Source organism: Streptomyces sp. NPDC046712 (assembly GCF_040645695.1).
Lineage (GTDB): Bacteria > Actinomycetota > Actinomycetes > Streptomycetales > Streptomycetaceae > Streptomyces.
The window spans coordinates 1-108,349 of the sequence record NZ_JBEYYW010000010.1 but is presented as its reverse complement, the minus strand read 5'-3'; the positions used below and the strand labels follow the sequence as shown (position 1 = coordinate 108,349).

At 71.2% G+C, this 108,349-nt stretch carries 116 protein-coding genes and 3 pseudogenes (1 of these 119 cut by a window edge); 52 read left to right on the top strand and 67 right to left on the bottom strand.

From position 1 onward, the window contains the following. On the top strand, positions 1–673 hold the 3' portion of the coding sequence (locus ABZ939_RS15795) for a VOC family protein (protein WP_361854250.1). Its footprint begins 107 nt before the window's first position; only the last 673 of its 780 coding nucleotides appear in the window; its start codon lies beyond the left edge, outside the window; its stop codon occupies positions 671–673. A 73-nt stretch (positions 674–746) separates the two neighbouring features. Here the strand turns inward: ABZ939_RS15795 and ABZ939_RS15790 are convergent, their stop codons facing one another. From ABZ939_RS15790 to ABZ939_RS15765, 6 genes are all read right to left on the bottom strand, one after another. Beyond that, positions 747–1,580 carry an enoyl-CoA hydratase/isomerase family protein gene (locus ABZ939_RS15790; RefSeq protein WP_361854247.1) on the bottom strand — a complete coding sequence of 278 codons (834 nt, stop codon included), beginning with the start codon at positions 1,578–1,580 and terminating at the stop codon, positions 747–749. A gap of 75 nt (positions 1,581–1,655) precedes the next feature. After that, positions 1,656–2,405 carry a PIG-L deacetylase family protein gene (locus ABZ939_RS15785; protein WP_361854244.1) on the bottom strand — a complete coding sequence of 250 codons (750 nt, stop codon included), beginning with the start codon at positions 2,403–2,405 and terminating at the stop codon, positions 1,656–1,658. An 18-nt stretch (positions 2,406–2,423) separates the two neighbouring features. Continuing rightward, positions 2,424–3,323, bottom strand: a complete 900-nt coding sequence (locus tag ABZ939_RS15780) for an SIS domain-containing protein (RefSeq protein ID WP_361854241.1) — start codon at positions 3,321–3,323, stop codon at positions 2,424–2,426. A 70-nt stretch (positions 3,324–3,393) separates the two neighbouring features. Beyond that, positions 3,394–4,542, bottom strand: a complete 1,149-nt coding sequence (locus ABZ939_RS15775; protein WP_361854239.1) for a substrate-binding domain-containing protein — start codon at positions 4,540–4,542, stop codon at positions 3,394–3,396. A 64-nt stretch (positions 4,543–4,606) separates the two neighbouring features. Then, positions 4,607–5,905, bottom strand: coding sequence for an alpha/beta fold hydrolase (locus ABZ939_RS15770; RefSeq protein ID WP_361854236.1), 1,299 nt, complete (start codon positions 5,903–5,905; stop codon positions 4,607–4,609). A 149-nt stretch (positions 5,906–6,054) separates the two neighbouring features. Further along, positions 6,055–7,506 carry a cellulase family glycosylhydrolase gene (locus ABZ939_RS15765; RefSeq protein ID WP_361854234.1) on the bottom strand — a complete coding sequence of 484 codons (1,452 nt, stop codon included), beginning with the start codon at positions 7,504–7,506 and terminating at the stop codon, positions 6,055–6,057. A gap of 324 nt (positions 7,507–7,830) precedes the next feature. On the opposite strand from ABZ939_RS15765, the gene ABZ939_RS15760 reads away from it, so the two are divergent. Then, positions 7,831–8,820, top strand: coding sequence for an acetylxylan esterase (locus tag ABZ939_RS15760; protein WP_361854231.1), 990 nt, complete (start codon positions 7,831–7,833; stop codon positions 8,818–8,820). 58 nt (positions 8,821–8,878) lie between these two features. On the opposite strand, the gene ABZ939_RS15755 is transcribed toward ABZ939_RS15760, so the two are convergent. The 5 genes from ABZ939_RS15755 to nadE all read right to left on the bottom strand — a co-directional run bounded on the left by ABZ939_RS15755 (position 8,879) and on the right by nadE (position 12,956). Then, a complete protein-coding gene (locus ABZ939_RS15755; protein WP_361854228.1) occupies positions 8,879–9,283 on the bottom strand; it encodes a hypothetical protein in 405 nt (134 codons plus the stop codon). Then, positions 9,280–10,980 carry a right-handed parallel beta-helix repeat-containing protein gene (locus ABZ939_RS15750; RefSeq protein WP_361854225.1) on the bottom strand — a complete coding sequence of 567 codons (1,701 nt, stop codon included), beginning with the start codon at positions 10,978–10,980 and terminating at the stop codon, positions 9,280–9,282. Before ABZ939_RS15750 ends, ABZ939_RS15755 begins: the two co-directional genes overlap by 4 nt. Before the next feature lie 312 nt (positions 10,981–11,292). Then, on the bottom strand, positions 11,293–11,538 hold the full coding sequence (locus tag ABZ939_RS15745; RefSeq protein ID WP_361854222.1) for a DUF6381 family protein: 246 nt from the start codon (positions 11,536–11,538) through the stop codon (positions 11,293–11,295). A gap of 84 nt (positions 11,539–11,622) precedes the next feature. Continuing rightward, entirely contained in the window at positions 11,623–12,012 is a 390-nt protein-coding gene (locus ABZ939_RS15740) for a VOC family protein (RefSeq protein WP_361854219.1), read from the bottom strand. Between the two features lie 113 nt (positions 12,013–12,125). Further along, the gene (gene nadE / locus ABZ939_RS15735) at positions 12,126–12,956 is read right to left on the bottom strand and encodes an ammonia-dependent NAD(+) synthetase (RefSeq protein WP_361854216.1); all 831 of its coding nucleotides are present in this window, start codon (positions 12,954–12,956) and stop codon (positions 12,126–12,128) included. Positions 12,957–13,361: 405 nt separating this feature from the next. On the opposite strand from nadE, the gene ABZ939_RS15730 reads away from it, so the two are divergent. Then, positions 13,362–16,349: a carbohydrate binding domain-containing protein gene (locus ABZ939_RS15730; RefSeq protein WP_361854213.1), complete on the top strand. Its 2,988-nt coding sequence runs from the start codon at positions 13,362–13,364 to the stop codon at positions 16,347–16,349. 69 nt (positions 16,350–16,418) lie between these two features. Here ABZ939_RS15730 and ABZ939_RS15725 read toward each other — a convergent pair whose 3' ends face one another. From ABZ939_RS15725 to ABZ939_RS15710, 4 genes are all read right to left on the bottom strand, one after another. After that, on the bottom strand, positions 16,419–16,814 hold the full coding sequence (locus tag ABZ939_RS15725; RefSeq protein ID WP_361854210.1) for an STAS domain-containing protein: 396 nt from the start codon (positions 16,812–16,814) through the stop codon (positions 16,419–16,421). Positions 16,815–16,961: 147 nt separating this feature from the next. Then, a complete protein-coding gene (locus tag ABZ939_RS15720) occupies positions 16,962–19,040 on the bottom strand; it encodes a regulator (protein WP_361854207.1) in 2,079 nt (692 codons plus the stop codon). A 47-nt stretch (positions 19,041–19,087) separates the two neighbouring features. Further along, positions 19,088–20,674 carry a molybdopterin-dependent oxidoreductase gene (locus ABZ939_RS15715; protein ID WP_361854204.1) on the bottom strand — a complete coding sequence of 529 codons (1,587 nt, stop codon included), beginning with the start codon at positions 20,672–20,674 and terminating at the stop codon, positions 19,088–19,090. Positions 20,675–20,839: 165 nt separating this feature from the next. Continuing rightward, a complete protein-coding gene (locus ABZ939_RS15710) occupies positions 20,840–21,454 on the bottom strand; it encodes a sigma-70 family RNA polymerase sigma factor (RefSeq protein WP_361854201.1) in 615 nt (204 codons plus the stop codon). Positions 21,455–21,588: 134 nt separating this feature from the next. Here ABZ939_RS15710 and ABZ939_RS15705 point away from each other — a divergent pair, with 134 nt between their 5' ends. After that, positions 21,589–22,593, top strand: a complete 1,005-nt coding sequence (locus ABZ939_RS15705; protein WP_361854199.1) for a cobalamin B12-binding domain-containing protein — start codon at positions 21,589–21,591, stop codon at positions 22,591–22,593. Here ABZ939_RS15705 and ABZ939_RS15700 read toward each other — a convergent pair. After that, the gene (locus ABZ939_RS15700; RefSeq protein ID WP_361854196.1) at positions 22,584–23,957 is read right to left on the bottom strand and encodes a deoxyribodipyrimidine photo-lyase; all 1,374 of its coding nucleotides are present in this window, start codon (positions 23,955–23,957) and stop codon (positions 22,584–22,586) included. The genes ABZ939_RS15705 and ABZ939_RS15700 overlap by 10 nt on opposite strands. A 292-nt stretch (positions 23,958–24,249) precedes the next feature. Beyond that, entirely contained in the window at positions 24,250–25,833 is a 1,584-nt protein-coding gene (locus ABZ939_RS15695; protein WP_361854194.1) for an SDR family oxidoreductase, read from the bottom strand. Between the two features lie 131 nt (positions 25,834–25,964). On the opposite strand from ABZ939_RS15695, the gene ABZ939_RS15690 reads away from it, so the two are divergent. Both ABZ939_RS15690 and ABZ939_RS15685 read left to right on the top strand, forming a co-directional pair. Beyond that, entirely contained in the window at positions 25,965–26,459 is a 495-nt protein-coding gene (locus ABZ939_RS15690; RefSeq protein ID WP_361854191.1) for a MarR family winged helix-turn-helix transcriptional regulator, read from the top strand. Between the two features lie 208 nt (positions 26,460–26,667). Continuing rightward, on the top strand, positions 26,668–28,806 hold the full coding sequence (locus ABZ939_RS15685; RefSeq protein ID WP_361854188.1) for an MMPL family transporter: 2,139 nt from the start codon (positions 26,668–26,670) through the stop codon (positions 28,804–28,806). A 27-nt stretch (positions 28,807–28,833) separates the two neighbouring features. On the opposite strand, the gene ABZ939_RS15680 is transcribed toward ABZ939_RS15685, so the two are convergent. The 4 genes from ABZ939_RS15680 to ABZ939_RS15665 are packed head-to-tail and all read right to left on the bottom strand — an operon-like array spanning position 28,834 to position 32,048. Further along, complete coding sequence (locus ABZ939_RS15680; RefSeq protein ID WP_361854185.1) at positions 28,834–29,745, bottom strand: amino acid ABC transporter permease; 912 nt, start codon at positions 29,743–29,745, stop codon at positions 28,834–28,836. Beyond that, positions 29,742–30,407 (bottom strand): amino acid ABC transporter permease, encoded by a 666-nt coding sequence (locus ABZ939_RS15675; RefSeq protein ID WP_361854182.1) that lies wholly within the window; start codon positions 30,405–30,407, stop codon positions 29,742–29,744. Before ABZ939_RS15675 ends, ABZ939_RS15680 begins: the two co-directional genes overlap by 4 nt. A 10-nt stretch (positions 30,408–30,417) precedes the next feature. Beyond that, a complete protein-coding gene (locus tag ABZ939_RS15670) occupies positions 30,418–31,266 on the bottom strand; it encodes a glutamate ABC transporter substrate-binding protein (RefSeq protein WP_361854179.1) in 849 nt (282 codons plus the stop codon). 41 nt (positions 31,267–31,307) lie between these two features. Further along, a complete protein-coding gene (locus tag ABZ939_RS15665) occupies positions 31,308–32,048 on the bottom strand; it encodes an amino acid ABC transporter ATP-binding protein (protein ID WP_361854176.1) in 741 nt (246 codons plus the stop codon). A 222-nt stretch (positions 32,049–32,270) separates the two neighbouring features. Here ABZ939_RS15665 and ABZ939_RS15660 point away from each other — a divergent pair, with 222 nt between their 5' ends. The 4 genes from ABZ939_RS15660 to ABZ939_RS15645 are packed head-to-tail and all read left to right on the top strand — an operon-like array spanning position 32,271 to position 37,072. Further along, positions 32,271–33,743 carry an ABC transporter substrate-binding protein gene (locus tag ABZ939_RS15660; protein WP_361854586.1) on the top strand — a complete coding sequence of 491 codons (1,473 nt, stop codon included), beginning with the start codon at positions 32,271–32,273 and terminating at the stop codon, positions 33,741–33,743. Beyond that, a complete protein-coding gene (locus ABZ939_RS15655) occupies positions 33,740–35,473 on the top strand; it encodes an ABC transporter permease subunit (RefSeq protein WP_361854173.1) in 1,734 nt (577 codons plus the stop codon). Before ABZ939_RS15660 ends, ABZ939_RS15655 begins: the two co-directional genes overlap by 4 nt. Continuing rightward, positions 35,460–36,401, top strand: a complete 942-nt coding sequence (locus ABZ939_RS15650; protein ID WP_361854170.1) for an ABC transporter ATP-binding protein — start codon at positions 35,460–35,462, stop codon at positions 36,399–36,401. The genes ABZ939_RS15655 and ABZ939_RS15650 overlap by 14 nt, the downstream gene beginning before the upstream one ends. Then, entirely contained in the window at positions 36,398–37,072 is a 675-nt protein-coding gene (locus ABZ939_RS15645; RefSeq protein WP_361854167.1) for a dipeptide/oligopeptide/nickel ABC transporter ATP-binding protein, read from the top strand. The genes ABZ939_RS15650 and ABZ939_RS15645 overlap by 4 nt, the downstream gene beginning before the upstream one ends. Positions 37,073–37,088: 16 nt before the next feature. On the opposite strand, the gene pcaD is transcribed toward ABZ939_RS15645, so the two are convergent. The 6 genes from pcaD to ABZ939_RS15615 are packed head-to-tail and all read right to left on the bottom strand — an operon-like array spanning position 37,089 to position 42,381. After that, entirely contained in the window at positions 37,089–38,243 is a 1,155-nt protein-coding gene (gene pcaD, locus ABZ939_RS15640) for a 3-oxoadipate enol-lactonase (RefSeq protein ID WP_361854164.1), read from the bottom strand. Further along, positions 38,240–39,583 carry a 3-carboxy-cis,cis-muconate cycloisomerase gene (gene pcaB / locus ABZ939_RS15635; RefSeq protein ID WP_361854583.1) on the bottom strand — a complete coding sequence of 448 codons (1,344 nt, stop codon included), beginning with the start codon at positions 39,581–39,583 and terminating at the stop codon, positions 38,240–38,242. The genes pcaD and pcaB overlap by 4 nt, the downstream gene beginning before the upstream one ends. Before the next feature lie 35 nt (positions 39,584–39,618). After that, positions 39,619–40,185, bottom strand: coding sequence for a protocatechuate 3,4-dioxygenase subunit alpha (pcaG, locus tag ABZ939_RS15630; protein ID WP_361854161.1), 567 nt, complete (start codon positions 40,183–40,185; stop codon positions 39,619–39,621). Between the two features lie 5 nt (positions 40,186–40,190). Then, on the bottom strand, positions 40,191–40,961 hold the full coding sequence (pcaH, locus tag ABZ939_RS15625; protein WP_361854158.1) for a protocatechuate 3,4-dioxygenase subunit beta: 771 nt from the start codon (positions 40,959–40,961) through the stop codon (positions 40,191–40,193). 20 nt (positions 40,962–40,981) lie between these two features. Then, positions 40,982–41,632: a CoA transferase subunit B gene (locus ABZ939_RS15620; protein ID WP_361854155.1), complete on the bottom strand. Its 651-nt coding sequence runs from the start codon at positions 41,630–41,632 to the stop codon at positions 40,982–40,984. Then, positions 41,629–42,381, bottom strand: a complete 753-nt coding sequence (locus ABZ939_RS15615; protein ID WP_361854152.1) for a CoA transferase subunit A — start codon at positions 42,379–42,381, stop codon at positions 41,629–41,631. Before ABZ939_RS15615 ends, ABZ939_RS15620 begins: the two co-directional genes overlap by 4 nt. Before the next feature lie 164 nt (positions 42,382–42,545). Here ABZ939_RS15615 and ABZ939_RS15610 point away from each other — a divergent pair, with 164 nt between their 5' ends. Then, positions 42,546–43,007, top strand: a complete 462-nt coding sequence (locus ABZ939_RS15610) for a MarR family transcriptional regulator (RefSeq protein ID WP_361854149.1) — start codon at positions 42,546–42,548, stop codon at positions 43,005–43,007. A gap of 28 nt (positions 43,008–43,035) precedes the next feature. Here ABZ939_RS15610 and ABZ939_RS15605 read toward each other — a convergent pair whose 3' ends face one another. After that, positions 43,036–44,769 (bottom strand): IclR family transcriptional regulator C-terminal domain-containing protein, encoded by a 1,734-nt coding sequence (locus tag ABZ939_RS15605; RefSeq protein WP_361854146.1) that lies wholly within the window; start codon positions 44,767–44,769, stop codon positions 43,036–43,038. A 155-nt stretch (positions 44,770–44,924) separates the two neighbouring features. Here ABZ939_RS15605 and ABZ939_RS15600 point away from each other — a divergent pair, with 155 nt between their 5' ends. Further along, positions 44,925–46,103 (top strand): 4-hydroxybenzoate 3-monooxygenase, encoded by a 1,179-nt coding sequence (locus ABZ939_RS15600; RefSeq protein WP_361854144.1) that lies wholly within the window; start codon positions 44,925–44,927, stop codon positions 46,101–46,103. 223 nt (positions 46,104–46,326) lie between these two features. Beyond that, positions 46,327–46,758, top strand: coding sequence for a protein-tyrosine phosphatase family protein (locus ABZ939_RS15595; protein ID WP_361854141.1), 432 nt, complete (start codon positions 46,327–46,329; stop codon positions 46,756–46,758). Here the strand turns inward: ABZ939_RS15595 and opcA are convergent. Beyond that, positions 46,755–47,696, bottom strand: coding sequence for a glucose-6-phosphate dehydrogenase assembly protein OpcA (gene opcA, locus ABZ939_RS15590; protein WP_361854138.1), 942 nt, complete (start codon positions 47,694–47,696; stop codon positions 46,755–46,757). The two genes, ABZ939_RS15595 and opcA, sit on opposite strands and share 4 nt — an antisense overlap. A gap of 102 nt (positions 47,697–47,798) precedes the next feature. Next, on the bottom strand, positions 47,799–49,013 hold the full coding sequence (locus ABZ939_RS15585) for an MFS transporter (RefSeq protein ID WP_361854580.1): 1,215 nt from the start codon (positions 49,011–49,013) through the stop codon (positions 47,799–47,801). Between the two features lie 150 nt (positions 49,014–49,163). Here ABZ939_RS15585 and ABZ939_RS15580 point away from each other — a divergent pair, with 150 nt between their 5' ends. Continuing rightward, positions 49,164–50,009 (top strand): helix-turn-helix transcriptional regulator, encoded by an 846-nt coding sequence (locus tag ABZ939_RS15580; RefSeq protein WP_361854577.1) that lies wholly within the window; start codon positions 49,164–49,166, stop codon positions 50,007–50,009. On the opposite strand, the gene ABZ939_RS15575 is transcribed toward ABZ939_RS15580, so the two are convergent. Continuing rightward, complete coding sequence (locus tag ABZ939_RS15575; protein WP_361854135.1) at positions 49,949–50,776, bottom strand: alpha/beta hydrolase; 828 nt, start codon at positions 50,774–50,776, stop codon at positions 49,949–49,951. The genes ABZ939_RS15580 and ABZ939_RS15575 overlap by 61 nt on opposite strands. Positions 50,777–50,853: 77 nt before the next feature. Here ABZ939_RS15575 and ABZ939_RS15570 point away from each other — a divergent pair, with 77 nt between their 5' ends. Then, entirely contained in the window at positions 50,854–51,477 is a 624-nt protein-coding gene (locus tag ABZ939_RS15570) for a sigma-70 family RNA polymerase sigma factor (RefSeq protein WP_361854132.1), read from the top strand. 76 nt (positions 51,478–51,553) lie between these two features. Here the strand turns inward: ABZ939_RS15570 and ABZ939_RS15565 are convergent, their stop codons facing one another. Continuing rightward, positions 51,554–52,468, bottom strand: coding sequence for an LLM class flavin-dependent oxidoreductase (locus ABZ939_RS15565; RefSeq protein ID WP_361854129.1), 915 nt, complete (start codon positions 52,466–52,468; stop codon positions 51,554–51,556). 16 nt (positions 52,469–52,484) lie between these two features. After that, positions 52,485–53,597, bottom strand: a complete 1,113-nt coding sequence (locus ABZ939_RS15560) for an FAD-dependent oxidoreductase (protein ID WP_361854126.1) — start codon at positions 53,595–53,597, stop codon at positions 52,485–52,487. Positions 53,598–54,257: 660 nt separating this feature from the next. Between ABZ939_RS15560 and ABZ939_RS15555 the strand changes: the two genes are divergently transcribed. The 5 genes from ABZ939_RS15555 to ABZ939_RS15535 all read left to right on the top strand — a co-directional run bounded on the left by ABZ939_RS15555 (position 54,258) and on the right by ABZ939_RS15535 (position 57,502). Then, positions 54,258–54,704, top strand: a complete 447-nt coding sequence (locus tag ABZ939_RS15555) for an SAM-dependent methyltransferase (RefSeq protein ID WP_361854574.1) — start codon at positions 54,258–54,260, stop codon at positions 54,702–54,704. A gap of 73 nt (positions 54,705–54,777) precedes the next feature. Next, positions 54,778–55,350 (top strand): antibiotic biosynthesis monooxygenase, encoded by a 573-nt coding sequence (locus ABZ939_RS15550; RefSeq protein ID WP_361854123.1) that lies wholly within the window; start codon positions 54,778–54,780, stop codon positions 55,348–55,350. 195 nt (positions 55,351–55,545) lie between these two features. Further along, on the top strand, positions 55,546–56,253 hold the full coding sequence (locus ABZ939_RS15545) for a DUF6215 domain-containing protein (RefSeq protein WP_361854120.1): 708 nt from the start codon (positions 55,546–55,548) through the stop codon (positions 56,251–56,253). Positions 56,254–56,383: 130 nt separating this feature from the next. After that, the gene (locus tag ABZ939_RS15540; protein WP_361854117.1) at positions 56,384–56,851 is read left to right on the top strand and encodes an SRPBCC family protein; all 468 of its coding nucleotides are present in this window, start codon (positions 56,384–56,386) and stop codon (positions 56,849–56,851) included. Positions 56,852–56,953: 102 nt separating this feature from the next. After that, positions 56,954–57,502, top strand: coding sequence for a GNAT family N-acetyltransferase (locus ABZ939_RS15535; protein WP_361854114.1), 549 nt, complete (start codon positions 56,954–56,956; stop codon positions 57,500–57,502). Positions 57,503–57,523: 21 nt separating this feature from the next. Here ABZ939_RS15535 and ABZ939_RS15530 read toward each other — a convergent pair whose 3' ends face one another. Next, on the bottom strand, positions 57,524–57,910 hold the full coding sequence (locus tag ABZ939_RS15530) for a VOC family protein (RefSeq protein ID WP_361854111.1): 387 nt from the start codon (positions 57,908–57,910) through the stop codon (positions 57,524–57,526). Further along, positions 57,907–58,200: a metalloregulator ArsR/SmtB family transcription factor gene (locus ABZ939_RS15525; protein WP_361854108.1), complete on the bottom strand. Its 294-nt coding sequence runs from the start codon at positions 58,198–58,200 to the stop codon at positions 57,907–57,909. Before ABZ939_RS15525 ends, ABZ939_RS15530 begins: the two co-directional genes overlap by 4 nt. A 195-nt stretch (positions 58,201–58,395) precedes the next feature. Here ABZ939_RS15525 and ABZ939_RS15520 point away from each other — a divergent pair, with 195 nt between their 5' ends. Next, positions 58,396–58,806 carry a four-helix bundle copper-binding protein gene (locus ABZ939_RS15520; RefSeq protein ID WP_361854106.1) on the top strand — a complete coding sequence of 137 codons (411 nt, stop codon included), beginning with the start codon at positions 58,396–58,398 and terminating at the stop codon, positions 58,804–58,806. Between the two features lie 97 nt (positions 58,807–58,903). After that, on the top strand, positions 58,904–59,119 hold the full coding sequence (locus ABZ939_RS15515) for a DUF6479 family protein (RefSeq protein WP_361854103.1): 216 nt from the start codon (positions 58,904–58,906) through the stop codon (positions 59,117–59,119). A gap of 37 nt (positions 59,120–59,156) precedes the next feature. Here the strand turns inward: ABZ939_RS15515 and ABZ939_RS15510 are convergent, their stop codons facing one another. Beyond that, the gene (locus ABZ939_RS15510) at positions 59,157–59,654 is read right to left on the bottom strand and encodes a flavin reductase family protein (RefSeq protein WP_361854100.1); all 498 of its coding nucleotides are present in this window, start codon (positions 59,652–59,654) and stop codon (positions 59,157–59,159) included. Positions 59,655–59,736: 82 nt separating this feature from the next. Then, a complete protein-coding gene (locus tag ABZ939_RS15505; protein WP_361854097.1) occupies positions 59,737–60,927 on the bottom strand; it encodes a PP2C family protein-serine/threonine phosphatase in 1,191 nt (396 codons plus the stop codon). A 300-nt stretch (positions 60,928–61,227) separates the two neighbouring features. On the opposite strand from ABZ939_RS15505, the gene ABZ939_RS15500 reads away from it, so the two are divergent. Continuing rightward, entirely contained in the window at positions 61,228–61,383 is a 156-nt protein-coding gene (locus ABZ939_RS15500) for a DUF6131 family protein (protein ID WP_361854094.1), read from the top strand. A gap of 174 nt (positions 61,384–61,557) precedes the next feature. Here ABZ939_RS15500 and ABZ939_RS15495 read toward each other — a convergent pair whose 3' ends face one another. Together ABZ939_RS15495 and ABZ939_RS15490 are read right to left on the bottom strand one after the other, a co-directional pair. After that, positions 61,558–61,881, bottom strand: a complete 324-nt coding sequence (locus ABZ939_RS15495; protein ID WP_361854091.1) for a plasmid stabilization protein — start codon at positions 61,879–61,881, stop codon at positions 61,558–61,560. Next, entirely contained in the window at positions 61,853–63,160 is a 1,308-nt protein-coding gene (locus ABZ939_RS15490) for a cytochrome P450 (RefSeq protein WP_361854088.1), read from the bottom strand. The genes ABZ939_RS15495 and ABZ939_RS15490 overlap by 29 nt, the downstream gene beginning before the upstream one ends. 138 nt (positions 63,161–63,298) lie before the next feature. Here ABZ939_RS15490 and ABZ939_RS15485 point away from each other — a divergent pair. Further along, positions 63,299–63,897: pseudogene (locus ABZ939_RS15485) on the top strand (NAD(P)H-dependent oxidoreductase). Positions 63,898–63,927: 30 nt separating this feature from the next. Here ABZ939_RS15485 and ABZ939_RS15480 read toward each other — a convergent pair. Further along, a complete protein-coding gene (locus tag ABZ939_RS15480) occupies positions 63,928–65,247 on the bottom strand; it encodes an AI-2E family transporter (RefSeq protein ID WP_361854085.1) in 1,320 nt (439 codons plus the stop codon). Between the two features lie 216 nt (positions 65,248–65,463). On the opposite strand from ABZ939_RS15480, the gene ABZ939_RS15475 reads away from it, so the two are divergent. Together ABZ939_RS15475 and ABZ939_RS15470 are read left to right on the top strand one after the other, a co-directional pair. Continuing rightward, positions 65,464–65,637, top strand: coding sequence for a hypothetical protein (locus ABZ939_RS15475; RefSeq protein WP_361854082.1), 174 nt, complete (start codon positions 65,464–65,466; stop codon positions 65,635–65,637). 103 nt (positions 65,638–65,740) lie between these two features. Next, positions 65,741–65,965: a DUF6480 family protein gene (locus ABZ939_RS15470; protein ID WP_361854079.1), complete on the top strand. Its 225-nt coding sequence runs from the start codon at positions 65,741–65,743 to the stop codon at positions 65,963–65,965. 81 nt (positions 65,966–66,046) lie between these two features. Here ABZ939_RS15470 and ABZ939_RS15465 read toward each other — a convergent pair whose 3' ends face one another. Continuing rightward, positions 66,047–66,703 (bottom strand): UdgX family uracil-DNA binding protein, encoded by a 657-nt coding sequence (locus tag ABZ939_RS15465; protein ID WP_361854076.1) that lies wholly within the window; start codon positions 66,701–66,703, stop codon positions 66,047–66,049. A 140-nt stretch (positions 66,704–66,843) separates the two neighbouring features. Between ABZ939_RS15465 and ABZ939_RS15460 the strand changes: the two genes are divergently transcribed. The 4 genes from ABZ939_RS15460 (at position 66,844) to ABZ939_RS15445 (ending at position 69,381) form a co-directional block, all read left to right on the top strand. Then, positions 66,844–67,809 (top strand): LLM class F420-dependent oxidoreductase, encoded by a 966-nt coding sequence (locus ABZ939_RS15460; protein ID WP_361854074.1) that lies wholly within the window; start codon positions 66,844–66,846, stop codon positions 67,807–67,809. Positions 67,810–67,824: 15 nt separating this feature from the next. Further along, positions 67,825–68,493: an HAD family hydrolase gene (locus ABZ939_RS15455; protein ID WP_361854071.1), complete on the top strand. Its 669-nt coding sequence runs from the start codon at positions 67,825–67,827 to the stop codon at positions 68,491–68,493. A gap of 340 nt (positions 68,494–68,833) precedes the next feature. Continuing rightward, positions 68,834–69,115, top strand: a complete 282-nt coding sequence (locus tag ABZ939_RS15450) for a hypothetical protein (protein WP_361854068.1) — start codon at positions 68,834–68,836, stop codon at positions 69,113–69,115. Positions 69,116–69,207: 92 nt separating this feature from the next. Then, positions 69,208–69,381: a CsbD family protein gene (locus tag ABZ939_RS15445; RefSeq protein ID WP_361854065.1), complete on the top strand. Its 174-nt coding sequence runs from the start codon at positions 69,208–69,210 to the stop codon at positions 69,379–69,381. A gap of 117 nt (positions 69,382–69,498) precedes the next feature. Here the strand turns inward: ABZ939_RS15445 and ABZ939_RS15440 are convergent, their stop codons facing one another. Both ABZ939_RS15440 and ABZ939_RS15435 read right to left on the bottom strand, forming a co-directional pair. After that, complete coding sequence (locus ABZ939_RS15440; RefSeq protein ID WP_361854062.1) at positions 69,499–70,638, bottom strand: SRPBCC family protein; 1,140 nt, start codon at positions 70,636–70,638, stop codon at positions 69,499–69,501. A 3-nt stretch (positions 70,639–70,641) separates the two neighbouring features. Next, the gene (locus tag ABZ939_RS15435) at positions 70,642–71,568 is read right to left on the bottom strand and encodes a histone protein (RefSeq protein ID WP_361854059.1); all 927 of its coding nucleotides are present in this window, start codon (positions 71,566–71,568) and stop codon (positions 70,642–70,644) included. 223 nt (positions 71,569–71,791) lie between these two features. Here ABZ939_RS15435 and ABZ939_RS15430 point away from each other — a divergent pair, with 223 nt between their 5' ends. From ABZ939_RS15430 to ABZ939_RS15395, 8 genes are all read left to right on the top strand, one after another. Further along, on the top strand, positions 71,792–72,166 hold the full coding sequence (locus tag ABZ939_RS15430) for a gas vesicle protein (protein WP_361854056.1): 375 nt from the start codon (positions 71,792–71,794) through the stop codon (positions 72,164–72,166). Between the two features lie 58 nt (positions 72,167–72,224). Continuing rightward, on the top strand, positions 72,225–72,695 hold the full coding sequence (locus ABZ939_RS15425; protein ID WP_361854053.1) for a gas vesicle structural protein GvpA: 471 nt from the start codon (positions 72,225–72,227) through the stop codon (positions 72,693–72,695). Between the two features lie 3 nt (positions 72,696–72,698). Then, positions 72,699–73,418 (top strand): GvpL/GvpF family gas vesicle protein, encoded by a 720-nt coding sequence (locus ABZ939_RS15420; protein WP_361854050.1) that lies wholly within the window; start codon positions 72,699–72,701, stop codon positions 73,416–73,418. 34 nt (positions 73,419–73,452) lie between these two features. After that, positions 73,453–73,701, top strand: a complete 249-nt coding sequence (locus tag ABZ939_RS15415; RefSeq protein WP_361854047.1) for a gas vesicle protein GvpG — start codon at positions 73,453–73,455, stop codon at positions 73,699–73,701. Positions 73,702–73,722: 21 nt separating this feature from the next. Next, positions 73,723–74,148: a gas vesicle protein gene (locus ABZ939_RS15410; protein ID WP_361854044.1), complete on the top strand. Its 426-nt coding sequence runs from the start codon at positions 73,723–73,725 to the stop codon at positions 74,146–74,148. After that, positions 74,145–75,047, top strand: coding sequence for a GvpL/GvpF family gas vesicle protein (locus ABZ939_RS15405; RefSeq protein WP_361854041.1), 903 nt, complete (start codon positions 74,145–74,147; stop codon positions 75,045–75,047). The genes ABZ939_RS15410 and ABZ939_RS15405 overlap by 4 nt, the downstream gene beginning before the upstream one ends. Beyond that, on the top strand, positions 75,044–75,265 hold the full coding sequence (locus ABZ939_RS15400) for a gas vesicle protein (protein WP_361854038.1): 222 nt from the start codon (positions 75,044–75,046) through the stop codon (positions 75,263–75,265). Before ABZ939_RS15405 ends, ABZ939_RS15400 begins: the two co-directional genes overlap by 4 nt. 67 nt (positions 75,266–75,332) lie before the next feature. Further along, positions 75,333–75,671, top strand: a complete 339-nt coding sequence (locus tag ABZ939_RS15395; RefSeq protein ID WP_361854035.1) for a gas vesicle protein K — start codon at positions 75,333–75,335, stop codon at positions 75,669–75,671. Positions 75,672–75,715: 44 nt separating this feature from the next. Here ABZ939_RS15395 and ABZ939_RS15390 read toward each other — a convergent pair whose 3' ends face one another. The 4 genes from ABZ939_RS15390 to ABZ939_RS15375 all read right to left on the bottom strand — a co-directional run bounded on the left by ABZ939_RS15390 (position 75,716) and on the right by ABZ939_RS15375 (position 77,851). Beyond that, positions 75,716–75,985: a GlsB/YeaQ/YmgE family stress response membrane protein gene (locus ABZ939_RS15390; RefSeq protein WP_361854032.1), complete on the bottom strand. Its 270-nt coding sequence runs from the start codon at positions 75,983–75,985 to the stop codon at positions 75,716–75,718. A 43-nt stretch (positions 75,986–76,028) separates the two neighbouring features. Then, a complete protein-coding gene (locus ABZ939_RS15385) occupies positions 76,029–76,202 on the bottom strand; it encodes a hypothetical protein (protein WP_361854029.1) in 174 nt (57 codons plus the stop codon). A 160-nt stretch (positions 76,203–76,362) separates the two neighbouring features. After that, positions 76,363–76,833, bottom strand: a complete 471-nt coding sequence (locus ABZ939_RS15380; protein WP_361854026.1) for a hemerythrin domain-containing protein — start codon at positions 76,831–76,833, stop codon at positions 76,363–76,365. A gap of 130 nt (positions 76,834–76,963) precedes the next feature. Next, positions 76,964–77,851 (bottom strand): UbiA family prenyltransferase, encoded by an 888-nt coding sequence (locus tag ABZ939_RS15375; RefSeq protein ID WP_361854023.1) that lies wholly within the window; start codon positions 77,849–77,851, stop codon positions 76,964–76,966. Positions 77,852–77,929: 78 nt separating this feature from the next. Here ABZ939_RS15375 and ABZ939_RS15370 point away from each other — a divergent pair, with 78 nt between their 5' ends. From ABZ939_RS15370 to ABZ939_RS15360, 3 genes are read left to right on the top strand one after another with little or no spacing between them, the layout of a single operon-like run. Then, the gene (locus tag ABZ939_RS15370) at positions 77,930–79,000 is read left to right on the top strand and encodes a 3-oxoacyl-[acyl-carrier-protein] synthase III C-terminal domain-containing protein (RefSeq protein ID WP_361854020.1); all 1,071 of its coding nucleotides are present in this window, start codon (positions 77,930–77,932) and stop codon (positions 78,998–79,000) included. A gap of 7 nt (positions 79,001–79,007) precedes the next feature. After that, positions 79,008–79,544: an isoprenylcysteine carboxyl methyltransferase family protein gene (locus ABZ939_RS15365; protein WP_361854017.1), complete on the top strand. Its 537-nt coding sequence runs from the start codon at positions 79,008–79,010 to the stop codon at positions 79,542–79,544. Beyond that, complete coding sequence (locus ABZ939_RS15360) at positions 79,541–80,575, top strand: NAD(P)/FAD-dependent oxidoreductase (protein ID WP_361854014.1); 1,035 nt, start codon at positions 79,541–79,543, stop codon at positions 80,573–80,575. The genes ABZ939_RS15365 and ABZ939_RS15360 overlap by 4 nt, the downstream gene beginning before the upstream one ends. Here the strand turns inward: ABZ939_RS15360 and ABZ939_RS15355 are convergent. After that, the gene (locus tag ABZ939_RS15355; protein WP_361854011.1) at positions 80,514–83,036 is read right to left on the bottom strand and encodes a SpoIIE family protein phosphatase; all 2,523 of its coding nucleotides are present in this window, start codon (positions 83,034–83,036) and stop codon (positions 80,514–80,516) included. The two genes, ABZ939_RS15360 and ABZ939_RS15355, sit on opposite strands and share 62 nt — an antisense overlap. 217 nt (positions 83,037–83,253) lie before the next feature. Here ABZ939_RS15355 and ABZ939_RS15350 point away from each other — a divergent pair, with 217 nt between their 5' ends. Then, positions 83,254–84,438, top strand: a complete 1,185-nt coding sequence (locus ABZ939_RS15350) for a zinc-dependent alcohol dehydrogenase (protein ID WP_361854008.1) — start codon at positions 83,254–83,256, stop codon at positions 84,436–84,438. A 214-nt stretch (positions 84,439–84,652) separates the two neighbouring features. On the opposite strand, the gene ABZ939_RS15345 is transcribed toward ABZ939_RS15350, so the two are convergent. The 3 genes and pseudogenes from ABZ939_RS15345 to ABZ939_RS15335 form a co-directional block, all read right to left on the bottom strand. Then, the gene (locus ABZ939_RS15345) at positions 84,653–85,225 is read right to left on the bottom strand and encodes an SRPBCC family protein (RefSeq protein ID WP_361854571.1); all 573 of its coding nucleotides are present in this window, start codon (positions 85,223–85,225) and stop codon (positions 84,653–84,655) included. Positions 85,226–85,703: 478 nt separating this feature from the next. Continuing rightward, positions 85,704–85,943: pseudogene (locus ABZ939_RS15340) on the bottom strand (helix-turn-helix domain-containing protein); the annotation flags it as partial. A 121-nt stretch (positions 85,944–86,064) separates the two neighbouring features. Beyond that, entirely contained in the window at positions 86,065–86,556 is a 492-nt protein-coding gene (locus ABZ939_RS15335; protein ID WP_361854005.1) for a MarR family transcriptional regulator, read from the bottom strand. Between the two features lie 76 nt (positions 86,557–86,632). Between ABZ939_RS15335 and ABZ939_RS15330 the strand changes: the two genes are divergently transcribed. Beyond that, complete coding sequence (locus ABZ939_RS15330) at positions 86,633–87,580, top strand: zinc-binding alcohol dehydrogenase family protein (RefSeq protein ID WP_361854002.1); 948 nt, start codon at positions 86,633–86,635, stop codon at positions 87,578–87,580. Between the two features lie 196 nt (positions 87,581–87,776). Here the strand turns inward: ABZ939_RS15330 and ABZ939_RS15325 are convergent, their stop codons facing one another. Beyond that, entirely contained in the window at positions 87,777–88,424 is a 648-nt protein-coding gene (locus tag ABZ939_RS15325) for an alpha-ketoglutarate-dependent dioxygenase AlkB (protein WP_361853999.1), read from the bottom strand. Between the two features lie 83 nt (positions 88,425–88,507). Further along, on the bottom strand, positions 88,508–89,833 hold the full coding sequence (locus tag ABZ939_RS15320) for a carboxylesterase family protein (RefSeq protein WP_361853997.1): 1,326 nt from the start codon (positions 89,831–89,833) through the stop codon (positions 88,508–88,510). A gap of 316 nt (positions 89,834–90,149) precedes the next feature. On the opposite strand from ABZ939_RS15320, the gene ABZ939_RS15315 reads away from it, so the two are divergent. The 3 genes and pseudogenes from ABZ939_RS15315 (at position 90,150) to ABZ939_RS15305 (ending at position 91,436) form a co-directional block, all read left to right on the top strand. Continuing rightward, positions 90,150–90,413, top strand: a complete 264-nt coding sequence (locus ABZ939_RS15315) for a hypothetical protein (RefSeq protein ID WP_361853994.1) — start codon at positions 90,150–90,152, stop codon at positions 90,411–90,413. Positions 90,414–90,481: 68 nt separating this feature from the next. Further along, positions 90,482–90,610: pseudogene (locus tag ABZ939_RS15310) on the top strand (VOC family protein); the annotation flags it as partial. Between the two features lie 301 nt (positions 90,611–90,911). Beyond that, on the top strand, positions 90,912–91,436 hold the full coding sequence (locus ABZ939_RS15305) for a GtrA family protein (RefSeq protein ID WP_361853991.1): 525 nt from the start codon (positions 90,912–90,914) through the stop codon (positions 91,434–91,436). Between the two features lie 40 nt (positions 91,437–91,476). Here ABZ939_RS15305 and ABZ939_RS15300 read toward each other — a convergent pair whose 3' ends face one another. Then, entirely contained in the window at positions 91,477–92,376 is a 900-nt protein-coding gene (locus ABZ939_RS15300) for an RNA polymerase sigma-70 factor (RefSeq protein WP_361853989.1), read from the bottom strand. Positions 92,377–92,556: 180 nt separating this feature from the next. Here ABZ939_RS15300 and ABZ939_RS15295 point away from each other — a divergent pair, with 180 nt between their 5' ends. Beyond that, positions 92,557–93,615, top strand: a complete 1,059-nt coding sequence (locus tag ABZ939_RS15295; protein ID WP_361853986.1) for an FAD-dependent oxidoreductase — start codon at positions 92,557–92,559, stop codon at positions 93,613–93,615. A 263-nt stretch (positions 93,616–93,878) separates the two neighbouring features. Next, positions 93,879–94,256 carry a RidA family protein gene (locus tag ABZ939_RS15290; protein ID WP_361853983.1) on the top strand — a complete coding sequence of 126 codons (378 nt, stop codon included), beginning with the start codon at positions 93,879–93,881 and terminating at the stop codon, positions 94,254–94,256. A gap of 24 nt (positions 94,257–94,280) precedes the next feature. Here the strand turns inward: ABZ939_RS15290 and ABZ939_RS15285 are convergent, their stop codons facing one another. The 4 genes from ABZ939_RS15285 to ABZ939_RS15270 form a co-directional block, all read right to left on the bottom strand. Further along, positions 94,281–94,466: a CsbD family protein gene (locus ABZ939_RS15285; RefSeq protein ID WP_361853980.1), complete on the bottom strand. Its 186-nt coding sequence runs from the start codon at positions 94,464–94,466 to the stop codon at positions 94,281–94,283. A 113-nt stretch (positions 94,467–94,579) separates the two neighbouring features. Then, the gene (locus ABZ939_RS15280) at positions 94,580–95,131 is read right to left on the bottom strand and encodes an HPP family protein (RefSeq protein ID WP_361853977.1); all 552 of its coding nucleotides are present in this window, start codon (positions 95,129–95,131) and stop codon (positions 94,580–94,582) included. A gap of 186 nt (positions 95,132–95,317) precedes the next feature. Next, on the bottom strand, positions 95,318–95,695 hold the full coding sequence (locus ABZ939_RS15275) for a toxin Doc (protein WP_361853974.1): 378 nt from the start codon (positions 95,693–95,695) through the stop codon (positions 95,318–95,320). Between the two features lie 4 nt (positions 95,696–95,699). Beyond that, entirely contained in the window at positions 95,700–95,951 is a 252-nt protein-coding gene (locus ABZ939_RS15270) for an antitoxin MazE7 (protein ID WP_361853971.1), read from the bottom strand. A gap of 140 nt (positions 95,952–96,091) precedes the next feature. On the opposite strand from ABZ939_RS15270, the gene ABZ939_RS15265 reads away from it, so the two are divergent. Continuing rightward, on the top strand, positions 96,092–98,284 hold the full coding sequence (locus ABZ939_RS15265; protein WP_361853968.1) for a SpoIIE family protein phosphatase: 2,193 nt from the start codon (positions 96,092–96,094) through the stop codon (positions 98,282–98,284). A 133-nt stretch (positions 98,285–98,417) separates the two neighbouring features. Here ABZ939_RS15265 and dmpG read toward each other — a convergent pair whose 3' ends face one another. From dmpG to ABZ939_RS15250, 3 genes are read right to left on the bottom strand one after another with little or no spacing between them, the layout of a single operon-like run. Further along, complete coding sequence (gene dmpG, locus ABZ939_RS15260; RefSeq protein WP_361853965.1) at positions 98,418–99,437, bottom strand: 4-hydroxy-2-oxovalerate aldolase; 1,020 nt, start codon at positions 99,435–99,437, stop codon at positions 98,418–98,420. Next, positions 99,434–100,321 (bottom strand): acetaldehyde dehydrogenase (acetylating), encoded by an 888-nt coding sequence (locus tag ABZ939_RS15255; RefSeq protein ID WP_361854568.1) that lies wholly within the window; start codon positions 100,319–100,321, stop codon positions 99,434–99,436. The genes dmpG and ABZ939_RS15255 overlap by 4 nt, the downstream gene beginning before the upstream one ends. Before the next feature lie 53 nt (positions 100,322–100,374). Then, entirely contained in the window at positions 100,375–101,163 is a 789-nt protein-coding gene (locus tag ABZ939_RS15250) for a fumarylacetoacetate hydrolase family protein (RefSeq protein ID WP_361854565.1), read from the bottom strand. Positions 101,164–101,346: 183 nt separating this feature from the next. Here ABZ939_RS15250 and ABZ939_RS15245 point away from each other — a divergent pair, with 183 nt between their 5' ends. Continuing rightward, positions 101,347–102,069, top strand: a complete 723-nt coding sequence (locus ABZ939_RS15245; protein WP_361854562.1) for an IclR family transcriptional regulator — start codon at positions 101,347–101,349, stop codon at positions 102,067–102,069. 139 nt (positions 102,070–102,208) lie between these two features. On the opposite strand, the gene ABZ939_RS15240 is transcribed toward ABZ939_RS15245, so the two are convergent. From ABZ939_RS15240 to ABZ939_RS15220, 5 genes are all read right to left on the bottom strand, one after another. Beyond that, positions 102,209–102,472, bottom strand: coding sequence for a metal-sensitive transcriptional regulator (locus ABZ939_RS15240; protein WP_361853962.1), 264 nt, complete (start codon positions 102,470–102,472; stop codon positions 102,209–102,211). Positions 102,473–102,551: 79 nt separating this feature from the next. Beyond that, positions 102,552–103,433: a sulfite exporter TauE/SafE family protein gene (locus tag ABZ939_RS15235; protein WP_361853959.1), complete on the bottom strand. Its 882-nt coding sequence runs from the start codon at positions 103,431–103,433 to the stop codon at positions 102,552–102,554. Further along, the gene (locus tag ABZ939_RS15230) at positions 103,430–104,008 is read right to left on the bottom strand and encodes a rhodanese-like domain-containing protein (RefSeq protein ID WP_361853956.1); all 579 of its coding nucleotides are present in this window, start codon (positions 104,006–104,008) and stop codon (positions 103,430–103,432) included. The genes ABZ939_RS15235 and ABZ939_RS15230 overlap by 4 nt, the downstream gene beginning before the upstream one ends. Before the next feature lie 98 nt (positions 104,009–104,106). Then, positions 104,107–105,513, bottom strand: a complete 1,407-nt coding sequence (locus ABZ939_RS15225; RefSeq protein WP_361853953.1) for a rhodanese-like domain-containing protein — start codon at positions 105,511–105,513, stop codon at positions 104,107–104,109. A gap of 106 nt (positions 105,514–105,619) precedes the next feature. Beyond that, positions 105,620–105,820 (bottom strand): hypothetical protein, encoded by a 201-nt coding sequence (locus tag ABZ939_RS15220; RefSeq protein WP_361853950.1) that lies wholly within the window; start codon positions 105,818–105,820, stop codon positions 105,620–105,622. A 158-nt stretch (positions 105,821–105,978) separates the two neighbouring features. On the opposite strand from ABZ939_RS15220, the gene ABZ939_RS15215 reads away from it, so the two are divergent. Both ABZ939_RS15215 and ABZ939_RS15210 read left to right on the top strand, forming a co-directional pair. After that, positions 105,979–106,203 carry a hypothetical protein gene (locus tag ABZ939_RS15215; RefSeq protein WP_361853947.1) on the top strand — a complete coding sequence of 75 codons (225 nt, stop codon included), beginning with the start codon at positions 105,979–105,981 and terminating at the stop codon, positions 106,201–106,203. Further along, positions 106,200–106,367 (top strand): hypothetical protein, encoded by a 168-nt coding sequence (locus ABZ939_RS15210; protein ID WP_361853944.1) that lies wholly within the window; start codon positions 106,200–106,202, stop codon positions 106,365–106,367. Before ABZ939_RS15215 ends, ABZ939_RS15210 begins: the two co-directional genes overlap by 4 nt. A gap of 56 nt (positions 106,368–106,423) precedes the next feature. Here the strand turns inward: ABZ939_RS15210 and ABZ939_RS15205 are convergent, their stop codons facing one another. Beyond that, on the bottom strand, positions 106,424–107,806 hold the full coding sequence (locus ABZ939_RS15205) for a DUF5685 family protein (protein WP_361853941.1): 1,383 nt from the start codon (positions 107,804–107,806) through the stop codon (positions 106,424–106,426). Positions 107,807–108,349 lie beyond the last annotated feature (543 nt).

Below are 108,349 nucleotides of genomic sequence, written 5' to 3'. Positions count from 1 at the left end.
CGCCTCGGCAGGACCGGACGCCGGTGGCTACGGCTTCTTCCAGCAGGACGGCCGCACGGTCGCCGCCCTCGGTCCGCTGACCGAACAGGGGGCGAGCTCCGCCTGGACCGTGTACTTCCAGACGCCCGACGCCGACGCCACGGCCAAGGCCGCCGAGCAGAACGGCGGCGCGGTGCGCTCCGAGCCGATGGACGTCATGGACGCCGGGCGGATGGCCCAGCTGACCGATCCGGGCGGCGCCGCGTTCGCGGTGTGGCAGCCGGGCGCGGTGAAGGGTCTGGACAGGACCTCCGAGGACAACACCCTGTGCTGGGCGGAGCTGCATGTCCCCGACCCTCGGGCCGCCCTGGAGTTCTACGGCAAGCTGTTCGGCTGGCGCTCGCAGGAGATGGAAGCGCCGGGGATGACCTACCGGGTGCTGTCCACCGCCGAGGGCGACCAGGAGGACGCCTCGTTCGGCGGGATCGCCGAGCTCCAGCAGGGCAGGGAGCACGCGCGCTGGATCCCGTACTTCGGCGTGGCGGACGTGGACGACATCGCGGTGCGGACGCAGGGCAACGGCGGCTCGGTCCTCATGCCGGCGGCGGACATCCCCGACGTGGGCCGGATCGCCTGGCTCGCCGACCCCTTCGGCGCCCCCTACGCCGTCCTCAAGCCCGCCCCGCAGGACTAGGGAGTGTCCGCCCCTGATCCGAAGAGCAGGCCCCGGGGCCTGCCGTTCGGATCAGGCAGGATCAGGGCCCGGCTCATCCGCCCTCGAAGTGCGGAGGGCGGCGGGCGGCCTTCGCCGCGTAGCCCTCGCGGGCGTCGTCCGAGGAGAGGGTGAGCGCCGCGGCGAGGGCCGTGCGGTCGAGGGCCGCGGCCATGGCGTGGTCGGCGTAGGCGTCGATGTTCCGCTTGATCGCGCGGACGGCGAGCGGCGCGTTCGCCGCGATGGCGGCGGCCGTCTCGCGGGCGGTGCGCTCCAGTTCGTCGCGGGGCGTGACGAGCTGGACGAGGCCGAGCCGTTCGGCGGTGGCGGCGTCGATGCGGCGGCCGGTGAGGGCGAGGTACTTGGCCCAGCCGGCGCCCGCCTCGCGGGCGATCCTCAGATCGCCGCCCGCGTCCACGGCGACACCGATGCCCGCCTCGGGCAGGGCGAAGACCGCGTCGTCGGCGGCGATCCGGACGTCCGCCATGAGGGCCAGCTCGAATCCGAAGCCGAGGCAGTAGCCCTGGACGGCGGCCACGACCGGCTGGGGCAGCCGGGCGAAGACGGCGAAGCGCTCATGGACCCAGCGGATGCCCTCGTCGTACCGCTGGATCCGCTCGGCGGCCGTGCGGCCGGTGATGCCCCCGCCGGGCGCGGTGACGTCGATGCCCGCACAGAACGCGCGCCCCTCGGCCCGCAGCAGCACGACCCGAACGGTCTCGTCGAAGCGGATCCGGTCGGCCATCAGCCCGAGCTGCCGGCTGGCCTCCCAGCTCCAGCCGTTGAGCCGCTCGGGACGGCAGAGGGTGAGGACACCGACGCCGTCCTCGACCGTGAGCGTGAGGCGCTCCTCACCCTCCGGGATCTCTCTGTCGAGCGTGTCGATCACCGTGCCCCCCCCTGAGTTCTGACGGATCGTCAGGCTAGGGCGTCACCGCTCCTGGAGGAAGCACGCCGGCCGGCCTCAGCGGGAGAACAGCTCGAAGGCGACCGTCGGCCGGTCGCCGTACCGTGCCGCGAAGCGCTGGTTGTTGCCGGCGAGGAAGGTACGGACGTACTCCTCGGGGTCCTCGTCCGTCAGGGCCTCGATGTACGCGCGGTGGGCCAGGAGGGACTGGACGGACCGCTCCACACCAGGGGTGGCGTCGACGGCGTGGGTCGGGGTGTTGGATCCGGCGACCGCCACCCAGCGGACGCCGTTCCACGGCTCCAGGCCCTGCTCGGTCAGTTCGGGGAAGATCCAGCGGTTGCCCGCGTCGCCCGCCGCGTCCAGCGTCGCACGGCCGACGGCCACGTGGTCCGGGGTGTTCCAGAACCCGCCCACGCCCGTGCCCCAGGTGTCCCGGTGGTTGAGGGTGATGACCAGTTCCGGACGGTGGCGGCGGATGGCCGCCGCGATGTCGCGGCGCAGACCGAGTCCGTACTCGATCACGCCGTCGCGGTGGTCCATGAACTCCACCGTCGGCACCCCGACGACGGCCGCGCTCGCCCGCTGCTCCTGCTCGCGCAGCGGCCCGCAGGTGGCGGGGTCGAGCGAGTCGATGCCGGCCTCGCCACGGGTGGCGAGGACATAGACGACCTCCTTGCCGGCATCCGTCCAGCCCGCGATGGCGGCGGCGCAGCCGTACTCGAGGTCGTCCGGGTGGGCGACCACGGCCAGCGCGCGCTGCCAGTCACCGGGCATGTCTTCGAGTTGCGTGCTCGTGTCGATCATGGCCGCAGGATACGGCCCTTACGCGCGGATCGCTCCGGAAAGGATCACCGAGCGCGACGCATGGCGGGGGCGGTCCGGGTTGAGCCCGCGTCGCACCGCGAGCGTGACGGCGAGTCGCTGGGCGCGCACCAGTGCTGCCACCGGATCGATGGCATCGGCGGCGAACAGCGCCCCGGTGGCCTCCACTTCGTCTCGCAGACCGGCCGGCTCCGGCCCCAGGCAACACACGAGACTGGAACGATCGCTGATGACGATCGGCCCGTGGCGGTACTCCATCGCCGCGTACGACTCCGACCAGGCGCGGGCCACACCGCGGAGCTTGTGCGCGGCCTCGTCGGCGAGTCCGACCGTCCAGCCGGTGCCGAGGAAGGTGAACTGGCCGCGCTGCTCCCAGGCCGCGGGCAGCGGCTCGTACAGGGCCAGTTCGGCGTCGACGATCGATGAGGTCAGGTCCACCCCGAGCCCCGCGCGCAGCAGTTGGAGGGCGGTGGTGGCGAACCGCGTCTGCACCACGGAGCGTTCGTCGGCGAAGCCCAGGCCGATCACCCGGTCCGCGTGCTGCGCGGCGCGGCTGTCCGGGACGCTGGTCAGGACCAGGGTCGGGATGCGGCCGGCGGCCCGGGCGAGCAGCGTCGCCACCTCGGTCGTCGCACCGGAGCGGGTGAGGGCGACGATCCGGTCGTAGCCGCGGCCCAACGGGGTCTCGTCGGAGGCCGGGAAGGCGTCGGTCTCACCCCCGCCGAGGGATTCGCGCAGGGCCGCGTAGGCGCGGGCGATGAAGTACGAGGTGCCGCAGCCGACGACCGCGATCCGCTCACCGCGCCGGGGCAGCATGTCGGCATGGTCGGCTGCCGTGTCGGCGGCGCGGCGCCAGCAGTCGGGCTGGCCGGCGATCTCGGCACTGACGTGGGTGGTCATGTCCGGGTCCTCTCGTCGAAAGCGCTCCGGAGAGTTCTATCCGGCCCGGTCAAGGGCGCACCATGAGCAATCAGGACGCATTGCTTGGACTTTTGCGCGCGGCACCGGCGAGGGCGGCACCGCAGGACGCCCGGACCACCAGCCGCGGCCGCAACTGCACCTGGTGCAGCGGGGAGGCGTCGCCGTCGGCGAGCCGGCGCAGCAGGATCTGCGCGGCGAGCCTGCCGACCTGGAACTTGGGCGGAGAGACGGCGGTGAGCGGTGTCTCGGCCACGTCCGCGAACTCGTTGTCGTAGCTGATCAGGGCGAGGTCCTCGGGTACGCGCAGCCCCGCGCGGCGGGCCGCGGCGAGCACGAGGGCGGCCTCGCGGTCGCCGAAGCAGAGCCCGGCGGTGACGCCCGCGGCCCTCAGTTCGGCGATGGCCAGGTCGGCCCGTTCTGGATTCCAGCCGTCCCGCTCGTCCCGTACGTGCAGCGGCGCATGGAGGCCGAGATCGGCGGCGGCCCGGGCGAAGCCGGACTCGATGGGCGCGGTGGTGGGCGCGTCGGTGCGGACGAGAAGCGCGAGCCGTTCGTGGCCGAGGGCTCGCAGATGACGTACGGCGTCGTAGGCGCCGCCCTCGTGGTCGGTGCAGACGTGCTCGGTGGGGTCGCCGGGGCCGTACGCGGCGAGCCGGCGCTCGACGAGGACGGCCGGTACGGGCAGCGCGAGGAGTTCCTCGGCGCGCCGGCCCGGATCGGTGGCGGTGTGCAGCGAGGGGACGAGCAGCAGCCCGTGGACGCCGGAGGAGAGCAGTCGCCCGACGGCGGCGTCCTCCTCGTCGGGGTCGTAGTGCGAGCAGGCGAGGACGAGCCGGGCGCCGGCCGCGGCGAGCTCCCGTTCGATGCCCTGGAGGACCCGGGGGTAGTAGAAGGTGGTGTCGGGGACGAGGACCCCGACGACCCGCCGGTCGCCGGCGGGCGCCCCGTCGCCGTCGGGTCGCTGTGCGGCGAAGGTCCCCGCGCCCTGGCGGCGTTCGACAAGCCCGAGGTCGACGAGGTCCTCGTACGCCCGGCGGACCGTGGTCACCGAGAGGCCGGTCTCGGTGGCGAGGGCCCGCTCGGTGGGGAGCTTGGAGCCGGGTGGCCAGGTGCCGTCGAGGATGCCGCGGCGCAGTTCCGCCATGAGAGCCCGGAACTTCAGCTCGCGCCCCGATGCCGGTATCTCGTTCCGTGCCACCCAGGCCTCCCGCACCTCACCCCGATTGCTGACCGATTGCGCGGCGAATCCTATCCCCGGGCGATCAGATCTCACCCCGGGTGAGCGCGAGCAGCCGGTCGAGGACGCGCGGGCCGCCGGCCCGTACGCCGTCGTGCTCGAACTCGTCGGTCACCCAGGTCCGCAGGCCCCGGATCGCGCGGGCGGTCTCCAGGGAGTGTGCGGTGTCCACGTACAGGTCGTCGTGGTAGACGGCGGCGGCCACCGGCACCTCGTTGGCGGCGAGACGTGCGGGGTCGTAGAGCGGCGCCCAGTCCTCCCGTGCGGCGAGCAGGTGGGCGGTCTCGCGCAGCGGGCGCAGGGCCGGGTCCGTCTCGAAGTGCCAGGGGTGGACGGTCTCGCCGGTGAAGAGGAGCGGTTCGTCGCCGGCCAGGGTCTTCGCGGCGTCGAAGCGGGGGAACTCGGCGCGGACGCGTTCGGCGGCCCAGGCGGTGGGGCCCTGACCCTGTGCGTAGATCGCCTCGTGGAGCACGGCGTACAGCGGGTGTCCGGCGTAGGAGAGGACGGCCTGGACGTTCTCCAGGAAGGCGTCCGAGAGCGCGGGGCCGGTGGGGGTGGGGACGAAGGCGTCCTCCAGGAGGAGGTGGAGCTGGTGGGTGCCCTCGCCGCTGCCGAGGAGGATGCCGAGGGACTGGAAGGCGGCCGGCGTGAGCGGTCCGCCGGACGGGAGGGTGACCTCGTGCTCCTGGAGGTGGGCGGCGATGGCGCGGGCGTGGTCGACGTCCTGCGGGTAGCGGGCGTAGTGGGCCTCGACCTTGCGGCGGATGCGGGGATAGGCGGCCCGGTAGACCTCTTCGGCGGTGGCGTGCAGCGACGGCAGTCCGCCGGTGATCAGGACGGTGCGCAGGCCCTCGGGGGCGGTGGACAGGTAGTGGGTGGCGCAGAAGCCGCCGAAGCTCTGGCCGAGGACGGTCCAGCGGGCGCCCCCGGTGAGCCGCTTCCGGATCAGCTCGCAGTCCTTGACGATCGAGTCGGCCCGGAAGTGCGCCAGATAGTCGGCCTGCTGCCGTGGGGTGCCCCGCAGGGGCAGGGTCTGGCGGTTGGCCGGGGTGGAGTTGCCGGTGCCGCGCTGGTCCAACAGGAGGACGCGGAACTCCTGGACGGCCCGGCCGAGCCAGGCCTGGGGGCCGACGAAGCGACGGGCCCCGAAACCGGGGCCGCCCTCCAGATACACCAGCCACGGCAGGTCGTCCGCGGACTTGTCGCTCGCGACGACCTCACGGCCGTAGACCTCGATCTGCTCGCCTCCGGGGTCCGCGTGGTCGAGCGGCACGGTAAAGCGGCGGTCGGTGAGGACGAGGCCGGGCTGGCGGTAGCTGGTCAATGCTGCTCCTGTTCGGTACGCCCCCGCCCGACCAGTGGATCACAGGGCGTGGGGCGGGGGCGCATCGAGGCGGATCAGGAGGTGGGCTCGGAGGTGGGGTCGGGAGGTGGGCCGGCGGTGCGATCAGGAGGTGCGGTCAGGAGATGCGGTCAGGAGGTCGGGAAGTCGTCGGCCGTCCTGATGCGGTCGCGGATCCAGACACCGGCCGGCTTGAGGGAGCTCGTCCCGGCCCACGGGCCGTTGTTCGCGCAGGTCCCGACGTTGAAGACGGCGCCGCTGCGGTTGTCGTCGGAGAAGTTCCAGTTGACCCAGCTGATCTTCTTGGCGGCCATGAGGTCGATGAACCGCTGGGTCATCGCGAAGTCGTTGGCGCCCTCGCCGGCGTAGTTCTGGGTGCCGAACTCGGTGACGAAGACGGGCAGCTTGTCGGCGGCGCGAGAGAGGGTGTCCAGGTACTCGTCGCGGTGCGAGTACGCGTAGAAGTGGAAGGTGTACATGATGTTGGTGGCGTTCACCGGGCTCGCGACGACCTCGGACTCGTCGGCTCCCTCGGACACGCCGAGCGAGGACCACGCGCGCGTGCCTACGAGGATCGGTGTCTCGGCGTCCTTGGCGCGGATGACGGGGATCAGCTGCTCGGCGTAGCTCTTGATCCGGGACCAGGCGACGCCGCTGGGCTCGTTGGCGATCTCGTAGAGCAGATTGGTCTTGGCGCCGTGGCGCTGGGCGATCTCGGTGAAGAAGGTCTTGGCGCGGGCGAGGTTGTAGTGCGGGTCGCCGGGGTCGAGCATGTGCCAGTCGACGATCACGTACATGCCGCGCGCGGTGGCCTGCTCGATGAGGGAGTGGGCGAGGTCGGTGTACTTGCGCGGGTCGGTCTCGTACCCGTCCTCCTGGACGTAGGTGGACACGCGCAGCACGTCGGCGTTCCAGTCCTTGGCGAGCGCGTCGAGCGAGCCGCCGGTCAGACACTGGCTGTACCACTGGGTGCCGTGGCTGGACATACCGCGCAGCTGGATGGGCTTGCCGTACCGGTTGCAGAGCTTGGTGCCGCAGACCTTCAGCTGACCGTTGATCGCGGTCGGGGTGTCGGCGACGGGGGCGGCGGTGTCGACCTTGAGGTGATCGACGTTGGGACCGCCGTTGGCGGTGGTGGCCGTGGCGCGGATGGTGTTGGCGCCGGCCTTGAGGTTGGCGGTGACGGTGGTGGTGGCCCAGCTGGTCCAGGCCCCCGTCCCCGCGAATGCCTTGGCGGAGGCGGCGACCACGCCGTTGACGCTGATGTCCATGGGGCGGTTGGTGGTGGTGCCGTTGGCGTAGCGGAGGGTGAGGGTGGCGGTGCCGGCCTGGGCGGCGTTGACGTTCCACTGCACATAACTGCCGGTGGAGTTGTTGTAGTTGACGAAGCCCGTGCCGGTGAAGCCGGTGTGGTTGGACTCGACCGCGCCCTGGGACACGGTGGCGGTCTCCGCCTCGTGGGTGACGGGGGCGGCCACCGCGGTGGAGGGTGCGGCGGCGAGGCCCAGGAGCAGGGCGGTCGCCGCGGTGCCTGCGGCGCCCAGCGAGCGCAGCTGGAGGAGTGCCGATCGTGCCGATGTCATGGGGGTCTCCCGGAACGATGGAGGGGACGGGTGGACGGGACAACGGATTGGAAGGAAAGTTTCCTAACGGATGAATAGCAGGGCGGCGGAGGAACTCGCAAGGGCCATGACAAGAGACGGTGTTCAACGGGCTGCCGGCTGCGCGCCGACGCGGTCGTGGCGCGGGACGAGGTCGAGTTCGACTCGGTCGCCGACGCCTGAAGTTCCACAGCGCTGATGCCTGTTCACAGCTACGAACAGAGCGCGTTTCCCCGTACCGTGATCTTGGCCGGAGTGACCGGCCAAGGAGGCCGGCCTCGGCCTCTCACGGAAAGGGCGGTGTTCATGTCCCTGTTCGATCTTCCGCTCGACGAACTCCGCACGTACCGCAGCCTGTCCGAGGAGCCGGAGGACTTCGACGCGTTCTGGACCGAGACCCTCGACGAGGCACGGGGCCATGAACTCGGCGCGCGGTTCGATCCGGTGGAGACCGGACTCGCGACGGTCGAGGTGCACGACGCGACCTTCGCCGGATTCGGCGGCCATCCCGTCAAGGGCTGGTTCGTCCTTCCGGCGGGAACGCGCGAACCCCTGCCGGTGGTCGTGGAGTTCCTCGGGTACGGAGGCGGGCGCGGCCTGCCCCACTCCCATCTGCTGTGGGCCTCGGCGGGGTTCGCGCACTTCGTGATGGACACCCGGGGCCAGGGCAGCGGCTGGGCGACCGGCGACACCCCCGACCCCGTGGGCAGCGCGCCCGCGTACCCGGGATTCATGACCCGCGGCGTCGAGGACCCGTACACGTACTACTACCGCCGTCTGTTCACCGACGGGGTACGGGCCGTGGAGGCGGCCCGCTCGCATCCGCTGGTCGACGCGGCGCGTACGGCGGTGACGGGGGTGAGCCAGGGCGGCGGCATCACGCTGGCGGTCGCGGGGCTGGTACGGGGGCTGGTGGCCGCCGCTCCGGACGTACCGTTCCTGTGCGACTTCCCGCGCGCGACGACGATCACGGACCGGCAGCCGTACCGCGAGATCGGGAGCTATCTGAAGACCCACCGGGGCCGGACCGAGCAGGTGCGGCGAACCCTCGCCTACTTCGACGGCGTCCACTTCGCGGCCCGAGCCACGGCCCCGGCGCTCTTCTCGACCGGCCTGGAGGACCTGACCTGCCCGCCGTCGACGGTGTTCGCGGCCTTCAACGCCTACGCCCACGAGGAGAAGGGCATCGAGGTCTACGACTTCAACGACCACGAGGGTGGCGCCGCCTTCCAGCAGGCGGCACAACTGCGCTGGCTGCCCCGGAAGTTGCGCGACGGGACACCCCGCCGCGGCTGATCGCTCCATGGCACAGGGAGGCGGCCCGGTGCCGCCGGCGACCGTCGGGGCGCGCCCGTCAGACCAGGCCGGTCAGTCCCTCGATCGCGGCCCGGGCCCACTCCTGCGCGCCCACCGCCGTACCGGCCGCGACACCGGTGGCGACCGGTGCCAGCGCACCCTTGAGCATGCCGAGCGCGCGGCGGATCCTGCCCTCCTCGGGTTCCGGCCGGGTGATCTCCGCGAGGACCTCCCTGGCCGCGGACTCGGTGTCCTCGCGCTCCTGGTCGGCGAGGCCCGCCTCGGGCAGCTGCCGGAGCAGGTCGGTGACCAGCTGAGCAAGCGCCTCGAACTGCGGGGCGACCGCGCTGTTGTTCTGCTGGTTCTGGGTGACCTGCTCGTTGTTCCAGGCGAACTGGGAACCCGAGACCGCGCCGTTGAACACCGGCCCGTCGTAGTTGCTGACGTTCTGCGGGTCGTTCATGTGCTGGGGTCCTCCTCGTTGGTCTGCTGCTGGATGACGTTCTCGTTGCCCCACGCGAACTGGGAGCCGTGGACGTCGCCGTGGATGACGAGGCCGGTGTGGATGATCGTCTGCGCGGGCTCGGCCTGCCGATCGGGCTTCCGGACGACCGGCAGCGAGGTGTGCAGCGCGACCAGGTCGACCCGGCCGTTGTGCTGCACACCCTTGCCACGCGTTCCGGTCACGGAGCAGTCCGCCAGGCGGCCGCCGCACTCGTCGTCGAAGACCGCACCCGCGATCGCGCAGTCGGCGAACGCGCTCTCCGCGACATCCAGGTAGGCGGAGTCCTTCCCGCAGAGTCCGATCCCGTCCGAGCCGGTCACGGTGAGGTTCCTCGCGAAGAGCCTCGATTTGCCGACCGCAACGGCCCCACCGTTGTCCACCGCCGTGACATCGCTGTCGTGCACGAACAGCTGAGCGTCCTCGGCGGCGCCGAAGCCCACCGTCCCGCGCTCCGCGGTCACGCGCTTGAGCGTGACCCGGGACTGGCCGCCGGCGGCCACCGCGGCCACCCTGAAGTCGCGGAACACCGTGTCGGCGAGTTCGGCCGTGGTGCCTCCGCTTCCCTGGGTCTCCAGGCCCGTGGGACAGCGCTCCACACGGAGGTGCTCGAACACGGCCCTGGAGTCGTCGAAGCTCCGCAGCGCGGTGCCCGTCAGGCCCTCGATCGCGATGCCGGTGAAGCGGCCCCTGGCCCCGTCGGTGACGGCGACACCTACGTTGCCTCCCACGATGCGACCGCCGTGGACCTCCGGGGCGCCACCCTTCGTCGAGAACACCGAGACGTTGCCCGCGTCCAGGACCTCGCAGTCCTCGAACCTGCCCCTGGCCGAGGTCTGGACGTTGATGCCGGTGTCGCGGCACGCGGTGAACACGCAGCGGCGCACCACCGGATCGGCGCCGGACGCCGCACCGATCCCGTGCTGCGCGTCGGTGACGCGGGTGTCGTCCACCGAGCCCCGGGACTGCTCGATGAACATGATCCCCTCCCCGTGCACGGCGGTGATCGCACAGCCGGCGACCGTGAGGTCCGCCCGTGCGTCCGCCATGACGGCCGCCTGGCCGGTGCCGGTGAACTCGCACGCCGTCAGCTGAGCCCATGCGTTGTTCACGCGCACACCGTGGATCCGGCTGCCGGCGATCCGGCTGTCGCGGACCGTGACGCGGGCACCCTCGATCACCGCGAGGGCGTTGTCGGCGGCATCGGCGAACCGGCACCGTTCGACGAGCCCGTCCGCCCCGGCGAACAGCGTCCGGCCGTGCAGGATCACGCTGTCCCGCAACGTCACGGAGGTGTTCGGGCGGGCATGCACACTGACGCCGTTGTCCGCCCGGATCTCCACATGCTCGAGGGTGAGCGTCCCCGCGTGGCAGCCGACGACGTCGGCGTCACGGCCGATGAGCACGAGGCCGTGGACGCTCACCGACCCGGAGGCGTCCAGGACGGCTCCCCGGGTCCGGCTCACCACCACGGAGCCCGGGCCGTCGACCGCGGTGAGCCGGACCTCGCCGTGGACGGTGAGCGTCTCCTCGTAGCGGCCCGGCGCGATCTCGATCAGGGCCGACCGGCCCCGTCCGGCGGCTGCGCGCAGAGCGGACGTGATGTCGGGGTAGGCGCGGCGACCGCCGTACGGCGAGACGAGGTACCTCGCGACCATGCCCGCCTTCCCCCACGCCGTCCACCAGGAACTACCGATGGTACCCAAGGCAGTTGTACGAGAGGCGGTCACCCTTGTGCACGCCGGGCCGGGCCGTTCGGGCCTTCGTCCGGCGGTTCACGCGGGGTGGGGGACGAAACGGCGGCGGGTTCCACCTGGGCGACGGGCCTTTCACCCGGCTGCCGCCCGGGCCCCTCGGTGGAGCGCGGAGCGGCACCGGTGCCGGGGCACCTGGTGCCGGTCGGTCGGGTCGGGTCGAATTGAGTGGAGTCCAGTCGGGTCGAGTCGCTCGAAAAGGCCCGCCGGGCGGAACTAGCCGGGGTACCGCTCGTGGAGATCGTCCGGCCAGGGCTCGTGCTCCTCGCTCAGGGCCCGTTCGCTGCGCTCCTTGAGCCGTTCTCCCTGCTCCCGCAGGCGCGCGGCCTCCTCGGGGTCGGTGGTGCGCCGTGCCCGCTGCAGGAGGTTCTCCGCCTTGTCCCGCTGGTACTGGGCGTGGGCGTGCGCGCCCTCGCCCTCGCGTCCCCCGCTGCCGCGTGCCTTGCTCTCGCTTCCGCTCATGATGCGCCTCCTCGCGCCGCGGCTTCCCTCGCCGCGCACGGGGAAACTCCGGCGCGCCCCGGCAGCGACTGCCGTCGCGCCGGGTCAGCTCTCCTGGATCACGGAGAGGACGTTGCCGGCCGGGTCCGTGAACCAGGCGATCGCCGCCGGACCCTCGGGGCCCCGGACGACACCCTTCGCGTCGGCGTCGAACTCCGGGTAGCGCTCGAGGCCCACCCCGCGCCGCCCCAGCTCCTCGACGGCCGCGTCGATGTCGTCCACGGGGAAATTGAGGATCGTGAAGCTCGCCGGGGTGTGGTTGTCCTTGGGGTAGACGAAGACGCTGGCGCCGGTGCCCAGCTTGATCGTGAGCATCCTCATGTCGCCCTGCCCGCTCTCCTCGACCGGGAGGCCGAGGGTCTCGCCGTAGAACTCGCGGGCCTTGCCGAGGTCGTCGACCGAGAAGCCGCTGAACGCCTTCGACTGTCCGAACATGCCTGTCTCCTTCGCGTGGGTGCCCGTCGGGATTCCGCAGGGCTCACCCAGCGGACCACCATCCGGACGCGCGCCACTCGCGCTCGCGTCCGGATGGTCGCCGCACATCACCCTCAGGGAGCGATCGGCAGCCGGCGCTTGTGGTCGGTGAGCTCGTAGCGGCGGACGATCGAGGCGAAGGCGGCCTCACCCACCGGCTTGCCCTCCAGGAAGTCGTCGATGTCGTCGTAGGTCACCCCGAGCGCGTCCTCGTCGGGCTTGCCCGGGTCGAGGGTCTCCAGGTCGGCCGTGGGCGTCTTCCACACCAGCTCGGCGGGGGCGCCCAGGGCCTCGGCGACGGCTCGCACCCGGCGCTTGGTCAGGCCGGTCAGGGGGACGACGTCGGCCGCGCCGTCGCCGTACTTGGTGAAGAAGCCGGAGACGGCCTCCGCGGCGTGGTCGGTGCCGACGACGAGACCGTCGTGGGCGCCCGCGACGGCGTACTGCGCGATCATCCGCTGCCGGGCCTTGATGTTGCCCTGGACGAAGTCCTGGTGGTGGGCGTCCCGGAAGGTGACGCCTCCGGCGAGGGCGGCGTCGAGGGCGGCGTCGCTCGCCGGCTTGACGTCCACGGTCAGGACCTGGTCGGCGGTGATGAAGCCCAGGGCGAGCTGGGCGTCCTTCTCGTCGGCCTGGACGCCGTAGGGCAGTCGCATGGCGTAGAAGGTGGCGTCGTGTCCGGCGGCCCGGGCCCGCTCCACGGCCAGCTGGCAGAGTCGGCCCGCGGTCGTGGAGTCGACGCCGCCGCTGATCCCGAGCACGAGGCTGCGCAGTCCCGAGGCGGTGAGGCGCTCGGTGAGGAAGGCCACGCGGCGTTCGATCTCGGCGAGCGGGTCGAAGGTCTCGGAAACCTCGAGTTCCCGGGCGATCTGCTGCTGCAGGGCGATGGACGCCGCGTCGGTCACGGAGTGCTCCTCGGGGTGGTTCGGCGGTACGGGGACGGGCGCGGATCCGGTACGCCGGTCAGGCGGTGGGCCCCGAGCCGGGGTCGACTCTATGCGTCGCGCGCGCGGAACGGCGCACGGGCCCGGCCCCGGCCCCGGCCCCGGCTGGCGGCCGTGCGTTCGGTGACGAAGACCCGCGCGCTCACCACGCTCACCCCCGGCCGCCACGGATCGTGTCCTGACTCTTTACGCGGCTGTCATGCACGGGTAATTTCCGACCCGCAAACGCTTGCTGCAAGTTGCCGATGATCCTTTCAGGCGACGTGCGGCGGCTCACCGGTTCTCGGCCTGAGTCGCGTCGGGGGGAGCGGGGCTCATCGATCGCCGCGGCCTGCCCGCCGTGGCCCTGCTCCGGAGAAGAGACGTATGAGACGCACACCCTTCCGGCGATTCGGACGTGCGCCGGCGGCGGCCGCGGCCGCCGCATGCCTGCTCGGGCTGGTTTCCGCCGCACCCCCCACCGAGCCGGCCGCCGTGCCCGCGGCGCCCGCCGCGGCCGCGGAGAACACCGCCACGGTCTTCTACTACGCGAAGACGAAGAACTGGTCCGCCTACAACCTCCACTACGCGCCCGACGGCGGCGCCTGGACCACGGTCCCCGGCGTGGCGATGGAGGCGGCCTGTACGGACTGGGTGAAGAAGACCGTCACCCTGGGCTCCGCCGAGGGCCTGCAGGCCACCTTCAACAACGGCGCCGGCACCTGGGACAACAACGGCGGACAGAACTACGACCTGGGCACCGGCACGATCACGGTCAAGGACGGTGTGGTCGCCCACTCCGACCCGTGCGCCGACGACCCGGGCGAGCCCGAGCGGGGCAACCAGGCCACGGTCTACTACTCCACCGCCGCGCTCGGCTGGACCACCGCCAACCTGCACTACGCCCCCTCCGGCGGCGCCTGGACCGCCGTCCCGGGCATCGGCATGGAGGCCGCCTGCACCGGCTGGTGGAAGCGGACCGTCGACCTCGGTACCGCCACCACCATGAGCGCCGTCTTCAACAACGGCAACGGCGTCTGGGACAACAACAACGGCGCGAACTACTCCGTCCCCGCCGGCACCACGACGGTCAAGGACAAGGTCGTCACCGGCAACGCCGCGAACCCGTGCGCCGCCGAGGTCCCGGACACCCAGGCTCCGACCACGCCCACCGGCGTCGCCGCGAGCGCCGACGGCACGTCCGTCGTCCTGACCTGGCAACCCGCCACCGACAACAAGGGGGTGACGGGCTATCAGGTGACCCGAACAGGCGGTACGGGCGGCACGACGGTCACCGACGTCGGCTCCACCGTCCTCTCCGACACGAACCTGGCGGAGAACACCGCCTACACCTATACGGTCCGGGCCCTCGACGCCGCCGGCAACGCCTCCGCCGCCTCCGCCCCCGCCCGGGCGACCACCGGCACGGCGCCGCCCGCCCCCGACCCGGGCCGCCCGCTCGGCACCGACCCGCGCAAGGACCCGATCTACTTCGTCCTGACCGCCCGCTTCAACGACGGTGACACGTCGAACAACCGGGGCGGCAGCCAGCACACGAAGTCGGGGAACGCGGCCAACGGCGACCCCATGTTCCGGGGTGACTTCAAGGGTCTGGTGAACAAGCTCGACTACATCAAGGGGCTCGGGTTCTCGGCCGTCTGGATCACCCCCGTGGTGCTCAACCGTTCCGACTACGACTACCACGGCTACCACGGCTACGACTTCTACAAGGTCGACGCCCGCCTGGAATCGGCCGGTGCCTCGTACCAGGATCTGATCAACGCGGCCCACGCCAAGGGCATGAAGATCTACCAGGACGTCGTCTACAACCACTCCTCCCGCTGGGGCGCCAAGGGCCTGTTCACCCCCAAGGCGTACGGCGTCCGCGACAGCCAGTGGAGCTGGTACTACGACGAGCCGAACTCCTCGTTCGAGTACGACGGCCTGACCGTGGAGCCGAAGTCCGGGAAGTCGTACTACAACGGCGACCTGTGGTCGATGGCGGAGCCGACCGGGAACACCTGCGTCAACTGGGGCACCCCGACCCAGTACACCTCCCCGGAGGGCTACCGGATCTACAACTGCCAGTGGCCGAACCCGACCTCCGGCATGTTCCCGAAGTCGCTGTACCACCAGTGCTGGATCGGCAACTGGGAGGGCGAGGACTCCCGGTCCTGCTGGCTGCACGAGGATCTCGCCGACTTCAACACCGAGTCCGCGCCCGTGCAGAACTATCTGATCGGTGCCTACAACAAGTACATCGACATGGGGGTCGACGGCTTCCGGGTCGACACCGCCGTCCACATCCCGCGCACCACCTGGAACCGGCGTTTCCTCCCCGCCATCCAGGAGCGGGTCACCCAGAAGTTCGGGGCCGAGGCCGCGAAGAACTTCTTCGTCTTCGGCGAGGTCGCCGCCTTCGTCAACGACAAGTGGAACCGCGGCTCGGTCAACCACTCCGCCCAGTTCTTCACATGGAAGGAGCGCAAGGAGTACGCCCTCGACGACGCCACCGCCGCCCTGGAGATGTACGACTACGAGCAGCAGCAGGGCACGGCGAACCAGCCGACCTCGAACAACGCCTTCCTGAACGGCAACAGCTACCACGCCCCGGACCACAGCAGGTTCTCCGGGATGAACGTCATCGACATGCGCATGCACATGAACTTCGGTGACGCGCAGAACGCCTTCGGCAACGGCAAGGACTCCGACGACAGCTACAACGACGCCACCTACAACGTCGTGTACGTCGACAGCCACGACTACGGGCCCAACAAGAGCAGCGAGCGCTATGCCGGGGGCACGGACGCCTGGGCGGAGAACATGTCGCTGATGTGGACCTTCCGCGGCATCCCGACGCTGTACTACGGCTCCGAGGTCGAGTTCCAGAAGGGCAGGAAGATCGACTGCGGGCCCACCTGTCCGCTGTCGACCACGGGCCGCGCCTACTTCGGCGACCATCTCGCGGGGGACGTGAAGGCGTCGGGCTTCTCCACCGTCGAGTCGGCGAGCGGCGCCGTCGCCAAGACCCTCGCCCAGCCGCTGGCCCAGCACCTCCAGCGACTCAACCAGATCCGCCGGGCCGTCCCGGCCCTGCAGATGGGCCAGTACTCCACCGAGGGCATCAGCGGCTCGATGGCGTTCAAGCGTCGCTACACCAGCGGCACGACCGACAGCTTCGCGCTCGTCACGGTCACCGGCGGGGCCGGCTTCACCGGCATCCCGAACGGCACCTACACCGACGCCGTCACCGGCGACCAGCGGGTCGTCACCAACGGCACCCTGAACGTCGCGGCGCCGGGGAAGGGCAACCTGCGGGTGTACGTACTGAACGGGCCCGGCCGGATCGGTGCGGCGGGACCGTATCTGAAGTAGCGGAACCTCCGCCGTCGAGGGACGGGCGGGCCGCGGCGTCCTGCGCCGCGGCCCGTTCCGTTTCCGCCGCTACCGCCTTCCGCCGCGCAGCGGGGACCGCAAGGTGCCCGCTGCGACCCGCAACAGCCTGAGGACGACGGCCGGGGGCGCGTCGATGCGATACCGGCGGCCCAGCCGGGACCACTGGTCCAGGACGGCGAGGAGGCCGGAGTCGCAGAAGGTGACGCGGGAGGCGTCGAGGATCAGGTCGGTACAGCCGTCCGCGGCGGCGGAGGCGAGTATCGCCCGCAGCGGTGCGGCGCTGTAGTGGTCGAGCTCTCCGGTCAGCCGGACCAGGAGGGTCGCGGCGCCGACGTGGGTGCAGGAGTGGACGACTATGCCGCCGGGCGCGTTGTCCGCGCCCTGGTCACGCATGGGCGGCCGGTGTGTCTCGGTCAGTATCGGTGCGGTGCTCGCGGTGCTCACCCCTCCATGAACACCGGTCGCCGCGCTCAGTGGAACACGGCGCGCCGCCTCGTCACCCCGCAGGGCAGCAGTGATCCACTTCCGGGGGACACCGGTGTGTCCCCACCTCACCCGAACGCGAGCGGCGGGACGGGGCGGCCCGTGAGGTCAGTGGTGCCGCGAGCCGCCGCGCAGCGCGCGGGCGAGGCCGTCCTGCGGCTGCCCGGACAGGGCGCGCAGGAAGATCTCCTCGTAGGTGGGTGAGCCGATCGTCTCGCGGGCGGCGTGTTCGTACTTCCGGCGCAGGGCATGCAGTTCGGGCATGCCGCGCTGGGGGTGGCCGGTGGACCGCCAGTAGGCCTCTCCCGTGCCGGAGACGTCGGCGGCGAGCTCGCCGTCCCCTGAGGCGGCGTAGGCGGCGGCCAGGATGTCGAGGCCGAGGGCGACCCCGAAGGCGTCACCGAGCTTGCGCTTTCCCTCCAGCATGGCCCTCGCATGGTCGGCGGCCGAGTCGGGCTCTCCTTCGAGCAGTCCGATCAGGGCCAGCTGGAAGTCGAGGTAGGCGCGGGTCCAGTGCTCCCCGAGTTCGGCACAGACCTCCCGGAGGGCGAGCGCTTCGGCCCGGGCCTCGTCGCGACGGCCGAGGCCGGTCAGCGCGAAGACCCGTACGAGGAGACAGCGCAGCCGCTCGGCGGAGTCCGTCGGACCGCCGGGGGCGGCGTCCAGGACATGGCCGACGACGACGAGCGCGGCCATGGGGCGGCCCGTCATCAGGGCGAGCAGCCCCGCGAGGTAGGCGGCGTCCAGCGTCCTCGCCCCCAGGCCCACCGTGTCGGCGCGCCGCTCCGGCGGCTCCGTCAGGTAGGCGGCGTGGCGGGCCTCGCGCGCACAGCGCTCGCTCACCTCCCGGGCCGGGGCGAAGTCGCCCTGGAGGGTGAGCGACACACCCAGGGCCCACAGCGCACGGGCCCGTTCGGCGCCCCGGGCCTCGCTGAGCACCAGCGCCTGCTCCAGGTAGTCGCGGGCCTCTCGCAGCCGGCCGCAGCACGACCAGAAGAAGCCGACCGCCCCGGCGAGCGCCAGCGCGCTGTCGGGGTCGGTGCGCAGAAGCCGGTCCAGAGCGGTGCACAGGTCCGTGTGGCGCTCGTCGATCGTGGTGTACCAGTGCAGTTGGTCGGGGCCCAGCCAGGCGGCGTCGGCCCGCCGGGCCAGGTCCAGGCAGAAGGCCGCGTGCCGGTCGGCGACGGCCTCCGTCTCGCCGAGCTTGGCCAGCCACCCCGCCCCGAACTCGCGGATGGTGTCGAGAAGCCGATAGCGGTCGCCCTGCTTGTGGACCACGGACATACGGACCAGTGCTTCGAGGGCGGCCGGCAGATTCGCCGGGGTCAGCGGGCCTCCCCCACAGACGAACACGGCCGAGGCCAGGTCGAACGGGCCGCGGAACACGGTGAGCCGTGCCCACAGCAGCCGTTCGAGGGGTTCGCACAGCTCATGACTCCAGCCGATCGCCGCACGCAGGGTCTGGTGCCGCTGCGGCCACACACGCTCGTGGTGGACGAGGAGCTCGAAGCGCGAGCCGAGCTGGGCGCGGACCGCCTCGATGCCCTGGAGGCGGATCTGGGCCGCGGCGAGTTCGAGGGCGAGCGGGATCCCCTCCAACCGGGCGCAGATCTCGGTGGCGGGCCCGGCCTGCCACTGGGCGGGGACGCGCGGGCGGCGCGGTCCCGTGTCGGTGCGCTGCCGCAGCAGGTCCATGGCGTCACGGCCGGCGGGCGGGAGAGGTTCGAGCGTGAACACCCGCTCCTCAGGACCGCCGAGGGGGCGTCGGCTGGTGGCGAGCACGGTGAGGCCGGGCGCGGCGGCCAGGAGGTCGGCGATGAGCCGGGCGCAGGAGCCGGCCAGGTGGTCGCAGGAGTCGAGGACGAGCAGCAGGCGCTTCTCGGCGAGCCATTCGCCGAGGACGGTGGTGGGCATGCCGGGGGTGTGGAAGGTCAGGTCGACGGCGTCGGCGACGCTCGCCACGAGCAGCCGGTCCCCCTGCAGCGGTGTCAGGTCGGCCCACCACGCGCCGTCGGGGAAGGCGGCGGCGAGTCGCTTCGCGGTGTGGAGGGCGAGCCGTGTCTTGCCGACGCCTCCGACCCCGGTGACCGTGACGAGACGGTGGTCCGTCAACGCCGCCGCCAGCCGGTCCAGTTCCCTGCCGCGCCCCACGAAACCGGTGTTCTCGTCGGGTAGATGTCCTCGCACGCCAGCAGTCTCCCTCATGACTCGTCCGAACGGACCCCGCGATCGGGTCATTCGACGGTGACGACGACGGTGTGCCATCCGCTCGCCCCGTCCGGCATGGTGTCCGTGCGCCGCTCGGTCTGTACGGCCCCGGTGCCGTCCGTGGCGCGGACCGTGAGGGTGTGCCGACCGGGGGTGGCCTGCCAGCGGTACACCCACTGCCGCCAGGTGTCCTGGCTGTCCTCGGCGCCGAGTTCGGCGTCCTGCCAGGGTCCCTCGTCGACGCGTACCTCGACGCGCGCGATGCCCCGGTGCTGGGCCCAGGCGACTCCGGCGACCATGACGGTGCCTGCCTCAGGGCGGGCGAGCGGCCGGGGGGTGTCGATCCTGGACTGGGTCTTGACCGGTGCCTCACGGGCCCACCCGCGGGGCACCCAGTAGGCGTCGTAGGCGTCGAAGGTGGTGACCTCGATGTCCTCGATCCACTTGCAGGCCGAGACATAGCCGTAGAGGCCCGGCACGAGCATCCGGACGGGGAAGCCGTGGTCGAAGGGGAGCGGTGTGCCGTTCATGCCGAAGGCGAGGAGGGCGTCGCGGCCGTCCATCGTCTCCTCGACGGGTGTGCCGATGGTCATGCCGTCGACCGAGCGGGCGACGAGTTGGTCGGCGGGGCCGCCGGCGGAGGGCGGCTTCACTCCGCACTCGCGCAGGATGTCGGCCAGCCGGACACCGAGCCAGCGGGCGTTCCCGACGTAAGGTCCGCCGACCTCGTTGGAGACGCAGGCGAGTGTGATGTCCCGCTCGATCACCTCACGGCGCATCAGGTCCGCGAGGGTGAAGGTGCGCTCGCCGGTCGTACCGGGCCCGTGGATGCGCAGGCGCCAGCTGTCGGCGTCGATCTTGGGGACGACGAGCGAGATGTCGACGCGGTAGAAGTCCTTGTTCGGGGTGATGAACGGGCTGATACCGGGCACGCGGAGCTGGGCGCCGGGGGGAACGGCGGGTGCGGCCGACGCGGGCCGCGGCAGCCGCAGGGCTTCCCGGGAGGCCACGGCGTCCTCGTTGCGCGTGCCGCCGAGTGCCCTGCCGAGCGCCCCGGCGCCCGTGGCGACGACGGCGGTGGAGGCCGCGACGAGGAGAAAGCTCCGGCGGTCGGCGGCGTCGGCCCGGTCCGGCGAGGACGAGGGCCGTGGGGCGAGCAGCCGGCCGATCAGTACGTACAGCAGGAAGGCGCCCGCCGCGGCGCCGACCAGCGAGGGCAGCGCGTCCACGGCGGATTCGGAGTCCGGGCGGCTCACCGCGGCGAGGGCACCGATCACGCCGAAGGCCATGACCGTGGCGGCGCCGGCACGGCGGTACCGAAGCGCGAGGAGCCCGACAGCCGCGGCCAGGATCGCGAGGACGACGAGGATCCCCAACTGGAGGACGATCTTGTCACTCTCGCCGAAGGTCCGGATCGCCCAGTTCTTGACGGCCGTCGGAGCCGTGTCGATGACCTCTCCCCCGACCGCCGTGAGGGGGCCCGCTTCGGGTCGCACGCCCGCTGCGACGAGTTCGGCGACGGCGAGGGAGACGTATCCGGAGACCAGGCCGCCGAGAGCGGCCAGGAGTCGGTCCGTGCGCGTGGGCTCGCGCGGGGGGTCTGAGAGGGTCATGCTTCTCATTCGGCATCGATGCCCTGGGGGATGGGCCGTTTCACCTGGAAGACGGAGCGCACCGGTCGCCGGTGGCGGTCACGGCCGCCGGACCGCTGGAGTTCCGCCGCCCCCGCCATCGCGCCTCCCTGCCTCTGCTGGGGCCGCATCGATCGTGCGTCGTATTCACGAAACGGCGGCCTCGGCGCGCCGGCCCCGCCCCTCGCTCAGCGAGCGGCGCATGCGGTGCAGCCCTCGTCGCGCGTGGCTCTTCACGGTGCCGAGCGGCATTCCGGTGCGCTCGGCGATCTGGACCTGGGTGAGGTCCCCGTAGAAGGCCATGGCGAGTACCTCCCGTTGCACGTGGGGCAGCTTGGCCAGCTCGTCGGTGACGAGCAGCCGGTCCAGGACGGAGTCGGGACCCGGTGCCGGCTCGCCGTCGAAGGGCAGGACGGCTCCGGCTGCGGCGATCAGGTCGCGTCGCCGGGTGCGTGCCGAGAGCGCGTCGGCGATCTTCCGCCGGGTGATGCCGACGAGCCAGCCGGGGAACGGTCCGCGCTCCGGTCGGTAGCCGGCCCGCCCCCGCCAGGCGGCGAGGAAGACCTGCTGGCGCACGTCCTCCGCCTCCCTCGAGTCTCCGAGGGCGCGGGCGGCCAGGGCGTGCACGAAACCGCCCCAACGGTCGTACGCGGCGGTCAGGCACCGCTCGTCGCCGCGCACGAACCCCTCGGCGACCTCGTGGTCGAGGAGGCGCTCACCGCGCCCGGGTGGCGGCGGGGCGACGACGCTCGGTGCGGTCATGGCGCTGCTCCTCTGACCGGGACCGGAACCGACCGGTCGGCGGGTGCTCCCGGTGGGCCCGGGAGCGTCTTCAGATTCCGCCGCGGCGCCGTTCCGGGACCACTCGCAACGTTTGTGCGTCGTATGGTGGAATCATGTCCGCACCCGCGCCTGGTCTCACCAGCGGAGCGGTCGCGCGCCGCCTGGGCGTCGCCCCCACGACACTGCGCTCCTGGGACCGGCGCTACGGCATCGGCCCGGCCGCCCGTGAGACCGGCAGGCACCGCCGATGGACTCCGTCGGACATCGCCGTCCTGCAGGAGATGTGCCGTCTCACCGCGTCGGGCGTCCCTCCGGCGGAGGCCGCTCGGGCAGCCCGGGCAGCCCGGGCCGGATCGGCGCCTCCCCCCGCCGAGGATGCGCCGGTCGGGGAGGGGCCACCGTCCACGGCGGCCCGCCGGCCGATCTCGGGGGATGTACGGCAGGAGTGCCGCGGTCTCGGCCGCGCCGCCGTCCGCCTCGACTCGCGGGCCATGGACGACATGCTGGAATCCCTGATCGCGGAGCACGGTCTGGTCACCGCCTGGGAGGAGGTGATGGCGCCGGCCCTGCACGCCGTGGGCCGCACATGGGAGACCTCGGGCGACCGCTACGTCGAGGTGGAGCATCTGTTGTCCTGGCACGTGTCGAGCGCGTTGCGCCGCGCGGGCACCCGGGCGCGAACCGAGCCCCCTGCGACCACTCCCCCGGTCCTGCTGGCCTGCGTGCCCGACGAGCAGCACACGCTCCCGCTGGAGGCTCTCGCCGCCGGCCTCGGCGAACTCGGCCTGCCGACGCGGATGTTCGGGGCGGCCGTGCCGCCCGAGGCGCTCGAGCAGGCGGTGCGCAGGACCGGCCCCGCCGCGGTCGTGCTGTGGGCCCAGTCCCGCTCCACGGCACACCACCCCCTGGCGCGCCATGTCGCCGGGCTCTCGTGGGGCGTGAAGGGCGCCCGAGCCCGGACGACCGTCCTCCTCGCCGGCCCCGGCTGGGCGGGACAGGCACCCGGCGCGGGCATGCTGCGCCCCGGCGGACTACGGGAGGCCCTGACCCTCCTGCGCGGGATCTGCGACGCCGCGCGGGAGGGCAACCGGCCCACTGCCCCGGTGTCTCAGTCCTGACCACGGGCGTGCCGGAATCGGGCCAGCCCCTCCTGGAGTTCGACCACGGGGTCCGGGTAGTCGTACCGGGCCCGTTCGAGGCCCGGGAGCTTCCACGGCTCGTGGACCGCGGCCCCTTCGAGTCCGGCGAGTTCCGGAATCCACCGCCGTACGTACGCGCCGTCGGGGTCGTACCGTCTGGCCTGGGTCACCGGGTTGAGCACGCGGTTGGGGCGGGTGTCGGTACCGGTGCCGGCCACCCATTGCCAGTTGAGCTGGTTGTCGGCGACATCGCCGTCGGCCAGCAGATCGAGGAAGTGCCGGGCACCCGCGCGCCAGTCGATGTAGAGCGTCTTGGTCAGGAAAGACGCGGCGAGCAGCCGTCCCCTGTTGTGCATCCAGCCCTCATGGGCGAGTTGGCGCATGGCGGCGTCCACGACGGGATACCCGGTCCGGCCCTCCTTCCAGGCCCTGAGGTCGGCTTCGGCCTCCTTCCCCCGCCGCCACCGGTCGGCCCGGGTGCGGTAGTCGTCGACGGCGGCGCCGGGGCGTGCGGCGAGGACCTGGTGGTGGAAGTCGCGCCAGCAGAGCTGCCGTACGAAGGCGTCGGCGCCCGGGCCGCCCCGGGATCGCGCCCTGTGCACGGCCTCGGCCGCCGAGACCGCGCCGAAGTGGAGGTACGGCGAGAGGTGCGAGGTGGCGTCGCCTGCGAGGTCGTCGTGCCGCTCCTCGTACGCGTCGGCGGCCCGGCCCAGCCACGCCGTGAGCCTTCGGCGGCCGGCCTGCTCGCCGCCCGTGGCCAGGCCCGGGGAGACCGACGGGACGGCCGCCCGGGACGGGAGGTCCTCGGAGCGGATCCCCGGGGGGACCCGGACCTCCCTCGGCGCGGCGAGCGGCTCGCGCAGTCGCTCGCCCGACCAGCGCCGGAAGTACGGGGTGAAGACGGCGTAGTGGTCCGAGCCGCTCGGTGTCACGGCGCCGGCCGGCAGCGCGGTGACGACCCCGTCGTGGACGTACAGACGCCGGCCCTGCGCCTCCAGGGCGCGGCGCAGCCGGTCCTCACGCCGTCGGGCGAAGGCGCTGCAGCCGGCCGCCATGTGCACTTCGTCTGCGTCGGCCTCCCGAACGAGCGCGCACACTTCGGCGACGGGGTCGCCCGAGCGGACCACGAGCCGGCCGCCCCGCTCGCGCAGTCCGGTGTCGAGACCGGCGAGACAGTCCGCGAGGAAGGCGAGCCGGTTCGGTGCCGCGAACCCCGCGCGGTCCACCGCCGAATCCCGTACGAACAGGGGGACGGTCTCGTTGCCCTGGCCCAGCGCGGCGCGCAGGGGCGGATGGTCGTGGACGCGGAGGTCCGAGGTGTACAGGACGACCGAGACGTTCATGGCACCGCTCCTGGCGTCGGGGCACCGGGCGGCGGGCTGTGCGCCGCGCGGCCCGGTGGTCGCTGTGCTGACCTTGCGGGGTCCTTCGCCGCGCGGGGCCGAGCCGGATGCGGCCCGGCCCCGCGCGGGTGCCGGATGCAGGCCGGGGCCCGGCGACGGCCAGGCCGCCCGGGTGCCGGATGCCGCCGGGGCCCGGCGACGGCCAGGCCCGACGTCGACCTCGCCCTCGGCTTCACCCACACCCTCACCCTCGACCTCACCTTCACACTCGCTCCCACCCTTGCCCCTCGCCTCACCGTCCGTGGTCGGCCTCGGCGCCGGACGGGGTGTGGTCCAGGGGCGCGGTCGGCGGCTCGCCGTCGGCGCGGCCGGAGCCCTCGCTCGCCTCCGCGGTCAGCGCGATGTTGCGGGCCATGCCCCCGAAGACCACGGCGTGGAACGGCGAGACGCTCCACCAGTACGCGTGGCCGGCGAGGCCGCGCGGGTGGAACAACGCCCGCTGCCGATAGCGGGTGCGCCCCGACTCGTCGCGCTCGGCGTACATCTCCAGCCAGGCGAGTCCCGGTAGTCGCATCTCGGCGCGCAGGCGCAGCAGTCGGCCGCGCTCGATCTCCTCCACCCGCCAGAAGTCCAGCGAGTCGCCGACCCTCAGACGCGCGGCGTCGCGCCGGCCGCGGCGCAGTCCGACACCGCCGATGAGCCGGTCGAACCAGCCGCGGACGGCCCAGGCGAGCGGGAAGGAGTACCAGCCGTTCTCCCCGCCGATTCCCTCGACGACACGCCACAGGGCCTGCGGTGACGCGTCGACACTCAGCTCGCGCTCGTCGACGTAGAGGCTGCCGCCGGCCCAGTCGGGGTCGGTGGGCAGCGGGTCGCTCGGCGCTCCGGGCACGGAGGCGGAGGACCAACGCGTGGCGACCTGGGCGTCGCGGACCCGCTTCAGGGCGAGTGAGAGCGCCCTGTCGAAGGGGATCGGGGTGCCGGGAGGGTCGGGCACCCAGGTCGCGATGTCGTGCTCGTCGCAGACGACTTCGTGTCTGAGCGACTCCGCGAGGGGGCGGGCGATGGACCGCGGCACCGGGGTGACCAGGCCGATCCACTGACTGGACAGACGCGGTGTGAGGACGGGCACGGGGAGGATGAGCCGCCGGGGCAGCCCTGCGACGGAGGCGTAACGGCGCATCATGTCGAAGTAGGTGAGGACGTCGGGACCTCCGATGTCGAAGGTGCGGCTGACGTCCTCGGGCATGCGGGCGCTGCCGACCAGGTAGCGGAGCACGTCCCGTACGGCGATGGGCTGGAGACGGGTGCGCACCCAGCTCGGGGTGACCATCACCGGGAGCCGCTCGGTGAGGTAGCGGAGCATCTCGAAGGAGGCCGAGCCGGAACCGATGACGACGGCGGCGCGCAGCACGGTGGTGGGGATCCCCGACTTCAGCAGGATGCGGCCGACCTCGGCGCGCGAGCGCAGGTGCGGCGAGAGAGCGCGCTCGGGGACGCCTCGCGGGGTGAGTCCGCCGAGGTAGACGATCCGGCGCACCCCGGCGGCCCGGGCCTGCTCGGCGAACGTCCGGGCCGCCTCGCGGTCGGTGCGCTCGAAGTCACGCCCGCCGCCCAGGGCGTGCACGAGGTAGTAGGCGACGTCGATGTCCCGTAGGGCGGGGGCGAGGGTCTCGGCGTCGGTGACGTCACCGCGGACGATCTCCACCTGCCCGGCCCAGGGGTGATCGCGCAGTTTGGCGGGTGTACGGGCCAGGCAGCGCACATGGTGCCCGGCGGCCAGGAGTTCCGGGACGAGGCGGCCGCCGATGTAGCCGCTCGCGCCGGTGACCAGGCACCGCAGGCCCGGGTTCTCGTGCGCTGGTGCGTCCGTCATGGAGTTGCTCCGTTCCACCGCCGGGGGAGGCCGGTACCTGCGCCGCGCCGCTCGTCTGCCGGGGCTTCTTGGATCTCTTCCCGGGCCACGGCCGCTGTGGATGCGGGGACCGGTTTCTATAGGCTGATCGTGTGGCCAGCACAGAGGAATCCGAGACCGGTGACGCCGCGCCCGAGCGCACACCGGGTGATCTGCAGAGTTTCGCCGTCGAGCTGCGACGGACGAACGGAGAGATCAACCGGCTGGTCCACGGTTTCGCGCTTGCGCAGGGCCTGCATCCCACGGACGTGCAGGCGCTCTCGGTCGTGCTGGACAGCCCGGAGCCGCTGACTCCCGGCCGGCTGCGTGAGCACCTGGGGCTGACGTCGGGAGCGGTCACGGCCTGTCTCGACCGGCTCGAGAGGGCGGGGCACATCCGGCGCTCCCGCGAGAGCGCCGACCGCAGGATCGTCCATGTGCACTACGTGGAGGGGGCTCGGGCCACGGCCCGCAACTACTTCATGCCCTTGGCGCAGGCGGCGGAGCGAGCCCTGCTCCGGTTCGACGACGAGGAACTGGACGTGGCCCTGCGCTTCCTGAGCGCCCTGAACGAGGAGCTCGGAGAGCTGCGCGTGCCGCGGCGCTGACCGGTCTTCGAACCTCCCGGCGGACGACCGGGATCGGGTTCGCTCTCACACGTGCATCCGGACGTCGGGGAGCGCCCGAAGAGCCGTCGGACCGGCTTTTTCCCGAGTCCGGCCACCACCCGAGTCCCCATGTCCTCACGCTCATGATTCAATCTCTCTCAATTATTGAGATTCTTTGTTCTTGAGAGACCTGCTCCCTGGAGTACCCATGTCCAGCGCCACGCGACGGGCAGTCCTTCTGCTGCCCCTCGCCCTGCTCCTCGTCTGGCTCGCCGTCGGCGGCGCCCTCGGCCCGTACGCGGGGAAGCTCGGTGAGGTCGCCACCAACGACCAGGCGGCCTTCCTCCCCCGCAGCGCCGAATCCACCCGGGTGATCGAGGCGCAACGGGCCTTCCGGCAGGACGAGACGCTCCCCGCGCTCGTCGTCTGGACATCCCCCGGCGGCGGCCCGCTCGACGCGGGGCAGCGGTCCGCGGCGACGCGGGCGCTGGCCTCGCTGACGGGGTCGCCCGGCGTCGTGGGCACGCCGTCCCCGGCTCTCCCCTCCGACGACGGAGAGGCTCTGCGGGGAGTCGTCCAGCTCCGCCCCGATCTCGGCGACGAGTTGACACCGACCCTCGGGGCGATCGACGCGGCGGCCTCCTCGGTGCCGGGGACGACCGTGTGGCTCGCCGGTCCCGCGGCCGCCCAGGCCGATCTGTCGGACGCCTTCGCCGGCATCGACGGGTTGTTGCTCGCGGTCGCCCTGGTCACCGTGCTGCTGATCCTGCTGCTCGTGTACCGCAGCGTGCTGCTGCCCCTCGTGATCATCGTCGGCGCGGTGTTCGCGCTCGGGCTGGCCTGCGCCGTCGTGTACGTCCTCGCCGACCACGGGGTCGTCCGCGTGGACGGCCAGGTGCAGGGCATCCTGTCGATCCTGGTCATCGGTGCGGCCACCGACTACGCGCTGCTGCTGGCCGCCCGCTACCGGGAGGAACTCACCCGTCGTGAGGGGGACCGCGTCCCGGCCATGCGCGCCGCGCTGAGGCAGTCCGTGGGGCCGGTCACGGCCAGCGCGGCCACCGTGGCGCTCGGCCTGCTCGCTCTGCTGTTCAGCGATCTGACGAACAACCGGGCTCTCGGGCCGGTGGGCGCCATCGGCATCGTCTGTGCCGTGCTGAGCGCGCTGACCTTCCTGCCCGCGGTCCTGGTCCTGCTCGGCCGCGCCGCCTTCTGGCCCGCCCGGACGCGATCGGCGGAATCCGGGGGCGGCGGCCACGGCGTCTGGCGCCGGATCGCCGCGCTGGTGGACCGGGCGCCCCGCAAGGTGTGGGCGGTGACCCTCGCCGGGCTCCTCGCCTGTGCTGCCTTCGCCCCGGCCCTCGAGTCCAAGGGGGTGCCCCTCGACGAGATCTTCGTCAACGACGCCCCCTCCGTCGCGGCGCAGGAGACGCTCGGGCGTCACTTCCCCGGTGGGGCGGGCAATCCGGCCGTCGTCATCGCCCGGGCCGACACCCTGACCCGGGTGACCTCCGCCGCGGAGGGTGTCGAGGGCGTCGACTCGGCCGCGGCGGTCACCGCCTCCGGGCAGCCGGGGGCGGGTGCACCGCTGGTCGTCGACGGACGGGTCCGGGTCGACGTCACCCTGACCGATGCCGCGGACAGCGACGCGGCCAAGGCCACCGTGGCCCGGCTCCGCGAGACCGTGCACGCGGTACCCGGGGCGGACGCCCTGGTGGGCGGCTACACCGCGCAGCAGTACGACACCCAGCGAACCTCCGAGCAGGACCGGATGCTCATCGTGCCGGTGGTGCTCGCCGTCATCCTGGTCCTCCTCGTCGGTCTGCTCCGTTCCCTGCTGCTGCCGCTGCTACTGGTCGCCACGGTCGCCCTGAACTTCGTGGCCACGCTCGGGGTCTCCGCCCTGGTCTTCGAGCACGTCTTCGGCTTCACGGGCACGGACTCGTCCGTTCCGCTGTACGGATTCGTGTTCCTGGTCGCTCTCGGGGTGGACTACAACATCTTCCTGATGTCCCGGGTCCGGGAGGAGTCCCTGCGACACGGCGTCCGCGAGGGTGTTCTGCGCGGACTGACCGCGACCGGCGGCGTCATCACCTCCGCCGGTGTGGTCCTGGCCGCGACGTTCGCGGCCCTGGGAGTCGTTCCGCTGGCGTTCCTCGCGCAGATCGCCTTCATCGTCGCGTTCGGCGTCCTCCTGGACACCCTCGTCGTCCGCTCGCTGCTGGTGCCGGCCCTCGTACGGGATCTCGGCCGCACGGCGTGGTGGCCGTCCGCGCTCGGCCGTCGCGCGGGGACTGGGGTCTCCGCGTCTCCGGGCGCGCCGGATGTCGTCGAAAGCTCACGGTGATGCCGTCACGCGGCCCGGTTCGGGCCGTCACTTGCCGTCGGCCGGGCCCATGTGCTCGCCGGGCCTCGCGAGCTCCTCGACCGCGTCGGCGCCGACCACCGCGCCCGTGGACTTCTTGGCGCGCCGGAGCCGGCGTTCGAGCCATCCGGCGAAGGTGGTGAGCGCGAAGTTGAGGAGGACGAAGATGACGGCGACGACGGTGAAGCTGGCGATGGTGTTCGCTCCGTAGTTCGCGCTCATCGGGCGTACGGACGCGAGGAGCTCGGAGAAGCCGAGCATCGCGCCGCCGAGCGCGGTGTCCTTGACGATGACGACGAGCTGGCTGACGAGTGCCGGGAGCATCGCGGTGACCGACTGCGGCAGCAGGACGTTCGTCATGGTCTGGCCCTTGCGCATGCCGATCGCCTTGGCGGCGTCGGTCTGACCGCTGGGCAGGGACAGGATGCCGGCCCGGACCACTTCGGCGAGGACCGACGCGTTGTAGAGGACGAGTCCGGTGACGACCGCGTACAGGGGGCGGCTCTCCGGGCTGATGTCGGTGAACTCGGAGTAGGCGGCGTTGGCGAAGAGCATCAGGATCAGCACGGGGATGGCGCGGAAGAACTCCACGACCGTGCCGGCCGCGCCGCGGACCCACCAGTGGTCGGAGAGCCGCCCGATGCCGAGGAGGGCACCGACCGGCAGCGCGATGACCATGGCCAGGGCGGCGGCGATGAGGGTGTTCTTCAGTGCGGGCAGGAGGAACGTCGACCAGGTACGGGAGTCCGTGAAGAACGGGGACCACTTGGCCCATTCGAGCTGGCCCTGGTCCGCGAGGGTCACCAGAACCCACCAGATCAGCAGGGCGAGCGCGACCAGGAACGCGACGGTGTAGAGCACGTTGCGCCGCTTGGCGCGCGGCCCGGGGACGTCGTAGAGGACGGTGGGCTTCGCCTTCATCGCTTCACCGCCACCTTCTTGCTCACCCAGCCGAGGAAGAGCCCCATGGGGAGCGTGAGGCAGATGAAGCCGAAGGCGAAGATCACCGAGATGAGGATGAGCTGGGCCTCGTTCTCGATCATCTCCCGCATCAGCAGGGCGGCTTCGGCGACGCCGATCGCGGCGGCGACGGTGGTGTTCTTGGTGAGGGCGATCAGGACGTTGGCCAGCGGTCCGACGACCGAGCGGAAGGCCTGTGGCAGGACGATCAGCCGCAGCACCTGGGGGAAGCTCAGGCCGACCGCGCGGGCGGCCTCGACCTGGCCGAGGGGGACCGTGTTGATGCCGGACCTGAGCGCCTCGCAGACGAAGGCGGAGGTGTAGGCGATCAGTCCGAGGACGGCGAGCCGGAAGTTGATGGTCGTGAAGTCCTCGGCCCCCATGTTGACGCCGAGCGTCTGGAACAGCCCGAGCGAGGTGAAGACGATGATCACCGTGAGGGGGATGTTGCGGACGATGTTGACGTAGGCGGTGCCGAAGCCCCGCATCAGGGGGACGGGGCTGACGCGCATGGCGGCCAGCAACGTCCCCCAGATCAGGGAGCCGATCGCGGAGTAGACGGTGAGCTGCACCGTCACCCAGAACGCTCCCAGCAGGTCGTAGCCTTCGAGGAAGTCGAACACGGCGGCCCACTCACTTGACGATGACGCCGATCTCCGGCGCGGGCTCGTTCTTGTACTCGGCCGGTCCGAAGTTCTCCTTCACGGCCTTGTCCCAGGATCCGTCCGCGACCATCTTCTCCAGTGCGTCGTTGATCTGCTCCTTGAGTTCGCTGCCCTTCTGGACACCGATTCCGTAGTTCTCGTTGCTCATCTTGAAGCCGGCGAGCTTGAACTTGCCCTCGAACTCGGGCTGCGAGGCGTAGCCGGCGAGGATGGAGTCGTCGGTGGTCAGCGCGTCGATGACACCGTTCTCCAGACCGGTCAGGCACTCCGAGTAACCGCCGTACTCCTGGAGTTGGGCCTGCGGGGCGATCCTCTCCTTGACGTTCTGCGCGGACGTGGAACCGGTGACCGAGCAGAGCTTCTTGTTGTTCAGGTCCTCGGGCTTGGTGATGGAGTTGTCGTCCGCACGGATCAGCACGTCCTGGTGCGCCAGGAGGTACGGTCCGGCGAAGTCGACCTTCTCCGCCCGCTCGTCGTTGATCGAGTACGAGGCCACGATGTAGTCGACGTCACCACGCTGGAGCATCGTCTCGCGGTCGGCGCTCTTGGCCTCCTTCCACTCGATGTCGCCGGGATCGTGGCCGAGCTCCTTGGCCACATAGGTCGCCACGTCGACGTCGAAGCCGGTGTAGGTGCCGTCCGGGGTCTTCAGCCCGATGCCGGGCTGGTCGAACTTGATCCCGACGGTGACCTTGTCGCCGTTGCCGCTGCTCGAGCCTCCTCCGCCGTTGTCGTCGCCGCAGGCGACCAGGGAGAAGGAGAGGGCGAGCGCGGCGGCCGCGGCCACGCCGGCCTTGGTGAGCTTGCTCGGATTCATGTGATCACCCCTGGGGGCTGCTGTGCGCACGGTGGCCGCGGTCAGTGGTGCAGGATCTTCGACAGGAAGTCCTTGGCGCGGTCGCTGCGCGGGTTGCTGAAGAACTGGTCGGGTGTGGTCTCCTCCACGATCCTGCCGCCTGCCATGAACACCACGCGGTTGGCGGCGGAGCGTGCGAAACCCATCTCGTGAGTGACGACGACCATGGTCATTCCGTCACGGGCGAGTTGCTGCATGACCTCCAGGACTTCGTTGATCATCTCGGGGTCGAGCGCGGACGTCGGCTCGTCGAAGAGCATCACCTTCGGGTCCATGGCCAGCGCCCTGGCGATCGCCACGCGCTGTTGCTGGCCGCCGGAGAGCTGGGCGGGGTACTTGTCGGCCTGGTTCGCGACCCCGACCCGGTCGAGCAGTTCGCGGGCCCGCTGCTCCGCCTTCTTCTTGTCCTTCTTGCGGACCTTGATCTGACCGAGGGTGACGTTCTCGAGGACGGTCTTGTGCGCGAAGAGGTTGAAGGACTGGAAGACCATGCCGACGTCGGCGCGCAGGGCGGCGAGCTCGCGGCCCTCGGAGGGCAGCGGCTTGCCGTCGATGACGATCTCGCCGGAGTCGATGGTCTCCAGCCGGTTGATGGCCCGGCAGAGGGTCGATTTCCCGCCGCCGGACGGTCCGATGACGACCACGACCTCGCCTCGGCCGACGGTCATGTCGATTGACTGGAGCACGTGAAGTGCGCCGAAGTGCTTGTCGACGTTGTTCAGTACGACGAGCGCGTCGGGCATGGCCGCCTCCTGGTTCGCCGCCCCCGCACCCTCCTCACGTTCATGCTCCGCCCTCGGCCGATTTACTGCACGCCGGAGGGTGACCGGGGTCAGTTGATGAAAATGATTGTCATGATGCTAGGGTCGGTGCCCCGTCCATCCTTCGCGTCTCCCGTTGGGGCTCCTCCCTTGCGCCTGCCCGAAAACCCCCGCATACCCAACCGCCGCGCGCTCCGCCGGACTCTGCTGTCCGGCCTCGCCGCGGCCACCGCCGCCACCCTGCTCACCGGCTGCTTCGCCGCCTCCGGAACCTCCGCGGAGGGCCCCGCCGACGGCAGGCTGCGCCTCGCGATGATGCAGCCGCCGCGCTCCGGGCTCTCGCCCCTCTCGGACGACGCCTTCAAGCTGTCCCGCTGGTCGAGCGCCGAGACGCTCGTCAGGCTCGACCGGGACGGGAACGCCGTCCCGGCCCTCGCCACCTCCTGGAAGCAGGCCGACCGGACGTGGACGTTCACGCTCCGTCAGGGCGTCACCTTCCACGACGGCACGGCGCTCACCGCACGGTCCGTGGTGACGTCGCTGACCGCCGCCGCCGGCGCCTCCCCCAAGCCGCGCATCCTCGACGGCGTCGGCCTCACCGTCCGCGCCGACGGCCCGCACACGGTCACCGTCACGACGGCCGCGGCGGACCCGCTCGTACCGCAGCGGCTCAGCTCGCCGCAGCTGTCGATCCTGGCCGCCAAGGCGTATCGGGGGAAGACCGTCAGCCCGGTCGGAGCCGGCACCGGGCCCTTCGAGCTGGTCGAGGTGAACGGCACCGCCTCGGCGACGCTCGACCGCTACGACGGCTACTGGGGCGGCAGGGCCAAGGCGTCCGGGATCGACGTGAGGTTCGTGCCCGACGGCACCGCGCGGGCCGCGGCCCTGCGCAGCGGCGAGGCCGACATCGTCGAGGCCGTGCCGGTCTCCCAGGCCGCGATGCTCGACCAGAAGCTGATCACCGAGGTGCCGATGCCGCGCACCAACACCCTCTACCTCAACACCGGGTCCGGACCGTTCAAGGACCCCCGGCTGCGCGCGGCGGCCCGCGAGGCGATCGACGCACGGAAGATCGTCCAGGGTGTGTACGAGGGCAGGGCCGACGTCGCCCAGGGGCTGCTCGGCCCCGCGCTCCCCTGGGCCGCGAAGCTGCGCGGGACCGTCCCGCACGCCGCTGCCGCCGCTCCCAAGGGCGCCCGGATCACCATCGGCACGTTCACCGACCGGGCCGAACTGCCCGAGGTCGCCCAGGTCCTCCAGCAGCAGCTCCAGGCGGCCGGCTTCACCGTCACCCTCGACGTCCGTGAGTACGCCCACATCGAGGCGGACGCCCTGGCCGGAAAGTTCGACGCGTTCATCCTGTCCCGGGCGACGGTCCTCGACTCCGGTGACCCCGCCGCGTACCTGTTCAGCGACTTCGCGGGCGAGGGCTCCTTCAACCTTTCCCAGCTGTCCGATCCCGCCGTCGACCGGGCGCTGACCGCCGCCTCGGGGGCCGCCACGGGCGACGCCCGGCGCCGGGCCGTCATGCACGCGGAGGCCGCGGTGCTCACCACCGACGCCGCCGTGCCCATGCTCCACGAGCGTGTCATCCAGGGCGACGCGGCGAACGTCAGGGGCGCCGCGCACGACCCCCGGGAGCGCGAGCTCGTCACGATCGACACCCACGTTTCGTGAGAGCGGCCCTCGCGCGGGCGGCTGGTCTGGTCGCCGTACTGACCGTGGCCGGGCTGCTGCCCTGGCTGTCCGGGAAGGACCCCGCGCTCAGTCTGCTGCGCGCGCGGTCCGCCGAACAGGAGCCGACGCCCGAGGCGTTGGCCGCCATCCGGGCCGACCTCGGCCTCGACGCGGGACCGCTCGGACTGCTCGGCCGCTGGGCCGGCGGTCTGCTCCGCGGTGACCTCGGCACCTCCTGGGTGTCCGGCACGGACATCCTGCCGTCGGTGACCGCCGGTCTCCAGGTCTCCCTGGCGCTGATGGGCGCGGCGCTCACCGTGGCGCTCGCCGTCGGCTGCGCGTTCGCCGCGCCCGTCCTCGTACGCGGCCGGGGGACCTCGGGAGCCCTGGCCGCGGTCCTCGCCGCGACACCCGAATTCCTGCTGTCGCTCGGCCTGTTGATCGTGACAGGCGTCTGGCTGGGCTTGTTCCCCACCTCCGGCTGGGCGGGGCCGCAGCACCTCGTCCTGCCGGCCCTCGCCCTCGGCGTCCCTGCGGGCGCGCTGCTCGGACGGCTGGTCGCCGACGCCCTGCCCGCCGTGCTCGACGAGCGCTGGGTGGAGCTGTGGCGCGGTGCGGGCGTACGCCGGACGCACATCGTCGCGGCTGCCGTCCGTCGCGTACTCCCGCCGCTGGTACCGCAGTTCGGCATGGTCGCGGTCGGTCTGACCGGCGGCGCGGTCGCCGTCGAGACGGTCTTCGCGATCCCCGGCCTCGGCCGTACGGCTCTGGGCGCTGCCAAGTCCCAGGACCTGCCGCTGCTCCAGGGGACGGTGCTCGCCCTGCTCGCGCTCGGGCTTCTGACGGGTGCGCTCGCGGCCGCCGTGCGCCGCGGGCTGCTCGGCCCCGCGCTGCGCGACGCGGGTCTCACCCTGCCCGCCGCCCGCCCGGCCCGGGTCCCCCCGGCCGTTCCGCTGCTCCTCGGCACGGTGCTCGTCGCCGTGGTCGGCTGGGGGCTGCTGCGCGAGCCGTACGCGATCGACACCGCCGCCCGGCTCGCCGCGCCCTCGGCGGCGCACCCGCTCGGCACCGACGCCCTGGGCCGCGACGTTCTGGCCCGGCTCGGCCACGGCGCCGCCTCGACGGTCGGCACGGCCGCCGCGGTCTGCCTGCTCGGGTACCTGCTCGCGCTCACGCTCGGGTTCCTGCCGAACCTGGCCTCCGGCCTCGCCGACATCGCGAACGCCGTACCGCCCGTCGTCGCCGGCATCCTCGTCGCCGCCGCGACGGGTCCCGGCACGGGCGCCGCGGCGCTCGCCGTCACACTGGTCTCCTGGCCGCCGCTCGCGGCCCACGCCGCCGCCCTCACCCAGGAGATACGGGCCTCCGGCTTCCTGATGGCCCAGCGGGCGATGGGCGCGAGCCCGCTGTGGATCCTCGGCCGGCACGTCCTGCCGTCGGTGGCGGCGCCGGTCGCCCGGCACGCCGTTCTGCGGCTGCCCGGCATCGCGCTGGCCCTGGCCTCGCTCGGCTTCCTCGGGCTCGGCGCCCAGCCGCCGTCCCCCGAGTGGGGGCTGCTGCTCGACGAGTCCGCCGACTATGTCGAGCGGGCCCCGGTGGCCGCGCTCGCCCCGGCCGTCGCGCTGGCACTGCTCGCCGCGCTCGCCGTCTCCCTGTCGGGGACGACGCCGCGCCGCGCCCGCACCCGTTCCGTACCGCTGCGAAGGAAGGCGACCCGTGTCGCGGTCTGACATTCTGCTCTCGGTCCGCGGGCTGCACGTCGGGTTCGACGGCGTGGACGTGGTCCGCGGTGTCTCCTTCGAGGTGGGCTCCGGTGAAGTCCTTGCCCTGGTGGGCGAGTCGGGTGCGGGCAAGTCGCTGACCGCCCGCGCCCTGCTCGGGATGGTCCCGCGCGGCGCGACGGTCTCCGGCGACGTCCTGCTCGGGGGTGCCCCGGTCACGTCGGCCGACTGGGGCCGGCGCATCGCGCTCGTACCGCAGGACGCGCTCTCCGCGCTCTCCCCGGTCCACCCGGTCGGCGAGCAACTCGCCTTCGCCCTCAGGTCTGTTCAGGGGATGTCGAGGAGGGACGCGCGGCGCCGGGCCGCCGCCGCCCTCGGGGAGGTCGGCATCCCGACCGCGAAGTCCCGCGCCCATCCTCACGAGTTCTCGGGCGGGATGCGGCAACGCGCGGTGCTCGCGATGGCGTTGGTCAACGAGCCGGATCTGGTCGTGGCCGACGAGCCGACCACCGCACTGGACCCCGAGACCCAGGACAAGATCCTCGGCCTGCTGCGTGAACGCTGCTCGGCACGGGGCGCCTCGCTCGTCCTGGTCACCCACGCACTCGACGTCGTACGGGCGCACGCCGACCGGATGGCGGTCATGTACGCGGGTTCTCTCGCCGAGTACGGGCCGGTGGACCGGGTCCTGGCCCGGCCCCTCGCGCCGTACACGGCGGGGCTGCTGGCCTCGCTGCCCACCGCCGACGGGGTTCCCCGGACGCGGCTGCCCGCCCTTCCCGGCCGTCCGCCGTCGCCCGGCGAGCTGTCGTCCGGCTGCGCCTTCGCACCCCGCTGCGCGCGGGCCACCGACCACTGCCGCACCGCACGGCCCGAGCCGCGCCCCCTCGACGGGCGCGAGGTCGCCTGCCACCACGCCGCCCTGGAGTCCGCATGAACCCGCTGCTCGACGTCCACGACCTGGTCGTGCGGTACGGCGCGGCCACCGCCGTCGACGGCGTCTCCTTCCACGTGGACGCCGGTGAGACGGTCGGGCTCGTCGGACCGTCCGGCTGCGGGAAGTCGTCCACGGCGGCGGCGGTCCTGCGGCTGCGTCGACCGCATGCCGGCAGCGTCCGGTTCGACGGTCTGGAGCTGACGACGCTCGGCGAACGGCGGTTGCGTGCGGTCCGGCCGCGGCTCCAGCCAGTGTTCCAGGACCCGTACGGCTCGCTCAGCCCGCGTCTGCGGATCCGCGAGCAGATCGCCGAGCCGCTGCGCGTCCAGGGCCGCTGGTCGCGGCCCGCCGGTCCCGAGCGAGTCGCCGAACTCCTGGACATGGTGGGCCTCGACGCGGACCTCGCGGAGCGGCTCCCCCATGAGTTGTCCGGCGGGCAGTGCCAGCGCGCGGGAATCGCCCGCGCGCTGGCGAGCTCGCCCGAACTCCTCGTGCTCGACGAACCGGTGTCCGCCCTGGACCCCTCGCTGCGGGCGGGAATCCTCAACCTCCTGCTCGATCTGCAGGACCGGCTCGGCCTCGGCTGTCTCTTCATCTCCCACGACATGGCGGCGGTGCGGCACCTGAGCGACCGCGTCCTCACGATGCGGGACGGAAGGATCGTCGCGTGACCGGGCGCCACTCGGTTCACTCCCCCGGCGCGTCCTCCTCCGCGAGGACGCGCTGGGCCACGGAGAAGGCCGCGTTGGCGGCCGGCACGCCGCAGTACACCGCGGTCTGGAGCAGTACGGCCCCGATCTCGTCGGGGCTCAGACCGTTGCGGCGGGCCGCGCGCACATGCAGGGCCAACTCCTCCAGGTGGCCGTGCGCGACGAGCGCCGTCAGAGTGACCAGGCTCCGCTCGCGCCGGGACAGGGTGGTGTCGGTCCAGATCTCGCCCCAGGCGTAGCGGGAGATGAAGTCCTGGAACCGGGCCGTGAAGTCCGTCTGCCGCGCCTGCGCGCGGTCCACGTGCGCGTCGCCGAGCACCTGGCGCCGGACCTCCATGCCTCGCTTCGCACAGCCGTCCGTGAAGTGGCCGCGCAGCGCGGCGAGCACGGCCCCGGGCTGCTCGGCCGGCGCCAGATGGGAGGCGCCCGCGAGCTCGGTGAGCGCGGCGCCGGGCACCACGTCCGCGATCTCCCGCAGGTGGGCCGGCGGGGTCGCCGGGTCCTCGCGGCCGGCGACGAGGAGAGTGGGCGCGGTGATCGCCGCCAGCCGGTCCCGCAGATCGAACGCGGCGAGCGCGTCGCAGCAGGCGGCGTACGCGTCCGGATCGGCCTTCCGGTGGTCGTCGACCAGCGCGGGAACGGTGAAACCCGGGGTGAACCAGCGGGCGTCGGCGGTCTCCGCGAGCGCGGCCAGACCCTCGCGCCGGACGGTCGCGGCGCGCTCCTTCCACATCTCGGAGCCGCCGAAGTGGGCGGAGGAGCAGAGGACCGCGAGGCGCTCCACCCGCTCGGGGTGGTGGGCGGCGAGATGGAGGCCGACGGCTCCGCCGAGGGAGACACCTGCGTACGAGAAGCGCTCGGCGCCGAGCGCGTCGGCGAGGGCGAGGACGAGACCGGCCAGGTCGGCCACCGTCGCCCCGGGACCGATGAGGGCGGCCGGGGAGCCGCCGTGCCCGGGCAGGTCCCATCGGACGACCCGGTGGGTCACCGACAGTTCGGGTGCGACCGCGTCCCACAGAGCGGTGGAGGTGCCCAGCGAGGGGCCGAGGATGAGGACGGGGGCGGAGGACGGTCCTTCGACACGGTGGTGCAGTCCTTCGTACGGCGGCTGCGGCGATGCGGCGGTGGTCAAGGTCGCTCCAGGGCGCGGTCGGTCAGGGCTCCGGCGGAGCCGGTGTAGTGGCGGGGGTCGATGAGTTCACGGAGATCGGTTTCCTTCAACTCCGGTACATCGGCGAGCAGTTCGGCGAGCGTGCGCCCTTCGGTCCCTACCCGCCTGGCGAGTTCGGTGAGGAGTTCCTTCGCACGGGCCCGGCCGAGGACCGGAGCGAGGGCGGCGGACAGCCGCTCGGAGACGATCGATCCGCCGGTGAGGTCGAGGTGTGCACGCATGACGTCCGCGTGGACGCGCAGCCCTTCCACCAGCTCGGCGGCGTCATGGGCGGCGCCGCCGACGAGACGGAGCAGGTCGCGCAGCGGCTCCCACTCGGCGTGCCAGGCGCCGGCCGGGCGCTCGTCCTCCGCCGCCATCGAGGCGTACAGGACGGCGGCGAGGTGCGGAGCCCGGCGCGCGGCCGAGGCGACGAGCGTGGCGCGGACGGGGTTCGCCTTGTGCGGCATGACGGAGGAGCCGCCACCCGTCCCCTCCGTCACCTCCGCGATCTCGGTACGGGAGAGGGTGAGGACGTCGGCGGCGGTCTTGCCGAGCGCCCCGGCGGTGAAGGCGAGGGCGCCCGCGAGGTCGGCGATCGGGGTGCGCAGGGTGTGCCAGGGCAGCGCGGGTGCCGCGAGACGGGTCTCGTGGGCGTAGGCCACGACGAGCCGTTCGGCAGCGTCGGCGGTCTCGTTCCCGTACTCCGCGAACGCGGCCAAGGTCCCGGCGGCGCCGCCGAGTTGGGCGGGCAGGGAGTCCCGTACGGCCCGGAGGCGGTCCCGGGCGTCGAGGATCAGCGAGCGCCAGCCGGCCGCCTTGAGCCCGAAGGTGGTGGGCACGGCGTGCTGGGTGAGGGTCCGGCCGGGCATGGCCGTGTCCCGGTGGGCGGCGACCCGTTCCGCCAGCGCGCGTTCCGCACGGGCGAGGTCCTCGAGGATCAGGTCCAGTGTGCGGCGCGCGACCAGCATCGCCGCGGTGTCCATGATGTCCTGGCTGGTCGCGCCGCGGTGGACGTACGCCCGCCACTCCCCCGGCACGGCGGCCGTGAGGCCGGCGACCAGCGGAATGACGGGGTTGCCGCCGGAGCGGGCGCGCAGGGCGATCTCGCGCACGTCGAAGCGGGAGGCGTCGGCGGCGGCCGCGACCGCGTCGGCGGCCTCTGCGGGCGCCTGCCCGGTTGCCGCCTGGGCGCGCGTGAGGGCCGCCTCCGCGTCGAGCAGCGCCTGGAGGAACGCGGCGTCGGCGGTCGCGGCCTCGGCCGGACAGCCGGCCCGTCCGGGGGCGAGCAGCCCGGCGTCGAGCGGACCGGCGTCGAGCAGCCCCGCGTCGAGACCGTGGTCGATGGGCTCGGATGTCACGTGAACTCCAGGAAGACCGTCTCGCCCTCGCCCTGAAGGCGGATGTCGAAGCGGTACGCGCGGGGCGTGCCGCTCTCGTCGGGCCGGGCCACCAGCGTGGCCCGGCGCGCGGCCGGCAGCGAGTCGAGCAGCGGATCGGCGCCGTCGCGGAGATACGCCCGGGTGAAGAGGTGATGCAGCAGACCCCGGGCGAAGACGCAGACGCTGATGTACGGCAGCCCCGCGTTGCCGGGCGGGAGGGTGTGGAGCGCGTAGTGGCCGTCGGCGTCCGTGGGGACCCGGCCGAAGCCGGTGAAGTCGGTGCCGTTGCGGCCGAGGTGGCCGCCGGTCACGGGGTCGCGGCGCATCGACCCGGGAGCGCCCGTCAGCGAGCCGTCGGGGGCGGCCTGCCAGAAGTCGAGGATGGCGTCGGGGACGGGGACGCCGTCGCCGTCGTACACGTGGCCGTGCAGGACGATCCGGTCCGGATGGCCGTGCGGCGCCACCCGCTCCCCTTCGGGGAAGGGCAGGGCGTAGCCGTAGAACGGGCCGACGGTGTGGGACGGGGTCGGGAGAAGCGTCATCTCGGTCAGCGTCCTTCTTCGATCCAGGTGGCGGAGGGACCGTCGAGGACGATGTCCCAGGCGTAGCCGAGCGAGAACTCGGGCCGCGACAGCTCGTGGTCGTAGCGGGCGACGAGCCTCTCCCGGGCGGCCCGGTCGGTGACCGAGCGCAGGATCGGGTCGTAGGCGAAGAGCGGGTCGCCGGGGAAGTACATCTGTGTCACGAGCCGCTGGGTGAACGCCGTGCCGAACACGGAGAAGTGGATGTGGGCGGGGCGCCACGCGTTGGTGTGGTTGCGCCAGGGGTACGCGCCCGGCTTGACGGTGGTGAACGTGTAGCGGCCCTCGTCGTCGGTGAGGGTGCGGCCCACGCCGGTGAAGTTCGGGTCGAGCGGGGCGGGGTGCTGGTCGCGCAGATGGGCGTACCGGCCGGAGGCGTTGGCCTGCCACAGCTCGATGAGCTGACCGCGTACGGGGCGGCCGGCCCGGTCGAGGAGGCGTCCGGAGACGGTGATCCGTTCACCGAGGGGATCGCCCGGGTGCTGCCGGGTGAGGTCGTTGTCGATCTCGGTGATGTCGGTCGGTCCGAAGACGGGGCCGGAGAGCTCCACCGTCTCGGGGTCGCCGCCGTTCACGGCCACGAGCGGCTGGTGGGGGTGGCGGAGCAGGGAGCTGCGGTACGGGGCGTAGTCGCGGGCCGGGTGGTGGCGGGGTGGGGCGCCGGCGGCCAGCTCCTTGTCGTACGCGTTCTGGAGGTCGTCGATCTCGGTGTCGATGTCCGACTGAGTGAGGGCCATGGGGATTCCCGGGGTGTGTGTCAGCGGACGGGGGCGTCGAGCGCCGGGCGGACCTTCGCGGCGGTCCTGGCGATGAGGTCGGCGGGGTCGACGCCGGGTGCGGTCTCGACGAGGACGAGTCCGTCGTCGGTGACGTCGAGGACGCCGAGGTCGGTGACGATCCGGTCGACGCAGCCCCGGCCGGTCAGCGGCAGGTCGCACTCCTCGACGATCTTCGGGGTGCCGTCCTTGGCGGTGTGGGTCATCACGACGATGACGGTCCGGGCGCCGTGCACGAGGTCCATCGCTCCGCCGATGCCGGTGATCAGCTTGCCGGGCACGGCCCAGTTGGCGAGGTCGCCGCGCGCCGAGACCTGCATGGCGCCGAGCACGGCGACGTCGATGTGACCGCCCCGGATCATGCCGAAGGAGAGCGCGGAGTCGAAGTAGGAGGCTCCGGGCAGGACGGTGACGGTCTCCTTGCCGGCGTTGATGAGATCCGGGTCGACCTCGTCCTCGGCCGGGAAGGGGCCGGTGCCCAGGATGCCGTTCTCCGACTCCAGGACCACCTCCACGCCTTCGGGGAGGTGGTTGGGGATCAGAGTCGGCAGTCCGATGCCCAGATTGACGTACTGACCGTCCTTCAGCTCGCGCGCGGCGCGGGCGGCCATCTGTTCACGGGTCCAGGTCATCGCGTGGTCCTCTTCTCTATGCGCTTCTCCCGGGCCTGTTCGGGGGTCAGGGCCACGACCCGCTGGACGAAGACGCCGGGCAGATGCACCGCGTCGGGATCGAGCTCGCCGGGCTCGACCAGCTCCTCGACCTCGGCGATCGTCACCTTCCCGGCCATCGCGGCGAGGGGGTTGAAGTTGCGTGCCGACTTGTTGAAGACGAGGTTCCCGTGGCGGTCGCCGCGGGCGGCGCGGACGAGCGCGAAGTCCGTGCGGATGCCGTGCTCCAGGACGTACCCGACCCCGTCGAACTCCCGTACCTCCTTGGGCGGCGAGGCCAGGGCGACCCCGCCGTCGCCGTCGTAGCGCCAGGGCAGGCCGCCCTCGGCGACCTGGGTGCCCACCCCCGCGGGGGTGTAGAAGGCGGGGATGCCGCAGCCGCCGGCGCGCAGCCGCTCCGCGAGCGTGCCCTGCGGGATCAGTTCGACCTCCAGTTCGCCGGCGAGATACTGCCGCGCGAACTCCTTGTTCGACCCGATGTACGAGCCCGTGACCCGTGCGATCCGCCCCGCCGACAGCAGCACGGCGAGGCCGGACTCCAGCGCCCCGCAGTTGTTCGAGACCACGCTCAGATCGCCGGCACCCCGTGCGTACAGGGCCTCGATGAGCACGTTCGGCACTCCGCTGAGACCGAAGCCGCCCACGGCGAGCGACGCTCCGTCCCCGATGTCGGCCACCGCCTCGGCGGCGGTGGCGACCACCTTGTCCATACGAGAAGCCTCCGAGTCGCATAAGAAATAGTCAGTGCACTGAGTATTCGATTCAACGGTCGCCATGCTGGCACCGGACCCTGCGACCGTCAATACCCGCCCAGGACGCCTGGGACGGGCGCGTATTGTTCAGTACACCGACGGAACCGAACGGGAGGCACACGATGGCCGCGGTGGATCTGACCACCCATCCCGGGCACCTGGCCCGGCGGCTCCAGCAGGCGCACCACCTGCTGTGGACCACGATGGTCTCGGAGGAGATCACCTCCCCGCAGTTCGGCGTCCTGAACGCCCTGACGGCCGAGCCCGGCCTCGACCAGCGGACCGTGGGCGAGCGCGTGGGCCTGGACCGCTCCACCATCGCCGAGGTCGTCAGCCGGCTCACCCGGCGCGGGCTGCTCGACAAGGTGCGCGACCCCGAGGACGGGCGCCGCTTCCTGCTGCGCCTGACCGAGGACGGGGAGCGGACGCACCGCAAGCTGACCGTGCGGACGGCACGGATGAACCAGGTGTTCCTCGCCCCGCTCTCCGCCGAGGAGCAGGCGCAGTTCATGAGCCTGCTGCTGCGCGTGTCGGACGCGGCGGAGCAGCTCCGCACCCCGGCGGAGCCGCTCGCCTCGGCCTGAGGCGGGACGCGCCGGTGGGTGGGGGAGGTCAGACCTCCGGCACGCGGGCGAACCGCCCCGCCGTGCGCAGATCCTCCTCGATCCGCGCCACCGCGGCGCGCAGCTCGGGCAGGACGTCCCTGACACACTCCTCGACGGTGCGACGACTGCTGTGCATGGCCACGTTGACGGCCGCCACTACCACCCCCGCGCGATCGCGCACCGGTACGGCGATCGAGCGGAGCCCCTGCTCAAGCTCTTCGTCGACGAGGGCGTACCGCTGCTCCCGCACCGTCTCCAGGATCGCGGCGAGCTCCGCGCGGGAGGTGATCGTGTGCGGGGTCAGGGCCGCCGGCTCGATGGACTCCAGCCACGCGGCGCGCGCGTCGGGCGGCAGGTCGGCGAGCATCACGCGGCCCAGGGAGGTGGCGTGGGCGGGGAAGCGGGTGCCGACGGTGATGTGGACGCTCATCACGCGACGGGTGGCGACCCGGGCCGTGTAGCGGACGTCGGCGCCGGCGAGCACCGCGAGCGAGGCGGAGTCGTGGACGCGCCGGGACAGCTCGGCCAGATGCGGCGCCGCGATCTGCGGGAGCGACATCCGGGAGAGCGGGGGGAAGCCGAGCGCGAGCACCCGCGGCGTGAGCCGGAACAGCCGCCCCTCGACGCCGACGTAGCCGAGGTGCTCCAGGGTGATCAGGGCGCGCCGGGCGGTGGCCCTGGCGAGCCCGGTCGCCTCGGCCACGGCGGTCAGGGGCAGCGCGGCCCGGTCCCCGCCGAAGGCGGTGAGGACGGTGAGACCGCGGGCGAGGGACTCGATGAAGCCGCGGCCGAGTTCCTGCTTCGAGGCATGCGTCCAGTCGGCGAGACCGGGCCTCGGCGCGCCGGGCGCGGGCTGCCGGCTCGGCGCGCCGGGTGGGGGCTCCTGGCCGTTCGTGTCCGGCGCCTTGCCGGTGTGCTCTCGCAGCAGCTCCTCCCAGGACGTCACGGCGGCGCGCAGTCGGGGCAGCATGGCGTCGCGCAGTGACTCGGCGGAGTGCCGGCTGGTGTGGCTGACCACGCTCGCCACACAGGCCACGGCGCCCGTGGCGTCCCGTACGGGCAAGGCCAGGGCGACCAGGCCGGGTTCGATGAGCTGGTCGTCCAGGGCCCAGCCGCGCTCCCCCGCCCGCGCCGCGTGGGCCGCGAACTCCTTCTCGTCCGGCCCGGTTCCGGGCGGTACGGCGGGGAAGCCGGCGCTCCGGGGGTCGGCGGCCTTCCGGGCGCGCCAGCGGGCCCAGTCCGTCCCGGTCCAGTCCGCGGCGAACAGCGCCCCCGGGGCGGTGCGTTCGGCGGGCAGCAGGTCGCCGATGCGGAAGCTGAGGGACATGGCGCGCCGGCGGGTGGCCTGGTGGACGAAGCGGATGCCGTCGCCGTCGGCGACCGCGAGGGAGACCGACTCGTCGAGCTCGTCCGCGAGCGCGTCGGCGTGGCGGCCGAGCAGGCCGGGCAGCCCGAGGGCGGCCAGGTAGGCGTTGCCGAGTTCCATCAGGCGGGGTGCGAGGAAGACGTCACGGCCGTCGAGGCGCACGTATCCCATGCGCGCGAGCGTGCCGGTCACCCGGTCCACGGTGGAGCGGGCCAGACCGGTGGTGCGCTCCAGCTCGCTGAGGCTGAGCGTCCCGTCGGCGTCGGTGAGCCGGCGCAGTACGGCCAGCCCGCGCATCAGCGGGGCGACGGCCTCCTGCGGCACGTCCCGCTCGTGCGGCACGTCCGGCGCCGGAGCGGTTTCGGTCGGTGGCATGGACTCTCCCTGACGGATCTTGGGGACACCGTAGTGAATGACGACGGAAGGGGCCCAGCGTGTCCGGGGCGGGGCGTTGACAGTCGAGCGTCGCGGGCGCAGACTCAGCCCACTCTTGGGTGAAGTTTATTTCACTATACGAACACGGAGAGCTCATGCACACCACCGTCGGGATCATCGGCGGCGGCCCCTCCGGGCTGCTGCTCGCCCGCCTGCTGCACAACGCCGGTGTCGACTGCGTGGTCCTGGAATCCCGCGACCGCGCGTATGTCGAGCAGCGCCAGCGCGCCGGCATCCTCGAGCAGGCCACCGTCGACGCCCTGCGCGCCGCCGGGGCCGGGGCGCGGCTGGACGCCGAGGGCCTGGCCCACGACGGCATCGAGCTGCGCTTCGACGGGCGCGCCCACCGGGTCGACTTCCCCTCGCTCACCGACGGCCGCCGGGTCTGGGTCTACGCGCAGACCGAGGTGGTGAAGGACCTGATCGCCCTTCAACTCGCCGACGGCGGTCCGCTGCTGTTCGGCGCGGAGGTACGGGCGGTGGAGGGCGTCGACACGGACCGCCCGTCGATCCGCTACGCCCACGAGGGCCGCGAGCAGACCCTGACGTGCGACTACGTCGTCGGATGCGACGGCTACCACGGCGTCGCGCGCACGGCGGTCCCGAAGACGGAGCGCACGACGTACGAGCGGACGTATCCGTACTCCTGGCTCGGCATCCTCGCCGAAGCCCCGCCCGTGTACGACGAGTTGATCTACGCCCACTCCGAGCGCGGCTTCGCCCTGGCCAGCATGCGGTCGCCGGCCGTGAGCCGGCTCTACCTCCAGGTGCCGAACGGCACCGATCCGGCCGACTGGTCCGACGAACGCGTCTGGGACGAGCTGGACGCCCGCTTCGCCCTCGGCGCGGAGCCCGGCTGGCGGCTGGAGCGCGGTCCGGTCATACAGAAGTCGGTGCTGCCGATGCGCAGTTCGGTGACCGAGCCGATGCGGTACGGACGGCTGCTGCTCGCCGGGGACGCGGCGCACATCGTCCCGCCGACCGGCGCGAAGGGTCTCAACCTCGCCGCGGCCGATGTGATCGTCCTGGCCCGCGCGCTCGCGCAGCGGTCCACCACCGGCTCCACGGAGCTGCTCGACGCGTACTCCGACACCTGCCTGCGCCGGGTCTGGCGTGCCGAGCACTTCTCGTACTTCATGACGACGACGCTGCACACCGATCCCGGGCAGTCGCCCTTCGACACCCGGCTCCAGCTCTCCCAGCTCGACCGGATCGCGGCCTCACCGCACGCGGCGGCCGAACTGGCGCAGAACTACGCCGGGTTGCCGCTCTGATCGCGGGGACACAGGCCGCGTGCGAGCAGGACACCGGGCGACTCGGGCAGCGGCTTCAGGAGCAGCGGGACGGCGATCACGGCCGCCCAGAGGACCCCAGCCCCAGCCGGCGGCGGGCGCGAGGGTCAGCCTTTCACTGACAGGCGGCATGAGTGTCGGGATGGGACGAACGGGTGTCGATGAGTTACGGCATCAGCCTGGAGCGGCCCGTTACGGTAGGCGGGTGACCGAGCTGTGGAGACCGACCGACGCCGGTGTGCTCGAGCTGCCCTCCGGGCGCGTGGTGCGGGGGCGCGGGCTCCGGCACCCGCTGCCGCCCGGACCCGTACCCGACTTCGCCGTGTATCTGCTCGGCAAGCGCCCGCCGGAGGTCTCCTGGGAGTCGCGGTGGCTGCGCTGGCCGGACTTCCGGCTGCCGGCCGATCCCGCGGAGGCCCGGGAGGTCCTCGCCGACGTGTGGGCGCGGGCCGAGGCCGAGCGCGTCGAGGTCGCCTGCGGGGGTGGCATCGGCCGGACCGGTACGGCCCTGGCCTGCCTCGCCGTGCTCGACGGCGTCCCGGCCGACCGGGCGGTGGAGTTCGTCCGCGGCACGTACCACCCCCGCGCGGTCGAGACCCCGTGGCAGAAGCGGTACGTGCGGCGGTTCGCCTCCTAGCCGACCACGGGCGCCTGAGACGCCTTGGGCGCCTGGGCTCGCAGCGCCGAGGCGTAGATCTCGTCGGGGTCGAGCCTGCGCAGCTCCTCCGCGATCAGCTCGGCGGTCGTGCGCACCTTCAGGGCGAGAACACGAGTCGGCTGGCCGGGAATCGACAGCATGCCGACCGGGCCCTCCGGCCGGTCGATCCGGATCTCGCCGTCGGGGGTGCCGAGGCGTACGGCGGTGACGACCGGCCCCTCGCTCTCGACCCGTTCGACCGGTACTCGAAGCCGGTCCTCGAACCAGCGGGCCAGCAGTTCGGCGCTCGGGTTGTCGGGTTCGCTCTCCACCGCGGCCGACACGATGGTCGTCCGCGCCTGGTCCAGTGCGGCGGCCAGCATCGATCGCCAGGGGGTGAGCCGGGTCCAGGAGAGGTCCGTGTCGCCCGGGGCGTAGGAGGCCGCCCGGACCGCGAGCGCGGCGAGGGGGTCCTCGACGGCGTAGGCGTCGGTGATCCGGCGCTGGGCGAGCGAGCCGAGCGGGTCCGTGGACGGCACGTCGGGGGCCTCGGCGGGCCACCAGACGACGACGGGTGCGTCCGGGAGCAGCAGGGGCAGGACCACGGAGTCGGCGCGGGCGCCGAGTTCACCGTGCAGGCGCAGCAGGACGGTCTCTCCCGCGCCCGCGTCGCTGCCGACGCGGACCTCCGCGTCCAGACGCGCCTCGTGGCGTCCGCGGGGTGAGCGGGCGCGGCGCTTGATGACCACGAGGGTGCGGGAGGGGTGCTCGCGGGATGCCTCGTTGGCGGCCTTCAGCGCGTCGTAGGTGTTCTCCTCGTCGGTGACGATGACGAGGGTGAGCACCATGCCGACGGCGGGTGTGCCGACGGCCCGGCGACCCTCGACGATCGCCTTGTTGATCTTGCTGGATGTGGTGTCCGTGAGATCGATCCTCATGCCCGGCGCCCGTTCCTTCCGTCGCGTGCGATCGCTGTAACGGTAAGCGCCCGACAGGCCGAGGATCTTCCCGACGGTGTGAATGACGGGTTCCGGCAGCGATCACCCCGTTCGACGAGCCGGCCGAGAGCCGGCGGCGGTGGGAGCGAGGGGGTGCGAGGCGGGCAGGTGGGGTGCCTCCGGCTCGTGCAGGGTGCGCAGGAGGAGCCAGCCGAGGGCGGGCAGGGCGATCAGTGGTGCGAGGGCGGTCTGCAGGGACGTGGCGTCGGCGACGGCTCCCACCAGCGGGCTGGCGAGGCCGCCGATGCTGACGGTGAGGCCCAGCGTGACGCCTCCGGCGGTACCGACGCGCCCGGGCAGGTAGTCCTGACCGAGCGTCACGTGCAGCGAGAAGGGTACGTACAGACCGGCCGAGGTGAGCGCGACGAACAGGTAGAGGAGCGGGCCGGGGACCAGGACGACGCCGGCCACGGCGAGGACGGTCAGGACGTAGGACCATCGCACGACCGTGATGCGATCGTGGCGCGAAGCCAGCTTGCCACCGACGACCGTGCCGACCGCGCCTCCGATGTAGAGCACGAACAGGGCGGCCGTGCCGGAGACTTCGCCGCCGCCGGTGCGCTGGCGTGCGTACAGGGAGATGAACGTGCTCAGGCCGACGAAGACGATCGACCGGCACACCACGGCACCGGACAGCCGCGCGAAGGAGGGCCAGTCGTCGGAGTGCCGGTCGTCGCTGCCCGCGGTCCCGGGTTCGCCGGCAGACGCGTGGACGCCGGGCGCCGTCCGCGCGTCCGGCGCCTTGAGCGCCCGCAGCGCGGCCGCGCACAGGGCCGCGCCCGCGAGAGCGGGGACGACCAGCAGCGGGGTGGCGCCCAGGCCGCCGGTGGCGATGACGGCGACGACCAGCAGCGGGGCGCTGGCGAAGCCGAGGTTGCCGCCGAGGGAGAACCAGCCCATGGCCGTATGGCTGCCGCGACTCGCCCGGCGGGCCACTCGGGCGGCCTCGGGGTGGTACGCGGCGACTCCGACGCCGGACACGGCGACGACGGCCAAGGTGAGGGCGTACGAGCCGCCGACGCCGCTCAGGGCGACACCGACGCCGCCCAGAAGGGCGCTCGCGGGCAGCAGCCACGGCATGGCCCACCTGTCGGTGAGCGCCCCGAACAGCGGCTGCACCACCGACGACAGCAGCGAGGCGGCCAGTACGAGACCGGAGGCCGCGGCGTAGCTGTACGCCCTCTCGGAGACGAAGTACGGCACCAGGGCGGCGACCGCTCCCTGGTAGACGTCCACGCAGGCATGTCCCAGGGACATCAACGTGAGGGGGCGGTTGCGCGGGGTGGTCCGCTTCGTGCGCGGGGTGGTGCGCTTCGTGCTCGGGGTGGTGCGTTTCGTCGACACCGTTCGATCGTGGCAACGTGGGCGGATGTCGCGCTTTCGATAATCTGCCGACTTGTGTCGAACATCCGCCAGCCTGTCCGTCAGCCCGTACACCAGTCCGTACACCAGTCCGTACGTCAGCCCGTCCGCCACACCCCGCAGGCCCCGACCCGCGCGCAGATCCTCGCCGCCGGGGATCGCATCGACGCGCACCGCCACGACGACCACCAGATCGTCTACGCGGGCTCGGGCGTCCTGGCCGTCACCACCGACGCCGGCACCTGGTTCGCACCCGGTACGCGCGCGATCTGGGTCCCGGCCGGAACCGTTCACGCCCACCGCGCCCACGGCCATCTGGACCTGCACCTGATCGGCCTGCCGGCGAACGACAACCCGCTCGGTCTGGACGCCCCCACCGTCCTCTCCGTCAGCCCGCTCCTGCGCGAACTGATCCTCGCCTACACGCGTACGCCCGAGGACACCGGCGCCGAACGCCTCCGGCTGCTGGGCGTGCTACGCGACCAGTTGCGGGCCTCGCCCCAGCAGCCCATGAGGTTGCCCGCCCCGGCCGATCCCCGGCTCGCGGCCGTCTGCGCGATCCTGCGCGACGACCCGGCCGACCCCCGGACCCTGGCCGAGCTCGGCGCCGCGACCGGAGCCGGCGAACGCACTCTCAGCCGGCTCTTCCGCTCCGAGCTCGGCATGACGTTCCCTCAGTGGCGCACCCAGGCACGCCTCTACCACGCCCTGCGCATGCTGGCCGACGACATGCCGGTCACCACGGTCGCGCACCGCTGCGGCTGGTCGTCCACCAGCGCGTTCATCGAGGTGTTCCGCCGTGCGTTCGGGTACACCCCGGGCGCACACCGTCAGCACAGGAAGGACGCCGTGGCCTCGACGAACCGGTCCGGGTCGTCGACCCAGGGGTAGTGGCCGGCCCCGGACTGCACGACGAGTGAGGCGTCCGGGAACAGGTCGGCGAACTCGGCCGTCGACTCGGGCGGACTGTTGAGGTCGAACTCCCCGGCGAGCAGCAGGACGGGGACGCGGAGCGCGGCGAGCCCCGCACGGGTGGCCGGCGGGTCGTAGGCACCGTCGGCTCCGAAGCCGGCGACGGCGTCCGCGTTGTCCGGCCGGCTCGCCGCGTGGTGTTTCCGGGCCGCGGCGTCCCAACGGCCCCAGAAGAAGGGGGCGATGGCCTCCCAGTCGCTGCCCGTGCCCTCGGTGATCGCCTGCAGGGCGGCGAACGCCGAGGGGAACCATGGTTCGTCGCCACGGAGTCGCGCTCCCTCGCGACGCATCTCCCCGGTGATCGTGATGCCGACGGCCGCGGTGCCGGGGGTGATCAGGAGAAGCCTGCCGATGCGGTCCGGGTGCCTGGCCGCGTACCGCACCGCGAGGTTCGCGCCGCCGGAGTGGCCGAGCAGGTCCATGCGTGTCAGCCCGAGGTGCTCGCGCAGGGCCTCGACGTCGTCGACGAGGCGGTCGCAGCGGTAGGAGGAGGTGTCCGCGGGAATCGCGGACAGGCCGGTCCCGCGCGGGTCCGGAAGGATCAGGCGGCGGTGCGCGGACAGCCCGCCGAGGTCGCCGAGATAGCGGGAGTCCATGGGGCCGCCGGGGAGGCAGACGACGGGATCGCCGGCTCCCTCCGTACGGTAGGCGAGGCGGGTTCCGTCTGACGCGGAGAAGGTGGGCATGCCGGTGATCCTGCCACCCATAACGAGGTTGTACAACCCGGTTATGGCGCGGTGGTTGCGGGGTGTATAACCGAGTCATGGCAGGCGCGGAGCACGAGAACTCGCATCGGAACCATCAGCACCCCGAGACGCTGACCGAGGAACAGGCGGAGCGGATGCTTACCGCCATGAACGAGGTCATCCGCGCCGGCGAGGAGATGCGGAAGCTGCGCGCCGAGATGATCCAGCTGTTCGCCGGCCTCGGCTGGACGCAGGACCGGATCGCCCGGATCGCCGACATGAGCCAGCCCGCGGTGTCCAAGCAGGTGGCGAAGTACAGACTCGGCGACCCGCCGCCGCCGGTGGAGCTCTCCCTCGACCAGTACGACATCCCGTGGCTCGAGGGACGCCTGTGGGGGCTCGCCGAGGAGATCTCCGAGACCTGTGGCGAAACCGCCCGCTGCACGCGCGAGGTCGACGCGCTCGCCCGGGGGAGGAAACGCTTCACCCCTCAGAACGTCGACGCGCTGCGGCGCCTGGTCGAGGAGGACCTGAGGGTGCACCGGGAGCGGCTGCCCGCCGCCTTCCGGGCCGCGTACGACACCATCAGCCGGGGCCTCGACATCCCCGCGAAGGTCACCCCGACCGCCTCACCCTCGGTGCGCCGCACCCTCGCCCACCGCATCCAGCGCGACCGACTCAGGGACAGCTCCCGGGCCTGAGGGGCGAGGAGAGCAGAACGCCCACGGTCCCGTCCGGAGCCCACCATCCGTGCGGACCCGATCCGCCGGACAGGCCCTAGCCGGCCTCCTTCGCGATCGCTTCGCGGACGGCCGGGACGATCTCTCCCGCCCAGCGACCCAGCGACGCGATGTCCGGGGTACCGCCGCGCGGCGAGAAGAGCACGAAGCCGGACGCGCCGTGCTCCAGCACGGCCCCGGTCAGCTCCTCGACCCACTGGTCCGGCGAGCCGCCGATCCAGCGGCCTTCGCCGTCCCGTGTGGCGGCCGAGGGGCGATCGGTGATCCGGCCGGGGAGGTTGAAGACCGTGCGGATCTCGCCCGGTTCACGGCCCACGGCCGTCGCCGCCTCGTCGATCACCGGGCGCGAGCCCCGGTACCGCTCGCTCAGCCAGTCCGCCGCGTGACCGGGAATCCAGCCGTCGGCCACCCGGCCGGTCGCGGCCAGGGACTTGCGCCCCACCGAGCCGGTCCACACCGGCGGCGCCGGCTCCGCGGCAGGCTCGATGTCCTTCACCTGGTAGTGACGCCCCTGGAAGGTGACCGGCGGACCCCCGCCCGACAACTTCTTCACCAGGACGATCGCCTCCTCGAAGGCTTCCACCGCCTCACCCGCCGACAGCGGCGGGACGCCCATGTCCGCGATCCGGTCCCACAGTCCGCCGGCGCCCATGCCGAGCACGACGCGTCCGCCGGACAGCGCCGACAGCGTGGTCACCGCGCGCGCCAGCATGGCGGGCGGGCGGGTCGGCAGATTGGTGACGTTGGCGAAGCCGGCGAGTCGCCGAGTGTGCCCGAGTACGAATCCGAGCGTGGCGTACGCGTCCAACCGGGCCCCGATGTAGGGGTGGTCGGACAGCGAGAACAGGTCGAGCCCTTCGCGATCGGCCAGTTCGGTCATGCGTAGCAGTTCCGGCTGGTCGTCGACGGTGCTGTGCGCGCCGAAGCCGAAGACGACGTGGTGGCGTGACATTTCCTTGCCTTTCCGTTCAGTCGATGGTGGCCGTGGCGGCGGTGGGGCCGAACTGGCCGATGAAGCGGCCGGTGAAGAGATCGGCGCCCTTGTACTCGGAGACCATGGCGGTCGGGGCGGTGAACGGCCCGTCGGGAGAGGGCAGTTGTCCGACGCCGCCACGCGGACCGAGCGGGAGCAGGATCATGGGGTGCGGCAGCGGCCGGTAGGTGGCCGTGGGCTGCTCGCCGCGCAGCTGGGCGGTGATGTTCTTGACGACCACCTCGGCGTGCTGCATCGCGTATCCGGCCATCTTGGCCTCGTCCACGTCGGTGATGTCACCGACCGCGTAGACGTGTTCGTGCCCGTGGACATGGAGGGTCTCGGTCACGGGGACGCGACCCTGGGCCGTGCGGGTGGTGAGCCGGCCGTCGGCCAGGTAGTCGCTGTTGACGTGCACTCCGTAGGCGTGGAACCAGATGTCGGCGGCGATCTCGTCACCGGTGGTGGTGGTGACGGTGAACGCGCCGGTCCGGCCGGACTCGGTCTTCGGTGCGTCCGCCAGAGTGGTGCCCAGTCGCAGCTCGACGCCGAGCGCGTCGAGCTGGCCGTGCAGGTCCTGGACCACCTCCGGCTCGAATCCGGGCAGCAGCTCCGGCGCCGGGTCGACGACGGTCACGTGCTTGTGCGGCCAGACCTCCTTGATCTCACCGGCCAGTTCGAGGCCGACGGGCCCCGCGCCGAGGATGAGCACCTTGTCGGCGCCGGCGACCTCCTTGTGGCTCCGGCGGAGGTCGTCCAGTGCGTCACGCGTGGAGTCGGACTTGGGCTTGGCCGGGTAGGCGTAGCTGGAGCCGGTGGCCAGGACGAGATAGTCGGCGTCCACCCGCCGACCGGAGGCGAGGGTGACGCCCGCGGGGTCCACGGAGACGGCGCGGTCGCGGATGACCTCGCCCTTCGGGAGCAGCGTGTCGAAGGGGAAGAACATGTTGCCCGCCCAGTCGGGCTGGGCCAGGGCCCGCAGCGACCCGGCGGCGTTCACGAACGCGTCGCGGGGGTCGATGAGCACGACATCCGCTTCGCTCTCCAGCGCCTTGGCGACGGCTGCTCCCCCGTAACCACCGCCGATGACTGCGACCGTACGACTCATGGTTCACGCTCCAGACCAAGATGAGAAAAGAGTTCGCGCCACGAACCATATAAGTTCGTAGCACGAACTACAACCTCGTATGCCGGGTCTCGTCCGCGAACTTCCCTGCGCGGCCGGGCGGTTGTGTCGTGCTCCCGGCAGTCCGCCCGGCACACCGCGCCCCCGCCAAACCTTTCGCCGTCACGGCCGCGAGGACGTAACCTGCGCCAGGCCGTGCGATCAACGCGCACGGCCGCAACCACCTACCGGAAAGGCTGCCCCATGCCCGTGATCGCCCTCCTGTCCCCCGAGCCGAGCCCTGGCCGCGCCGCCCTGGAACGCATTGCCACCGCGGTCACCGCCCGCCTCGAACTCCCGGCCGGTGAAACCTGGGTGACGTGGCAGCAGGTCGATCCGGACAGGGGCGTCGGCGCCGACATGGGTACCGGCCGGCGCGCGGAAGGTCGGGGCCCCGGACCGTCCTCCCCCATGGGCTTCGTCAGCTGCGAGGAGTCCTGTACGCCGGAAGCGGTCGAGGGGCTGCTGCGCACGCTGCGCGAGGAGCTGGGCGAACTGCTGGGCGTCCCTGGTGACGACGTGCCCCTCTCCGTCCACCGCGCCGATCCGGGCGACCTGCTGGTCGGCGGCGCGCCGACGGCCCCGCCCGCCGACGTCGTCTCCCTGCCGGTGGGGCACGTCGTCGGCGGCCGCGGCGAGGTCTTCGACGACGCCTGGGGCGAGGTGTCCGCGGTCATCCGCCTGGACGGGAGCCGGTTCACCCCCGACGCGCTCGCCGGCCTCGACGCCTTCTCGCACATCGAGGTCGTCTACCACTTCGACCGCGTACCGCCCCAGAAGATCGAGACCGGCGCTCGCCACCCTCGCGGCAACACCGACTGGCCCCTGGTGGGCATCTTCGCCCAGCGTGGCAAGAACCGTCCCAACCGGCTCGGCGTCTCGCGCTGCCGAGTGGTCAAGGCCGAGGGACTCGACATCCATGTGACGGGCCTCGACGCGGTCGACGGCACCCCGGTCCTCGACATCAAGCCCTACATGGCCGAATTCGGCCCGATCGGCGACGTGACCCAGCCGGCCTGGGCCACGGAGATCATGCGCGAGTACTACTGAGGGCCTCGGCCGGGCCCGGGGCCGGGCGCAGCGTAGAGTGGGCGCGGGCGCGGCGTGATCATGAGGAGTACGAGTGACTGCGGTGAGCCTCGAGCACGCCACCGTCCCCGCCGACACCGGCGAGGTGACGCTGCTGATAGCCCGCCGGGTGGAGCCCGGATACGAAGCCGCCTTCGAGCGGTGGGCCCAGGGCATTCTCGACAGCGCGGCCAGATTTCCCGGCCATCTCGGCTACGGGCTCTTCCGGTCCACGGGAGGCGACGCGCCCTGGTTCCTCGTCCACCGCTTCCGCGACGCGGCGGCATGCCGGGCCTGGCAGGAGTCGCCAGAGCGGGCGGCCTGGTTCGACGACTGCGAGGGGCATCACCACACCGAGATCGCCCGGCGGCAACTGACCGGCATGGAGACCTGGTTCGCCAAGCCGGGCTCGACGCGCCCGGCGCCGCCGCGGTGGAAGATGGCGATCAGCGCGACCCTGGCGATCTACCCGATCTCCCTCCTCGGCAGCTACTTCCTGCTGCCCCATCTGACCGGGCTTCCCCTCGTGCTCAGCAGCGCGGTCATGGCCTGCGTCTTCAACGTCCTGATGACGTACGCGGCGATGCCGGCCGTGAGCCGGCTGCTGCGCGGCTGGCTCAGCCGGTAGGCGGGGGGCGGCTGGGCAGGCGTGGAGCCCGCGATGCTGTCGGTCCGCTCCGGGCAGGCCGCGTCGCGGAACGTACCGCTGTCGGACCGGGAGATCACCTCGGCGACGGCCCAGCACCTGAATTCTCCTTGTCCGCCGGATGATCACGGGTTAAGGTCCCCGGGCACGTATGGGGGATCACCGCAGGTGGGGGAGATGGCAGACGACATCGACGCGCTTCCGAGAGGCGCGGGTGCGTGGGGGCAGGCCGTCACGGCCGTCGTATTGATAGCGGCACTCGGTTTCGGTGTGTGGACGTTCCAGGACACGTCGGCCCCGTACAAGGAACCGGGGCCCGCGACGTGCTCCGACGGGGATCCCGAGAAGGCTCCCGAGACCGCGAAGTCGCCGCCGCGCGTCTCCGGGGCGGAACTGTGCGAGGCGTTGAACCGTCCCGACCTCGCTGAACTGCTGGGCACGCCAGGCGAGATCCCGAAGACCGCCAACGGCAGTGGCAGCACCTTCAAGCCCGTCGGCGGTGAGGAGATCGTCACTCCCTCGGCCGAGGTCGAGTTCGGGACCTACACCGTGACGCTGTCGGCCGCCTACGGCGGTCTTCCGGTCGCCGAGTCCGCCGTCTTTCTGGGGAAGGGCGTGGAACAGCGAACGGTTCTGGGCCGCCCGGCGGTCTTCTACTCGGATCGCACCCTCAGCATCAGCTTCCGCCTCGACGGGAGCGACGCGCGCAGCGGTCCCGGCGTGCCGGCCCGCGTTCTCACCGTGGCCCAGGACACGAAGGACAGCGGTGGCTCCTTCGAGTTGGCCCTGTGGCGCGAGGACGGCGGGTGGCCGGACGACGCGGCGCTGCTCCGGGTCGCGGAGAAGGTGTTGCCGACGATCCCGGGGTGGGCCGCCGCCGGGTGACGGCCGGGAGGGATCCGTTCGGACCAGTCGGACTGCGCGGGCGGGCGGACGGTACGAGGCTGGAGGCCAGGCCCACGAGCGGCGACCGCCCCTCCCATGTCCCCCGCCCTCCAGAAGGAGCGTGATCAGCGTGGCCCGGAACCGCCGTCTGATCCTGAGCTCGCCGTCCGAGGTCTGGCGCCTGCTGTCCGACGGCAAGCGCTACGGCGAGTGGGTGACAGGAACCCAGCAGGTCCTCGCCGCGGACCCGCACTGGCCGGCAGTAGGCGCGCGCCTGGAGGTACGAGTCGGCGCCGGCCCCTTGACCCTCGACGACACCTGCGTCGTCCGCATCTGCGAGCCGCAGCAACGCCTGGAGCTGGAGGCGAAGGCCGATCCCTTCGGCGCGGCACGTATCGCCATGCGCCTGACGCCCTGGGGCGAGAACACCCTCTTCACCCTCGACTGGCACCCCCTCCGGGGCCCCGGCATCCGGATGCACGGACTCCCCGTGGACTACATCGTCGCCGTCCGCAACGGCATGATGCTGACGAAGCTGGCCCGGATCGCGGTCCGCGAACACGTGTCCGCGACGACCTCCCCGGCCGAGGCACGGTAATTCGGCCGCCCCGGTCACCGGATCCCAGGAGGCGGCGGTGACGCCGTACTCGGCCGGGATATCCGATCGACACCCTGAGCGTGATGGCGTTAGCTGGCCGGCATGTCAGAACTGCGTACCGATCGTCTGCTGCTCCGCCGTTGGCGCGAGTCCGACCTCGCGCCGTGGGCGGCGATGAACGCCGATCCCGAAGTCCGGGAACACCTGGGCGAACTGCTGACGCGGGATCAGAGCGATGCCGTGGTGGCACGCATGCAGGCCGAGTTCGACGAGCGGGGCTTCGGATGGTGGGCGATGGAAGCGCGGGAGACCGGTGAGTTCATCGGCCGCGCCGGCCTGGACCAGGTGGACGAGGGCATGCCGTTCGCGGGGGTGGACGTCGGGTGGCGGTTGACGCGTTCGGCGTGGGGGCACGGTTACGCCACCGAGGCCGCCCTGGCCTGCCTGGCCTTCGGCTTCGACGAACTCGGGCTGCCGGAGATCATCGCGACGACGACCGTCCACAACGTGCGTTCCCAGGCAGTGATGCGCAGGATCGGCATGACCCGCGACCCGGCCGACGACTTCGAAGATCCGAGCGTGCCCGAAGGGCCGCTTCGCCGGTGCGTGCTGTACCGGATGCCCCGCGGAGCACGCCGGGCGGCGGGCTGAGCGGAGATCCGCCACGACGGGCTACTTGCTGTGCACGATCTGGATCAGGTTGCCGCAGGTGTCGTCCAGGACGGCGGTGGTGACCGGGCCCATCTCCAGCGGCTCCTGGGTGAACTGCACGCCGAGCTCGCGCAGCCGGCTGAACTCGGCATGGACGTCGTCCACGGCGAAGGACGTGGCCGGGATGCCGTCCTCGACCAGCGCCGTCTTGTACGGCTGTACCGCGGGGTGGCCGGACGGCTCGAGCAGCAGCTCGACCCCGTCGGGATCCTCCGGCGAGACCACGGTCAGCCACCGGTCCGTACCCACCGGGACGTCGTGCTTCTTCACGAAGCCCAGCACGTCCGTATAGAAGCGCAGGGCCTTTTCCTGGTCGTCGACGAAGACGCTGGCCAGGTGGATCCTCATGGGGTGCCCTCCGGGTTATCGGGCCTGAGCCATCGGGTCACGATGCGCTCGAGGGGTTCGGTGTTCAGATCATGGAACTTGTAGCGGCCCTGGCGTCGCGAACGGACCAGCCCCGCGGATTCCAGTACGGCCAGATGCTGGCTGATCGCCTGGCGGGACAGCCCCAGACCGTGTTTGGTCACCAGCCGTGTGCAAATCTCGAACAGGGTCTGGCCGTCGCGTTCCACCAGCTCATCGAGGATGCGCCGACGGGTGGGGTCGGCCAGCGCCTTGAAGACATCCTCCGCCATGACCACCACGATAGGCAAGTAGCGACTTGCCTATCAAGTGAGGTGCTCCGTCCTCGCGCGGGGCGGGCGCCCGCCGCACCGTGAGGATGCGCCGTGCGCGTACGCGTCGAGGGGCGTTAGCTGGAGGTGTACCCGGAGGCTTTCATGGCGGCCGCCCTGGTTCCGCCGGCCCCTGCGGAGAGGGAGGCACCTCTGATGTCCACCACCGTCAAGGACATGCTCGCCACCTACCCGGCCGACCTCGGCGACATCGACCAGGCCAAGCTCACCCGCTGCATCGAGGAATGCCTCGCCTGTGCCCAGGCGTGTACCGCCTGCGCGGACGCCTGCCTGTCCGAGGGCATGGTGGGCGACCTGACCAAGTGCATCCGCACCGACATGGACTGCGCCGACATCTGCACCGCCACCGCCGCCGTGCTCTCGCGCCACACCGGATACGACGCCAACATCACGGCCGCCATCCTCCGGGCGTGCGCCATGGCCTGCAAGGCGTGCGGCGACGAGTGCGCCTCCCATGCCGACATGCACGAGCACTGCCGCCTCTGCGCCGAAGCCTGCCGCTCGTGCGAAGAGGCATGCAACGAGCTGTTCACGGCCCTTGTCTGACCGAAAACGGGAGCCGGGGCCGGAGCGCGGGCGTCGCCGCGGGGGCCCTGGTCTTCCGGGTCCGTGTGCCTGAGGCGATAGGGGGTAGTCGCAGCGCATGATCACTTCCCTGCCGCTCGCGGCCGCCGGTTCGTCGTCGCTCCTCCTCGTCGTGGTCGGCGTGGTCGTGGCCGCGCTCCTGGTGGCCGCCATCTGGTACGGCATCAGGCGCGTCTCGGCCCGCAAGGACCCCGGCGCCCGACCTGTGGACCAGAACCCTCCCGCGCGTGCCCGCCAGGATTCCTGGGAGACCCCGGACGACTCGGAGCAGTAGCCTCCCGGTCCTGACATGCGCCTCGCGTCGTCACGTCTCAGGCCGGATGGCCGGGAGAGAAGTGGGCGACGTCGCTGAGGCACAGGAGGCCGGGCTGTTCGGCTGCCGGGGGTACGGAGGAACCTTCGGCGACCGGGTCGAGCAGGAAGCCGACGTGGTCGCCACCGTCCCACCGGGTCTCCACCCGGCCGACGAACCAGGCGGAGGCGTCGGAGAGTACGGGTACGCCGCCATGCCCGGGCGTCCAGTCCACCCGGGCGAACTTGTCGATCTCTTCGCCGGTCTCCTCGCCGAACAGCCGCGCGGTCTCCATCCGTGTACGGCTCAGGACGTGCACGGCCAGGTGGGAGGAGCGGCAGGCCACGCCATAGGTGTGGTTCTTCCGGGACAGCCACACCGTGAAGCGCGCGGGGTTGATCGAGCACTGCGAGGCGAACCCCACGAGGCACCCGGCCCGCTCGCCGTCCGCGGCCACAGCCGTCACCACGTACATGGGGGGATCGAGCGCCTCCGTGAAGCCATCCAGACCCGACATGGGCTGCTCCCCTTTCACGAGCTTCCGACGCTCACGAGCTTCCGCGCTCTCCGTGACGATGCCACACGCAGAGTCATCGCGCTCAGTCGGTGGGGTGCCACTCCGCGAGGAGGATGGTGGCGTCGTCGGTGAGGCGATGGTTCTGGTGCGTCAGCAGGTTCTGGATCAGGCGGCGGAGGGCTTCCGGTGCGGGGTGGCCTGCCGCCATGGAGCGGATGATCGTATCGGCGAGGCGGGTTTCGCCGAACAGTTCGTCGTGGGTGGAGCGTGCCTCGGTGACGCCGTCGCTGTAAAGAAGGACACGGTCGCCGGGTTCCAACCGCGTACGGTGCTGCGTCGGGGGCGACTGGGCGTGGAATCCGAAGCCGAAGGGAAGCTGCACAGGTCTTTCCAGAGCGGCGGTCAGCACATGACCGTCGCGGATCAGCAGGGGCGCCGGGTGGCCGCAGTTGACCCAGGTGAGCTCCCCTCGCACGGTGTCGAGTTCGGCGATGATCCCGGTCATGAGGCGGTTCGGGATCCATTGACCGAGGGTGCGGTCGATGGTGCCGGCGATGTCGGGCAAGGTACCGCCGGAGCGACGGGTGGAACGGCAGGCTGCCAGGCCGACCGCGCTGGCGCCGCCGGAGGCGAGGTCGTGGCCCATGGCGTCCAGGAGTGTCAGGTGCAGGCCCCCGTCGGTGAAGCCGTGGTCGAAGGCGTCACCGCCGATGTCGTACGCCGGCTCCAGAACAGCGGTCGACGTGGCCTGTCTGGTCCCGATCGTCCTGGGCGGCAGGAACGCCCAGAGCAGTTCGGCCTGGAGCGTCATGGGGCGGCTTCGCCCTCGTTCCACGAGGAGGTCGTTGTGGGTGGTCTTGGAGATGACCAGGAGCGTGGCCAGGCTTGCCAGGGCCTTGCAGGAGTCCAGCCAGCCGGAGTCCAGTCCTGGTCCTGCTTCCATGACTCCGACGCGCTCGATCCCGTCGATCATCGGCAGCCAGGCGGTGCCGCCGTCAGCGGCCAATTGGACTCGCTGGGTGCGGTAGGCCAGTCCGGCCAGTGAGCTGTCGATGGCGAGTCTGTCGCCGTCATCCGCCGCCGAGAGATCCGACCGCGGGACCGCGCTGTCGCGGAGGGGGAGCACCGCCAGCCCCGCCTGCTGTACGTCGGCCACGTACAGGCGCGCCCTCGTCGCCCCCAGGCGTCGCGCGGCCTCGTCGATGAGGAGGGGCAGTTCACCGGCGGACGCGTCGTGCGACCGCTCCAGTACCCACGCCAGAACCGGACCCATCCCGCTCCCCGTCGGCTCGTCAGCTTTCACCGCAGGACCGCTCCAGCACAGCGACAGTTCACAGCAACGCCCTCAGCTTCGGACGGTTACGGACCCGACCATCTTCGCCATCTGCCAGGGCTGAGACCTCCCGACACGTCGAACGTCGCCCGAGGCGCTGGTGCGAGGCCGGGGCACATACAACAGCGGGATGGGGGCACTCGCTGCATATGGGTGGCGGGACATTACCGGCTCCGCCGCCCCGCCGTCTGCCCGTGGCCTTGCCACGGGCCTGTCCCCATCGAGAGACCGAGGTACGCCATGCTCCTGGTCGGAGTCATTCTGCTCATCATCGGGTTCCTCACCGGCATATCCATCATCTGGACCATCGGGATCGTCCTGGCCGTCGTCGGCGCCGTCCTGTGGATCCTCGGATCCGTCGGACATGCAGTGGGAGGCCGGCGCCACTACTACTGACCCCTCATCAGACCCGCGGACTCCCCCGGCCCGCTCCGCAAGGTGCGGGTGCCGGGGGAGCCGGTCTGCGGCAGAGGCGGTCGGGCGACAGAGGCGGTCCGCGACAGAGCAAGAGCGGTGCCCGTCCCGAGCAGAGCAGGCGCGGTGCCCTCTCGATGCGCCCGGTGCCGTGCTTCAGCGGCCGAGGGCGCGCTTGAGTTCCGCCTTGTCCATCTTCGAGCGGCCCTCGATGTTGCGCTTCTTCGCCTCGTTGTAGAGCTGCTCCTTGGTGGGGCCCTGCGATCCGCTGTGGGAGCGCTGCCCGCCACGCTTGGAGGACGACATGTCCTCGATCGAGGAACGGCTCGCGGTCTTCGACTCGCCCGAGCGCGCGCGTTCCTTGTTGACGGTGCGTGCGGCGATTTCCTTGGCCCGCTTCGGGCTCTCACCGCGCTCCTCCGCACTCTCCTTGATGTGTTCGTACTGGCGTTCACGCTTGGGGCTGGAGCCGCGAGGCATGGCCACTCCTTGGCTGGTGGTGGGCGATGTCGAGGACGAATCCGCTACGGGGCCGCGTCGGGATCCGGCTGAGCGGGATGGAGAGGTCCTGTCGCGGTACGTCGAAGTCCAGGGCGGCCAGGGCGGGCGAGAGATGGCTGAGCAGCGCGATGGTGATGTCCTCGCCGGGGCATCGATGGCCGGTACGCGCGTCGCCGCCGCCTTGGGGTATGAGTCGGTCGCGTCCTGGTTCGCGGGCGCGGAAACGCCCGGGGTAGAAGTGGTACGGCCGCTTCCACAGATCGGGGTCGTGGTCCTGCCCGTACACGTCGAGGAGGAGCAGCGTCCCGGCCGCGATCTCGGTCCCGGCGTAGGTGAGGTCGCGGGCGGCCAGGGCTCCGACGAAGGGCACGAACGGGTAGAAGCGTCGGACTTCGTGGGCGAACGCGCGGGCATAGCGGGGCCCGCCGGAAAGCAGCTCTTCGCGCTGGTCGGGATGGCGGTGGAGGGCATGGACGGCGAAGACGGCGAACCAGGCGATGGAGACGGTCGGACGGATGATGTTCACGAGTTCGACGGCCGCGGTGTGCGGATCGAGAAGGGTCCCGTCCGCCTCGCGGTGCAGGGCGACCGTCTCCAATGGGGAGCCGGCCTGACCGGAGTGCCGGGACGGTGCGAAGGGACCGTCCGGGTGCGGACCCTGTCCGCGGATGTCGGAGACGGCCCGCGCGAGGGCCTGCTCCTGGCGGTGCCGGGCGCGTCGTGCGCGCACGTGCCGGGGGCCGACGGTGGCGGAGCCGTCGATCATGGCGACGCAGTCCTCGGCGATCTCCGGAGCGGCGTCGTCCGGGACGGGCAGGCCCACCCAGTCGCAGACGGCCCGCGCGAGCACGGTGGCCACCTCGTCGAAGAGGACCACCCGGCGCCCCTCCCAGCCCCGCACGGCGTCGTGCCAGCTGCTCTCGACCAGCGAGGTCAGGGCGGCGATGCCGTCCGCCGACATGAGCAGGGAGACGAACATCTGCTTGCGCACCCGGTGCGACGTCCCGTCCAGGGTGTGCACGGCTCCCCTGCCGAACAGGGTGTCGACCACCTGTCCCGGCAGAGCGTCGTGGCGCTGGACGTGGTCTTCGTCGTAGAAGAAGGCGACGGCATCGGGGCCGTGCAGGAGCACAGTGGGCCGCCCCATCAGATGCGTACGTACCAGCGGCGCGCCGGCATGGGCCCGCCGCAGGTCCGGAGCCCACGCATAGCCATGGGCCAGCAGGGACAGGGTGCTGTCGGTGAGGCTGCCGGACATGTCGTGCGCCTACCCGTGCAGGATGGACGCATTCACCGGTCCGCCGTCCAGTTGGACCCGCGTGGCCTCCCCCACATGAACGGTCAAACCCGCTGCACCGCTGCTACAAGCCGGCACTCGCCGGGTAGCCGCGTGTTCATGGAAGCCAACGAGACCACACCGCTCCGCGCCGTCGCGCTCGTCTGCACCCTCTCCCCGTCCCCCACCCCCTCCAGCTCGCAGTTGCTGGCGGAACAGGCCATGGCCGAGCTCGGCGGACACGGCGTCACGGGGAAGGTGATCCGGATCGCGGACCACGACGTGCGTACGGGGGTCAAGACGGACATGGGCGAAGGGGACGCGTGGCCCGAGATCCGGGACACGATCCTCAGCTCCGACATCCTGATCCTCTCGACCCCGATCTGGCTCGGCCATCCCTCCAGCGTCGCCCAGCGTGTCCTGGAGCGCCTGGACGCGGAACTCGGCGAGGCCGACGACCAGGGCCGAATGCTCACATACGGCAAGGTCGCGGGGGTCTGCGTGGTCGGCAACGAGGACGGCGCGCACAAGGTCAGTGCCGACCTGTTCCAGGGCCTGAACGACGTCGGCTTCACGCTCGCCCCCAACGCCGTGACGTACTGGGTCGGCGAAGCCATGAACCGACCCCCGAGAAGACGGCCGCCACCACCAAGACCCTCGCCGCCAACACCGCCCACCTCGCACGCCGCCTCAAGTACGCCGCGTACCCGCCCTCCTGACGCCGGCAGCGAGCACCGGCCGTCTCGCGGTCACCGGTCCGTGTCCTCGCCCTGCCCGGTGTCCTCGGTGTCCGCCTCCTGCTCCCCGCCCGGGGGCTCTCGCGGCTGCGCCGCGTCCCCGGCGCTCCCCGCGGGGTGGGCACGGAGGTACCCGACCACGGTGTTGCCCACGGCCACGAGGGGAACCGCCACGACGGCCCCGCCGATCCCCGCGACGGTGCCGCCCGTGGCGACGGCCAGGACCACCGCCAGCGGGTGAACCCGCACGGCCCGGCCCAGGATGAACGGCTGGAGCACGTGTCCTTCGATCTGCTGCACCACGAGGACGACCATCAGCGCCATCAGCGCGGTGAAGACGCCCTCGGTGACGAGCGCGACGACGACTGCGAGTGCTCCGGAGACGACGGCGCCGACGAGCGGCACGAAGGAGGACAGGAAGATCACCACGCCGATGGGGACGGCGAGCGGCACGCCGAGGAAGTGGATTCCCACGCCGATGAAGACGGCGTCGATCATGGCCACGATCATGGTGCCCCGCACGTAGGCGGTGAGGGTCCGCCAGGCGCGCGGGCCGGCGCCGGCGACCCCGGGGCGTGCCCCCGCGGGGACCAGCTTGAGCGTCCACCGCCAGATGCGCTTGCCGTCGTACAGCAGGAAGAGCGTGGCGAACATGGCCAGCAACAGCCCGGTGATCACCTCCACCAGAACGGTCACGCCTTTCAGGCCGGCGGACGTGATCTCACTCGTACTGTTGCCGATCGTGTCGCTCAGCGCTTCCGCGATGTCGTTGATCTGCTTTTCCGTGACGTGGAGTGGGCTGTCGAGCAACCATTGTTTGAGTTCGTCGATGCCTTCCTGAACGCGTTCGGAGAGATCGCCGAGGTTGTCGAGCACCTGCCAGACAACGAACCATCCGACGAGTCCGAGCAGTACGAATCCGCAGGTCGCCGTCAACGCCGTCGCCGCACCGCGGGACAGTCCGTGTCGGTGCAACCGGGCGACCGTCGGCTGGAGCAGCGCGGTGACCAGAAGCGCGACCACGAAGGCGAGCACGACCAGACGTACCGCTCCGATGACCCGCATCAGCACCCAGATGGTGGCCGCGAGCACCAGGAACCGCCAACCGGCCTCCGCGGCCACCCGAACAGCCCAGGGCACCGAAGCCGCGGGGCCCTGCGGTCTCCGACGGTCACCGCGGCGCAGTTCCGGAGGCAGCGATTCGTCCCACGCACTGTCGTCCTCGGCCTCCCGTTGGGCCTGGAGCCGCGCTCGACGCTCACTGAAGGCGGCGACGCTCTGCTTCGCACGTCCGAGCCATCCGCGCGGGTCGGGCTGTCGAGGTGGGTCCACTGCGGAGAACCTCCGGGTCGTATGTGCAGAAGAACTCCTCCCAGGCTGGCGCGTACTCCGCCCACCGGCACGTCGGGCGCCCGAACGCGGGGCGGAGACGGGGGCCGGAGAAACGGGGCCGGAGGAACGGGGGCTGGAGAACACATGTACGGAACGCCTGGTTCCGCATTGGGTCGGCGGGTAGGAGGAAGGAGGGGCATGTATGAGAGGAACGACATGAGTGCCAGCGAGAAGGCCAAGGCCAAGGCCGAGCAAGCGGCCGGCAAGGCCATACGGAAGACGGCCGGCGCTCTGGGCGACAAGACCACAGCCGCCAAGGGTGCCGCGCTGGAGAGTCGTGGTAAGGCCCGGGAGGCCAAGGAGAAGGGGAAGGACATCTTGAAGGGCTGATCACCGGCGTGAACCCGCGTCGGTCGTCTCCGCCGAGCATGATCGGCGGGCTTGCGGGCAGCCGCACGACGTCACACACGTCCGGAGCGGAAAGGAGTGCGCGATGGGCACCTACAACCCTGATCCGGATCCGCGCCAGGACCCGCGCTCCAGCGGCACCACGCAGCCCGGAGAGACACCGCCCGCAGAGTCGAGCACCAGCTCGGGTGCGGGCCCGTACCGTCCACTCAAGCGCGGCTGGGCCAAGGGGCCGCTCGTCGCCATCGTCATCGTGGCCGTGCTGGTCGCCCTGTTCTTCCTCGTCTATGCGATCGTGCTCGCCGCCTGACCCCGGCTGCTCCGCGCGGTGGCACCGCCGCCGAGCAGGGATCCAGAGGGCGAGCAGGGATCCAGAGGGGCCGAACAGGGTTCAGAGGGCTTCGGCCGCCGTGCGGAGGTCGGCGACGAGGCCGGCGTAAGCGGCATCGCGGTCCCGGGCGCGCAGCACGGCCGAGGGGTGGACGGTCGCAAGCACCCGCGGCCCGTCCTCGGCGCCCGGCAGCGGGCGCGGCACGCCACGGTCGGCGCCGACACGGAACGAAGGCCCGAGCAGGGCCCGTCCGGCCGTGGCCCCCAGGACGACCACCAACTCGGGCGAGACGAGTCGTAGTTCCGCCATCAGCCAGGGACGACAGGCGACGGTCTCCCGCAAGCTGGGCGTCTTGTGGATGCGGCGTTTCCGCGTCTCGTCGCGGGTGAACTTGAAGTGCTTGACCGCATTGGTGACATAGAGGCCGTCCTCGTCGATCCCCGCTTCGCGCAGGGCTCGGGAGAGCAGCCGTCCGGCGGGCCCCACGAAGGGGACACCCTCACGGTCCTCCTGATCGCCGGGTTGCTCACCCACCAGCATCAGGCGGGCGTCCGAGCCACCCCGTCCGAAGACGGTTCTCGTCGCATCCCGGTGGAGCGGGCAGCCCTGGCAGTCGGCCGCAGCCCGCTGGTGTGCCGGCAGCCCGCCGCGGCTCGGCAGATAGGGCGTCGCGTCGTACGGCTCAGGAGCTGATCCGTCCTCGCTGCTACCGGACATCCTGCACCTCCGCGGCTCGGGGTGTCGTTCCGCCTGGGGCGAGTGCCCGGGGATCACGGCGGCAAAACGGGGCCGGACGCGGCGTACGGAGGGCGGCGTACGGAGGGTTTTGTCACGGTATTTATGGCAACGTGCCTCATATGGTACGAATCGGCTACACCATGATGACCGAGCAGGCCGGGCCCAAGGAACTGGTGTCGCACGTCGTCGGAGCGGAACGTGCGGGCTTCGACTTCTCCGTCATCTCCGACCACTCCTTCCCCTGGCTCGACTCCCAAGGGCACGCGCCGTACGCGTGGAGCGTTCTGGGCGCGGCGGCGCAGGCGACCTCACGCATCCCTCTGATGACGTTCGTGACCTGTCCGACCTTCCGCTACCACCCTGTCGTCATCGCCCAGAAGGCCGCGACGATGCAGTTGCTGTCCGACGGACGCTTCCGCCTCGGCCTCGGCTCGGGCGAGAACCTGAACGAACATGTCGTCGGGCCCGGATGGCCGGCGGCCCACGTCCGCCTGGAGATGCTGGAAGAGGCCGTGGGCATCATTCGCGGGCTGTTCGAGGGCGGGTACGTCACTCATCACGGCACGCATTTCGACGTGGAGAACGCCAAGCTCTGGGATCTCCCCGCCGCGCCGCCTCCGATCGGCATCGCTGTCTCCGGCGAGCAGTCCTGCAAGCTCGCGGGCCGCAACGCGGACGCACTGATCGCCACCGAGCCCGAGGCGGACCTGCTGAGCGCGTTCGCGGCACACGGGGGCACCGGCAAGCCGTGCATCGGCCAGCTCCCGGTCTGCTACGACCCCGACCGCGCCGCGGCGGTGGCTCGGGCGCACGAGCAGTTCCGCTGGGCCCTCGGCGGCTGGGAGGTCAATGCCGAACTGCCCGGCCCGGCGGGCTTCGCCAAGGCCACGGCGCACACCCGTCCCGAGGACGTCGCCGAGGCAATCCCCTGCGGCGACGATGTGCACGCCGTCGTCGAGGCCGTGCGCCCTTACGTCGAGGCCGGGTTCACGGAGGTCGCCCTGGTCCAGATCGGGGGCGACCACCAAGAACCCTTCCTGGACTGGGCGGAGACGAAGTTGCTGCCCGCCCTGCGGGACCTCTGAGGTGAGGGAGCCGAGATGAGCCGGGCAGCGTTGTTCGATGTCGACGGCACCCTCGCGGACACCAACCACCTGCACGTAACGGCGTGGTGGGAGGCCCTGCGCCAGGCGGGGCACTCCGTGCCGATGCACGCCATCCATCGTGCCGTCGGTCTGCCCGGCGAGGACCTGCTCGCACGCGTCCTGGGTGAGGATCGTGATCGCACGGAGGACGAGCGCCTGAGCGCGGCACACGACACCCTCTACGCCACGTACTTCGACCGGCTCCCCGCATTGGAATCGGCCGCCGAACTGCTACGGGCTCTGGCGGGCAAGGGCTGGACGGTCCTGCTCGTCACCTCTGCCAAGGACAACGAACTCAGAGCTCTGCGCCGTGCGATCGACGCCGACGACGCGATCTCGGACACGGCCAGCGCCGATGACGTCGAGGAAGGCAAACCCGCACCCGAACCGGTGCTGCAGGCCCTGGAGTTGGCGCGGGTACCGCCCGAGCGGGCGGTGTTCGTCGGCGACACGGTGTGGGACATGCAGGCCGGCACGGCGGCCGGAGTGACATGCGTGGGAGTGCTGTGCGGCGGCATCCCCCGCCACGACCTGGAAGAGGCCGGCGCCGCCGCCGTCTACCGGGATCCGGCCGAACTGCTGCGGCGACTCGACGAGAGCCCCTTCTCGTGGGTGACAGCCTGAATCCTCCCCTCTTGCGTGATCCCCCTGGACCCGACCGCGGCCTTCGACCGAGACTCCATGGATACGGAGCGTGTCCGGACCCATACCAGGCGTCTGCCTCGCCGGATCGCATGCAGGGCATGCGATCAATGGCGTGACCTGCATAGTCTGGATGGCCTGGGCAACTCTCGTGGGTCCGCAGGACCCCATACGCCGAGAGCGCACCGGCAAACCCCGACCAGAGGGCGGGCCAGCGTGGCGGACCGTCCTGGCGCCGTGACTGTCGGACACTGAAACCCGGGCGTCGAACCGTCCGAAGCTGGGCAAACAGGGGTATCGAATCAATGCTTGGAGGCAGACCATGCTGATGAGCCATGCCATGGACCACGCGGTCCTCCGCGTCACCCTCCACCGCGAGCTGGAGGTCACCAACCGCGCAGCAGTGGCCCTCCAGATCCAGGCCCTGGTGCACGCTCATCGGCCCGCCGAAGTCATCGTCGAGCTGCCTACGGCCGATCCCTCCCCCGCCACGCTCAGCGCCATCGCGCGCACCCGACGGATGTGCCAGAGCATCGGCGTCCCCCTCACCCTGACCGGGGCGGCTGCGCGAGCCAGACGGCTCTACGAAGCCGACACGGCGTAGCACCGCCTGAAACGTGCGTACTCATTCTCATCCGGGGTACACGCCGGATTGCTATCAGAGCCCACACAGCTCGATACCTGGAGATGAGAGGAATGGGCGCAGGCAAGAAGGCCAAGAACGTCGCCAAGACCACCAAGGGCAAGGCGAAAGAGGCCACTGGAAAGGCCACCGGCAACGAGAGTCTGGAGCTGAAGGGGCGCGCCGAGCAGGCGGCTGCTGATGCCATGCAGACCGGCGAAAAGGCGAAGGACACGCTCAAGCACTGACGCGGCGTTGCGGACAGCACGAGCGAGGGCCGGCGGGAGAGGTTGTCCTGCCGGCCCCGGCCGTTGCCCGTGCTGTCCGTCGGCGCGAGTCCCGGGCCGACGCGCTGCCGACGCGTTCTAGCGGCGCCGTCGGCGAGCGGGCGCGGTTTCGTATTCCTCTTCGTCTGCCTCTTCGTCTTCCTCGTCCTCTTCGCCACCCTCCTCCGCCTCATCTTCGAGCTCCGCCTCGTCTTCGGGCTCGTCGGCCTCGTACTCCGAGTCGTCCTCGTATTCGTCGGTTTCCTCTTCGTCGCCTTCTTCGGCTTCGTCGCCCTCTACGCCCTCTACGCCTTCTTCGGCTTCGTCACCTTCTTCGCCTTCTTCGACTTCCTCTTCTCCGCCACCCTCATCGCCTGCGTACTCGGACTCTTCGTCGCCTCGCTCCTCCTCTTCCTCCAGAGCTTCTTCGTGAGTCTGGACGACTTCGCCGTCCCGGATCTCCCCACGCCAGCCTTCCGGCTCCTCGGTGGTGAGGGTGACGTAGCGGACGAAGTGCTTGACGTCCAGGCGCAGGCGTCGGCCCTGGGCCCGCCATATGTTGCCCGTCTTCTCGAACATTCCGGCCGGGTGGTACTCGACGAGGACGACGATCCGGGTCAGTGTCGGGGCGAGTTCGTGGAAGCTGACGCCGCCGCGGGTGGTTCCCTTGGCGCCTTCGGAGGTCCATATGATGTGGTCGTCGGGAACCTGCTCCTGGACGGTTGCCTTCCAGCTCCTGCTGGACGGTCCCACCTTGAGCTTCCAGTCGCTGGTCGTCTCGTCGTCGCGGGACACGTCCCGCACGCCTTTGGCGAAGCTGCTGAAGTTCTCGTACTGCGTCCAGTGGTCGTAGACCGTACGGAGCGGCAGTCCGACGTCGGCCACCTCGTAGATGTTGACGACCTTGCCGCCGCCGCTCTTGCGGCCCTTGCCGCCCTTGCCGAAGACCTGGGACGCGGTGTCGGTCACCTTGTCCTTGAGCTTTGCAAAGGACTGGCCGGCAATGGCTTTCAGCGGCGATTTGCCTTGCAGGAGGCGGGCGCCGATTCCGCCGACGTCGGAGAGCTTGCCGCCGCCCTCTGCCACGTCGTAGAGCTGGTCGGTGAGGCCTCCGAGCTTGTCGGAAGCTTTGTCCGCCAGTCGGTCCGCCTGGGCGGCGAGGTACTCGGACAGTTCCTTGAACAGCTGGTCCAGGCCCGCGTTGGATTCCTGTGTGCGGTCGCGGTCTGACTTTGCCATGACCTACCTCCGCGCAGACTTGCGGGCCGCCGTCTTCTTGGCAGCTGTCTTACGTGGCGAGCTGCCTGCACTCTTCTTGGCAGGTGCCCTCTTGGCGGCCGACTTCTTGGCAGGCGCCTTCTTGGCGGCCGACTTCTTGGCCGGCGCCTTCTTGGCAGTTGTCTTCTTGGCAGCCGTCTTACGTGCGCCGGTTTGGCTCGTGGCCTTCTTCCTCGGCGACGCGCCGGCCTTCTTCGCGGTGGGCTTGGAGGCGGCACTCTTCTTCGCGGGAGTGGCCTTCGCTGCGGGCTTTCTGCTGGTCGTCTTCTTGGCCGCTGCCTTCTTGGCAGGAGCAGCCTGCTTGGAACTACTCCGATCCGTGGAGCGGGCCCGCCGTCGCGGTGGAGTTGGTTGTTCTTCTTCCTCTGGCTCTTCTTCCTCGGGCTCTTCCTCGGGCTCTTCTTGCTCGGGCTCTTCCTCCTCTTCTTCCTCTGCCTCGCCCTCCGCAGGCTCCGGCTCTTCTTCTTCCTCTTCTTCTTCCTCCCCCTCTCCCGCTTCCTCCTCCTCGTCCTCGTACGGTTCCTCTTCCTCTTCCTCGTACGGCTCTTCTTCCTCGTCGCCCTCCCGATCGGCGCTGCCACGCGTGAGGTCCAGCGTGCGGTCGTGAAGAGAATCCGCGAACTGAGCGAGCTTGCGATTCGCCGCGGCGCCGAGGGCCTCCTTGCCTGCGTCGAGGGCTTCTCCGCGCAACTGGTCGCCGAGGTCGGCGAACTGCGGCATCTCCTTCAGTCGGGAAACGCCTGCCTTCATCAGCTGTCCCGGGTCCAGCCCGAAACGACGGCCGGCGATATAGGTCGCCACGGTGAATGCCAGGCGGCCCTTCTTGGCTCGACCGAGCACATAGCCCCCAGCCACCGCGGCTGCGAGCGCGATCTTCGTCGTGTCCTGCATGATCATCCCCTTTTTTTGCCAGGGCGCCGGCGGATTCTCTTCGATGTCGCTCGCAGATCGCGGATCGCGGCTTCTGCGCTGCCGACCGACGAAGCAGGCCGGCTGGGGCAGTCATCGAACCTTCTGCGCCACTTCAAGTGGCCTCTGCCCACACGGGAAGACTTATCACCGTATTTAGTGACATTCTAGGTTCTGTGAGGCCGTCTCCCCAGGGGAGTGACATATGGCCGCAGCAGAACCTGCACGCCCACGGCGCGGGTCGTCCCGCTCCGGCGGCAAGGGTGACGAGCAGGACAGGCAACCGTCTCGGCGAGCCGCCTCCCGGCGGCGCTCCGGAGCGACCAACGCGGCGTCGGCGATGCGTTCAGCAGTCGAGCAGCTGGCTCAACTCCTGGGCCGGGTCCCGGATTCCGTCTCCTCTCTCAAGCCGACCGATGAGGGTTGGGAAGCCCAGGTCGAGGTGGTGGAGCTGGAGCGGATCCCGGATACCACCAGCGTGATGGCCACCTACCGAGTCACTCTGGACGAGGAGGGCGAGCTGATCTCCTACGAACGTATCCGCCGCTACACCCGCGGCATGATTGATCGGCCGACGTGAGGGCAGCCGCGCAGCAGCCCGCGAAGTTCGCGCAGCAGCCCGCGATGAAGGAGGCGCCATGACCATGGTGCCGCAAGGCGGCAGCAACATCAGCAGAGGGGGAGGCGGCGGCAGTACCAGCAGCCTCTATGACGTACTCGAGCTCATTCTCGATCGCGGCCTGGTCATCGACATCTTCATCCGTGTCTCACTGGTAGGCATCGAGATCATCAAGATCGACGCACGCATCGTCGTGGCCAGCGTCGACACGTACCTGCGCTTCGCCGAGGCATGCAACCGCCTCGACCTCGAAGCCGGCCGCAAGGCACCGGCCCAGCTGCCGGACGTCATGGAGGGCATAACGGAAGGTGGCGCGCATGGAAAGTCCAAGGGAGCGCTGACCGGAGCTGTCGAAGCAGTGACCGACTCTCTGAGCGGCAAATCCTCCAAGTCCCAAGAGCCGGATGAGGATGAGGAAGAGGAAGAGCTGGAAGAAGCCCCCAGACGGCGACGCCCTGCCAGGCGCACGGCACACCGGGAGAAGGACTGACCGATGGCGCTCTACGTGTACGCGATCACTGCCAGGGACCATCCCCGCCACATCGACGGCATGAACGGCGTGGGCTCCGACCCCTCCCCTCTGCGCACAGTCACCACCGACACGCTCTGCGCGGTCGTCAGCGACATCTCCGAGGAGATCCGACCCAAACGCCGGGATCTCATCGCGCACAAGGAAGTCCAGGAGGGGCTGATGGCGGACGGAGTCGTCCTCCCTCTGCAATTCGGCTACGTCGCCTCCGACGAACTCACCGTCCAGCAGGCCTTGGAGCAGAACGCCGACAACTACCTCGCCGCTCTGCAGCGCCTCAAGGGCTGCGCCGAGTATCACGTGCGGGCCTCGCAGGACGACGAGGATCCGTTGCTGCAGCAGATCCTCGAGGACGTGCCCGAGGCGAGGGAGCTCAACGAGCGCATACGTACCGGTGACCGGGATCCGCAGGTGCCGCTCGCTCTGGGGGAGCTGGTGGCCCGCGAGGTGCAGGCACGGCAGGAGAGCCTGGCCGCCGGCCTGGTCGAGGCGCTACTGCCCTTCGCTCGCGACCACGTCACCCGCCCGGCTTCCGCAAACGACTTCCTCAACCTCTCGCTCCTGGTGCCCGACGAGAACGAGAGCGACTTCCTCAAGGCGCAGGCGCGCCTGAGCGCCGAGCTCGGTGGTGGCGTGGGCCTTCGATGCAACGGTCCGCTGCCCCCCTACAGCTTCGTGCAGTGACCACTCCATCACCCCGCCGGAAGGGAAGAGGACGATGGGAATGCTGACGCAGCTGCTGACGCTCCCGGTCGCACCGGTGCGCGCCGTCGTATGGGTTGCCGAGCAGGTCGCCGACAGGGCCGAGCAGGTGTACTACGACCCCGCCCCCGTCTGGCGCGAGCTGGCCGACCTGGAGCAGCGGCTGGTGAGCGGAGAGATCGACCAGGAGACGTTCGATCGACGGGAGGACGAGCTGATCGACCGTCTCGACGAGATCGAAGCGTTCCGGCAGCAGTCACCGTGACCCGGAAGCGAGGCCGCAATCGTGAGTGAACCGCTGCCCGGCCGGCTCGGCGAGTTCCCGTCCCGCGCCGCCCCGACGCCGTACGGATCGAGTTCCTCGTCCAGCCTCGCCGACATCCTCGAGCGGGTGTTGGACAAGGGCATCGTCATCGCCGGCGACATCCGCATCAACTTGCTCGACATCGAGCTGTTGACCATCAAACTCCGCATCCTCGTCGCCTCCGTGGACAAGGCCAAGGAGATGGGGATCGACTGGTGGGAGCACGACCCCTCCCTGTCCTCCCGGCACACCGGCAGTCCGCTGGAACAGGAGAACCGCCGCCTGCGCGCCGAGCTGGAAGCGCTCCGCCGGGATCAGCTCGGGGAACGGGAGTCCGAGGAGCCTTCTCCCGACGAGGAAGAACCTGAGAGCAAACCCGGCAGATCGACGCGGGGGCGTCCGCAGTGAACACACAGCCGGACACCCTCACGTACGTCTACGCCGTTGCGCGGCAGACACAGCCCCTGCGCGAGGCGCTCGCGCACCTCCGGGGCATCGGCCAGGCGCCCGTCCGGCTCCTGAGCGATCCCTCCGCGCCCTCCAACACCTCCGATGCCTCCGATGCCTCCGATGCCTCCGACGGCAGTCCCTCACCTCTGGCCTTCGTCATCAGCGCCGTACCCCATCGCGAGTTCAACGAGGCTGCCCTCAAAGATCACTTCGAGGATCTCCAGTGGCTCGAGAGCGTCGCCCGCGCGCACCATGACGTCGTACAGGCCGTCGCCGCACACGGCACGGTCCTGCCCCTGCGGATGGCCACCGTCTATCAGGACGACGGCCGGGCACACCAAGCCCTCGTCGCGCAGCACCACACCTTCTCCGAGCGACTGGCCCAGCTTGCGGCGCACACCGAATTCGGCGTCAAGATCTACCTCCCTCCCCCGGCCTCCGCGACCGACCCGGAGGCCCCTGCCGGCTCCCCTCAGGCCGCGCCGACCGCCGCCGCCACGCCGGGCAAGGCGTACCTGCAGCGCCGCAGGTCCCAGCACCACGCCCGCGAAGCGGTGTATCGGCAGGCGCAGGACGCCGCCGAGACCATCGACGCCGTGGCCGCCCGCCACGCCTCACAGCGCGTGCGCCACGCCCCGCAGCGCGGCACCCTGACCGGCGCCCAGGAGAACGTCCTCAACGACGCCTACCTCATCCCCGACGAGCAGGCCGACCAGTTCCGGGCATCGATCGAGCGCGCCGCGCAGGACTTCCCCGAGATCCGCATCGAGGTCACCGGCCCCTGGGCACCGTACTCGTTCGCCATGCCACCGCCCGATACCCCGGCCGCTGCCGACGCCTCGAAGCCGGTGCCATGAGCCTCGCAGATCGCGACCAACCACTGCCCGGCCGTCAGGTCGCGCTGGTCGACCTCCTCGACCGTCTGTTGAGCGGCGGAGTGGTCGTCGCCGGCGACATCGTGCTGTCCATCGCCGACATCGACCTCGTCCGCATTTCACTGCGCGCCCTCATCGTGTCCGTCGAGTCCGACTCGGCCCCCTTCAGGGCGCTGGACGGCGGTCGAAGTGAGCACTGAGCGCCGCCCTCCGCACGGGCATCGCCCTCCCCGTCCCGCATCGGGCCTCGACGAAGTCGGCGACGCCATGTCGCAGGCCTTCCGGCTTCTCCAGGCGCCTCCCGCCCCGCAGGATGCGCCCACCCGCCCCGCGCATCGCATCCGCGCCGACCGCGAGACCGTCGAGGAGGACCTCCTCAAACTCGTCCTCACCCTCGTCGAGCTCCTCCGCCAGCTCATCGAACGCCAAGCCCTGCGGCGGGTGGACGCCGGGGATCTCACCGATGAGCAGGAAGAGGAACTCGGCGCGACGCTGCTGGCCCTCCACGACCGCCTCGCCGACCTGTGCGCCGAGCACGGCTACTCACTGGACGACCTCAACCTCGATCTCGGGCCCCTCGGCCCCCTGCTCCCACCCCGGGACTGACGGCTGAGCCGATACGCCCCGAGGGGGAGCCGGTACGCCCCGATCTAGTGTCGTTTCCTTGCACCGGCCACAAACCGATAGACGGCCAGGAGGATGAGGGAACCGACGATCGCGGCGATCCACGTGGAGAGTTCGAAGAAGCCGTCGATGGATTCGACGTCGAAGATGACCTTGCCGAGCCACCCGCCCAGGAGTGCCCCCGCGATGCCGATAAGGATCGTGGTGATGCAGCCGCCGGGGTCCTTGCCCGGCATCAGAGCCTTGGCGATGATGCCGGCGAGCAGTCCCATCAGAATCCAGCCGATGATGCTCATGGAAATCCTCTTCTCCGCGGAGAACCGACCACAGCCGGGATAATCAGCCCCCCAGGACGTCCTTTCCCTTTTCCTTCGCCTGCCTGGCCTTGCCACGGGCCTCCAGAGCGGCACCCTTGGCCGCTGTCTTCTCGTTGCCCATGGCGTGCGCCGTCTTCTTCACGGCTTTGCCGACGACCTGCTCGGCCTTGGCCTTCATCTTTTCACCGGAACTCATTGACGCACCTCCGCGCGACCACGCGTTGTGAATGCTTCGGCACGCTACTGCCCGTTGACAGGTCAACCATGCGTCCCGCCGGCCACGTGCCCGCCGTCAAACAGGCCCTACGAACACAAGGCCCGCCCGCACGGCTACGCCCGCCACCGCGCGGACGGGCTCATTCGGCACTCGGTACGGCGAGGGGGTCGCGGGGGGCCTCACTCTTCGCGGTCCCCAGCTGCTCGCCGAGTTCGACGAGCCGGTTGCGGCCCATGGCCTTGCGCACCTCGGGGAACCAGTCCTTCTCCTCTTCGTCGACGTGATGCCGGACGTGTTCCATGAGTACCGTCATCTTCGCCTTGAAGCGCTCGTCCGCCGGGTCCATCCCCTTGAGTTCCGAGAGCATCCACACCACCGCGTGGTGCTCCTCGATGCTCTCCAGAATGTGATCCTTGGTGTCCGGGGCTGCTTCGCGGGCCGCCGGATAGAAGATCTGCTCTTCGATCCAGGCATGCACCGTCAACTCCTCGATCACCTGATCGGCGATCTCACGACGGTCGCTGTGGTCATCGTCGCCGGTCTTCTCGAACCGCTTGAACAGCTTCTCCACCGTCTTGTGGTCCTCACGCAACAGCACGATCGCATCCACGGGGTTCCTCAGGGTCAGTGCGGAAGGTGCCGGACGAGGGGCACCGCGATGCACGCATGCCCCTGGTGGGCGCCCCGGGTACGGTACTCAAGGCCGAATGGCCGCATTCCTCGCCCGATCGAGTACGGCATCACGATCTGCCGGCCAGGACCAGGAGCACAGCGTCGACTCCGGCCATGGCCAGGATGGCGAGGAAGGGCAGTCGCCCTCGTACCAGAGCGGGCGGCGCGGCCATCGCCAGAAGACACAGCGCCAGGGTCACCCCGATCAGGATCCCTCCACCCGGGGTCACGGGTCCGGTTTGTCCGACCGTCACCACGACACAGGAGGCGAGGGCCAGGAGCGCGGCCATGGCGACGGAACCGCGTCGGCCCATTCTCTGCGGGAGGCCGAGGACACCGCCCGCGATGTCTTCTTCGATGTCCGGCAGGACGTTGGCCCAGTGGGCACTCGTGCCCAGGAGGGCGGCCGCGACGGTCAGCCACAGGGGTGGCCACGGGCTGCCCGGGAGGGTCAGTGTCAGGAAGGCGGGGAGCAGTCCGAAGGCGATGGCGTACGGCAGCCAGGAGGCGACCGTACGTTTGAGCCACAGGTTGTACGACCACGCGGCGGCGACACAGCCGATGTGGACCGCGCCGGCCACGACCCCGCAGGCAAGTGACAACAGGACGCAGACGAGCAGGGCCACGAACGCCGCGGTGGCCACCGCGCCCGGCCGTGCCGCCCCCACGGCCAGCGGCTTGTCGCGGCGTCCGGCGTCCCGGTCCCGCCGCAGGTCCAGCCGGTCGTTGCACCAGCCGATGGACAACTGGCCCGCGGCGACGGCAGCCACGGCCTTCGCCCCGGCGGCGGAGCCCAGCCCGACGGCGGCAGCCAGTAGTGCCGTGAGGACGGTCACCGCCACCGTCGGGACGGGGTGACTGGCCTTCAGGAGCCCTACGAGGGCCGATTGTTCGGCCGCGTCGAGAACGTCCTGGCCGGCAACACGGTCGGTACCTGCATCGGTGGTGGACGGCACCGCACCACGCTAGGCGACGGCGCGCCCGTGACCACCGGGTTGAGGGTTCCGCCGCCTCACTGTCCCTATGTTGGAGCAATGACCCGCGTCCTCGCGGTGAGCACGGCCTTCCCGCCGCACCGCTATATGCAACAAGAGATCACCGACGACCTCGTCTCCCGCCTTCCGCCCGGGGTCGACAGAGGCCTCCTGCGCCGGCTGCACGCGGCGGCCCGCGTGGAGACACGTCATCTCGCCCTGCCCCTCCACCGCTACCGTGAGCTCGGCACGTTCGGCGAGACCAACCGTCTCTTCGTCGAACTGGCCACCGCCTTGGGCGCCGAGGCGGTCGAGCGGGCACTGGACGACGCGGGCGTACACCCGGAGGAGATCGACCTGGTCGTCTCCACGACCGTGACCGGTATCGCGACCCCCTCCCTGGATGCCCGGCTGGCCGCTCGGGTCGGTCTGCGGTCCGACGTCAAGCGCGTGCCCCTGTTCGGGCTCGGCTGCGCCGCCGGCGCCGCCGGGCTGGCCCTCCTCCACGACCATCTCGGCGGCCGTCCCGGCAGCACCGCGCTCCTTCTGTCCACCGAACTGTGCTCACTCACCTTGCAGCGCGCGGACATGTCGATGGCGAACCTCGTGGCGGGCAGTCTGTTCGGGGACGGAGCCGCCGCACTCGTGGCCGTGAGCGGCGACGGTCCCGCGACGACGCCTCGCCGGACCGGATTCTCCGGGCCGACGGTCGTGGCCGCACGAAGCCGCCTGTACCCGGGGACCGAGCATCTCCTGGGATGGGACGTCGGCGACTGGGGCTTCCGCATGGTGCTCGGTCCTGAACTCCCCGAGCTCGTCAGGCTGCACGTGACGGAGGAGGTCGAGTCCTTCCTCGCCGACCACGACCTGAAGCCCGCGGATATCACGGCATGGATCTGCCACCCGGGCGGCCCCAAGATCCTGGACGCGCTCGCCGAGGAGCTCGGTCTGCCGGACTCGGCCCTCGCCGCGAGCCGTCGTGCCCTGGCAGCGACCGGAAACCTCTCCTCCGCCTCGGTGCTGCAGATCCTGAAGGACACGCAGACCACGCAACCGCCGCCCGGAACGACCGGCCTGATGATGGCCTTCGGGCCCGGCTTCTCGTCCGAACTCGTTCTGCTGGCCTGGTGAGAGCGCTGTGACGCCGTACATCGTCCTGGTCCTGCTCGTCGTCGCCGAGCGGTTCACCGAACTCGCCGTGGCGCGACGCAACGGTGCCTGGAGCCGAGCCCGGGGCGGCCGGGAGCACGGCGCCGCGCACTACCCGGCAATGGTCTGCCTGCATACCGCGCTGCTCCTCGGCTGCCTCGTCGAGCCCTGGGCGGCCGACCGGCCGTTCCTGCCGCTGCTCGGGTGGCCGGCCCTCGTCCTCACGCTGGCCGCCCAGGGGCTGCGCTGGTGGTGCATCAGCACCCTCGGCCCCCGCTGGCACACCCGCGTACTGATCGTCCCCGACCTTCCGCTGATCACCTCTGGTCCCTACCGGTACCTGCGGCATCCCAACTATCTGGCCGTCGTCGTCGAGGGCATCGCCCTTCCTCTGGTGCACACCGCCTGGCTGACCGCCCTGAGCTTCTCGCTCCTGAACGCGGCGTTGCTGACGGTCCGCATCCGCTGCGAGAACACCGCGTTGGCACCGTCACGCTCCCTCTCCTCCCCCGGTGCCGTGTCGTGATCGACCTCCTCGTCGTCGGTGGCGGCCCGGCGGGCCTGGCCACCGCGATCCACGGAGCACAACGCGGCTTCGACGTCGTCGTCGCCGAACCACGCCCCGCACCTGTCGACAAGGCCTGCGGAGAGGGGTTGATGCCGGCGGCGGTGCGCGCCTTGAAAGCTCTCGACGCGCAGGTGCCCGGCCGCGCCCTGCGGGGCATCCGCTACGTCGACGCGGACGACGGCCGACGCGCCGAAGCCCTCTTCCGCACGGGGTACGGACTCGGTGCCCGCCGCACCCTGCTGCACGAGGCACTCACCGCCCGGGTCACCCAGCTCGGCATTCCGGTCATCCCGCACCGGATTCGGCAGGTGAGCCAGTACGACACGTACGTCACCGCGGACGGGATCGCCGCCCGCTATCTCGTCGCGGCCGACGGACTCCACTCACCCACCCGGCGGGCGCTCGGCATGACCGTGCGACCGGCCCCGGCCACCGGACGAGGCGCACTCCGGTACGGATTGCGGCGCCACTATGCCGTCGAGCCGTGGAGCGACCTGGTCGAGGTGCACTGGTCGGCCGACTGCGAGGCGTACGTCACCCCGTTGGGGCCGCGGCAGGTCGGCGTCGCCATCCTCACCTCCCGTCAGGTCCCCTACGACGCTCAGCTGGCCCGCTTCCCCCTCCTGGCCTCCCGCCTTCTCGACGCCGACAGAACACCGGCCAGGGGCGCCGGACCGCTGCGCCAGCAGGCCCGTTCCCGGGTGGCCGGCCGGGTCCTCTTCGTGGGCGACGCGGCAGGGTACGTCGACGCGCTGACAGGTGAGGGCCTCACCCTCGCCCTGACGGCTGCGGACGCGCTCGTGCGCTGTCTTCGCGAGGGCCGCCCGCAAGCGTACGAACGTGCTTGGTGTCGCTTGTCCCGCACGTACCGTCTGCTGACGAAGTCCCTCCTCTGGGTCCGGAACCAGCCCCGGCTGGCCCCCTTGATCACGCCGACGGCGGCCCGGTTCCCCGGTCTGTTCCAGCGCGGCGTGAACCTGCTTGCCTGACCGGCGCAAGATCGCCCGCCTCGTCGGGCACGTGGATGTCGAGGACGCAGATGTCGTCCCGGTTTCCCGGTCGCATCGCGGCCAGATTGCGGGCGAGCATGTCGTGGCGTCGCTCCCGCAGGAGCCGCAGCGACGCGTCGGCGAGCCGGTCGAGCCCTGTCGTGATGCCCTCGCCCGGGACCTCCACCAGGCCGTCCGTGTAGAACAGCAGATGGTCCCCGGGCAGCAGGTCGATCGCGGACTGCCCGTAGACGGATTCGTAGGAGGCGCCGAGGAGGCAGCCCCGGGGCTGAGGCAGGAAGCTCGCCCGGCCGTCACGGATGAGCAGGGGCGGTAGCTGCCCGGCCCTCACCCAGGTCAGGCGACGGTCCCAGGGCTGATAGCGCCCCATGACCATGGTGGCGGTGGCGCCGTCCGGATCCGAAGCCGTATGGAGCAGCAGGGTGTTGAGCCTGCCGAGGACGTCGGGCAGGGCCGAACCGGTGACGACCATGCCCTTGGCGGTGAACCGGAGTTGGGCCATCGTGCCCACGGCCGCCAGTCCGTGACCGGCCACGTCTCCGACGACGAACAGTGCGCTTCCGTCCGGTAGTTCGATCGCGGAGTACCAGTCGCCTCCGACGTTCAGGCCCCTGTCGGCGGGGACGTACGCGACGTCGACGCACAGGTCCGCGAGCTCCAGCAACTGCTCGGGGATCGGCAGCAGCGTCTCCTGGAGCCGGGCGGCGAGCCTGCGTTCGGCCGTCAGCATGCCGCGTTGGACCAGGTTGGCGCGTTCGCTCTCGAGCAGAGCCAGTTCGGCGTCCCGTTGCGCGGTGATGTCCTGGAACAGTCCGTGCACCTCCACGGGCTTCCCGTCCGCGTCCCGCTGCGTCTCCGCGACGAGTCTCAGGTGCCGTACGCCGTGCGCGGCGCTGACGCGGAAGGGCTGGTCGATGGCCTTGCCGTCGCCCAGCAGCCTCTCGAGGGCCGCGCCCAGACTCGGCAGGTCGTCCGCCAGGACGTGCTGAGGCAGTTCCTCCAGCCGCACGGGCCCGAGGACGGGGTCACGGTCGAAGATGGCGTAGGCCTGGTCGGACCAGATGCTGGTGTCGTCGGCCAGGTTCCAGCCCGCCCAGCCGAGGTTGCCCAGGCGCTGCGTGTCGGCGAGCCTGCGGGTCTCGCGTTCGCTGGTGTCGTGGCGGATCCAGGACACGACCAGGCGCTTTCCCAGCCTGGACGCCCGGACCGAGTACACCGACTGCTGCTGGACTCCGGCGCTCACTTCTTCGTACGTGAAGGGCTCGCCCACATAGACCGAACCCGTGGCCAGTGTGTCCAGGTAGCCGTCCCACAGGGCCGTGCCCACCACGGTGGGGTAGGTCTCCAGGATCCGCCGGCCCACCAACTGCTTGCCGCGCCGGCCGGCCACGTCGACCGACTCGGGCGCCGCCGCGTCGATCCGGTAGTCCTCCACCTCACCCGATTCCGACCGCAGGGGGGTGAGCAGGACCGCCGTCCCCGACAGCGCGTCGAAGATCGCTTGGATGGCATCGACATCCTCGGCGGGCCTGTCGAGTCCGTGGGGTCTCCGCTCTCCTCGGAGGGATGCGCCGCACAGCCTGACGGCTCGCCGGAGCAGCGTCCGGGTGCGGACGTCGAAGGGTCCCGGCACGGTGCGGAAGAACCCGACAACCTCCGTCATGGGCCCGTTCGCGGGTACGGGCAGCCAGGCGCGCGAGGGCCATCGTTCGGGTGGATCCCCGATCAGCAGGTAACGGGCGGCGTCCCGTTCCGCGTCCTCGAGCCAAATCGCCTCTTGAGCGGCGATGGCCTCCAGCGCGGCGACACCGCTGAGCGGAGGAATATGGCTCCATTGCTCGGCCACAGCGTCGTCGACGCCTGCGCTGCCGACCAGCTTCAGGCTTCCGGCGGCCACCGCGGTGTAGATCATCACCGCTTCCACGTGCTCCGAGTCGCCGAGCACCGCCTGGAGCAGTCCCGCGACGTCATCCGGGGTACGAGCAGCCGCCAGACCGTGGGCGAGCCTCCCGAGGAGCAGCGGGTGCTCCGTCTCCGTCGGCCGCCCGTCACCGACGACGTAGCGGCTCCCGCCGAAGGGCGAGGGCGTCGGCTCCTGCGGCACGCCGGGCGCGATCTGCGACGTCTCGGGCGGTGCGGCCGCACGACCCGCGCCTACCCGGCCCAGGGTGATCCAGCACTCCTCCAGGAGCGTCCTCCGGCGCTGCCCGGCACGATCGAGCAGCAGTTGGTGCGCGATGTCCGCCGAGACGCCCGCCTGCGCCATGACCACGCCCTTGGCCCGTTCGAGCACGGCCGTCGTCGAGGCCGCGCCCTCCAGGTCCGCGACCTCGGCACGCAGTCTGGCCACGACCTTGGCCAACGCGACCACCTCGGGCGCGGCACCGTCACCGTCACCATTACCGGGGACGGGAGCGGGAAGCACGGGGTCGCCCTCCATACGTCTGAGCATGACACGGCCGGGGCCGACGGGACCTCTGCGGAGCCGACGGTACACGGGTGTGCACGGGGCGGTGCCGACCCGCCCGCAGTCCGCATAGCTCTCCTGGCCCGCCCATACTTCTGCAGGCTCTGCCCGATTCGGCAGCGAATAGTCACGAAAGGCAGGGGAAGGCGCAATTCGTCTCTTTCTTGCACCTCTCCTAGGAGGCAGAACCATGCGTGCACTGACCTGGCAGGGCAACCGGGACGTCCGTGTGCAGTCCGTTCGCGACCCGCGGGTGGAACGACCGACGGACATCGTCGTCAAGGTCACGTCCAGCGGGATCTGCGGCTCCGACCTCCACCTCTACTCGGTGATGGGGCCGTACATCGACCCCGGGGACATCCTGGGCCACGAGGCCATGGGCTTCGTGGAGGAAGTGGGTTCGGAAGTGTCCGCGGTGCACACTGGTGACCGGGTCGTGGTCCCGTTCAACATCTCCTGCGGGCAGTGCTACATGTGCGACCAAGGCCTCCAGTCCCAGTGCGAGACCACCCAGGTCCGTGCGCACGGCAAGGGCGCGGCGCTCTTCGGCTACACCAAGCTGTACGGGCAGGTCCCCGGCGGGCAGGCCGAGTACCTGCGGGTGCCGTTCGGCGACACGCTGCCCGTCAAGGTCCCCAAGGGACCGCCCGACGAACGTTTCGTCTACCTGTCCGACGTGCTGCCGACCGCCTGGCAGGCCGTGGAGTACGCGGACATCCCGCCCGGGGGCTCCGTCACCGTGCTGGGCCTCGGACCGATCGGACAGATGGCTGCCAGGATCGCCCTGTACCGGGGCGCAAGGTTGGTGCTGGGCGTCGACCTGGTCGAGGCCCGGCTGGAATCGGCCCGCACTCACGGCGTCCACGTCCTGGACCTGAAGGAGCACGGGAAGAACCTGGCCGACGTGGTCAGGCGGCTGACCGACGGCCGGGGCACGGACTCCGTGATCGACGCCGTGGGCATGGAGGCCCACGGGACCCGGCTCACGGCGGCGGCGCAGCGGGCCACGGCGATGCTCCCCGACGCACTGGCCAGGCCGTTGATGGAGCACGCCGGCATCGACCGACTCGACGCCCTCCACACCGCGATCGACATCGTGCGTCGCGGCGGCACGATCTCCGTGTCGGGCGTCTACGGCGGGGCGGTCGATCCGATGCCCATGCTCACGATGTTCGACAAGCAGATCCAGCTGCGGATGGGCCAGGCGAACGTACGGTCCTGGGTGGACGACATCCTTCCGTTGCTCAACGACTCGGACCCGCTCGGCGTGGAGGGCTTCGCCACCCACACGATGCCGCTGGAAGAGGCTCCCCACGCCTATGAGATGTTCCAGGCGAAGGAGGACGGGATGATCAAGACGCTCCTCAAGCCCTGAACTCGTCGGGTCCTCAAGCCCTGAACTCGCCGAGGAGACCGGGCGGGGAACTCAACTCGCCGAGGAGACCGGGCGGGGAACTCACCGGGGAACTCGGGGAACTCAGCGGGGAGGCCGGGCGGGGATCCGCGGTGACGGGGTCGCGTCCCCGCGGATCTGCCGCCGGCCTCCCCGGGCCACTGTCGCGGTGGTCGCGGTGGGGGCTGACGCTCAGTCAGCCGCGCCGCGGGTCGTCGGGATCGACCGGGAACTGCCCCAGGGACTCTCCCCTCACCGGGGCGTCGCTCGGCGTGGGGGTCACCATCCCGCCCGTCGGCGTCTCAGGGCTTCCACTGTCGGACGGTGCGATCCGGCCGCGCCACTCGCCGGTTTCCCGGTCGTGTTCCTCGATGAACCCCTTGAAACGCTTCAGGTCGCCCTTGACGCGCCGGTCGAGAACGCCGAGCGCGTCCGCCGCCTTTTCGATGAACCCTCCAGGTTCCACATCCATGGCCAGGCTCACCCGGGTGTGCATCTCGTCCAGTCGCTGGAAGGTGACGACCCCCTTCTGCTTGACGTCCCCGCCGACAGTGCGCCAGGAAATACGCTCGTCCGGCAACTGGTCGACGATCTCGGTGTCGAACTCGCGCTGGGCGCCGCCGACCGAAGTACGCCAATGACAATGCCGGTCGTCCACCTGGCGAACCTCTTCCACGCCTTCCATGAAGTTCGGGAACTCTTCGAACTGCGTCCACTGGTTGTAGACGCTCCGCAGCGGTGAATCCACGTCGATGGACTGCTTCACCATGCTCACGGTGTCCTCCTTCGTTCCTTGTGTCGTTATTGCGCTGTGTGTCGGCGCGTACCCCGAACCGCATGCTTCAGTCACCGGCAGCCGGCGCCCGGCATTTCCGCGCTCGGCAGGACGACGCCAACACCGGCGCACTGAGGCGGCTTCGCGGGGCTGCCCGACCGAGCCGAGTGGGACACGGACTGCTATGGTTCCGCGCCCTGTTGGAGCAACGTTTCGAACGCGCCCTCCCCCACGACAGCGCGCCCACCGTCCCGGTGGAGGAAACCCTCGGCTGACTTAGTGGTCGGCTCCGGAAGTCCTTCGGGGGTTGATCAAACTGCAGTGGAAGTTCACCACCTCCGACCTGGACGATCTGCTGGCCCGGCTCGACCGGCACGCACCCGCCGACCGACAAGAAGAATCCTCCGTCGCAGGTCCGTGAAGTCATTGGGCGTAACGACCTTGCGGTCCTGCTCTCGGCGGGTAACTGGCAGGCCGGCGCCTTGACCTCGGCGACCTGCAGCGGGGTGAACGAGGGCGGCCTGACCGAGCGCCTGCGGTCGGACAGGGCGGGCAGGCCGCCGGCGACGAACCGGCCCCGCCAGGTGCGCACCGTGTCCACGTAGATCCGCGTCTGCGCGGCTACCCGGGCATTGGAGCGCCCCCGGGCCGCCAGCAGCACGATGGTTGCCCACTGGCGGGCCTGATGCGGGGCCTTGTGGCCGTAGGCCATCTTCTTCAGATGATGGCGCTCGGCGGCGGTCAGCACCACGGGCACGGCAGAACAGGCAGGCATCGCAGGCGGGGTGACCGAATCTTCCTGAGCGGGTACGCAGTGATGGGCTCCCGCAGGCTCAGCTGGCGGGCGGGGCTGTCGCGGGCCGCGTCTGCTGGACCAGGACGGTGGTGGCGCGTTCCAGAAGCTCGCAGAGTGCGGCGTGTTCGGAGGGCGTGAACGCGTCGGTGAGCGCGCGCTCAAGGATGATCACCTCCTTGTAGGCGCTGTCCAGCAGCGTCTGGCCCCCATCGGTGAGGGTGGCGATCTGCACCTTGGCGTGCACCGGGGACGTCTCGCGGCGGATCAGTTCCTTGGTCTCCATATTGGTCAGCACGCTGCTCATGCTCTGCTGCGTCACCCCGCAGGAGCGGGCCAGTTGGGCGCCGGACATGCCGCCTTCGCGCGAGAGGATCAACAGCACGGTGTACTGCGTCATGGTCAGCCCGTAGGCACGCAGTACTGCCTCGTGGTGCGCCATCAGCGCCTGCTCCGACCGCCTGATCCGGGTGCAGAGGTCGTTCTCGATCGGGGCTTCCACCGCGTACTCCCACTCCATTGACAGGTTCATGGGTTGACTCAGGAACCTTACATGTCTACCGTTACTCGACTGTAAGGATACTGAGTCAACCCAGGGGGCTGTAACCATGAAGGCTGTCGTTCTCGACGCCGATGACCACTACCGGGTGGCCGAACTCGATGAGCCCGCCCCCGGCCCCGGCCAGGTGGCGATCCGTGTGGCCTACGCCGGGATCCAGTGGGGCGACACCATGGTCAGGGACGGCCAGTTCGCCGTACCGCGTCCCTTCGTCCCGGGGTTCGAGGCATCCGGGCACATCGTCGCTGTCGGCGCGGGTATCGACGCACGCCGTGTCGGTGAGGCCGTCGCCGCGCTGACCACCTCTGGCGCCTACGCCGAAGTGGTCCTGGCGTCCGCCACGCTCACGTTCGGCATCGGCAGCATGCCGCTGAGAACAGCCGCAGGTCTCGGGTGGGGCGCACCGACCGCCTACGACCTGATCAACACCACCGCGAATGTGCGGCCTGGCGAAAGCGTGCTGATCCACGCCGCCGCCGGCTCAGTCGGCACGCTCGCCGCCCAGTTCGCCCGACTGGCCGGAGCAGGCCGGATCGTCGGTGTGGTCAGCACTGCCGACAGGGCCGACTACGCCGCACAGTTCGGGTACGACCAGCTCCTGCTCCGCGAGGAGTTCCCGGCCAAGCTCGGCGACGAAAAGCCCGACGTCATCCTCGACCCGGTCGGCGGCTCGACCCGCACCGCCGGCCTCGAGCAGCTCGCAGTACACGGCCGACTGGTGGCATACGGCAACCTCGCCACGTACGAACCCGTCCTTGCCGACGCCAACGACCTCCTCATGCACGGCAAGTCACTCCTGACCTACAACAGCAACCTGCTCAGCCGGACCCACCCCGAGCGGCTCGCCGACAGTGCCCGCCGCGCACTCGGCCTTGTCGCCGACGGCACGGTCCGCATGGACATCACCACCGAGTACGCCTTCGGAGACCTGGCCACGGCCGTGCAGCACCTCGCCGAGGGCACAACCCATGGCAAGAGCATCCTCCGCGTCGCCTGACGACACGCAGAAAGCACCGACCACGAGGCGGCTCCCGCGATGAACCCCGCCAGGATGGGAAGGGATCACCTTGGACGCGGGAGCGACCCCATATGACTCAGCGCTGGGCAGCGGCCTTGGCCGCTGCCCAGCATGCCGTGCCCCACACAGCCACACCAATCGCGTCAAGCCCCGAAGGACTTTCGGAGTGAACCACTCAGCCGACGCCGCGGGGGCGGTACTGGACGCTGATGCGGGGCCCGACCGCGCGGCTCGTCTTCGGGATCGCGTGGTCCCACGTGCGCTGGCAGGTACCGCCCATCACCACCAGGTCGCCGTGCCCCAGTGGGAGCCGGAGCCCCACGGGGCCGCCGCCGCGCGGGCGGAGCGCGAGGTCGCGCGGATCGCCGAGGGAGAGGATGGCGACCATCGTCTGCTGCGTGGACGAGCGGCCCGTCCGGTCGCCGTGCCAGGCCACGCTGTCACGGCCGTCGCGGTACAGACACAGGCCGGCGGTGACGAAGGGTTCGCCGAGCTCGGGCGCGTAGTGGCCGCCGAGGGCGGAGCGGGCCTCGGCGAGGGCGGGGTGCGGGAGCGGCTCGCCCTCGCGGTAGTACGCGAGGAGACGGGGCACGGCGACCACGTCGTCGTACATCCTGCGCTCCTCGGCCCGCCACGGCACGCACCCGGCCAGCTCCTCGAACAGCGCGTCGGCCCCCTGGAACCAGCCGGGCAGATGATCGACCCAGGCCCCGCCGGCCAGCGCGATCCGCTTGATGCCGACCAGCGGCCCGGGCCGGGGGTCGTCGCCCTGGTCGAACAGGGAGGCCTGGAGGCCGGCGATGTCCGGTCGTGCTGCGGTCATGACTCCAGCTTAACCACAGAATCGAACGTATGCGCGACTGGCATTCACCCCTGCCGGTCGCGGCGGGCTCAGTGCCCGTCCAGTCAGCGCAGGGATTTCCAGAAGTCGTACTGGTGGTCCTTGGCGAAGTCCACGGAACGGATGCCTCCGGGCCCCGAGGCAAGCGACTGTACGTTCGGCGCCGCCGGCGTGGTCGGCTTCCAGTCGGCTTCGCCCGTGCGGGCGAAGCGGGACCAGATACGGATCATCTCGCGGGACAGGTCCTGCTGCGCCGGCGTGAGCGACTCGTAGGCGTCGAGCTCGAAAAGATAGGGGAGTTCAAACATGTGCGCGGCCCCTACGTCGAACCCGGGCTTCTGATACCCCGCGTCCGCGTACCAGGGAACCTCGCCGTCCGCGAACTCGTACGTGTACGTCGGCACTTGGCGGGCAAGCGCCCGGCCCGTGTCGATGGAGTGGCGGGCCCAGTTGCCGTCGGTCAGGGCTGCCGCGAGGGCGAGGGCCGGTGAGTTTCCGTACGCACTGATGGGGTACTGGGCGGCGACGGTGGGAGCCTGATCCTTGAACGTGCCCTTCAGGTGGCGGTCGTAGTCGACCCGGTCGAACTGTGCGGCCGGGTCCTTGGTCGCGATCTTCTTCGCCAGCTCGAAGCCGTAGACCCTGCCGCGCTCCTCGTGGCGGTTGATGCCCTGCAGCACCGGCACCTTGTTGAACTTCCCCGTGGCGAAGGCCTCCTGGGGCGTGCGGGGCAGCAGGGTGCCGCCGTAGGTCGGCCCGTACTCGGGTCCGGTGCCGAAGTGGTTCACCAGTCGGTCGACGGGGGTGGTACGCCAGTCCTCCTCGGGACGGCCCTTCCGGAGTGCTTCGACGGTGTCCTTGCCCTGAACAAGCGCGGCCGCGCGCTCCCGCCGACCCATGTCAGCCGTGCACGGGGCGCTCTGCAGGATGACCCGGTCGAAGAGACCGGCCGACGACGGGGCGACCATGTGAGCGCAGGTACTGTAGCCGCCGGCGGACTGCCCGAAGAGCGTGACGTTGTCCGGATCGCCGCCGAACGCGGCGGCGTTGCGCCGCACCCAGCGAAGCGCCGCCTGCTGATCGAGGAAGCCGTAGTTCCCGGACTCGCCGCGCTTCTCCAGGTCCGGGTGGGCAAGGTACCCCAGGGCGGCCAGTCGGTAGTTGACCGTCACCACGACGACGTCTCCCTCGGCGGCGAGCCGCTGAGCACCGTACATGGCACAGCGGCGCTCGCCGGTGGGCGGGGCGGCGTAGGGGATGCCCTGGAACCTGCGCACGGTGTCGGTCACCGTGCCTCTCACGATGCCCTTGTCGGTCCGTACCAGCGAGGGGTCGCCGTTGCCGTGGTCCGCCGATCTCGGCCCCGGGGCGCGTACGCCAGTGCCCGCCATGGGCAGCACACGGGGCGGGCGTTTCGCATATGCCGATGGTTCTTTCGTGCACGACCCTGTTGCACTCGGGACGCCGGTGGCAGTGTGTCGGTACGCGGTCTCGCAAACCCACCCCCGGAGAGGGATCGCGCACCTGGTCCCGCCTGCCGCCCAGCGGGCGGGACCGCGCCGCCCCTTCCCGGCTCCCCACGGGAAGGGTCGAGGCGCGCGCCCTCACGGCGGCGGTACGTTCCGGCACGGCGGCATTGTCAGACCCTCCTCGTAGCGTGAGAAGCGAGGGCCGGGCCTTGCCGGCCACCTGAGTGCGGGAGCGGTCATGGGCGAGATCAGCGTCGACAGGCAGCACCTGGACCGTCTGCTGGCCGACAGCGCCAACACGTACGACGCCCCCTACCAACGGGCCTTCGCCGACCTCGCCGCGACGCACCGCGGCCGCCCTGTCGGGGAGATCCTGCCCCTGCTGCGCGCGGCCGCCGACCGCGCGCTGCTCGGCTTCACCCGGGCGGACCTCCGTGAGCAGGCCGAGGCGATCAGCACCGGGCAGCCGTACGTCCTACGGGTCCGCGTCGCCGGCCGCTGACCGGCACAGGAGCGCTGTGACCGATCCGCGCGAGGGTGTGCGATCACGGCCGCAGTCTGGGATCCGCCGTCGCCCGCCTGCGCACCCACGGCGCCGAACTCGTCGGCGAGCTGGAGCAGTACGAGGAGAGCTACCGGCTCTGCTATGTCCGCGGCCCCGAGGGCATCATCGTCGGCCTGGCCGAGCAGCTCGGCTGACGTGGATCTCATCCGGTGCAACAGGCTCTCGTATGTCCAGGCCCTGATGCGCGGAGGACTCCGGAACCACTCGCAACCCAGGGACTTCATAGACAATTTTTCCGCCTTGGCGCCAGGGAGACAGCACTTCTGACCTGCGAGTTCATGGGCCACTATCCAAGCCCTGGCACCCGTGGCGCCAATTAGTGGCTCGCCATGGCGCCATCGATGCGCCATGATGGCACCACGGGCAGCTCACCCTTCGGCCCATAGGCCGAGGGTTGCGCGTTTCGCGGAGTGGGCCATCAAAAGGGGGCGGATCATGGAGACAGCACAGAGCCGGCAGCAGGCGGCACCCGGCGCGTTCACCGCCTTCGCCCGCTTCGTGCTCTGCGGCGGCGGGGTGGGGCTCGCCTCCAGCTTCGCCGTGGTCGCCCTCGCCTCCTGGATTCCCTGGGTTCTGGCCAACGCCCTTGTCACCGTTGTCTCGACGCTCCTCGCCACCGAGCTGCACGCCCGCTTCACCTTCGGCGCGGGCAGGCGCGCGACCTGGCGCCAGCATGCGCAGTCGGCCGGGTCTGCGGCGGCTGCGTACGGGGTCACCTGCGTGGCGATGCTCCTCCTGCAGCAGCTGGTGGCGGCGCCCGGTGCGGTGCTCGAGCAGGTCGTCTACCTGTCCGCCTCCGCACTCGCCGGTGTCGCGCGGTTCGCGGTGCTGCGCGTCGTCGTCTTCGCACGGAACCGCTCGCGGGCCACCGTCACGGTCCGCACCGCCCGCCCCGTGCACGCGACGGTGGCTCGCGCCTCGGTTCCGGCCGACCCCGGGGTGCTGTGCCGAGCCGCCTGACGGTTCCGTTCGAGCGGCTCGCTGCCCGCCCGTTCACGCGTCAGCGGCTCACGGTGGTTTCCCGTTCCATGCGCGTCAGCTTCTCGGGGTTGCGGACGGAGTAGAGCCCGGTGACGAGGCCGTCGTCGATCCGCAGGGCCACGACCATGTCGATCTCCCCGTCGATCCGCACGATCAGGGCCGGGTGGCCGTTGCTCCGTGCCGGCTCCACCGTCGCCAGGGGTCCGAACACCGTCACGCCGGCGGCGATAAGGCGTGCCACCTTCTCGGCTCCCACGACGGGACGCGGCATGGCCTGTTTGATGCCGCCTCCGTCGCTCAGGGCCACGACGTCCGGCGCGAGGAGGTCGAGCAGGCTCTGCAGGTCGCCCGTCTCGAGGGCCCGCTGGAAGGCGTCGAGCGCCGCCCGGGTCTCGGCAGCGGAGACGACGCCGCGCGGTCGGCGCGCGGAGACGTGGGACCGCGCCCGGTGAGCGATCTGGCGGACCGCTGCGGGGCTCTTCTCCACGGCCTCCGCGATCTCGTCGTACTCGAGTTCGAAGACCTCACGGAGCACGAACACCGCCCGCTCGGTCGGCGCGAGCGTCTCCAGCACCAGCATCATCGCCATCGAGATGCTGTCGGCCAGCTCGACGTCCTCGGCCACGTCCGGGGCGATGAGCAACGGCTCCGGCAGCCAAGGCCCCACGTACGACTCCTTGCGCCGGCTGAGTGTGCGTAGCCGCATGAGGGCCTGCCGGGTGGCGATCCGGACCAGGTACGCGCGCGGCTCGCGCACCGTGTCGAGATCGACGCCCGACCAGCGCAACCAGGTCTCTTGGATGATGTCCTCCGCGTCCACGGCCGAGCCGAGCATCTCGTAGGCGACCGTGAAAAGCAGGTTGCGATGGGCGACGAACGCCTCGGTGGCGGGGTCCAGGCGGCGACCGTCCTCGCGCATGCGCGGGTCTCCTTTTCGTTCGCTCTCGAATGTGTCCGCCTCACAGGACACCCGACTCCCCCGCCCTGTGACAGCTCTGCGCCGACACGCCCTGTGACGTGCGACATATCGAGGCGCTGTCACAGACTTCGGCCTCCCGGCATCTCATGTCCGACCAGTCACCCTGACAAGGAGGCCGACATGAAGGTTGTGGTGGTGGGCGCCGGCTACGCGGGAATGCTCGCGGCGAACCGGATCACCAAGAAGGTGAAGACCGCCGAGATCACGGTGATCAACCCGCGCCCGGACTTCGTGGAACGCGTACGACTCCACCAGCAGATCGCGGGAACCCATGTCGCCGCGACGCCCCTCACATCGATGCTGCGCGACGGGATCACCGCACGGGTCGGCACCGTCGAGAAGATCGGCGACGGCTGCGCCACCCTCGACGACGGCGAGAGCCTCGCATTCGACTACGCGTTCCTCGCCGTGGGCAGCACGGTCCGGCCGATGCCGGGAACGATCCCGGTGGGCACCTGGGAAGGCGCGGAAGAGGCGCGCACGACGCTCGCCTCGCTTCCTCCGGACAGCGCGGTCACGGTGATCGGGGGCGGCGCGACGGGCATCGAGACGGCCGCCGAGCTGGCCGAGGCGAGGCCGGACCTCCGGGTGCGGATCGTCGGGCCGTCGGTCGCCGACAACTTCTCCCACCGGGCACGGGCACGGGTCCGCGCCGAACTGCGGCGGCTGAACGTCGTCATCGTGGACGACGGTGTCACGGAGGTCGTCGACGGCGTCGCACGCCTTCGCTCCGGAGCCGCGTTCGCCTCCGACCTGACCCTGTGGGCCATCGTGGCGGGCGTCCCCGACCTGGCGGCACGCAGCGGCCTCACCGTCGACACGGAGGGGCGCGCGCTCGTGGACGACTGTCTCCGCAGCGTCGACGACGAACGGATCTTCGTCGTGGGCGACTGCGCGGCGGTACCCGGAGCCCGCTTCGCCTGCGCGCTCGCCGCGCCGCAGGCCGCTCACGCGGCCGACACCCTGGCCCGCCTCATCGAGGGCCGCGCCCTCGAGCCGTACTCCCTGCGCTACCTGGGCAGGGCCGTCACCCTCGGCCGGAAGAGCGCGGTGGCCCAGTTCACCCACCCCGACGACACTCTTCGGCGCACATGTCTCACCGGGCGCACCGCGGTCGTACTGAAGGAATTGGCGACCCGCGGCGGAAAGTACGGGGCCCGCACGGGAACCGGCGGCTGAACAGCGAGCCCGAGCGGGACCGAGCGGTCGGCTCCTGGGACGCGCCCGCGTCGAGGGAGCCGACCTCGCTTCACTCGTCGAGCCTGGCGAACGACTCGAACTGAACGGAGAGTTGCTCGGCTCGGCGCGGCCCGCCCGCGCCACCGCGCCCGCCAACACCCCCGCTCGGAAATCGCTTCCCCTGCGCCCCGAGCGTGCCTGATGATCGGTCCTCGAACGTGCGCGTCCGTCCCAGAGAACGAGGCAGGCAGTCGATGGAACTCATGCCCCACAATCCGACCGAAGGCGTCTACGCGGCCACCGACGACTATGTGCACGCGATGGAAGTACGAGGCGCCGCACGGCTGCTGTTCGTCGCCGGCACCATGGGCCTGGACCCGGCCGGCAAGCCCGGGGCCGGTCTGGAGGAGCAGCTCGACCTGATCTGGTCGAACATCCGCGTCATCCTCGCCTCTGCCGACATGACGGTCGACAACATCGTGCGCCTGACCAGCTACCTGCGTGACCCGGCCTACGCCGAGGCCAACGCCGCCGCCCGCACGGCTGCGCTGGGCGGCAGGCCCGTACCGACCACCGCGATCGTCGCCACCACGCTCACCAGCGAATGGCTCGTCGAAATCGAGGTCATCGCCGCGGGCTGACGCCCGGCACAGGGTCGGCTCGCGTCAGGAGTGCTCGCGCTTGAGCGAGTCCTTGATGCCCTCGGCGCGTTCGCGAACGCTCTTCATCGTCTCGCGGATCTTGGTCCTTGCCTGGTCGGTCCTGCCCTCGGCCTCGAGTCGCTCGTTTCCGGTGATCTTTCCTGCGACCTCCTTGAGCTTGCCCTTGGCCTTGTCCATGGCGCTGTTCATGCCCGTGATCCCTTCGTCGACGGATCGGCCGCACGTCCACGCTAGATCCGGCCCGGCTGTGGTGCCTGCCGAGGCCTGTCGGCGTCCGCCGTCGCGCCCGATCCAGGCCGGCGTCACCACCAATAGGCCGGATACCTCGGCGCCCCGCGTCGCATACGAGAGGCGGCGTACCCGGTCAGGACGAGGAGGACGGCCGCGCCCAGAAGGAGCGGCAGGAACCGGACGGGGTCCGGGGTCTGGAGCACGATGACCACTGCGGTGGCGCACGCCGGGGAGTGCGGAGTGCGCGCCGCGATGTTGCCTGCCAGGGTGATGCCGGCCGCGACGGCTGCTGCCCACGCGCTGCTGCCCACCGCCGCGAGAACGCCGAAGCCGACCGCGCTGCCCAGCAGATGGCCGATGATCACGCTGCGCGGCTGGGCCAGGGGCAGGGTCGGGGCACTGTGCACCAGAGCGGCACTCGCGGCCAGCGGCGGTATCAGCACGGGCTCGTGGATGAGGGCGCCGATCGCGACGAGCCCCAGGAGAACGGCGGTCGCGCCGCTGATGCTGTGGAGTGCGGCACCGGGCGCGGGCCGTGCCGGAGGCCGGAGGAGCTTGGCGGGTCGTGCTGTCTTCGGCTCGGATGGGTCGACGTCGGAGCGCAGGGCGGCGTCGGTACTCATGTGCAGGAATTCCAGGTGCAGGCGGCTGTGATCAAGGAAGACGCGAGGGCGGGTCCTCGCACGGCTCACTGTGGTCGACAGTCGGCCAGGCTTGTGCCCGCCTCGATGGGGCAAGCACAGACGCACACGACCTTATACAACTTGTAGAAGACGTCGGCGGCGGGGCCGGGCCTGCGGTCACGGGGCCTACGAGGTGCGCCAGGACCTCAGGCGATCGGCGATGTCGTACGAGTTCAGCCGTAGCGCCTTGATGTCGTTGATCAGGTCGCGCCACGGCTCGTACGCGGTGTCCACGCGGTGGCCGGACGCTTCCAGGTAGGCGATGGCGATGCCGTACCCGTAGAGCTCGTTCCGGGCGGGAAGCGGGCGCAGGAGCACGCACTCCTCCAGGAACACCGCGGCGCGCCAGAAGGCGTCCGGGTCGGCTTGGTCGAGATGCGGGGTGTTCACCCGGTGGCGGACGGCCATGCCGACCAGGACGGAGAAGTCGGTGACGGTGAGGTCACCGCGGAGGATGTCCTCTTGACGGTCCAGCAGCCATCGGTGGTCGACAAGCAGTCTCACCGGTTCAGGCCGCCCGCGACGTCTCGCGCTTGGACACCGACGGGAGTCCGCCGAAGTCGGCGTCGAACCGGTCCATGACGCCCGGGGCACTCGTGGCGCGGCGGAACGCGGCGGTGGCCGTTTCCAGGAGCTTGTCGTGCTCCTTCTCCGTGGCCACCCGCGCCAGGTAATCCTTCAGGGACAGACCGGCGTCGTCGGCGAGGGCCTTGAGCCGGTCACGTGTCGTGTCGTCGATCCTGACGGAGGTGTCTGCCATACAGTCGAGTATGCAGCACCGCATACAGCCGTGACCACCCCCTCGCCCGCCCTGTTTCCGGCCTGCCGCGGCCCCTGGCCGCCGGGGTGGACCGAGCCCCTCCTGACGATGGGCAGGCGGGTACGCGGCGTAACGTCTTAATGGTGGACACCGCGAACAGCCTCGTGGCCCGTGCGGCCCGGGAGCTCAGTCTGAGTGCGGACCGACTGGTCCATGAAGTGGAGCAGCGCCTGCGTCGTGACGTCCCCGAGCTCTGGCAAGGCCCGACCGTCATGGCGAGGGAGAACGTCGCCGACCACGTGCTCACCGCTCTGTTCGGCCTCGAGCAAGGAATCGAACCGAGAGACGTCGAACCTCCGGCCGCCGACATCGAGCGCGCACGTCTGCTGGCGCGCCACGGCGCACCGGTCACCGCGATGCTGCGGGCCTTCCGGCTCGGACAGGGGGTCATTCTCGACCGAATGCTCGAAGAGATGCCCCGGCTGACGAACGATGCCGAGCTGATCGGAGCGGCATCGCGCAGGCTGGTCGCACTGATGACGGGGTACGTGGACCGCACGTCCGAGCGGGGCGTCATGGCGTTCCAGGAGGAACGGGATCTTCGACTCCAGTGGCGGCTGGCCACGGTGAGCGAAGCGGGCATGCGTATCGGGACCACATTGGACATCGCCCGCACCACCCAGGAACTGGCGGACGTCGCCGTCGAGCATTTCGCCGACCTCGTCACCGTCGACCTGCTCGACTCCGAGTTCCACGGACACGACACACCGGCGGTCGGCCCGCTCGAACTGCGCCGGGTCGCCCTGCGGTCAATAGGGGACGACACCCCGGAGCCGACGGTCCGACCGGAGCAGCTCCACACCTATCAGGACGGATCGCCGCCGGCCCGCGCCCTGGCCACCGGGCAGCCCTCCCGGCACCACCTCGACGGCTCCGGCCCCTCCGCCGGTACGGCGGCACCTCGTACCGACCTCGCCATCGGTGACGACCGCTTCCACTCGATGCTGGTGGTGCCGCTCCGCGCCCGGGACACGACGCTGGGTGTCGCGCAGTTCTTCCGTCACAGCACCCCCGACCTCTTCGACGACGAGGATCTGCTCCTCGCCCAGGAGATCGCCGCCAGGGCCGCGGTGGCCGTCGACAACGCCCGCCGCTACACGCACGCGCGCGCCACCTCTCTCACCCTGCAACGCAGCCTGCTCCCGCGGCACACGCCGCGACAGTCCGCCATGGACGTCGCCTGTCGCTACCTGCCGGCCGGCGGTGAGGAAGGCGTGGGGGGCGACTGGTACGACGTGATCCCGCTGTCCGGAGCCCGTGTCGCCCTCGTGGTGGGGGACGTGGTCGGCCACGGCATCCATGCCGCCGCCACCATGGGCCGCCTGCGGACGGCGGTCCGAACGCTGGCCGACATCGACCTGCCGCCCGACGAGCTCCTCACGCACCTGGACGATGTCGTCATCCGTCTGTCCGCCGAAGCCTCCACCGACCCGGGCAGGGACCCGGACGAGGAAGCCGGCGGCGACATCGGCGCAACCTGCCTGTACGCGGTCTACGACCCCGTCTCCACCCACTGCACCATGGCGCGCGCGGGGCATGTCCTTCCCGCCGTGGTGACCCCGGACGGGTCCGTCGAACTCCTCGACCTGCCGCCCGGCCCACCACTGGGTCTGGGAGGTCTGCCGTTCGAGGCGGCGGACTTCGAGCTGCCCGAAGGCAGCGTGATCGCCTTTTACACCGACGGGCTGATCGAAACCCGGGACTGCGGCATCGACAGCGGCCTTGCCGCGCTGCGACACGCCCTCGCCCAGTCAGATCCCTCCCTGGAGGTCACCTGCGACAAGGTGCTGGAGGCCATGCTGCCGACCCGCCCGGAGGACGACGTCGCGCTGCTCCTGGCCCGCACCCACGCCCTCGGAGCCTCCCAGGTCGCCACCTGGGACCTGGACGCGGACCCCGCCGCCGTCGCCGGAGCCCGGTCGAACGTCTCCCGGCAGCTCGCCGCGTGGGGCGTCGAGCAACTCGAGTTCACCGCGGAACTGGTGGTCAGTGAACTGGTAACCAACGCCATCCGCTACGGCCGGCCCCCCATCCGTTTGCGCTTGATCCACGACCACAGCCTCATCTGCGAGGTCTCCGACGGCAGCAGCACCACCCCGCACCTGCGCCGGGCCCGTGTCTTCGAGGAGGGTGGCCGCGGCCTGCTCCTGGTGGCCCAGCTCGCCGGACGCTGGGGAACGCGCCACTCTCGGCACGGCAAAACGGTCTGGGCCGAGCTGAGCGAATCCGACGCATTCCCTTCTGCCGGACTGCCGGAGCTGATCTCCCTTTAACAGGAGTCCCCGATCGCGCGGGAGCACCGTCCGGACCGGATTCGGCTCACGTCGTGCTCGACGGCGTCGCTCCGGAGACGGTTCCGCAGATCCGCAGATCTCACCCCACGAATGACCCACCGCACGGGCGCCTTCAGAACGTGCTCTCGGCGCGGGCGACCAGGTCCAGGGCGATGTCGGTGATCATGTCCTCCTGGCCACCCACCATGCGGCGCCGGCCGACCTCGACCAGGATGCTGCGCGTGTCGAGGCCGTACCGGGCGGCGGCGGTCTCGGCATGGCGCAGGAAGCTGGAGTACACGCCGGCATGGCCGAGGCTGAGGGTCTCGCGGTCGACGCGTACCTCGCGGTCCTGGAGCGGTCGTACGAGATCGTCGGCGGCGTCCATGAGCGGGAACAGGTCGCAGCCGTGGTCCCAGCCGCTCAGGTCGGCGACGGCGATGAACGCCTCCAGCGGGCAGTTCCCGGCCCCCGCGCCCTGCCCCGCGAGGGACGCGTCGACGCGTACGGCACCGTGCTCGACGGCGACGACGCTGTTGGCGACGCCGAGGGCGAGGTTGTGATGGGCGTGGATGCCCATCTCCGTTTCCGGGTTCAGTACGTCGCGGTAGGCGCGGAAGCGTTCACCGACGTCGTCCATGGTGAGGCGGCCGCCGGAGTCGGTGACGTAGACGCAGGAGGCGCCGTAGGACTCCATGAGCTTGGCCTGGCGGGCGAGTTCGGCCGGTTCGGCCATGTGGGACATCATCAGGAAGCCGGCGACGTCCATGCCCAGTTCACGGGCGGCGGAGATGTGCTGGGCGGAGATGTCGGCCTCTGTGCAATGGGTGGCGACGCGCACCGAGCGGATTCCCAACGCGTGTGCCTGCTTGAGGTCGTGCAGCGTGCCGATGCCGGGGAGGAGGAGCGTGGTCGGTACGGCGTTGACGGTGACGTCCGTGACGGCTTCGATCCACTCCCAGTCGGTGTGGGCGCCGACGCCGTAGTTGATGCTGGAGCCGGCCAGTCCGTCGCCGTGGGCGATCTCGATGGCGGCCACTCCGGCGGCGTCCAGGGCGGCGGCGATGGCACGTGCCTGGGTGACGGTGTAGCGGTGGCGGACGGCGTGCATGCCGTCTCGCAAGGTGACGTCCTGAACGTACAGGCGGGTCATCGCACGGCCCTCTCTGTGGTGCGGTGGGCGGCCATGCGCTCCGCGGTGCGCAGTGCGGCCGAGGTCATGATGTCGAGGTTTCCGGCGTAGGCGGGGAGGTAGTGTGCGGCGCCCTCCACCTCCAGGAAGACGGAAATCTTGAGGGCCTCGTCCGCGCCCGAGGCGAGTGCGCGCAGGGGGTCGTCGGACGCCACCTTCTCGTACTGCACCTTCTGCTTGAGGCGGTAGCCCGGTACGTACGCCTGGACGCGGCCGACCATCTCCTCGATGGACGCGGTGACCGCCTCGGGGGCGCAGTCGGAGACCAGGCAGTGCACGGTGTCCCGCATGATCAGCGGCGGTTCGGCCGGGTTGAGGACGATGATCGCCTTGCCGCGGGCCGCGCCACCGACCCGCTCGATGGCGGACGAGGTCGTCTCGGTGAACTCGTCGATGTTGGCGCGGGTGCCGGGCCCGGCGGAGCGGGAGGCGATGGAGGCGACGATCTCGCCGTAGTGCACCGGTGTGACGGAGTTGATCGCGGCGACGATCGGGATCGTGGCCTGGCCGCCGCAGGTGACCATGTTGACGTTCGGGGCGTCGAGATGGGCGTCGCCGTTGACCGGCGGCACGACGTACGGGCCGATGGCCGCCGGAGTGAGGTCGACGAGGGTGCGGCCCAGCGGGCGCAGCACCTCGTCGTGGTGGCGATGGGCGCCGGCCGAGGTCGCGTCGAAGACGATCTCGATGTCGGCGAACTCGTCCAGCCTGGTGAGTCCTTCGACGCCTTCGTGGGTGGTGGCGACGTTCAGGCGGCGGGCGCGTGCCAGGCCGTCGGAGTCCGGGTCGATGCCGGCCATCGCGGCGATCTCCAGGCTGTCCGACAGTCGCAGGATCTTGATCATGAGGTCGGTGCCGATGTTGCCGGAGCCGATGACGGCCACCTTGGTCCTGCTGCTCACTGCTGGTCTCCTTCCGGTGCGAACCGGACCCGTACGGAGCCCAGGTCCAGGATGTGGGCCTCGAACACGTCGCCGGGGGCGGCGGGGGCCATCGGGCCCAGGGCCCCGGTCAGTACGAGATCACCGGCGCGCAGCGGGTCGCCACGCTCTGCGAGCGCCGAGGCCAGCCAGGCGGCCGCGTTGAGCGGGCTGCCGAGGCAGTCGGCGCCCGTTCCCTCGGAGACGGTCTCGCCGTTGCGGGTCATGGTCATCGTCACGGCACGCAGGTCGACGGCGGTGAGAGGTACCGGGGTTGCTCCGAGGACGTACAGGCCGCAGGAGGCGTTGTCGGCGACGGTGTCGACGAGGGAGATGTCCCAGCCGGCGATGCGGCTGTCGACAATCTCCAGTGCGGGCAGCGCGAAGTCGACCGCGCGCAGCACGTCGACGACCGTGCACGCGCGATGCGGCAGATCGTGGCCGAGGACCAGGGCGACCTCGGCCTCCACCTTCGGCTGGAGCAGTCCACCGGCGGGCACCTCGCCGCCGTCCGGGACGGCCATGTCCGCGAAGAGCGCGCCGAAGTCGGGCTGGTCGACACCGAGTTGGCGCTGGACGGCTGCGGAGGTCAGGCCGATCTTGCGGCCGACGATCCGGCGGGCCGCGTCCAGTCCGCGCCGGACGTTCAGCTGCTGCACGGCGTATGCGGTCTTGAGATCACCGCCCTCGTCGAACAGCTCGCGCACCGGTCGGCAGGCGGCGCCGGTACGGGCGGCCTCCGCCAGCAGGTCGGCGGCCTTGACCACGGCCGGTGGTACCGCGTCCGGGCGGACGCCCTCGGGGTCGGCGTCGGGGCCGGGGTCGGGGCCGGGGTCGGTCGACACGGATGCCTCCAGGGAGGAAGGAGCAGCGGGTTGACTCCGATATAGACATGGCCTTCCCGAAGGGACAAACATTGTTCCGTGACACGGAACAATGCGGGTGGCAGCATGCTGGAGAAGGCGGCGCTCATCCTCGAAAGCTTCAGCCCGAGCGGCGGACCGTACCGCCTGTCGGAACTTTCGGAGCGCACCGGCCTGCCGAAGCCGACGGTGCACCGGCTGGCGGCGGATCTGGTGGGTCTGGGCTGGCTGGAGCGCTCGGGCCCCCAATACCGGCTCGGCGCGAAGCTCTTCGAGCTGGGCTCGCTCGTCCCGCACCGCCTCGACCTTCGGGAGACGGCCCTGCCCTTCCTGCAGGACCTGTTCGAGGCCACCCGCGAAACTGTCCATCTGGGCATCCGCGAGGGGCTGGAGGTGGTCTACCTCGAACGCATCCATGGTCACGAGGCCCTGCAGCTGCCCTCCCGCATCGGTGGCAGCCTGCCGCTCAGCTGTACGGGTGTCGGGAAGGCCCTGCTGGCCTTCTCCGGCGACGAGCTGACCGAGGAGCTGCTGTCCCGGCCGCTGCCCAGCCTCACCGCCCACTCGATCACCGACCCGGCGCGCCTGAGCATGGCCCTGGAGAAGATCCGGGTCTCAGGTCTTGCCTACGAGGAGCAGGAGGCAGTCCTCGGCGTGAGCTGCATCGCGGCCCCCGTCTTCGCCGGCGGCACCACGGTCGCCGCCCTGTCGGTCGCCGTACCGCGCGAGCGCTTCCGCCCCGCCCAACTGGCCCCGGCCGTGCGAACCGCGGCGCTCGGCCTGTCGCGCGTGCTGCGGGGCGGCGGCTGACCGAGACGCTGCCGCGGAGGCGTGACGGGCGCCACCGCAGATCGGGTCGTCGCGCACAGCGCCCGGGGCCAGGCCGACCGGCCGACCTGGTGGGCCCCGGGCGCATTCCTCAACTTCGCGTGTCGGCCGGGCGAAGGGGTCAGGCGAGGGCGAGGAAGAGCTTCTCCAGCTCGTCCTGCGACATGGGCGGTTCGTCGGAGTCTTCGGCGAGGCACTGCCGCATTCCGCTCGCCACGATCTTGAACCCTGCGCGGTCCAGGGCGCGGGAGACCGCGGCCAGCTGGGTCACGACGTCCTTGCAGTCGCGGCCCGCCTCCACCATGGCGATCACAGCCGCCAACTGCCCCTGAGCGCGCCGGAGGCGGTTGAGGACTGGCCGTACCGATTCTTCGTCCACCTGCATGGAGATCCTCCTTAACCAACCGCCAAGAATACCCCCTCGGGTATCAATCAGAGGGTGACAGAGTTCTCTTCGTACCCTTCTATGGTGCGGAACGCCGCTGCGCCGCGAGAGCGGGTTGCCGCCGCGAAGCCCTCCACAGCCGGACGGCGACCGCGGCGGTCAGTGCGGCCCCGAGGGCCGCCCACGTGGCCGGGTGGATCCACACGGCGGTGTCGAGTTGTTGCGCGAGTACGAAGACGCCCATGACGACGACGAACCAGCCGAAGGCGGTCCTCAGCGCGCCTTGCGGGATGCGGCCCGCGAGCCGGCCGCCGATGAGACTGCCCGCCACCGCGGCGACCGTCACGGTCAGGGCGAGGCGCCAGTCGATCGTCACGCCCGAGAGATGCCCGGCGAGTCCGGCGAAGGAGTTCATCGCGATGACGAGCAGGGAGGTGCCGACCGCGACGCCCATCGGCAGTCCGCCGAGGATCGCCAGGGCCGGGACGACGAGGAAGCCTCCGCCCGAGCCCACGAGTCCGGTCACCGCGCCGACGACGAGACCCCCCACCGCGACGTACCCGAGCCTCAGCTCGCCGTACGCGGGCCGCGGCCGCTCGCGGTCGCCCCGGGGCCGCCGGATCATCACCGCCGCGGTGGCGAGCATCATGAGCGCGAAGGCGGCGAGCAGCACCGTGCCGGGCACGTACTCGGCGAGTCGGCCTCCCCCGTACGCGCCGGCCATGCTGAACGCTCCGAAGAACAGTCCGGTCCGCCGGCGGACCCTGCGGGCCCGCGCGTGGGGCACCAGTGCGGCCAGGCTCGTGACGCCCACCACGAACAGCGAGATGGCGATCGCCTCCTTGGTGTCCTGACCGGCCAGGTAGACCAGGATCGGAACCGTGAGGATCGAACCGCCGCCGCCCAGCAGGCCGAGGCTGACGCCGACGAGCAGGGAGGCGGCGACGATGAGCGCGGTCACGACGTGCTCCGCAGCTCCGCGATCACCGTGCGAATGTCGGAACGCGGACCCCGGTTATAGGGGAGCTTGGAGAGCAGGACGCCCATCGCGCAGGTGTTGCTGACGGCCGCGTAGGTCAGCCCGGCGCCGACCGCGGTGCCGATCAGGTGCGCGCCGGGCACGAACACGCCGGCGAGACCGGTGGCCAGGACGAGGGAGCCCGCGACGAGCCGGACCTGGCGCTCCATGTCCCAGCGTTCGGGGCCGCGGTTCACGGGCGCGCCGGCCGAGTCCCAGGCGACGATGCCGCCTTCCAGAACGCGGAGGTTCGGCAGGCCGGCCTCGGTCAGGGCCTGCTCGGCCTGGGCGGCACGGGTCCCGGAGCGGCAGACGAGCACGACGTCCTCGTCGAGGTGGGCGAGGAGCTCGGCCCGGTGCTCGCGCAGGGTGTCGAGGGGCACGTTGTACGAGCCCGGGATGTGTGCCGTGCGGAACTCTCCGGGGGTGCGCACGTCGAGCAGGCGCGGCGCGCGCCCTTCCTGGACGAGCCGGTGCAGCCCGGCAGGGGTGATGGAGGGCGTGGGGGTGGTGCTCATGGTGGCTCCATTGCGAAGAAAATACCCAGGGGGGTATACGGGAGGGCGTGCGGGGCCCATGTGGTCGACGAGGACGGGGGACGCGGGGGGAGCGCCGGTCAGGGGCCGGCAGGCACGGTCGCGCCGGCCGGCTCCGCCGCGAGTGCCCAGGCGGCGTGTCCGCCGAGGAGGTCGGAGACGTCCTCGAAGCCGCGGTGGCGCAGCAGACTCGCCGCGACGGAGGAGCGGTGGCCGCCCGCGCAGTGCACGACCAGTGGCCGGTCGGCGGGGAGTTCCTCGGTGCGGCGCGGGAGCTCGCTGAGCGGGATGTGCAGGGCGCACTCGATGTAGCCGTTCGCCTCGCGTTCGCCGCAGGTGCGGACGTCGACGACGACGGGAGGGTTGTCCTCCGCCAGGGCGGCACGAAGCTGCGCGGCGGTGACCCGGCGGGCGGGGAAGAGCGCTCCCGCCAGTTCCTCCAGGGCGTGCTCGGGGTTGCGCAGGTAGCCCACCGCCCGGTCGAAGCCGATCCGGGCGAGCCGGGTGACGACCTCCTCCTCTCGGTTCTGCGGAGCCACGACGACCAATGCGTCGGCCGGGTCGAGCACGGTTCCGGCCTGCTCGGCGAACCGCCCGTCGGCGGGCACGTTCACCGCCCCGCGCACGTGCCCGGCCGCGAACTCTTGCGGGGAGCGGGCGTCCACGACGACCGCCCCCGCCTCCCGCAGCGCGGCGAACTCGGCGAGCGCCAGCGGCCTGGGGGCTGCGGAAGCGTCGTAGCGGATCCGGTCCTTGCGGTTCAGCTCCGCGTCGTGGGCGAAGTAGCCGGGTGCGGCGGCCTGGCCGGCGGTGACGAGCGCGACGAACTCCTCCCGGCCCATCGGCGCGCACGCGTAGTTGGTGGCCCGCTGCTCCCCGATGGTCGACTGCTTCGCCGTCGACAGGTTCTTGCCGCAGGCGGAGCCGGCGCCGTGGGCGGGGAAGACCCGGACCTCGTCGGGCAGGCCCATCAGCTTGCTCTGCACGCTGTCGTGGAGCATCGCGCCGAGGTCCTCGGCGGTCACGCCCACCGAGGCGAGCAGGTCGGGACGGCCGACGTCGCCGATGAACAGCGCGTCGCCGGTAAGCACGCCGTACGGAACGGGGTCTTCGGCGTGCTCGTACACGAGCACGCTGATCGACTCCGGGGTGTGCCCCGGCGTCTCCATGACCTCCAGGGTGACGTCGCCGAGAGAGATCCGCTCGCCCTCGGCGAGCTTGCGGATCGGGTACTCGGTCTCGGCCCGCCAGCCGTAGCCGATCCAGGCCCCGGTCGCGTCCGCCATCTCCAGGTGCCCGGCGACGAAGTCGGCGTGGAAGTGGGTGTTGATGACGCCGACCACGGTGAAGCCGTGTGCCCGGGCGTCGGCCAGGTACTCGGAGACGTCCCGGCGCGGGTCGACGACGACGGCCAGGCCGGTCTTCTCATCGGCGATCATGTACGACGCCTGAGAGAGGCAGTCGAGGTAGTACTGGGTGAAGAACACGGCAATCCCTTCATGAGGAAACACGCACCCCGGAGGCGGGTGCGGGCAGGCAGAGCGATTGCCCGCCCGGCGTGACGGGTTCCGGGCGGGTGGACGGCCCGAGCGTTCAGGCGGTGAGAACAGCCGTGCCACTCACCAGCGGCCGGCCGCCCGGCAGGTCACTGACCACGGCGCCGAGCTCGGACAGCGGCACGCTGCGCGCGCCCGGTACATGGCCCGCCATGCACTCGTCGGACTCGCGAACGCCCACGACGAACGCGACGTGCGCGATCTCCGCCGCGAAGTCGTCCAGACCTACGTCACGCATCGAGGTATCCCTCGCTCTCGATACCCCCTGGGGTATTTACGCATCGACCGTAAGGCGACGTATGGAGCGAAGTCAAATACCCCCCTGGGTATCCTCGCGATGAGCAGGACAGTGATGAGGAGGGGCACGGCCCGGGCTACCAGCAGGTTCGCCCGCGGATGGAAGCCCTGATCGAGGAATCCAACTCCACCCCCGCCGCCCCGGGCACGGCCGAGATCTTCGTCCCCGGTGAGCCGGAGGCGCATACCGCCGAGCGGCTGCGCCCGGAAGGAATCACGGTCGTCGAGCCCACCTGGGCCTCGTCGGCGAAGATCGCCGACGACACCGGCGTACCGCCGGCCGTCCCCCGCTTCCCCGCCGTGCGACAGGAGCATCCCGCGTGATCGCGCTGACCGTGTCCGTGCAGGCCGTCTCCGGCTGCCGGGACGAGTTCCTGGCAGCCATCAAGGACGTGGTCCGCGACCGGGAAGACGATGTGGGTGTCGGCAGGGATTCCGTACCGATTTCTCAACCGGGGCCAGGTGGCCGTCGTCGACACGCACTGTGACGAGAAGCTCCCGCACCCGGTTCACCGCCGGGGGACGCGCCCGGCATGTCCGTCGTTCAGTCGCAGCAGTCGCAGCAGCACTTGCACGGGTTGCAGCAGCCACCGCCGCAGCCGTCACCCGAACCACCGCCGGAACCACCAGAGCCACCAGAGCCACCAGAGCCACCGGAGCCATGACCGCCGCCCGAACCGCCGGTGGAGCCGCCGGAGTTGCCGCCTCCCGAACCACCGAACCAGCCGTCACCCCCGGAACCGTCCCGGCTCGAGCCGCCGCTGCGGTTGCCGTCGCCGAACTGGAAGGGCTCGCTGTCGTCCTGACCGGCGTCCTCGTTGCAGCGGCAGCAGTTGAAGCACAACCTGCAATCGCCGCACAGCCGGCGCCACTCACGACACCGCCGGCACTGCCCCTCCGGCGGCCGGTTCGACGCCATCGGCCCGTCCGCCGGGGCCGCGCCCGCGAGCACGCCGACGCCGCACGCCGTGCCCGTGCCGCTCTCCGAGGGCGTTTCCGTCGCCGTACGGCGTCCCAGCCAGGGCAGCATGCGCGGGCCCCGCGCCTGGCGGCGGTGCTGATGGTGACGATGCCGAGGGTCGAAGGCTCGATCGACGGCACGCTCCAACTCGTCGCCCAGAAGCGCCCCCACCAGCCGTCCGTCGACGAACACGGCCTCGGACAGGGCGAGTCGGATGCCATGGACGGCGTCGTCGCAGAGCCGGCGCACCTCGGCGCGGTCCGCGCCGGTCACGGCGATCGGGTTCCACGCGCCGGACGCCTCGTCCGAGTCCAGGTCCTCCACCGCGTCCAGCAGATGCGCCAGTCGACCGAACAGACGGCCGGCCTCCGCCAGCGGTTCGGCGTTGGCCGGGCGGTCCGTGAGTACTGCGGTGTACGCGAAGGCGGCTGCGGTTGCCGTCTCCGTGGGCTCCGTGACCGTCAGCAGCGAACCACCGGGGCCGGTCGACCGCTCGACCTCCGGCTGGCGCTCGACCGCCCCGAGCAGCACCGCGGTGTCGAAGCCGAGTCGTTCGCCGCCCGCGGCGCCCGCACGATCCCAGCCGCGGGCGATCCGGCGTGCCGCCGGCCTCACCGGGCGGCGCCCCAACAGGCTGTCGCCGTCGGCCACATGGTCACGTATCTTCGCCGAGGCCAGCACCAGCGACACCGTCGCCGCCAGCCGCGCACCCTCACCCTGCGCCACGTCCGCCGACCGCATCCCGCGCAGCGGGCACGGACCGGCGGCTCGCCGCCAGTCCCCGGTACGCTCCGACTGCGCTTCGGTCAGCACCGAGATGATCAGGCCGTCGTAGTTGGTGGCCACCCTCGCGAACTGCCCGTACTCGCTGCGCAACGCCAGGCACAGCCCACACAGATGCGCCATCCACTCGGTACGCAAGCCCTCGCCCAGACGATGACGGCATGGCCTGATGATTCCGAACACCGAAGCTCTCCCCCGCAGGAACACCTACCCCGACACATCCAGCCGCACGGCTCACCGACGCGAGACTGCACATGAGGCACGACCGCGCGCGACGTCAACGAGATGTGACATCGACGCGCGGCCGACATCCTAGAGGGTCCCCTCCGAGGGGTGTCTGCGGAGACAAGTACGCCAGTGTCCGAGGTCGTTGCGTGCCGAACAACCAAAACGCCCCCGCAAGGAGGAGGTCCCCCTCCGGCATCGTCAGCGACCGCGCGAGCTCGGCGCATCCCCCCTGCTCAGCGCACTCTCCCCCGCGGCTTCAGCGGCGTGTCGGGCAGTCCCGGGGCCAGGCATCCCCGGCCATCGGGCCTTGGGTCGATGCTGTGATGGCTAGGCGCTGGCCAAATCCCCTCAGGACCGTTACGCCTCGTGCCATGAGTTCGTGGTGGAGTTGCGGTCTGCCGCGAGCCGACGGCGGCACGGCAGCGCAGCCGTTTGGCGAGCAGCGAGCCGACGCCCATCGCGAAGACCATCAAGGACAGCACGACGGAGGCCTGGGTG

Excerpts from the sequence above, each read along its gene's own strand:
- ABZ939_RS15355 (WP_361854011.1), bottom strand. The coding sequence starts at position 83,036 with ATGGAGGGCGACCCCGTGCTTCCCGCTCCCGTCCCCGGTAATGGTGAC.
- ABZ939_RS15765 (WP_361854234.1), bottom strand. The coding sequence starts at position 7,506 with ATGACATCGGCACGATCGGCACTCCTCCAGCTGCGCTCGCTGGGCGCC.
- ABZ939_RS15245 (WP_361854562.1), top strand. The coding sequence starts at position 101,347 with ATGCTGGAGAAGGCGGCGCTCATCCTCGAAAGCTTCAGCCCGAGCGGC.
- ABZ939_RS15490 (WP_361854088.1), bottom strand. The coding sequence starts at position 63,160 with ATGTCCGGCAGCCTCACCGACAGCACCCTGTCCCTGCTGGCCCATGGC.
- ABZ939_RS15600 (WP_361854144.1), top strand. The coding sequence starts at position 44,925 with ATGCACACCACCGTCGGGATCATCGGCGGCGGCCCCTCCGGGCTGCTG.
- ABZ939_RS15755 (WP_361854228.1), bottom strand. The coding sequence starts at position 9,283 with ATGAACGACCCGCAGAACGTCAGCAACTACGACGGGCCGGTGTTCAAC.
- ABZ939_RS15320 (WP_361853997.1), bottom strand. The coding sequence starts at position 89,833 with ATGGCGGGCACTGGCGTACGCGCCCCGGGGCCGAGATCGGCGGACCAC.
- opcA (WP_361854138.1), bottom strand. The coding sequence starts at position 47,696 with ATGAGGATCGATCTCACGGACACCACATCCAGCAAGATCAACAAGGCG.
- ABZ939_RS15370 (WP_361854020.1), top strand. The coding sequence starts at position 77,930 with ATGACCCGCGTCCTCGCGGTGAGCACGGCCTTCCCGCCGCACCGCTAT.
- ABZ939_RS15345 (WP_361854571.1), bottom strand. The coding sequence starts at position 85,225 with ATGGTGAAGCAGTCCATCGACGTGGATTCACCGCTGCGGAGCGTCTAC.
- ABZ939_RS15285 (WP_361853980.1), bottom strand. The coding sequence starts at position 94,466 with ATGAACAGCGCCATGGACAAGGCCAAGGGCAAGCTCAAGGAGGTCGCA.
- ABZ939_RS15570 (WP_361854132.1), top strand. The coding sequence starts at position 50,854 with ATGGCAGGCGCGGAGCACGAGAACTCGCATCGGAACCATCAGCACCCC.
- ABZ939_RS15475 (WP_361854082.1), top strand. The coding sequence starts at position 65,464 with ATGAGTGCCAGCGAGAAGGCCAAGGCCAAGGCCGAGCAAGCGGCCGGC.
- ABZ939_RS15710 (WP_361854201.1), bottom strand. The coding sequence starts at position 21,454 with ATGACCGCACCGAGCGTCGTCGCCCCGCCGCCACCCGGGCGCGGTGAG.
- ABZ939_RS15465 (WP_361854076.1), bottom strand. The coding sequence starts at position 66,703 with ATGTCCGGTAGCAGCGAGGACGGATCAGCTCCTGAGCCGTACGACGCG.
- ABZ939_RS15335 (WP_361854005.1), bottom strand. The coding sequence starts at position 86,556 with ATGAACCTGTCAATGGAGTGGGAGTACGCGGTGGAAGCCCCGATCGAG.
- ABZ939_RS15510 (WP_361854100.1), bottom strand. The coding sequence starts at position 59,654 with ATGTCGGGTCTGGATGGCTTCACGGAGGCGCTCGATCCCCCCATGTAC.
- pcaH (WP_361854158.1), bottom strand. The coding sequence starts at position 40,961 with ATGGCCCTCACTCAGTCGGACATCGACACCGAGATCGACGACCTCCAG.
- ABZ939_RS15450 (WP_361854068.1), top strand. The coding sequence starts at position 68,834 with ATGCTGATGAGCCATGCCATGGACCACGCGGTCCTCCGCGTCACCCTC.
- ABZ939_RS15740 (WP_361854219.1), bottom strand. The coding sequence starts at position 12,012 with ATGTTCGGACAGTCGAAGGCGTTCAGCGGCTTCTCGGTCGACGACCTC.
- ABZ939_RS15350 (WP_361854008.1), top strand. The coding sequence starts at position 83,254 with ATGCGTGCACTGACCTGGCAGGGCAACCGGGACGTCCGTGTGCAGTCC.
- ABZ939_RS15400 (WP_361854038.1), top strand. The coding sequence starts at position 75,044 with ATGAGCCTCGCAGATCGCGACCAACCACTGCCCGGCCGTCAGGTCGCG.
- ABZ939_RS15470 (WP_361854079.1), top strand. The coding sequence starts at position 65,741 with ATGGGCACCTACAACCCTGATCCGGATCCGCGCCAGGACCCGCGCTCC.
- ABZ939_RS15445 (WP_361854065.1), top strand. The coding sequence starts at position 69,208 with ATGGGCGCAGGCAAGAAGGCCAAGAACGTCGCCAAGACCACCAAGGGC.
- ABZ939_RS15760 (WP_361854231.1), top strand. The coding sequence starts at position 7,831 with ATGTCCCTGTTCGATCTTCCGCTCGACGAACTCCGCACGTACCGCAGC.
- ABZ939_RS15415 (WP_361854047.1), top strand. The coding sequence starts at position 73,453 with ATGGGAATGCTGACGCAGCTGCTGACGCTCCCGGTCGCACCGGTGCGC.
- ABZ939_RS15700 (WP_361854196.1), bottom strand. The coding sequence starts at position 23,957 with ATGAACGTCTCGGTCGTCCTGTACACCTCGGACCTCCGCGTCCACGAC.
- ABZ939_RS15425 (WP_361854053.1), top strand. The coding sequence starts at position 72,225 with ATGACCATGGTGCCGCAAGGCGGCAGCAACATCAGCAGAGGGGGAGGC.
- ABZ939_RS15620 (WP_361854155.1), bottom strand. The coding sequence starts at position 41,632 with ATGACCTGGACCCGTGAACAGATGGCCGCCCGCGCCGCGCGCGAGCTG.
- pcaG (WP_361854161.1), bottom strand. The coding sequence starts at position 40,185 with ATGACGCTTCTCCCGACCCCGTCCCACACCGTCGGCCCGTTCTACGGC.
- ABZ939_RS15395 (WP_361854035.1), top strand. The coding sequence starts at position 75,333 with ATGTCGCAGGCCTTCCGGCTTCTCCAGGCGCCTCCCGCCCCGCAGGAT.
- ABZ939_RS15290 (WP_361853983.1), top strand. The coding sequence starts at position 93,879 with ATGCCCCACAATCCGACCGAAGGCGTCTACGCGGCCACCGACGACTAT.
- ABZ939_RS15500 (WP_361854094.1), top strand. The coding sequence starts at position 61,228 with ATGCTCCTGGTCGGAGTCATTCTGCTCATCATCGGGTTCCTCACCGGC.
- ABZ939_RS15535 (WP_361854114.1), top strand. The coding sequence starts at position 56,954 with ATGTCAGAACTGCGTACCGATCGTCTGCTGCTCCGCCGTTGGCGCGAG.
- ABZ939_RS15255 (WP_361854568.1), bottom strand. The coding sequence starts at position 100,321 with ATGATCAAGATCCTGCGACTGTCGGACAGCCTGGAGATCGCCGCGATG.
- ABZ939_RS15460 (WP_361854074.1), top strand. The coding sequence starts at position 66,844 with ATGGTACGAATCGGCTACACCATGATGACCGAGCAGGCCGGGCCCAAG.
- ABZ939_RS15670 (WP_361854179.1), bottom strand. The coding sequence starts at position 31,266 with ATGAATCCGAGCAAGCTCACCAAGGCCGGCGTGGCCGCGGCCGCCGCG.
- ABZ939_RS15325 (WP_361853999.1), bottom strand. The coding sequence starts at position 88,424 with ATGACCGCAGCACGACCGGACATCGCCGGCCTCCAGGCCTCCCTGTTC.
- ABZ939_RS15215 (WP_361853947.1), top strand. The coding sequence starts at position 105,979 with ATGGAAGCCCTGATCGAGGAATCCAACTCCACCCCCGCCGCCCCGGGC.
- ABZ939_RS15300 (WP_361853989.1), bottom strand. The coding sequence starts at position 92,376 with ATGCGCGAGGACGGTCGCCGCCTGGACCCCGCCACCGAGGCGTTCGTC.
- ABZ939_RS15265 (WP_361853968.1), top strand. The coding sequence starts at position 96,092 with ATGGTGGACACCGCGAACAGCCTCGTGGCCCGTGCGGCCCGGGAGCTC.
- ABZ939_RS15730 (WP_361854213.1), top strand. The coding sequence starts at position 13,362 with ATGAGACGCACACCCTTCCGGCGATTCGGACGTGCGCCGGCGGCGGCC.
- ABZ939_RS15270 (WP_361853971.1), bottom strand. The coding sequence starts at position 95,951 with ATGGCAGACACCTCCGTCAGGATCGACGACACGACACGTGACCGGCTC.
- ABZ939_RS15585 (WP_361854580.1), bottom strand. The coding sequence starts at position 49,013 with ATGTCCCTGGGACATGCCTGCGTGGACGTCTACCAGGGAGCGGTCGCC.
- ABZ939_RS15695 (WP_361854194.1), bottom strand. The coding sequence starts at position 25,833 with ATGACGGACGCACCAGCGCACGAGAACCCGGGCCTGCGGTGCCTGGTC.
- ABZ939_RS15440 (WP_361854062.1), bottom strand. The coding sequence starts at position 70,638 with ATGGCAAAGTCAGACCGCGACCGCACACAGGAATCCAACGCGGGCCTG.
- ABZ939_RS15430 (WP_361854056.1), top strand. The coding sequence starts at position 71,792 with ATGGCCGCAGCAGAACCTGCACGCCCACGGCGCGGGTCGTCCCGCTCC.
- ABZ939_RS15390 (WP_361854032.1), bottom strand. The coding sequence starts at position 75,985 with ATGAGCATCATCGGCTGGATTCTGATGGGACTGCTCGCCGGCATCATC.
- ABZ939_RS15610 (WP_361854149.1), top strand. The coding sequence starts at position 42,546 with ATGGCCGCGGTGGATCTGACCACCCATCCCGGGCACCTGGCCCGGCGG.
- ABZ939_RS15495 (WP_361854091.1), bottom strand. The coding sequence starts at position 61,881 with ATGCCTCGCGGCTCCAGCCCCAAGCGTGAACGCCAGTACGAACACATC.
- ABZ939_RS15435 (WP_361854059.1), bottom strand. The coding sequence starts at position 71,568 with ATGCAGGACACGACGAAGATCGCGCTCGCAGCCGCGGTGGCTGGGGGC.
- ABZ939_RS15455 (WP_361854071.1), top strand. The coding sequence starts at position 67,825 with ATGAGCCGGGCAGCGTTGTTCGATGTCGACGGCACCCTCGCGGACACC.
- ABZ939_RS15505 (WP_361854097.1), bottom strand. The coding sequence starts at position 60,927 with ATGGGTCCGGTTCTGGCGTGGGTACTGGAGCGGTCGCACGACGCGTCC.
- ABZ939_RS15560 (WP_361854126.1), bottom strand. The coding sequence starts at position 53,597 with ATGAGTCGTACGGTCGCAGTCATCGGCGGTGGTTACGGGGGAGCAGCC.
- ABZ939_RS15230 (WP_361853956.1), bottom strand. The coding sequence starts at position 104,008 with ATGAGCACCACCCCCACGCCCTCCATCACCCCTGCCGGGCTGCACCGG.
- ABZ939_RS15240 (WP_361853962.1), bottom strand. The coding sequence starts at position 102,472 with ATGCAGGTGGACGAAGAATCGGTACGGCCAGTCCTCAACCGCCTCCGG.
- ABZ939_RS15785 (WP_361854244.1), bottom strand. The coding sequence starts at position 2,405 with ATGATCGACACGAGCACGCAACTCGAAGACATGCCCGGTGACTGGCAG.
- ABZ939_RS15780 (WP_361854241.1), bottom strand. The coding sequence starts at position 3,323 with ATGACCACCCACGTCAGTGCCGAGATCGCCGGCCAGCCCGACTGCTGG.
- ABZ939_RS15680 (WP_361854185.1), bottom strand. The coding sequence starts at position 29,745 with ATGAAGGCGAAGCCCACCGTCCTCTACGACGTCCCCGGGCCGCGCGCC.
- ABZ939_RS15715 (WP_361854204.1), bottom strand. The coding sequence starts at position 20,674 with ATGACCCTCTCAGACCCCCCGCGCGAGCCCACGCGCACGGACCGACTC.
- ABZ939_RS15295 (WP_361853986.1), top strand. The coding sequence starts at position 92,557 with ATGAAGGTTGTGGTGGTGGGCGCCGGCTACGCGGGAATGCTCGCGGCG.
- ABZ939_RS15525 (WP_361854108.1), bottom strand. The coding sequence starts at position 58,200 with ATGGCGGAGGATGTCTTCAAGGCGCTGGCCGACCCCACCCGTCGGCGC.
- ABZ939_RS15315 (WP_361853994.1), top strand. The coding sequence starts at position 90,150 with ATGGGCGAGATCAGCGTCGACAGGCAGCACCTGGACCGTCTGCTGGCC.
- ABZ939_RS15575 (WP_361854135.1), bottom strand. The coding sequence starts at position 50,776 with ATGCCCACCTTCTCCGCGTCAGACGGAACCCGCCTCGCCTACCGTACG.
- ABZ939_RS15220 (WP_361853950.1), bottom strand. The coding sequence starts at position 105,820 with ATGCGTGACGTAGGTCTGGACGACTTCGCGGCGGAGATCGCGCACGTC.
- ABZ939_RS15420 (WP_361854050.1), top strand. The coding sequence starts at position 72,699 with ATGGCGCTCTACGTGTACGCGATCACTGCCAGGGACCATCCCCGCCAC.
- ABZ939_RS15330 (WP_361854002.1), top strand. The coding sequence starts at position 86,633 with ATGAAGGCTGTCGTTCTCGACGCCGATGACCACTACCGGGTGGCCGAA.
- ABZ939_RS15705 (WP_361854199.1), top strand. The coding sequence starts at position 21,589 with ATGTCCGCACCCGCGCCTGGTCTCACCAGCGGAGCGGTCGCGCGCCGC.
- ABZ939_RS15615 (WP_361854152.1), bottom strand. The coding sequence starts at position 42,381 with ATGGACAAGGTGGTCGCCACCGCCGCCGAGGCGGTGGCCGACATCGGG.
- ABZ939_RS15530 (WP_361854111.1), bottom strand. The coding sequence starts at position 57,910 with ATGAGGATCCACCTGGCCAGCGTCTTCGTCGACGACCAGGAAAAGGCC.
- ABZ939_RS15745 (WP_361854222.1), bottom strand. The coding sequence starts at position 11,538 with ATGAGCGGAAGCGAGAGCAAGGCACGCGGCAGCGGGGGACGCGAGGGC.
- ABZ939_RS15685 (WP_361854188.1), top strand. The coding sequence starts at position 26,668 with ATGTCCAGCGCCACGCGACGGGCAGTCCTTCTGCTGCCCCTCGCCCTG.
- ABZ939_RS15280 (WP_361853977.1), bottom strand. The coding sequence starts at position 95,131 with ATGAGTACCGACGCCGCCCTGCGCTCCGACGTCGACCCATCCGAGCCG.
- ABZ939_RS15515 (WP_361854103.1), top strand. The coding sequence starts at position 58,904 with ATGATCACTTCCCTGCCGCTCGCGGCCGCCGGTTCGTCGTCGCTCCTC.
- ABZ939_RS15605 (WP_361854146.1), bottom strand. The coding sequence starts at position 44,769 with ATGCCACCGACCGAAACCGCTCCGGCGCCGGACGTGCCGCACGAGCGG.
- dmpG (WP_361853965.1), bottom strand. The coding sequence starts at position 99,437 with ATGACCCGCCTGTACGTTCAGGACGTCACCTTGCGAGACGGCATGCAC.
- ABZ939_RS15645 (WP_361854167.1), top strand. The coding sequence starts at position 36,398 with ATGAACCCGCTGCTCGACGTCCACGACCTGGTCGTGCGGTACGGCGCG.
- ABZ939_RS15385 (WP_361854029.1), bottom strand. The coding sequence starts at position 76,202 with ATGAGTTCCGGTGAAAAGATGAAGGCCAAGGCCGAGCAGGTCGTCGGC.
- ABZ939_RS15665 (WP_361854176.1), bottom strand. The coding sequence starts at position 32,048 with ATGCCCGACGCGCTCGTCGTACTGAACAACGTCGACAAGCACTTCGGC.
- ABZ939_RS15750 (WP_361854225.1), bottom strand. The coding sequence starts at position 10,980 with ATGGTCGCGAGGTACCTCGTCTCGCCGTACGGCGGTCGCCGCGCCTAC.
- ABZ939_RS15520 (WP_361854106.1), top strand. The coding sequence starts at position 58,396 with ATGTCCACCACCGTCAAGGACATGCTCGCCACCTACCCGGCCGACCTC.
- ABZ939_RS15545 (WP_361854120.1), top strand. The coding sequence starts at position 55,546 with ATGGCAGACGACATCGACGCGCTTCCGAGAGGCGCGGGTGCGTGGGGG.
- ABZ939_RS15305 (WP_361853991.1), top strand. The coding sequence starts at position 90,912 with ATGGAGACAGCACAGAGCCGGCAGCAGGCGGCACCCGGCGCGTTCACC.
- ABZ939_RS15565 (WP_361854129.1), bottom strand. The coding sequence starts at position 52,468 with ATGTCACGCCACCACGTCGTCTTCGGCTTCGGCGCGCACAGCACCGTC.